Source organism: Aeromonas sp. R2-4, assembly GCF_040908365.1.
GTDB lineage: Bacteria > Pseudomonadota > Gammaproteobacteria > Enterobacterales > Aeromonadaceae > Aeromonas > Aeromonas veronii.
Window position 1 is genome coordinate 57,170 of record NZ_JBFODO010000007.1, and the last position, 105,267, is coordinate 162,436.

Sequence of the window (105,267 nt, forward strand, 5' to 3'; positions counted from 1 at the left end):
TTCGATGGTGTGGTTGCCGTTGGTGAAGACGCAGATGTCGCCCGCAATCTTGAGGGACTTCTCGACAATGGTCCTGGCATCCAGCTCGGTGTTTTCCAGCAGCGCGATGGCGGCGGACTGGGCAAAGTTGCCGCCGCTGCCGATGGCGATGAGATCGTGCTCCGGCTGTACCACGTCACCGTTGCCGGTGATGATGAAGGATTTGTGTTCGTCGGCCACGGCCAGCAGCGCTTCAAGGCGGCGCAGGGCGCGATCGGTGCGCCAATCTTTGGCCAGCGCCACGGCGGCGCGCTCCAGATTACCCTGATGGGCCTGCAGTTTTGCTTCGAAACGTTCGAGTAGGGTGAAGGCGTCGGCGGTACCGCCAGCGAAACCGGCCAGCACCTTGCCGTTATAGAGGCGATGAACCTTGCGGGCGTTGCCCTTCATGACGGTGTTGCCAAGAGAGACCTGGCCATCGCCACCGATGACGACCTGACCGTTGCGGCGAACTGAAACTATGGTAGTCACTTTACTTACCTCGCTTGAGCCGAATGACGGCCTGACTGTGCATGGCAAGAAAGATGGGGATGGCAAACGGGCTTTTCAACCCTGCCCTTGGTCGGGATAAACGGGGTAGTAAAGAGCGTGGGTGCGAGTGACACCAAAAGAAGTGACACCAAAAGAACAGGGCCGGGTGTTGCCACCCGGCCCTGCGTCATCGGTAAGCGGATTACCCTTTCTTGGGAATGCAGCCGCTGATGCCGGAGCTCTGCAGCTTGCTGTTGGCCGCGTCGGCGGCCGCCTTGCCGTTGAAGGGGCCCACCATCACCTTGTAGACGGTGCCGTTGGCGCCATTGATCACCTGCAGGCTGGAAGAGAGGCCAGCGGTGAAGGCGATACGCGCCTTGAGCGACTCTGCGGAATCCTGCGAGCGCAGGGCGGCGCACTGCATCATATAGCGACCGCTGTCGGCGGCTGCGGTCTGGGCTGGCGGAGTGGCCGCTTTGGCCTTGGCCGCTTCGGCCCGCTCCCGTTCCAGCTCGGCGCGGATCTCCCGCTCCATCCGTTCCCGTTCGGCCTTGCGGTCGATCACCTGCTCTTGCGCGCTGGCAACCGGTGCTCCGGAGGTGGAAGGGGTGGTCGCCGGATTGGGCTGATAGGGCTTGGGCTGGCCGATGGGCGTTCCCGGTTGGGGAATGTCGGTCGGCACCGGTTGCGGCAGCTTCTCCGGCTGCAGGGTCATGGTATCTGCCGGTGGTGGCGGCAGCACACCCGGCTGGGTCGGCGGCTCTATGATATCGACCTGCTTGTTCTCAAGCCGTTCGATGTAGCTCCACTTCTCCTGAGGCAGCCCGTTATTCTGCGCTTTTGGCTTGTTGGCCTTTACCTGCTCCTCAATGGTGGGGGCGTCGTTGCCCTTGCCATTGATCATGTAAAGGAAGCCACCAAAGCCTGCCAGCAGTGCCACGACCAGCAGCACTGGAATAACAGGAAAGCGGCGAGGGGCCGCTTTCTTGGTATTGCGGCCACCCGCCCGACGTCGCGGGCGGCTGCCGACATAATCCCGGGTTGCCATCTATTACATGCGCTCCAGGGTATGGATGCCCAGTACGCCGAGGCCCAGTTTCAGCACCTTGGCGGTGGCGGCGCACAGCAGCAGACGGCTCTGACGGGTTGCTTCGTCCACGCCATCCTTGTTGATCGGGCAGGCTTCATAGAAGGTCATGAAGTTGCCGGACAACTCGTACAGGTAGGTACAGAGCAGGTGCGGCATCCCCTTGTCCGCCACGCCGTTGACCGCGTCGGAGAACTGGATCAGCTTCTGGGCCAGGGTCTCTTCCGCTTCCTCGTTCAGGGTCACATTGCCGGTCAGGGTAGCGGCATCGACGCCGGCCTTGCGGAAGATGGACTGAATACGGGTGTAGGCGTATTGCAGGTAAGGAGCTGTGTTGCCTTCAAAGGAGAGCATCAGATCCCAGTCGAAGATGTAGTCGGTGGTGCGGTTCTTGGAGAGATCCGCATACTTGACCGCACCCATGGCGATGGCGTGCACTACTTCGGCCTTCTCTTCGGCAGAGAGGTCGCTGTTGCGGCTCTCCAGCAGGGCGGCAGCGCGCTCTTCCGCTTCGTTCAGCAGGTCAACCAGCTTGACGGTACCACCGGAGCGGGTCTTGTAGGGACGACCATCCTTGCCCAGCATCATGCCGAAGGCGTGGTGCTCGAGGGGGACGGATTCCGGCACATAGCCCGCCTTGCGGGTGATGGTCCAGGCCTGCATCAGGTGCTGGTGCTGACGGGAGTCGATGAAGTACATCACCCGGTCGGCGCCCAGGGTTTCGTAACGGTATTTGGCACAGGCGATGTCGGTGGTGGTGTAGAGGAAACCGCCATCGCTCTTCTGGATGATGACGCCCATGGCCTCGCCATCCTTGTTCTTGAACTCATCCAGGAAGACAACGGTGGCGCCTTCGCTCTCGACCGCCAGCCCCTTGGCTTTCAGGTCGGCCACGATCTCCGGCAGCATGTCGTTGTACATGGACTCGCCCATGATGTCCTTGTTGGTCAGGGAGACATTCAGGCGGTCGTAGTTGCGCTGGTTCTGCTCCATGGTCATGTCGACCAGCTTCTTCCACATGGTACGGCAGTACTCGTCGCCACCCTGCAGTTTCACCACGTAGTTACGGGCGCGCTCGGCGAAGGCTTCATCTTCGTCGTAGCAACGCTTGGCCTGGGTGTAGAAGGCTTCCAGATCGCGCAGCTCCATGTCGGAGGCGTTTTCGTTGGACATCTTCTCCAGATAGGCGATCAGCATGCCGAACTGGGTACCCCAGTCACCGATGTGGTTGGCACGGATCACTTTGTGGCCGAGGAATTCCAGCGCGCGCGCAGCCACGTCACCGAGTACGGTGGAGCGGATGTGGTGCACCGCCATCTCTTTGGCCACGTTGGGGGCGGAGTAGTCCACCACCACGGTTTGTGGCGCGGGCAACCGTACGTTGGCGTTGGCAGAGGTCACCATGGCCTCGACCTGACCGGCCAGCCAGCGTTGGTCGAAGAAGAAGTTGATGAAGCCGGGACCGGCGATCTCGACCTTGGCGATCAGGTCGGAGGCGGGCAGGTGCTCGATGATGGCAGCCGCCAGCTCACGGGGATTCTTGCGGGCCGGTTTGGCCAGCAGCATGGCCAGGTTGGTAGCCAGGTCGCCGTGAGCTTTTTCCTTGCATCGGTCTACTTGCACGCGGGCTTCCAGGTCCGCCGGCAGGACGCCTGCTGACTTGAGATTGGCTACCGTTTGTTCAAGTAGATGATGAATATGCTCTTTCATAACTGACCACCAAGGTTGCGCGTCGAAAAATGACTGATATATAAGGGCGTGAATTTTACCCGCATCGGCCCGAGAAAACTATAGGGATGACCCGCCGCTCGCTGTCGGGCGGATATTTCACTGCGTTTGGCGCCATATTCCAGAATATTGGGCGGAAATTACGGTGCTTATCCATTTCTACTGCATATCGAAGCGGCTTGTCCAGGCTATTTTCCCCTGATTGTTAAGGGTTTTTCCTTTCCGCTGACGGGAATGATCTCCTCCCTCTGGCCCGGCGTATCAACATACGTTCCCAACCGAGGAGTTTGCGATGCGACTGGCGCTGTTTCCCCTATCTGCCCACCTGCTGCCCGGCGGCGTCATGCCGCTGCGGATCTTCGAACCGAGATACCAGCGGATGATCGCCGAGGCGGGGGAGTCCGGCTTTGCCCTCTGCATGGTGGACCCTCGTCAGCCCGACGCCCTGCGCAACATGCTGCCCATCGCCACCCGGGTCACCATCATCGATTTCGACCGGCTGCCGGACGGCATGCTGGGGATCACGGTGCAGGGGATGGAGCGGGTGCAGATAGAGGATCTGTGGCAGGAGCAGGATGGCCTGCGTATCGGCGAGGTGACGCCGCTGACGGCCTGGCCGCCCCGCCGGCTCCATCCCGATCAGCAACCGCTGGTCGAAGCATTGCGGGAGGTGTTTGCCGACTATCCCGACTATGCTGCCCTCTATCCCGCCCCCCGCTGGGATGATGGCAACTGGGTGGCCCAGCGCTGGTTGGAGGTGCTGCCGATCCCCCCCGAGCAGAAGCAGCTGCTGCTAGCCGCCGCCGACAATCAGCCCGCCATCGCCCTGCTCAAGGGGGTGCTGGTGGCCAGCCACTGATTTTTTCATGAACTGCTGATCTGCCAGCGCCGCAGGGCCGTACCAGTCATTACCACAGCATGTTCGACAGCACACCAAAGGGATGGCGCAATGGCATATACTGGCCAACCACACTCGACCATACGCAGGACCTCGCCCGTGATGGATAACCCGGATGGCGACCTCAAATCTCTGCTGATCAGGGTGGCAGAGCAGGCCGACAAGGCTGCTTTTGCCCGCCTGTTCCAACACTTTGCGCCGCGCATTCGCAGCTACGGCTTGCGCCACCTCGGCAGCGAGGCCAACGCCATGGAGCTGGTACAGGAGACCATGCTGCTGGTGTGGCAGAAGGCGCGCCTCTACCACCCCGAGAAGGGGGCGCCGACCACCTGGATCTACACCGTGATGCGCAACCAGTGCTTCGACATGCTGCGCCGTCGTCGCGCCAGCAAGGAAGATCTCTGTGCCGAGGAGCTGTGGCCCGTGCTGGAGTTTCAGGCCGAAGAGGAGCATCTGAGCGGCGGGGAAGATGCGGTGCTGACCCGTCAGATGGCCCACTATCTGGGTACCCTGCCGGAGCCGCAACAGCAGGTGGTGCGCGGCATCTATCTGCAGGAGTTTTCCCAGCAAGAGCTGGCGGAGCGACTCGGCGTGCCGCTCGGTACCATCAAGTCCCGCCTCCGGTTGGCGTTACAGAAACTGAAAGAGCAAGTGGAGCAAGGCCATGATTAAAGCCCATCCGACCGACCCTATGCTGCGCGCCTTCGCCGCCGACGAGCTCCCTCTGCCGCTGGCGGTGGGGCTCTCCGCCCACTGTGAACTCTGCCCCGATTGTGCTGCCCGACTGAAGACATTCGAAGAGGAGCTGGCGCAGCAATATCTTGCCTCGCCAGCAGAGCCCGAGCTGGACTCTCGGGATGAAGTGGGACTGGACGCCGGATTCGACGCCATGCTGGCGGATATTCTGGCCCAGCCGCTGGCAGAGCCCCTCTCCGAGCCAACACATGACCAGCCCCGAGCCCAGCCCCGAGCCCAGCCCGGCGAGCTGGAGGTAGCCGGGCACGCCTACCGTTTGCCACGGGTGCTGGCCCGCTATCGTTCGTCCAAGTGGCGCCATATCGGGGCTATTCGTCAGCATAGTTTGCCGCTGGACGAGATGGGCGCGCGCGCCAGTTTGCTCCATATCGAAGCGGGCGGCCGCATCCCCGAGCACACCCATCAGGGTTATGAGCTGACCCTGCTGCTGGCGGGCAATATTCAGGATGGCGATACCCTTTACAAGGCGGGGGATTTCATCTGGCGTGATGCCAGCCACTCCCACAGCCCGCATACGCCCGATGGCTGCCTCTGCTACACGGTGCAGGATGCGCCGGTGCAGTTCACCAAAGGGCTGTCGCGGCTGCTGAACGGCATCAGCCAGCACCTCTACTGAGCACCATGACGCCATAGAAAAGGGACCAAGTTGGTCCCTTTTCTCATTTCATTGCAGGCTGCCGGTCAGGCGACAAACACCAGATAGACGGCGAACGCCACGATAAAGCGGTAGATGGCGAACGGGATAAAGTCGATGCGGCGGATCAATGTCAGGAAGGTCTTGATCGCAAACATCGCTACAACGAAGGCGGTGATAAAGCCCACAGTAAACATCGGGAAGTCGGCCATGGAGAGGAAGTCGCGGCTCTTGTAGAGATCAAGCCCGCTGGCCGCCACCATCATGGGCACCGCCATGATGAAAGAGAACTCGGCGGCGGCGTGACGGCTGATCCCCATCAGCATGCCACCACTGATGGTGGCGCCGGAGCGGGAGAAGCCGGGCCACAGGGCCAGACACTGGAACAGACCGATGCCGAACGCCTGCTTGTAGCTGATGTCATCCAGGGTTTCAGCTGTGACGGCCGGGCGGAACTTCTCGGCGATGATGAGCAGGATGCCCCCCGCGACCAGCGCGTACATGACGGTCTGTGGGCCAAACAGGTTGGTCTTGATCCAGCTGTGGATGGCCAGACCGACCACGATGGCGGGCATCATGCCGAGGATGACATGCACCAGCGACAGGGTGGCGTGATCCCGGGACGGCTTCTGGCCGAAGTGGATGCCAATCAAGCCAAACAGGCGGCGCCAGAAGACGGCGACCACGGCGAGGATGGAACCAAGCTGGATCACCACTTCGAAGGTGGCAGCCTTGGGCCCTTCAAAGCCCAGCAGATGGCCGACGATAATCATGTGGCCGGTGGAGGAGACGGGGAGGAACTCGGTCAGCCCCTCGACGACGCCCAGAATAAAGGCGACCAGCAGGCTATAAGTGTCAGTCATCGAACAAACAATCCTTAACTTCGTTGATGTAAAAACGCCCCGAAAGGGTCTCGGGGCGGCATATCTTGCTCGATTGTGACTGCTGAGGCTATGTAAAAATCATGAATTCTTTAAGTTAGTCGCGGATAAAGCGGTAGCGGGTCTGGTGGTGATAACGCTCGCCAGGCAGCAGCCAGGGGTTGCCCAGCTCGGGGCGATTGGGGCTGTCCGGCAGCTGTTGCGCCTCAAGACAGAAGCCGTCGTGATCCCGGTGCGGCTGGCCGCTGCGGTTCGGGGTATTGGCCAGCCAGTTGCCGGTGTAAAACTGCAGCGAGGGTTGGTTGGTGTAGACCTCCATCGCCAGCTGCCTGTCCCCTGATACCACGCGAGCAGCCCACACTTGCGTTGGGCCGTTGAGCACAAAGGCGTGATCGTACCCCTTGGCTTGTTGCTGCTGGGGATGACTCAGCCAATCCTGCCCGACAAGGCGCTCTTGGCGCAGATCGAATGGCCCCTCCACCGGAGTGATGGTGATCGGCAAACCGCTCGGGTCGGTCGGCAGGAAGTGGTCGGCATTGATGCTGATGAGGTGGTCACGGATATCTCCGCCATCGGTTTGCCCATCGAGATTGAAGTAGGCGTGGCTGGTGAGGCTGACCGGCGTAGCGGCATCCGTGCTGGCGATGAAATCCACCACCAGATCGCTCTGCTCAAGCCGGTACTCCAGGGTGACCCGCAGATTGCCGGGAAAGCCCTGATCCCCCGCTCGGGAGAGCAACGCCAGCTTGACCCGATCTGCTTCCAGTTCCTTGATCTGCCAACGCTGGCGATGAAAGCCTGCCTGCCCGCCGTGCAGACAGTTGGGTGCCTGATTGGCATTCAGCGGCCAGCGCTGTCCATCACGCACCAGCTCGGCACCGCCGATGCGGTTGGCAAAACGCCCGGCCACCGCACCCAGCCACACCTGTTGGGTGGGATAGGCGTCGTCGGCACAGCCCAGCAGCACTTCGCGCCGTTTGCCCGCTACCGGCAGGGTGAGGGAGGTGAGGGTTGCGCCGAAGTCGAGGCCGCGCAGGCGCAGCCCCTCTTCATTTTCCAGCTCGAACGGGATCATGGCGCTGCTCATAGCTTGCCTGCACCGGCGCTGGCAGAGCAGACGTAGCAGTCTGCCTTGAGGCCCGAGATGGCCGGATACTCCGCTTCGACGGCGGCAATCACCTCGGCCACCTTCTCGGGGCGCAACAGGGCGACCACGCAGCCGCCGAAGCCGCCGCCGGTCATCCGCACGCCGCCATCTGTGCCGATTTTAGCCTTGATGATCTCCACCAGACCGTCGATGGCGGGCACTGTGATCTCGAAGTCATCGCGCATGGCGGCGTGCGACTCGGCCATCAGCTCGCCTAGTCGGGTCAGATCGTGGCTCGCCAGTGCATCGGCCGCCGCCAGGGTGCGGGCGTTTTCACCGACGATGTGGCGGGCACGACGATAGCAGGCCTCATCCAGCCCGGCCTTGCCCGCTTCCAGTCCGGCCAGATCGAGGTCGCGCAGCGCCTTGACTCCGTAGTGACGGGCGGCCGCTTCGCACTGCTGGCGGCGGGTGTTGTATTCGCTGTCCACCAGACCGCGACGCACGTTGGAGTTGACGATCAGCACCGCCAGATCCGCCGGCATGGGGATGAGGCGAGTCTCCAGCGAGCGGCAGTCGAGCAGCAGGGCATGATCGGTTTTGCCGCTGGCGGAGATCATCTGATCCATGATGCCGCAGTTGCAGCCGACGAACTTGTTCTCCGCCTGCTGACCGTTGAGGGCGATCTCGGCCTGGCTGATATCGAGCCCCAGCGCTTCTTTGAATGCCTGACCGATGGCTACTTCCAGCGAGGCAGAGGAGGAGAGCCCCGCCCCCTGCGGCACGTTGCCGGAGACCACCAGATCGAGGCCGCGCAGGGCATAACCGCGCTCCTGCAGATACTTCACCACGCCGCGGATGTAGTCGCTCCAGCGTTGGCTGGGGTGGTGCTCGATGGGCTGGTCGAGGTCGAACTGGTCGCGCTGGTTGTCGTAGTCGGCGGCGATCACCTGCACTTGCCGGTCATCGCGCAGGCCGATGGCGACGCAGGTCTCGTAGTCGATGGCGCAGGGCAGCACGAAGCCGTCGTTGTAGTCGGTATGTTCACCGATGAGGTTGACGCGGCCGGGGGCGCGCACCAGCAGATCGGGCGCTTTGGCAAATTGCTCGGTAAAAACGGCGCTGACGCGTTGGCTGGGGGTCATAGGGCCTCCTCATTGGTGTGGCTGGTCTGGTTGTAGTGAATGGGGCTCAGGGCACGCAGCCTCTCGGCAGCCTGCTCGGGGGTCAGGTCGCGCTGGGTTTCGGCCAGCATCTCGAAGCCGACCATGAATTTGCGCACGGTGGCGGAGCGCAGCAGCGGCGGATAGAAGTGGGCGTGCAGCTGCCACGCCTCGGGGCAATCCGATTTGGGCGGTGCAAAGTGCCAGCCCATGGAGTAGGGGAAGCTGCACTCGAACAGGTTGTCGTAGCGGCTGGTGAGCTCCTTGAGCGCCACCGCCAGATCCTGTTGCTGGGCCTTGGTCAGGTTGAGCATGGAGGGGACGTGCGCCTTGGGCAGCAGCAGGGTTTCGAACGGCCAGGCGGCCCAGAAGGGGACGACGGCGAGCCAGTGCTCGGTCTCCACCACGATGCGCGAGCGATCCGCCAGCTCCCGTTCCACATACTCCAGCAGCATGGGGCGGCCATGCTCGGCCAGCCAGTCGCGCTGATGCTGCTCTTCGCGGGCGATCTCGTTGGGCAGGAAGTTGCTGCCCCAGATCTGGCCGTGGGGGTGCGGGTTGGAGCAGCCCATGACGGCCCCTTTGTTTTCAAAGACCTGCACCCACTCCCACTGGGCTGACAGCTCGGCGACCTGATCCATCCAGGTGGTGATCACCCCTTCGATGGCGGGTAGCGGCAGCTCGGGCAGGGTCTTGCCGTGATCCGGCGAGAAGCAGATGACCCGGCTGGTGCCGCGGGCTGCCTCCAGTTTCAGCAGGGGATCGCTGGCGCTATCGGCGGCCGGGGTATCCTGCATCAGGGCGGCGAAGTCGTTGGTAAAAACAAAGGTGCCCTGGTAGTCGGGGTTGATGTCACCGGTGACCCGCGTATTGCCCGCGCAGAGGAAACAGTCGGGATCGTGGGCCTGTTTGGGGGCCTGACTCACCTTCTCCACCTGTCCCTGCCAGGGGCGTTTGGCCCGGTGGGGGGAGACAAGCACATACTGGCCGGTCAGCGGGTTGAAGCGGCGATGGGGATGATCGACGGGGTTGAACATCATCTCTCCTGAATAAGGTATTGAAAAATAGGGTCGTCTATTAACAGGGAGCAGGCAGGCCTACTCCTCGTAACCGTTCGGATTGGCGGATTGCCAGCGCCAGCTGTCGGCGCACATGGCGTCGATGTTGCGGGTCGCCCGCCAGCCCAGCTCGCGCTGCGCCTTGGCCGGATCGGCCCAGCAGGCGGCGATGTCGCCCGGGCGGCGCGGTTCGATGCGAAATGGCAGCGGCTTGCCACAGGCTGCAGAGAAAGCGGCGACCAGCTGCAACACGCTCTGGCCCTGACCTGTGCCCAGGTTGTAGGTGTGCACGCCCCCCTTGTCGGCGCAGTGTTGCAGTGCCTTGACGTGCCCCTCGGCGAGATCCATCACATGGATGTAGTCGCGCACGCCGGTGCCGTCCGGGGTGGGGTAATCGTTTCCAAAGACCGAGAGGCAGTCGCGACGGCCAATGGCCACCTGGGTTAAAAATGGCATGAGATTGTTGGGGATCCCCTGCGGGTCTTCCCCCATGGTGCCCGATTCGTGGGCGCCGACCGGATTGAAGTAGCGCAGCAGGGTCATGCTCCAGTGGGGCTCGGCCAGCTGCAGATCCTCGAGGATCTCCTCGATGATCAGCTTGGAGCGACCGTAGGGGTTGGTAGCACTGCGGGGGAAATCCTCGCGGATCGGCAGGCTGGCCGGATCGCCATAGACGGTGGCCGAGGAGCTGAACACCAGATTGTGCACCCCGGCCCGTTTCATCGCCTGCAGCAGGGTGAGGGTGCCGCCGAGGTTGTTCTCGTAGTAATCCAGTGGAATGCGAGTCGACTCACCGACCGCCTTGAGGGCGGCAAAGTGGATCACTGCGTCGATCTGCTGTTCGGCGAAGATCCGGTCCAGCAGGGCGGCATCGCGAATATCTCCTTGATAGAACACGGGTTGCTGGCCGCTGATAGCCGCGACTCGAGTCAATACGCTGCGCTTGCTGTTGCAGAGGTTGTCGACCACCACGGGATTCATACCTGCCGCTTGCAGGGCCAGACAGGTGTGGCTGCCGATATATCCGCAACCGCCGGTGACCAGAACGTTCATCTTGCTCTCCACTGAAAAGTGTCTGGAAGCAGTCTAGCCGAGGGTGTGGCGACCAAACTGTGAGCTTGCTTGCAAAATAGTGTAAACGATTACACTGTTTTTATGGTCGTCCTGACGGCAGATATACGTTTCACCCCTGTTTTCAATGGGTTTGCTGGGTATAATGGCGCTCTATTGCACAGTGAAAGAAGTGAAAACAGCATGAGCACCATCAAGGATGTCGCCCGTTTGGCCAATGTGTCAGTGGCAACGGTTTCACGGGTGATGAACAACTCCCCCAAGGCCAGCGCCGCGTCTCGCGAAGTGGTGCAGAAGGCCATGGCTGAACTGGGCTACACCCCCAACGCCAACGCGCGGGCACTGGTGAGCCAGACTTGCGACACCATGGGGGTAGTGGTCGGTGACGTGGCCGATCCCTTCTTCGGTGCACTGGTGAAGGGTGTCTCCGGCATCGCCGTCGAGCAGAACCTCCACCTGCTGATGGGTAACGGTTTTCACAAGGCGCGTCAGGAGCGTGAAGCGATCGAGCTGCTGATCGGCAAGCGCTGCGAGGCGCTGGTGGTGCATAGCAAGGCGCTGAGCGACGAGGAGTTGTGCGATTACGCCATGCGGGTGCCCGGCATGGTGTTGATCAACCGTGATATTCCTGCCCTCAAGGGACGCTGCATCGCCCTCAACAATCGGCTTGGTGCGGCCACGGCGACTCGCCACCTGATCGAACTGGGCCACCGCCATATCGCCTTTATCAGCTCGGATCACGCCATCGAGGATGCCACCTTGCGTCTGCAGGGCTATCAGGATGGGCTGATGGAAGCCGGTCTGGTAGCCGATCCCGAGCTTATCGAGAGTGGCACCCCGAACGAGGAGGGGGGGGAGCGTGCCATGCTCAACCTGCTGGCCAAGGGGCTCAAGGTGACCGCCGTGGTGGCCTATAACGATGCCATGGCGGCTGGCGCCATCTCCGTGCTGGCGGACAACGGCCTGCGAGTGCCGGAGGAGGTCTCGGTAGTGGGCTTCGATGACATCATCTATGCCAGATACCTGAGGCCCAAGCTCTCCACCATGCGCTATCCCATCGAGTTGATGGCGGCCCAGGCGGCCAAGCTGGCTATTCAGTTGGCTGCGGGGGAGAGTGACGCGACCCAGAGCCGGATCTATACCCCCACCCTGATCAATCGCCACTCGGTGGCACCGGTTCGGGCCGGATAGCCCCCTTTTTCGGCCCTGTTCGGGGCCGTTTCTTGCACAGTTATTGTTTTACCTATTTTTAATCATTTTTACTCCGCTTTACTTAACAAAATTAGTGTAATCGTTTACATCTGTGTGAGCGAGATCGCCGTTCCCTGCGTCATACTTCTCTAGACTGAATACGTTTTCTAATCAGCAGGGAGAGTGTGAATGCTCAGGGAGATAGTGGCGCGTCAGGATTGGCAGACTCAGGCCATTACGTCGGTAAACCGGCTGGCTGCCCATACCCCCATGTTCAGCTGGCGCAGCGAAGCGGATGCCTGGGGTGATCTGGCCTCTTCCTCCCGTCTCTTGCTCGATGGCGAGTGGCGCTTCTCCTTCTTTGCCGCTCCCGAATTGGTGCCCGAGAGCTGGCTGGCGCAGGATCTGGTGGATGCTTGCCCTATTACCGTGCCGGGTAACTGGCAGCTGGATGCCGCCTATCCGGCTGCGCGGCCGCCCACCGATGGGCCCATCTATACCAATATCAAGTACCCCTTTCCTTGCGATCCGCCCCGGGTGCCGGTAGAGAACCCCACCGGTTGCTACTCCCGCGAGTTTGAGTTGCCTGCCGAGTGGTTGGTCAGCGGCCAGAGCCGGATCATTTTCGACGGGGTGAGCAGCGCCTTCCACCTGTTCTGCAACGGCCGTTGGGTCGGCTACTCCCAGGACAGCCGCCTGCCCGCCGAGTTCGATCTGACCTCGTACCTGCACGCCGGTCGCAACCGGCTGGCGGTGCTGGTGCTGCGCTGGTCTGATGGCTCCTATCTGGAAGATCAGGATATGTGGTGGCTGTCGGGGATCTTCCGCTCCGTCAGCCTGTTGCACAAACCGACCCGCCATCTGATGGATATGCGGGTGACCCCCGAGCTGGATGCCTGCTATCGGGATGGCCGTCTCAAAATTGCCCTGCAAGTCGCCAATGGGGCTGGTCTGTCGGTGGAGGCCAATCTCTATGACGGTGGCGAGCGGGTCGCGACCCTGCGCCAGCCAATCGGTACCCAAGCCATTGATGAAAAAGGGGCGTATGACGATCGCGCCGAGTTCTGGCTCGACGTGGCTGCGCCGCGCAAGTGGAGCGCCGAGACGCCCCATCTCTATCGCCTGACCCTGACCCTGCTGGACGAGCAGGGCCGCGCCATCGAGAGTGAGGCGTGCGATGTGGGCTTTCGGGTGGTGGAGATCCGTGGCGGTCTGCTGCGGGTCAATGGTCAGCCGCTGCTTATTCGCGGTGCCAACCGTCATGAACACCATCCCGCCAAGGGCTATGCCATCGATCGCGCCACCATGGAGCGGGATCTGCTGCTGATGAAGCGGCACAACTTCAATGCGGTGCGCTGCTCCCACTATCCCAACCACCCCGACTTCTATCACCTCTGTGATCGGCTCGGCCTCTATGTGGTGGACGAGGCGAATCTGGAGACCCACGGCATGACCCCCATGGGGCGGCTGGCGCGGGATCCCGCTTGGAGCAATGCCTTTCTGGAGCGGGCGACCCGCATGGTGGCACGGGATTTCAATCACCCCTCCATCATCATCTGGTCGCTCGGCAACGAGTCGGGTTACGGCCCGGCCCACGATGCCATGTATGGCTGGATCAAGCGCAGCGATCCGAGCCGTCCGGTGCAGTACGAGGGAGGCGGGGCCGATACCCCGGCCACCGATATCATCTGCCCCATGTATGCCAGAACCCATCAGGATCAACCCTTTCCTGCGGTGCCCAAGTGGGCGCTGGCCAAGTGGATCGGCCTGCCCGGCGAGCACCGGCCGTTGATCCTCTGCGAATATGCCCACGCCATGGGCAACAGTCTCGGGGGCTACGCCCACTACTGGCAGGCGTTTCGCGATCATCCACGCCTGCAAGGCGGGTTTGTCTGGGATTGGGTCGATCAGGGGCTCGACAAATACACCGCCGATGGTCGCCACTACTGGGGCTACGGCGGCGACTTCGGTGATGTGCAAAACGATCGCCAGTTCTGCTGCAACGGTCTGCTGTTCCCGGATCGCACTCCGCATCCAGCCCTGTTCGAGGCGAAGCGGGCCCAGCAGCCGTTCCGCTTCACCCTGCTCGAGCACACCCCGCTGCGGGTGCGGATCGAGAGCGAATACCTGTTTCGGGAAACCGACAACGAGCGGCTTTGCTGGCAGCTGTGCGAGAACGGCCATGTGCAGCAGCAGGGGGAGATCTCCCTTGAGCTGGCACCACAGGGGGTGGTCGAGTTGACCCTGAGCGAGACACTGCCCCCCTTTGCGGCAGGTTCACTGGCCTGGCTCGATCTGGCCATCGTGCAGCCACAGGCCACCCTATGGTCGCAGGCGGATCACAAGGTCGCCCGTCAGCAGTTCACCTTGCCGACCCCCCTTGCTCTACCTGCTGCCGCCGCTGCCGCCACCCTGAGCGAGCAGCCGGATGGCTGGCGGATCACCGCCGCAAGCAGCCAGTGGTGGCTCGACAAGCAGAGCGGTCGCATCACCAGTTGGCAAAAATCGGGGCAGGAGCAGTTGCTGGCGCCGATCATGGATCACTTCTACCGGGCGCCGCTCGACAACGACATTGGCACCAGCGAAGCGGATCACGCCGACCCCAACTCCTGGATTGCTCGCTGGCAGGTGTGTGGTCTCGGCCAGTGGCAGCACCGCTGTTTGGGGATCACGGTCGCCGGAGGGGATATCCGGGTTAGTCATGGCTACTTCCACCACGATGAGCTGCTGCTGGTGAGTCACTGGCATCACCACTTTACCGACGATGGTGCCATGAGCCTGGAGATAGAGACCGAGCTGGCGCAGGTTCTGCCGTCGCTGCCGCGGATTGGCCTGCTGCTTCATCTGGCCGAGGTACCGGCGCGAGCCGAATGGCTGGGGCGTGGCCCGCACGAGAACTATCCGGATCGCCTGCTGGGCGCCGATCTGGGGCGCTGGAGTTTGCCGCTGGAGGCCATGCACACCCCTTACATCTTCCCGAGCGACAACGGCTTGCGCTGCGATACCCGCCAGTTGCAGTTGGGCAGCACGACGGTGAACGGCAGCTTCCATTTCAGTGCCAGCCGCTTCAGTCAGCAACAGCTGGCCGCTGCTCGTCACCAGAGCGATCTGGTGGCCGAAGAGGGGTTGTGGGTCTGTCTCGATGGCGTCCACATGGGGGTGGGCGGGGATGACTCCTGGAGCCAGAGCGTGCGTCCCGAGTATCAACTGCTCGAGCGTCGTTACCGTTGGGGCTGCACTCTCCGTTAAGCCAGCTATGGAGGCGACTGTCGAGCCAGTGCGTCATTTTGACAACAGACCAGTAACGACTAGCCTCAATGCTGTGGGAAAGATTGAGTCTCAAATCTGATTTTTATTTATATGTATTTGAAAAATAAATATAAAGTTTCAATGTAACAGAGTGTAAACGTTTTCATTTTGTCGTCATGATCACAGAAGAAATGACAACAAACTGATTACATTGATTGGCGCTTGCTCAATTGCTCGCCACCCTACAACACAGATAGACACATCGGAGCACACATAATGAAAAAACTGACCACAGTTGCCGCCCTGCTGATGGGCATGATGGCTGGAGCCAATGCCCAGGCTGACACCCGTATCGGGGTAACCGTCTACAAGTACGACGACAACTTCATGGCGGTCGTGCGCAAGGCCATCGAGAAGGAGGCGGCAGCCACTCCGGGGGTGGAACTGCTGATGAACGACTCCCAGAACGACCAGTCCAAGCAGAACGACCAGATCGACGTGCTGCTGGCCAAAGGGGTGAAGGCGCTGGCCATCAACCTGGTTGACCCGGCTGCGGCCCCGGTGGTGATTGAGAAAGCCCGTGGCGAAGATATCCCGGTGGTCTTCTACAACAAGGAGCCGAGCGCTACCGATCTGGCCAGCTACGACAAGGCCTACTACGTGGGTACCGACTCCAAGGAGTCAGGGATCATCCAGGGTCAGCTGATTGCCAAACACTGGAAAGCCCATCCGGAGTGGGATCTGAACAAGGATGGCGTGATCCAGTTCGTGCTGCTGAAAGGGGAGCCGGGCCACCCGGATGCCGAAGCGCGCACCTCCTACGTGGTCAAGACCCTGAACGATGGTGGCGTCAAGACTGAACAACTGCACATGGATACCGGTATGTGGGATACCGCCATGGCGAAAGACAAGATGGATGCTTGGATCTCCGGCCCCAACGCCAACAAGATCGAAGTGGTCATCGCCAACAACGACGGCATGGCAATGGGTGCGGTCGAGTCACTGAAAGCCCAGGGCAAGACTGCCATTCCGGTATTCGGCGTCGATGCGCTGCCGGAAGCGCTGGCCATGGTCAAGAGCGGCGCCATGGCGGGTACCGTGCTGAACGATGCGGCCAACCAGGCCAAAGCCACCTTCGAGCTGACCAAGAATCTGGCTGAAGGCAAACCGGCCGGTGAAGGTACCAAGTGGAATATCGTCGACAAGGTAGTACGTGTTGCCTACGTCGGTGTGGATAAAGACAACCTGTCCCAATTCGAGTAATTCCCTCCTCCAGGGCAAGGGAGATCCCCTTGCCCTTTTTTCAACCAGATGTGATGGCTGATATGACAACACAGCAACAATCAGAATGGCTGTTGGAGATGATTGACGTCAGTAAGAGCTTTCCCGGCGTCAAGGCACTCGATAATGTCAATTTACGGGTCCGTCCTCATTCTGTGCATGCGTTGATGGGCGAGAACGGAGCGGGAAAATCCACACTGCTCAAGTGCCTGTTCGGCATTTACGAGAAGGATCAGGGCAAGATCTTCTTCAAGGGGCAGGAGATCAACTTCACCTCCTCCAAAGAGGCGCTGGAAAATGGCGTCTCCATGGTGCATCAGGAGCTCAACCTGGTGCTGCAGCGTACCGTGATGGACAACATGTGGCTCGGCCGCTACCCCACCAAGGGGTGGTTTATCGACCACGGCAAGATGTATGACGACACCAAGCGCATCTTCGATGAGCTGGATATCGACATCGACCCCAAGGTGAAGGTCGCGACCCTGTCGGTCTCCCAGATGCAGATGATCGAGATCGCCAAGGCGTTCTCCTACGACGCCAAGATCGTCATCATGGACGAACCCACCTCCTCCCTGACCGAGAAAGAGGTGAACCACCTCTTCAAGATCATCAACAAGTTGAAGGAGAAGGGGTGCGGCATCGTCTACATCTCTCACAAGATGGAGGAGATCTTCCAGCTCTGTGACGAGATCACCATATTGCGGGATGGCCAGTGGGTGGCAACCCAGCCGCTCAAGGGCATGACCATGGATCAGATCATCGGCATGATGGTCGGCCGTGAACTGACCCAGCGTTTCCCGGAAAAGACCAACCAGCCGAAAGAGGTGATCCTCGAGATCGAACACCTGACGGCGAAGAACCAGCCCTCCATTCAGGACATCACCTTCAACCTGCACAAGGGGGAGATCCTCGGCATCGCCGGACTGGTGGGGGCCAAGCGCACCGACATCGTCGAGACCCTGTTCGGCATTCGCGATCGCAGTCAGGGCAGCATCAAGCTGCACGGCAAAGAGGTAGCCAACCACAACGCCCACGAAGCGATCCGCAACGGCTTTGCGCTGGTGACGGAAGAGCGCCGCTCCACCGGTATCTACTCCCGGCTCGATATCGCCTTCAACTCCCTGATCGCCAACATGGACAGCTACAAGGGCTCCATGGGGCTGCTCAGCGATAACAAGATGAAGAGCGATACCCAGTGGGTGATCGACTCCATGCGGGTCAAGACGCCGACCCAGCAGACCCAGATAGGTTCCCTCTCCGGGGGTAACCAGCAGAAGGTGATCATCGGTCGCTGGCTGCTGACCCAGCCGGAGATCCTGATGCTCGATGAGCCCACCCGCGGCATCGATGTTGGGGCCAAGTTCGAGATCTACCAGCTCATCCTGGAGCTGGCGAAGAAGGACAAGGGGATCATCATCATCTCGTCAGAGATGCCGGAACTGCTGGGGATCACCGACCGCATCATGGTGATGAGCAATGGCCGGGTCGCCGGGATCGTCAATACCAAAGAAACTGACCAGAGCGAGATACTGCGCCTGGCATCTCTGTACCTCTAGAGACAGGAAGACATTTATGGAGTCGGCTAAAAATTTCAATCTGATGCAGGCGCTCAAGGAAAACGCCATCTATCTGGTGCTGCTGGTGCTGCTCATGGTCATCGTGATCCAGGAGCCCTCCTTCCTGAGCCTCACCAACTTCAGCAACATCCTGACCCAGTCCTCGGTGCGGGTCATCATCGCACTGGGGGTGGCGGGCATCATTATCACCCAGGGGACGGATCTCTCGGCCGGTCGTCAGGTCGGTCTGGCGGCACTCATCGCGGCAACCATGTTGCAGGCGCTCACCAACGTCAACAAGGTGTTCCCGACGCTGGGGGAGGTGCCCATTCCTGCGGTGATCCTGCTGGTGTGTGTGGTGGGGGCGCTGATTGGTCTGGTCAACGGTCTCATTGTGGCCTACCTGAACGTCACCCCGTTCATTACCACCCTGGGCACCATGATCATCGTCTACGGTATCAACTCCCTCTACTTTGACTCGGTAGGGGCTTCGCCGGTGGCCGGGTTTGACCCTCGCTTCTCCAGCTTCGCCCAAGGGTTTATCCGGATAGGAGGATTCAAGCTCTCCTATCTTACCTTCTACGCGGCCATCGCCAGCGTCTTTGTCTGGGTGCTGTGGAACAAGACCCGCTTTGGCAAAAACATCTTCGCCATCGGTGGCAACCCCGAGGCGGCCAAGGTCTCCGGCGTCAACGTGGCGGTCAATCTGGTGATGATCTATGCGCTGGCAGGGGTCTTCTACGCCTTCGGCGGCATGCTGGAAGCGGGCCGTATCGGTAGCGCCACCAACAACCTAGGCTTCATGTACGAGCTGGATGCCATCGCGGCGTGCGTGGTGGGCGGCGTGTCGTTTGCTGGCGGGGTGGGAACGGTCGCGGGTGTGATCACCGGCGTACTTATCTTCACCCTGATCAACTATGGCTTGACCTATATCGGCGTCAGCCCTTACTGGCAGTTCATCATCAAGGGCGGCATCATCATTCTGGCGGTGGCCCTGGACTCCATGAAGTACGCCAAGAAGAAGTAACGATTGGCAGAGAGGGTTGGCGTTGCCAGCCCTCTCTTCTGGAGGGAACCCATGCCATTCAAGGTCAAGATTTACCTCTTGCTGCTACTGGCCATTCTGGTCACCATCGGCACTGCCGGGCTCAGCGTCAACCACTTCATCAGTGGCTACATTCGCACTCAGGCCACCCACAACATCAACGAGCAGATCACTCTGGTCAAAGAGAAGCTGGCCAGCGACATCAATCAGAAGATCCTGTTGGCCGCCAACCTCAACTTCGGGGTGACCAACGTCAAGAAAACTCTGCAAGAGACCGGCTTTCACAACATCGTCAAAGTGATCGGCGACATGGCCTTCGACGTGAGCGGGGTCATCAACGACAGCGCCAAAGTCGATGCCCTGCGCAAGCTGATCCCCGCCGCCAACAACCAGATCACCGTCAGCCCGCTGCAACAGGTGGATGGCAAGCCGGTCATCACCATTCTGGTGCCGCGCGGTGCCGATTCCGCCTATCTCTACTACCTCGACATGAGCGAGTTCAAAAGCCTGCTGGAGAAGATGAGTGGCGATGGCCGCTACTTCTCGCTGGCCGACAGTCAGGGCAACAGCCTCTATGACAACAAGCCGCAGGGGGAGAGCGAAGCGCGCCCCAACCAGCTGGATATTCGTGGCAGCAGCTGGACGCTGACCGGCTACATCGACCTCGATTACATCCGGGCCATGACCCGGGCCCTCAACGGCCAGATCATCATGGCGCTGTGCGGTGTGGCGATCGTGGTGATGGTGCTGGCGATGCTGGCGCTCAACGTGGCCTATCGCCCCATTCTCTCGTTGCGGGATCTGGTGCTGGAGCTCTCTCGCGGTAGCGGCGATCTCACCCGCCGGCTGGCGGTGACCAGCAAGGATGATCTGGGCCAGATCTCGGCCGGGATCAACCGCTTTATCGAGCGGCTGCAGGAGATGATGGGGGAGGTACGGCAGGCGAGCGGCCAGCTCAACAGCGGCATCGAGGGGTTGGCCAGTCAGACCGGCGCCGCCCAGTCCCTGCTGGCGGATCATGTACGCGAGACCGAGCAGGTGGTGACTGCCATCAACGAGATGAGCCGCACCGCGGTCTCCGTCTCCGAGAGTGCGGCCAGCACCGCCCAGCTCACCGGCCAGAGCCAGCAGCTGGCGAGCCAGTCCCGTCAGGTGGTAGATCAGGCCATGGCCAGCGTGATGGCGCTGGTGGACGAAGTGGAAGCCACTGCCCGCTCCATCGAGGCGATGCAGCAGGATGTGCAGCAGATTGGCTCCGTGCTGGGGGTGATCGGCAGCATTGCCGAACAGACCAACCTACTGGCCCTCAACGCCGCCATCGAGGCGGCCCGCGCCGGTGAACAGGGGCGCGGTTTTGCGGTGGTGGCGGACGAGGTGCGTTCCCTCGCGGCCCGCACCCAGCAGAGCACAGCCGAGATCCAGACCATGCTGGCCAGTCTGCAGCGGGGCACCCGCACTGTGGTGGATGCCATGGGCAATACCAAGCAGAGCTGTCAGGGGGCGGCCGAGAACACCACCAGGGTCAACGAGTCGCTGGATCTGATGGCGGGAGAAGTGGTGGAGATCAACGATCTCATCAGCCATATCGCCACGGCGGCGGAGCAGCAGAGCGCGGTGGCCGAAGAGATCAACCGCAACATGAGCGCCATCGCCGAAGTGATCCGCCAGCTGACCCATAATGGCGAAGCGACGGTCGCCAGCTCTGCGGCGATGCAGCAGACCTACGACCGGCTGCGGGAGATCGTGGGTCACTTCCGGCTGGAGTGAGGCCGATGTTCAGTCAATAACAAAACAGGGCCATCCGGCCCTGTTGTTGTTTTCCTGTCTGCCTGAATCAATCGGCCTTGCGGCGCAGATAGACCCCGGCTTCCATGTGATGGGTCCAGGGGAACTGGTCGAACAGGGCGAAACGGGCGATCTCGTGGGTTTCGCCCAGCACGGCCATGTTGGCCTGCAGTGTCTCGGGGTTGCAGGAGATGTAGAGGATGTTGTCGTACTCCTGCACCAGCTTGACGGTGGCATCGTCGAGACCGGCGCGGGGCGGGTCGACGAAGATGGTGTTGCACTGGTAGCTCTTGAGCTCGACCCCCTTGAGGCGGTTGAACTCCCGCTCGCCACGCATCGCCATGGTGAACTCCTCGGCCGACATGCGCAGGATGATCAGGTTGTCGACGCCGTTGGCGGCGATGTTGAACTGGGCGGAGTCGACGCTCGGCTTGGCGATCTCGGTGGCCAGCACCTTGCGGAAGTTCTGCGCCAGCGCGATGGAGAAGTTGCCGTTGCCGCAATAGAGCTCCAGCAGGTCCCCTTCGCTCCCCTTGGTCACATCCAGCGCCCAGGCCAGCATCTGCTCGTTGATGGCGGCGTTGGGCTGGGTGAAGCTGTTCTCCACCTGCTTGTAGATGAGCTGGCGACCCGCCACGTTGAGCTGTTCGATGACGAAGTCATCCCCCAGACAGATCTTCTGCTTGTGGGCGCGGCCAATCAATTGCAGCTCGAACCCCTTGGCGCGCAGATCGGCCTGCAGCACTTCGGCGGCTTGTTGCCATTCGGCCTCCAGCTTGCGGTGATAGAGCAGGCTGACAATGATCTGGCCGGACTGGGTGGAGAGGTAGTCGATCTGGAACAGCTTGCGGCGCAGCACCGGGTGTGGGCGCAGCCCCTCCAGCAGCAGCGGCATCAACTGGTTGATGAGGCGGCTGGCGGTGGGGAAGTGGTCTATCTTGATGATATCTTTGGTCGCCGGGGCATACATGCAGTGGAAGAGGCCATCCCCTTCGTGCCAGATGCGAAATTCGGCGCGCATCCGGTAGTACTCCGCCGGCGAGCTGTGCACTTCCAGCGCCGGGAGGGTGAAGCCGGCAAACAGCTCGGTGAGGCGAGCGCGCTTTTCGTCGAGTTGGGCCTGATAGTCGGCCGCGGTTCTAGGTGCCGGAGCGTTCGCGGAAGGCTGTTGGGACTGGGTCATAAATACCTCACATGCACACCGGCCGGGCCGGGTCGAAATCGGGGGAAGGCAACAGGCCACCCAAAGGGGCCCGATTTTAAAAGCCAGCGGCAGATTGTCCAGCATTTTGTGGTCAAGAAGTGTTCAGTCAGGCCGATAGCTGATCTACAGGCATGGTGGGAGGACACATTATGCAGATCGAAGGCGTGGGCGCAGCCCAACCCAAGGGAGTGGGTGTTTCTCCCAAATCGCCCCAACAGGCGGAGCAGAAACAGGTCAAGAGCGAGGAGGAGGTCTCCTTGCACAAGCCGCCCAAGTGGGCGCAGGTGCTGATCCAGCAGGCATTGCAGTTCTCGCTGGAGATCAACGGCCAGGGCTATCAGGCGCCGAAGGTGAAAGAGCCCGAGGAGATCACGCCGGAGACCCTGTTCGACTTCCAGTCGGTGGCTGACAACGTGCTGCAGTTTGTGACCGGGCGGCTTGGCGCCGCACGGGCCGATGGCAAATCCGACGACGACCTGACCGGGATGATGGAGCAGGCCCGCAAGGGGGTCGACAAGGGCTTTGACGAGGCGAAGAAGCAGCTCGGTAAGTGGGCGACTGACAACGACGATATCAAAACCGGTATCGATCAGAGCTACAAGCTGATCCAGAAAGGGCTCGAGGAGTTCGAGAAGGAGTTCTTCGGCAAGGTTTCTCCGACCGACATGGGACAGGCCGAGATGGCCAGTCGCCAGCAGGGGTATCTGGAGATCCAGACCAAGGATGGCGACAAGGTGGTGCTGCGATTCAACGACAGCTGGCAGACCAAGTCCCAGAGCAGCGAGAGCGGCAGCCAGTTCAGCCTCAAATCGAGCCAGAGCTTCAGCTTCTCGCTGGAGGGGGACCTCAGCAGCGACGAGATGGAGTCCATCGGCAAGTTGGTCAAGGGGATCGACGAGCTGGCGGGGAGCTTCTTCTCCGGCAACTTCGAGGATCTGCTGGACAAGGCGGGCGAGCTGAAACTGGATGACAGCCAGTTGGCCTCCTACTCCCTCAAGCTCAAGCAGAGCGTCAAGCTGAGCCAGACCTATCAGGGGGCGCACTCCCTGCAGGATTTGATCAAGCCGTTTGCCGACTACCTGCCGAAGCTGGATCAGGTGCAGAAACAGGCGGATAGCCTGCTGCCCCCAGCCCAACAACAGGCGTTGACCCCGGCCGTGCTGGCCGCGAGAGGAGAAGAGGAACCGGCTCAGGTCGATCGCTTCACCAGCTTCAACCAGCGGATGCTGGAGGCGCTGCGGATGATCAACCAGTTCCAGCCCTCCACCGAGCCCGCCAGTAAGAACGCCTGAGCCACAGCGTGTAACGCAAGTAATGACCTGCCGTTTGCCAGCCCTTCCCGGGGCTGGCAAACTGGCCTTTTCTCCAATCCGGTTGCCCCATGAACCCCAAGAAGCCAAGAGACAAGCGCGAGCTCTGCTACCCCTTTATCTTCGAAACCTCGTTCAAATGTGATTTTGAAATCGCCACCGACGAGCTCTGCTGTCAGGTCGGGGCCGTGCTGTCACACCTTGCGCCGGATGCCGATACCGAGCCCATGCTGGCGGATCTCGCGGCGTTGCAGCGGCTTATCTACAACCTCAACGGCTCGGTGCGCGGCAAGCTGGGGATCTTCGACGCAGATCTTGAGTGGCTCAAGGCCCGTTACGACCACTACAACGAGGCGAGTCGCGGCAGCGTCACCGGTTTTGTGCTGCCACAGGGGCCACAGCCCATTCCCACCCTCCATCTGTGCCGCTGCGGCAGCAAGAAGGTGGTGCGGCTACTGGTCAGGCTGGAAGAGAGCGAGGTGGCCTTCGATCCCATTCTCTATCGCTTCGCCAACCTGCTGGCCAACTTCTTCTTCGTGCTCACCGTCTACCTCAAGCAGCGCTGGCAGGTGCCGGAAGTGCCCTACGTCAGCATCAATTACTGATGGCGGCTGGTTAGCGGCCAGACGTCATGGTGGATTGAACGGAATAAAAAACCGGAGCCTTGGGCTCCGGTTTTGCTTTTCAGCGCGTAAGTTGCCCGCTCAGCTGGAGATCAGCACCCGGGCCGAGTTGGCGGGGATGGTGAGCTGCACCTCGCCCTGCACCACTTCAAACTTCTCACCGTTGAAGGCGTCGGTGAAGCGGCTGGCAGGGCTGGCGGTCTGCCACAGGGGCAGGCTGATGGTGCGCGGCTCGCTCGGGTGGCGGTTGCAGGCTACTACCACCTGATCGCTTTGCAGGGTACGGGCGAACACATAGCTGTGGGGCCCGGCGTAGAGGGTCTGGATATCGCCACGGCGCAGGGAGGGGCGCTGGCGGCGGATCTGGATCAACCGGCGATAGTGGTCGTGCAGCACGTGATCCCAGTCTGTGGTATCCCACGGGAAGCAGCGGCGGCAGTCCGGATCGTTGCCGCCGGAGAGCCCCACTTCATCGCCGTAGTAGATGGACGGCACGCCGATATAGGTGAGCAGCAGGGTGGCGGCCAGCTGCATCCGCTGTTTGTCTTCACCCAGAAGATGGAGGAAACGGGCGGTGTCGTGGCTGTCCAGCAAGTTGAACTGGGCCAGCTGGTTCTTGAACGGGATGTGGGCCCGCGCCAGCTTGAGCCAGCGATCCAGCTCTTCGGCGCTGATCTTGATGGGGTGGTAGGCGATGTCCTGCCCCGCCAGGAAGGCGCGGATCGGATGGGCGAAGCCGTAGTAGTTCATGGCACCGTCCTCCTGATCCCCTTGCAGCCACTGGCTCGCCTCGAAGAAGTGTTCGCCGAGCACATAGGCGTCCGGGTTCTCCTGCTTCACTGCCCCGCGAATGGCTCGCACGTGACTGCGATTGCCCTCGGCGGTGCCGCGCTCGCCCAGCATGTGGATGACGTCAAAGCGCCAGCCATCGATCTGGTAGGGGGCGCGCATCCAGTAACGGAGGATCGCGTCGTCAGCCCGATAGACGGCGTCCTGCACCTTCTCGCAGGAGAAGTCGAGCTTGGGCAGGCTGCGAATGCCCTTCCAGCTGACGTAATCCCCTTCTTTATCAAAGGTGTAGAAGCTGCGCCATGGCGAATCTGGGTTGCTCTGGGCGCCGAGTGGCGGGCAGAACCAGGGGTGCTGGGTCGAGGTGTGATTGACCACTGCATCGAGAATGATCTTCATGCCGCGCTGGTGCAGGTTGCGAGTCAGCTCGGCGAACTGCTCGTTGCTGCCGAGGTGGGCATCCACCTTGAAGTAGTCCTGGGTGTCGTACTTGTGGTTGCTCGGCGAATCGAAGATGGGGTTGAGATAGAGCGCAGTGACCCCGAGGGATTGCAGGTAGTGCAGCTTGGCATCGATGCCCGCCAGATCGCCGCCATAGAATTCGCAGGCACCGTGCCCCTCTTCGTGACGACTGACCGGCTCGCCCCACGCCTTGCTGATGACCGCCTTGCCACGGTACTCGTACTCGTGATGCTTGACGCTGAGGGACGGGTCGCCGTTGCAGAAGCGGTCGGGGAAGATCTGGTAGAACACCTGATCCTGCACCCAGGCCGGTGGCTGGTGCAGGCTGTTGAAGCGAAAATGTTGCTCCCGTGGCGGCATGGACGCGCTGACGCCCGCCCCGTGCAGCCACCACTGCTCCTCGTCGGTGAGGCACTTGAAGCTGTAGAGGTGGATATCCTGTCCCTTGATGAGCGGCAGGGTCGCCTGCCACACCTGCAGCCGATCGCGGGTGGAGACCGCCGTCATCGGGATCAGGTACTCCTCGTTATCCGGCTCGTGGCGCAGCCACACCTCGCGGATCGGCGCATCCAGCTCGCTAAAAAGGGTCAATTGCAGTGCGTCGGCGCTCTCTTTGAACCAGGGCGCCACCTGGGGATGAAACAGAAACGGATGGGTCATGATGCTTATTGAGTCAGAAGATCGGCGAGGGCATTACCCTGTTCATGCAATGTTTCGAGCTGGCCTGCCAGCGACTTGGGATCCAGTCCCAGCTGGTCGGCGAGCGGTTTGGGGAAGCGGGCGATGATGGCCTGGGCAGGCACGCCCGCGTTCCAGGCGAAGGAGATAAACACGGCGAGGCGGATCAGCACCGCCTCCTTGCTGACCGGATCGTGGGAGAGCGGGTCAAGCTGTTGGGAGATGGCATCGACGAAGGCCTCGGAGAGGTTCCAGCGCCGCGCCAGCTCGGCACCGAGCTGGGCATAGTCGTAGCCCAGCATCTCCCGCTGGGCCTCGACCCGGCTGCTGCCGTTCTGGATCGCCATGTTGATGAGCTCGGCCTCTTCCGGCAAGGTGCTCTGGATAAGCAGTTCGCCGATGTTGTGGATCAGGGCGCAGGTGAAGGCGGTCTCGGGATCCATCACCTTGGCCTCCTGCGCCAGGGTTTTGGCGATGGTGGCGACCTGGAAGGTCTCGGTCCAGAACTTGTTCTTGTCGAAGCTGGGCGGGGCCTTGAAGGTGCCGATGATGCCAGAGGCGACCACCACGGAGCGCAGCCGGTTGAAGCCGAGCCGGATCACCGCCTGTTCGATGGAGGTCACTTCGTTGCCCCTGCGCAGGGCGGCCGAGTTGGCCATCCGCAGCACCTTGACGCTGATCACCTGATCCATGGCGATCTTGGCCGCAATCTCGTCGATGCGGGCATTCTCGTCGTTGAAGCTCTGCATCAACTCGTGCAGCAGCTTGGGAATAGTGGGGAGTTGTTTGATCTTGTCAAACAGGCGATCCATCGACATGGCTGAGGCAGCCTCCATTGCGAACTCTGCCTCATATTGTGCCACAGCCGGACAACATGTTCCTGTTTGTGATGCGGCTTTGTGAGCGCTAGAACACCCAGTCGCGCAAGGTGTATTCCAAACGGTGCTGTTTGCCCTGCAGGATCAGGGTCTGACTGGTGCCGCTCAGGGTCGCACCCTCGGTAAGGGTGGTCAGTACAGCCTGTTCGATAGTGTCGAGCGGTGGCATGCAGGCCATTTCGGTACTGCCCAGACTGGTGACCCACAGTTTGTCATCTTCCAGATGGCCCTGACCGAAGTAGCGGTTGCAACCGGCGATGCCGTTGACGGTGAAGTGCTCGCCGATCTCGAAATCGGGGGGATTGTCGCGGGGGGCCTTGATCGGTTCGCCATCCAGTTTGCTCAGTACCCAGTGGTGGTGTTGCAGATCTTGCTGAACAAAGGCGGTCGAGCTGCAGCCAGCGAGCAGTAACAGGGGGATCAGCAAAAAGGGCAATCTGGGCATGAGGGGGCTCCGGTTGGGGGAGCGTCAAGAATACCCTTTTTGGGCAGTCGGGAGCAGGGCGGGAGAGGGGACGACCGACCGCTTCTGTCGCCCCTTGTCCCGCACGACTGTCGCTTAATGGCAACACACGGGTGATGTTGCCATCGATTTACGCTATCTCAGGGCTCAGTTGGCGAACAGCCGCTCGGCATAACGGGCGAGACCGGCGGCCACCGAGCCGAAGTCATCGCCACCCTCAAGCGGGATGGACGGGAGCTTCTGGCGGATAAAGCTGGCGATCAGCGGCGAGCGGGCGCTACCACCGGTGACGAAGATGCGATCCGGCTGCACACCGGCGGAGGCAATCGCTTCGTCCATCAGCTCGCCAATTTTCTCCAGCAGCAGGGTCGATGCGTTAGCCAGCTGTTCGCGGGTCAGTTCGGCTTCCAGCCCTTTTTCCAGCTCGGCCAGCGACTGGCGATTGAGTTCCTGCTCCGAGAGGGCGATCTTGCCCTGCTCGGCACGCCACACCAGCTGGTGGCTCAGCTTGTGGGCCCACAGGCTGGCCAGACGACCCAGCTTGCTGCCGGGTTGGCTGTCGAGCTGCAGGTCCTGCAGCTGGCGGGCGGTGTCGAGGCTGTAGAAGCGGCTCTGGGCGCTGACGTCGTTGATGGCGGCCGCATCCCAGAACAGCGGGTGGGGCAGCGGCTTGCCGGTCTTGAGGGTCTCGTGCATGCCGAGTAGCGGCATCATCCCCTCCACCGTCAGGCGGATGTCGAAGTCGTTGCCGCCGATCCGCTGGCCGCTGTGGCCGAGCAGATCGCCGCTGCGATCCAGCTGATCGCGGTAGCTGGGACCCATCCGCAGCATGGAGCAGTCGGTGGTACCGCCGCCGATATCCACCACCAGCACCACGGCGTCTTCGGTGAGGCGCGCCTCGAATTCAAACCCGGCGGCCACCGGCTCGTAGAGGAACTCCACCTGCTCGAAACCGGCCAGACGGGCCGCCTCGGTCAGGATGGCGATAGCTTGCTGGTTGCTCTCTTCCCCCGCCAGACCCTGGAAGTTGACCGGTCGGCCGATCACCGCCTGGCGGATCGGGGCGCCGAGCTGCTGCTCCGCCTGCTGGCGGACATGGAGCATCATGGCGCAGACGATGTCTTCAAACAGGGCGATCTGGGGGGCCTTGAGGCCATAGGCACCGAGGAAGGATTTCGGCGATTTGATGTAGTAGCCGTCGTCCGGCTCTTCCAGATAGCGCTCCAGCGCGGCACCGCCAAAGCTCAGCTCGTCGATCAGTCCCTCTTCGCGCATCTGGCGGCGAACCATCTGGGCGCGGGTGACCACGGGGCCACGCAGCTTGAGGTACTCCGCCTGCTGGGCGGGGGCCAGCCCTTCGGCCAACAGACCGGCGATAGCATCCCGGTGGGGGGCATGCAGGGTGGAGGGGAGATAGCGGGATGCACCAAGATTCAGCAGCCTGGGGCTACCTTGTTCCATCACGGCCACGGCACAGTTGGAGGTGCCGTAATCAAATCCGATAAACATGGGCGCCAGACTCCTGAATAAAAAAGGGGGGCTAGCCTACCCGAAGGCGCCGGGTCTCACAACCCGGCGCGTGACGAAGAGAGGGCGAGCCCCTATTCCACTTCGTTGTCGCAGCGGCCCTGGCTCTCGATGGCGCGGATATTGCCGAGGGTGGTATCGGCGATGGCGTGCAGCGCCTCGCGGGTCAGGAATGCCTGATGGCCGGTGAACAGCACGTTGTGGCAGGCAGACAGGCGGCGGAACACGTCATCGGTGATCACTTCGTTGGACTTGTCGGAGAAGAAGAGATCCTCTTCCTCTTCGTAGACGTCCAGCCCCAGAGCACCGATACGGGAGGTTTTGAGTGCCTCGATGGCCGCGTTGGAATCGAGCAGGCCGCCACGACTGGTGTTGATGATCATCACCCCGTCCTTCATCTTGGCGAATGCCTCCTTGTTCAACAGGTGGTAGTTCTCTTTGAACAGCGGGCAGTGCAGGCTGATGATGTCGGATTGGCGGAACAGGGTATCGAGATCCACGTACTCGGCTCCCAGCTCGATGGCTGCCGGATTCTGGTAAGGATCGTTGACCAGCTGGCGAACCCCGAAGCCCTTGAGGATGCGCAGGGCGGCCAGACCGATCTTGCCGGTGCCGATGACGCCAACGGTCTTGCCATGCATGTTGAAGCCGACCAGCCCTTCCAGCGAGAAGTTGGCGTCACGGGTGCGCTGATAAGCCTTATGGATGCGGCGGTTGAGGCACATCATCATGCCGACAGCATGCTCGGCGGTCGCCTCGGGGGAGTAGGCGGGCACTCGTACCACTTTCAGCCCCAGCTCTTTGGCAGCGGCCAGATCCACGTTGTTGTAACCGGCGCAGCGCAGGGCGATCACCTGGGTGCCGTTGGCAGCCAGTTCGGTCAATACCTCGCGGTCAGCATCGTCATTGACGAACAGACACACCACCGGGAAGCCGTGAGCCAGTCGGGCCGTTTTGGCCTCCAGCCGTACATCGAAAAACTCCAGGTCGAAGCCGTACTGGCTGTTGGCCTGGTTGAAATGCTCTTTGTCATAGCTCTTGGTACTGAATACGGCGACTTTCATGGTATGTGCTCCGCAGCGTGTGTGTCGTCAAATTACAACAAAATGGGTCAGCTATCACCGGACAAACCGGCTGGTTATTGTCCCCATGGCATGATGGGAACGGCGCTGACTGCACTCTTGTACGAACCATCCACCAGTTTGGTGCTGTAGGTCAGGTAAACCAGTGCATTGCGTTTCTTGTCGTAAAAACGCACCACTTTCTGCTCCTTGAACACCAGCGAGGTGCTGACATCGAACACCTCTTCTCCCGCCTTCAGCTTTTCGGGCAGGGTGATGGGGCCGATCTGGTGGCACGACAGGGAGGCGTGGGAGGGATCTTCCGCCAGTCCCAGCCCGCCTTTTACACCACCGGTCTTGGGGCGCGCCATATAGCAGGCGACGCCGTCGATGCGCGGGTCGTCGAACGCCTCCACCAGGATCTTGTGGTTGGGGCCAAACAGCTTGAAGGCTGTGCTCACTTCACCAACCGGGTCGGCCTTGTCGGCCAGTGCCGGGCCGGCAAACAGGGCCCCCAGCAGCAGGGGCAGGGCGCGGCGCAGGGCGTTATGTCGCGTGTGGTTATGTGTCATGGTCTCTCCTGTTGGCCTGGCACTCCTCAATAGGGAATGCCCAGGCGACGATAGAGGCTGGCAAGCACCCAGGCAGGGCCTATCAGCAGAAATTGCAGGTCGGCGAGGAAGGAGGGGCGCTTGCCCTCGATCTTGTGGCCGACAAACTGGGCTATCCAGAGCAGCACGAACGCTGCCACGGCCGGCCACAACAGCGGCCCCTGCCATTGGTGGCAGAAGGCCAGCCCGAGCGCGGTCAGCCCGGCCATCCCCGCGAACAGCGAAAACGACAGCTGCAGATAGAACAGCAGCACCGGAATGGCTGCCACTGCCGCCCAGTTGAGGGGCTCTGGCAAGGGCCCGTGTGGCAGACACCAGAGCAGCGCCAGCGAGCAGAGATAGATGCCCGGCACCGCCAGCTTGTGGATGGCGACGTTGACCGGATGGCGATGACTCTGGCCATACTCCGCAAACCACTCCTGGATTTCCTTCATGGCACCTCCCTGGCGCACTGTGTTCTCGCAGCCTGACCTTCGTGGTCAGGCGCTCGGGATGCTTATCCCTGCGGTGGATACTCCCAATATTGGGCCGGAATGGATTTTAGCAACGGGGTCATATCCGGATTGGGCAGGGCGATGGTGACCCGCTGATCGAGGTTGGCGCTGGCGAGCGCTTCGCGGATCTTGGGGTTGTCATTGAAGAACTTCATAAAGCTGCCATCGGCATAGGCCCGCTCCAGCCCGGTCTGAATCGCCTTGGCCAGCTTGGGGTATTCGGGGCTGACGAAGAAGAGCTGGGCGAAGGGGTAGCGGATCAGCAGATGCTGCTCGATGGCGAGGTTGGGATACTGCGCCACCAGCTCGCTGCGCTCGGCGAAGATCTCCACCAGGGCGCGCGGGAAGAAATCGATCTTGTCGCCGTCGTTGATAAGGCGAAACAGGCTGCTGTATCGGCCGGAGAAGGTCGGGATGCCCGCATTTTCCAGAATTTTGTTATCGGCCCAACCGACCCCTTGCGCCGCCTTCAGCTGTTTGAGGTCGGCCAGGGTATTGATCTGGTTGAACTTCTCCTGAGCATCCGCGTGGATGAACGACAACCGCAATCCTTCCAGCCCGCGAAACAGCGGAATAGGGACGGCAATCAGGGAGGATTCGAGTGCGCTGGAGGTGCCCATCCAGAAGACGTTGATGGTCTTGCCCTTGCTCAGCTGCTGCTGGAGGGTGAACTGGTTGAAGTCGAGTTCGACAGGCTGGATGCGAAAGGGTTGCCCGGAGCGGGTCAGGGCCAGTTCCAGCAGCTTGTACTGGTACTCCTGGTCAAGATTGTTGACGGGACGGCTGGGGACCTTGACCGTCAGAACCTGTGCTTGTGCCAGCAGTGGCAGGCACAAGCACAGCTTGATGAGCCATTTCACTCTCTGTTCTCCTGTAGATTCCGGAAGGTGTCCGGAGTCTAACAGAACTTGTCACCATCTTGCTGCGAGGCGTTGTGCAAGGTTTGAGCGCGGGGCCCTGCCTTGCTGGCGTCTGTTGCACCAGAATGGTGACGGTTCTTCGAAGAATCAGGCGACGCGACGGAACACGTGGGTATCGTTAAATTCCTTGGTGCTCTGGCATTCGACGCAGAAACGGGATTCCGGACGGGCATGCAGCCGCTTGAGGGAGATCTCGTCACCGCAAGATTCGCAGTAACCAAAATCCCCTTCGCTGATGCGCTTCAATGCGCCCCGCAGCTTGCGCAGGTGCAGCTTGTCGTGCTCGATGCGGTTCAGCTCCAGACGGCGGGCTTCCTCGATACTGGCACGGTCAATTTCATCAGCCATCTCGTTGGTGTCGGTGGCGATGGCCTGGCTGGCCTGGGAGTTCAGGCGCTCTTCGAGCTCGACGATCTGTCGCTCGATCTGCCCCTTGTAAAAGGCCAGTTGGTCTTCAGTCATGAAATCACACATACGATTAACTACCAGTCAGTTTACTAACCCAATTATCCCTGTTTATGGGGGCTGTCTGCCTACAGACCAAGCCCTTGTATCCCGATTTGCACCTGTTTCATGCAAGAGAGTGCAAATCAGGGCGGGCCTTGTACCAAAAAAATGCAGCCAAGCAAAGCAAATAGGATAAGGATTGTGCGCCCTTGCAAAAAAATGGTCCGTTCCTGCGGGGGATTGGTCGGGATCTGGCGCCTGCTTCACCCTCTGTTGGCATCGCCTTTGCAACGATGAGAAGGGTGGGCTTCGTACGGATTTGAGTGTTTAGTATTTGGTGCCGACTTGGTCATTATATGCGCCGTTATTTATAGTTTTTTAAACACGCCCGCTTGACATTGCCCTTGATGGCGGGCTTTTATGGTGATGTTGATTACAATTTTATAACAAGGGTGTTCCATATATTAGACACCCTTGCCAATGGCAACCGTAAAGTCGGGGTTTAACATGGACAGTATCAAAGGCTGGATGGAGAGCAATCGCATCACGGAGGTGGAGTGCCTGTTCCCGGATTTCACCGGCAACGCCCGGGGCAAGATCATCCCAGCCAACAAGTTTTTGCGTGAAGGGGGCATGCGTCTGCCCGAGGTGATTTTCACCCAGACGGTGACCGGCGAATATCCGGATGACGACAGCATGATCGACCCGCTGGAGCGGGACATGCAGCTCTATCCCGACCCCAACACCATCCGTTTTGTCCCCTGGGCGCTGGAGCCCACTGCTCAGGTGATCCACGACTGTTTCGACGTCAACGGCAAGCTGATCGACATCGCGCCGCGCTCCGTGCTGCGTCGGGTTCTGTCATTTTATGAGAAGCAGGGCTGGAAGCCGGTGGTGGCGCCCGAGCTGGAATTCTATCTGGTCACCCGCAACGAAGACCCCGACTATCCGCTGGTGCCGCCGGTGGGTCGCAACGGCCGCCCGGAGACCGCCCGCCAGTCGTTCAGCATCGATGCGGTCAACGAGTTCGACCCCATCTTTGAAGACATGTATGACTACTGCGAGGCGCAGGAGCTGGAGGTGGACACCCTGATCCACGAGTCGGGCGCCGCCCAGATGGAGATCAACTTCCTGCATGGTGATGCCATCGATCTGGCGGATCAGGTGTTCCTGTTCAAGCGCACCATGCGGGAGGCGGCCCACCGTCACGGCATCTATGCCACCTTCATGGCCAAGCCGATGAGCGACGAACCGGGGTCGGCCATGCACATCCACCAGAGTCTGGAAGATGTGAACGGCCACAACCTGTTCGGTACCCCGAACGGCGGCAATAGCGAACAGTTCATGCACTTTATCGCCGGTCTGCAGAAATACACCCCGGCGGTGACCGCCCTGCTGGCCCCCAACGTCAACTCCTACCGCCGCCTCACCTTTGGCGAGAGCGCGCCACGCAACGTCCAGTGGGGTGTCGAGAACCGTACCTGCGGCCTGCGGGTGCCCTTCTCCGACCCCAGTGCCCGCCGGGTGGAGAACCGCTTCGCCGGTGCCGATGCCAACCCCTATCTGGCGCTGGCCGCCACTCTGGCCTGTGGCTATCTCGGCATGATGGAGAAGCTGGAGCCGCTGCCGGAGATGAAGTCGAGCGCCTATGACCTGCCCTACAGCCTGCCCCGTTCGCTGGAGGAGGCACTCAGCCATCTCGAACAGTGCGAGCCCATCAAGGAGATGTTGGGTGAGCGCTTCACCCGCGCCTTCGTCGCGGTCAAACGCAAAGAGTACGAGACCTACTTCGGGGTGATCAGTCGCTGGGAGCGGGAGTTCCTGCTGCTGAACGTGTGATGTTGGTGCGTGCCCGCCACGCATCGCCCCAAAACGGGGAGGCCAATCCCGGCCTCTCCCGCTCATATCGAAGGAACCGAGGAGCAAGCAATGCAGCATACGACTCGTGAGTGGCAGCAACTGGATGCTGGCCACCACCTGCACCCCTTTACCGATTTTCAGGCCCTGAACAAAAAGGGGAGCCGCATCATCACCAAGGCCAGCGGCGTTTATCTGGAAGATTCCGATGGCAAGCGCATTCTGGACGGCATGGCGGGCCTCTGGTGCGTCAACATGGGCTATGGCCGGCAGGAGCTGGTGGATGCCGCTACCCGTCAGATGCAGCAGTTGCCCTACTACAACCTCTTCTTCCAGACCGCTCACCCGCCGGTGATCGAGCTGGCGACCCTGCTGGCCGAGGTGACGCCAGCCCATCTCAACCACGTCTTCTTCACCGGCTCCGGCTCCGAGTGCAACGACACCGTGCTGCGGATGGTGCGCCACTACTGGGCCAGCAAGGGTCAGCCTGACAAACAGGTGATTATCAGCCGCCATAACGCCTATCACGGCTCCACCGTGGCGGGGGCGAGTCTGGGCGGCATGAAGGGGATGCATGCCCAGGGTGGTCTGCCCATTCCCGGCATAGTGCATATCGATCAGCCATACCACTTCGGTGAGGGGCAGGGGATGAGTGCCCACGAGTTCGGGCTGGAGCGGGCCCGTCAGCTGGAGCAGAAGATTCTGGAGTTGGGGGTGGACAAGGTGGCAGCCTTTATCGGTGAGCCGATCCAGGGGGCGGGCGGTGTCATCATTCCGCCTGACAGCTACTGGCCGGAGATCCAGCGTATCTGCGATCACTACGGCATCCTGCTCATCGCCGACGAGGTGATCTGCGGCTTTGGTCGCACCGGCCACTGGTTTGCCAGCGAAGGGTTTGGCATCAAGCCGGACCTGATGTGTCTGGCCAAGGGGATCACCTCCGGTTATCTGCCGCTCGGCGCAGTGATGGTCAGTGACCGGGTTGCCAAGGGGCTGGTGGAGGAGGGGGGCGAGTTCAACCACGGCTTCACCTACTCGGGTCATCCGGTCTCTTGCGCCGTGGCGGTGGCCAATATCCAGCTTATGCAGAAAGAGAGCATAGTTAAGCGAGTGCATGATACTATCGGCCCCTATTTGCAGCGCCACTGGGCGGAGCTGGCCGATCATCCGCTGGTGGGAGAAACCCGAGGCAAAGGATTGGTCGCCGCGCTGGAAATCGTTGAGGACAAGCAGACCAACCGGCGTTTTCCGGCTCAGGCAAATGCGGGGATGACTTGCCGGGAGTTCTGCTTTAACAATGGCTTGGTGATGAGGGCGGTAGGCGATACCATGATCATATCGCCCCCCTTGGTCATCACCGAGGAACAGGTTGATGAATTGGTCGATCTGGCCAGGCGCAGTCTGGATCTGACAGCCGCAAAGCTGAAGGGTTGAGGCAGGTCGGGCAGGTTGGCATGCGCATACAATTTGCTTAGGAGACAAGGATGATGTCTTTCAAAACAGGAGTGATCGCTGCCTCTGTGGCTCTGGTCATGGCAAGTGCCGGAGCAATGGCTGAAGAGAAGGTGCTGCACGTCTACAACTGGAGCGACTACATAGCGCCGGATACCCTGGATAACTTCCAGAAGGAGACGGGGATCAAGGTGGTCTATGACGTGTTCGACAGTAACGAGGTACTGGAAGCCAAGTTGCTGGCGGGTAGTTCTGGCTACGACATCGTGGTGCCATCCAACCCCTTCCTGGCCAAGCAGATCAAGGCGGGCGTGTTCCAGAAACTGGACAAGTCCAAGCTCTCCAACTGGCAAAACATGGATGTCGACCTGCTCAAGGCGCTCGAGCCGAGCGATCCGGGCAACCAGTACTCCATCCCCTATCTGTGGGGCACCATCGGCTATGCCTACAACGCCGAGAAGGTGAAAGCCGTGCTGGGGGCCGATGCCCCGGTCAACTCCTGGGATCTGGTGTTCAAGCCGGAGAACATGGCCAAGTTGAAAGAGTGTGGCGTCTCCTTCCTCGATTCACCGACCGAAATGCTGCCGGCTGCCCTGCAATATCTGGGCTTCAAACCGGATAGCCAGAAACCGGCCGAGCTGAAGAAGGCTGAGGAGCTGTTCCTCTCCATCCGTCCCTATACCGCCTATTTCCACTCCTCCAAGTACATCTCGGATCTGGCCAACGGCAACCTCTGCGTCGCGGTCGGTTACTCCGGTGACTTGCAACAGTCCAAGGCGCGGGCCGCGGAGGCCAAGAACGGCGTGTCGCTGACCTACACCATTCCGAAGGAGGGGGCAGGCAGCTTCTTTGACATGATCGCCATTCCGGCGGATGCCAAGAACGTCGAGGCAGCCCACACCTTCATCAACTACCTGATGAAGCCCGAGGTGATCGCCAATATTACCAACGTGGTGCAGTTCCCGAACGGCAACAAGGCGGCAACCCCGCTGGTGGATGAGGCGATCCGCACCGATCCGGGTATCTACCCCGATGCGGCTACCCTGCAGAAGATCTACACCTTCCCGGATCTGCCGGCCAAGGTGCAGCGTCTGATGACCCGCAGCTGGACCAAGATCAAGTCCGGCAAGTAAGTAACGAATGCCCCTCCCGGTCCGCAGTTCGGCCGGGAGGGTAGTGATGCCATCCATCCGGATGGGCCGCGCGAATGGATGCGCAGACGGTTAACCACTGAAACAGGAGAACTGACACCGTGAATACAACCAGATTGCTAACCATAGCGCTGACCATGGGATTGGCGAATGTGGCCCAGGCTGCCCCTGTGCTGCACTTCTACAACTGGTCTGACTATATCGGCGAGACCACCCTCAGCGATTTCCAGCAGGCGACCGGGATCAAGACCGTCTATGACGTGTTTGACTCCAACGAGACCCTGGAAGGCAAGTTGCTGACGGGTCGGACCGGTTACGATTTGGTGGTGCCCTCCAATAATTTTCTGGCCAAGCAGATCAAGGCGGGAGCCTTCCAGAAACTGGATAAATCCCTGCTGCCCAATCTGGCCAACCTGGATCCCGTGCTGCTCAAGCAGCTCGACAAGGTGGATCCGGGTCATCAGTACGCGGTGCCCTATCTGTGGGGGACCAACGGCATCGGCTATAACGTCGACAAAATCAAGGCGGTGCTGGGGGTCGACAAGATTGACTCCTGGGCCACCATCTTCGAACCGGAAAACATGGCGAAACTCTCTCGCTGCGGCGTCGCCTTTCTCGACTCTGCCGACGAGATGATCCCTGCTGCCCTCAACTACCTCGGGCTCGATCCCAACAGTCATGCGACGGGGGATATCAAGCAGGCCGAGGCGCTGCTGCTCAAGGTGCGGCCCTATGTGGCCTACTTCCACTCCTCCAAATACATCGGCGATCTCGCCAATGGCGACATCTGCGTGGCGGCCGGTTTTTCCGGCGACATCCTGCAAGCCGCTGCCCGCGCCGATGAAGCTGGCAAGGGGGTGAAAATTGCCTACAGCATTCCGAAAGAGGGGGGCAATCTCTGGTTCGACATGATGGCGATCCCGTCCGATGCCACCAATGTCAAAGAGGCGCACGCCCTCATCAACTACGTCCTGCAGCCCGAAGTGATCGCCAAGGTCAGCGACTATGTGGGCTACGCGAATCCCAACTCAAGGGCGGGCGAGTTTATGGATGAGGCGGTGCGCAACAATGAGGAGGTATATCCCCCTCAGGCCGTGCTGGAGCGACTCTATGTGCAGGAAGCACATCCCCGCTCGGTACAGCGTCTCATCACCCGGAGTTGGACCAAGATCAAGTCCGGTACCTAACCTTGGTGCCCGTTCGGGGGCGCCAAATCGCTTTTATGAATCGGCCGCAAGGCTGGTATCACGTTGGGGAGTTTGGTAATGGCGATAGCCTCCAGTGCCTACAAGAAAGCCCTCGAGGGCAGTCAGCAGCGCAAAGAAGTGCTGGTGAAAATTGATCGGGTAAGCAAGCAGTTCGACGAAACGCTGGCGGTCGATAACGTATCTCTCAATATTCACAAGGGGGAGATTTTCGCCCTGCTCGGCGGGTCCGGTTCCGGCAAATCGACCCTGCTGCGGATGCTGGCCGGTTTCGAGCGCCCGACCGAGGGGCGGCTGTTCCTCGACGGGGTCGACATCACCGACATGCCTCCCTATGAACGCCCCATCAACATGATGTTCCAGTCCTACGCCCTGTTCCCCCATATGACGGTGGCCCAGAACATTGCCTTTGGCCTCAAGCAGGATGGCCTGCCCAAGGCCGAGATCGATGCCCGGGTGGAGGAGATGCTCAAGCTGGTGCAGATGACCCAGTATGCTCGCCGCAAACCGCATCAGCTCTCCGGTGGCCAGCGCCAGCGGGTGGCGTTGGCTCGTTCCCTGGCCAAGCGTCCCAAACTGTTGCTGCTGGATGAACCCATGGGGGCGCTCGACAAGAAGCTGCGTTCCAAGATGCAGCTGGAGCTGGTTGAGATCATCGAGCGGGTCGGGGTTACCTGCGTCATGGTGACCCACGATCAGGAAGAGGCCATGACCATGGCGGAGCGGATCGCCATCATGCACCTCGGCTGCATCGAGCAGATCGGCAGCCCGATGGATATCTACGAGACTCCGGCCAGTCGGCTGGTGTGCGAGTTCATCGGCAACGTCAACCTGTTTGACGGCCTGCTGGTGGAGGATGAGCAGGACCACGCCACCATCGCCTGCGCCGATCTGGAGCAGCCCATCTATGTGGGCCACGGCATCAGCTCCCGCGCCGAAAACAAGAAGGTGACCTACGCCCTGCGGCCGGAAAAACTGCTGATGAGTCTGCAAAAGCCGGAGGAGATCGAGCACCCGGACTTCAACTGGACCAAGGGTGAGGTCTATGACATCGCTTATCTGGGCGGTCACTCGGTTTATCACATCCAGCTGCCCTCGGGCAAAATCGTTCAGGCTTTCATCGCCAATGCCGAACGCCACGGCAAGCGGCCAACCTGGGATGACCAGGTGTTCCTCTACTGGGAAGATGACAGCGGCGTGGTGCTGCAATCATGAAGTTCTTGCAACGACTGAAGCGGGTCGGGGGGCGCCGACTGGTGATTGGCATCCCCTTCTTCTGGCTGTTCCTCTTCTTCCTGCTGCCCTTCGTCATCGTGGTGAAGATCAGTTTTGCGGAAGCGGATGTGGCGATCCCGCCCTACACCGACGTGGTGAGCTGGGCCGACAATCAGCTCACCATCCTGCTCAACATGGGCAACTACCTGCTGCTGCAGGAGGATGAGCTCTATATCGCGGCCTATCTGGGCTCCCTCAAGATGGCCTTCGTCAGCACTTTGCTCTGCCTGCTGATTGGTTATCCGATGGCCTACTCCATCGCCCGGGCCAACAAGGAGACCCAGACCGTTCTGCTGCTGCTGATCATGATGCCGACCTGGACCGCCATTCTGATCCGGGTCTATGCGTGGATGGGGATCCTCAGTAACAACGGCCTGCTCAACAGCGTCTTGCTGGGGATCGGGGTGATCGACGAGCCGCTGCAGATCCTCAACACCAACCTGGCGGTCTATATCGGCATCGTTTACTCCTACCTGCCCTTCATGGTGCTGCCGCTCTACGCCAATCTGGTCAAGCATGACCAGAGCCTGCTGGAGGCTGCTTCTGACCTGGGGGCCCGCAACCTGACCCGCTTCTGGCAGATCACGGTACCGCTCTCCAAAAACGGCATCATCGCCGGCTGCATGCTGGTGTTCATTCCGGTGGTAGGGGAGTTCGTTATCCCGGAAATGCTGGGCGGCCCGGAGACCCTGATGATCGGCAAGGTGCTGTGGCAGGAGTTCTTCAACAATCGCGACTGGCCGGTTGCCTCTGCACTGGCGGTAGTGATGCTGGCGGTGCTGATCATTCCGATCATCCTCTTCAACCGTAACCAGGCCAAAGAGCTGGAGGGCAAGGCATGATGAAGCGTTTCGGTTTTGCCAAACTGATGCTCTGGCTGGGGCTGCTGTTTATCTACCTGCCCATGATCATCATGGTGATCTACTCCTTCAACGCCTCCAAGCTGGTGACGGTGTGGGGCGGTTGGTCACTCAAGTGGTACTTCGGCCTGCTCGATAACAAGCAGCTGATCGGGTCTGTGTTCCGCTCGCTGGAGATCGCCTTCTACACCGCGATCGCCGCGGTGGCGCTGGGGACGGTGGCAGCCTTCGTGCTGACTCGAATTCCCCACTTCCGTGGTCGCACCCTGTTCGGTGGCATGGTGACGGCGCCGCTGGTGATGCCCGAGGTGATCACCGGTCTGTCGCTGCTGCTGCTATTCGTGGCGATGGCCCAGCTGGTGGGCTGGCCCGCCGAACGGGGCATGCTGACCATCTGGATCGCCCACACCACCTTCTGTACCGCCTACGTGGCGATCGTGGTGTCGGCGCGGTTGCGGGAGCTGGATCTCTCCATCGAGGAGGCGGCCATGGATCTTGGCGCCAAGCCGTGGAAGGTGTTCTTCCTGATCACCATCCCGATGATCGCCCCCTCGCTGGCGGCAGGCGGCATGATGTCGTTCGCCCTGTCGCTGGATGACCTGGTGCTGGCGAGCTTCGTCTCCGGCCCGGGCTCCACTACCTTGCCGATGGAGGTCTTCTCGGCGGTACGGCTCGGGGTGAAACCCGAGATCAACGCGGTAGCCAGCCTGATCCTGTTGTCGGTATCGCTCTTTACCTTCGGCAGCTGGTATCTGATGGCCAGGGCGGAGAAGCGCCGTCGCGCCGAGATAGCCATGACCACCCAGATGCAGGCCGTGGTCTGACGGCATGATAAGATCCGCCTACTCTCGTCAACCAGGAGGATGAGTATGCGGATCTCCCTTTTTAGCGGTCGTGGCACCGAGCTGGTGCCCGGTCTCACCAGCGCCATTCACAAGCAACCGATCTCTGCACCAGTTCGCTGTACCTTTGCCGGTCTGGAAGGGGATGAACAGTGTGACCTGCGCCACCACGGTGGCCCGGATCGGGCGCTCCACTACTATCCTGCCGATCACTATCTCTGGTGGCAGACCTGGCAAACCGCGCTGGGCTTGCCTGCGCCACGTACACCCTGGCAACCTGCCGCCTTTGGCGAGAACCTCTCCGGTCTCGGGCTGACCGAGGCGCAAGCCTGCATTGGCGATGTCTATCGACTCGGCGAGGCGCTGATCCAGATCAGCCAGCCAAGATCCCCCTGTTTCAAGCTCAACCAGCGCTTTGGCTATGGCCAGATGTCGCAGGTGATGCAACTGAATGGCCGTTGTGGCTGGCTGCTGCGGGTGCTGGAGGAGGGCATGATCGCGCCTGACACGGCCATGGAGCTGGTAGACAGACCCTATCCCAAACTGACGGTGAAGCGCACGGCGGATATCCTGTTCAATCAGGTGCGCAATGAAGCGGATCTGCTGATGTTGCTGGAGAATCCGGCCCTCTCCCCCAACTGGCGCCAGCATGCAGCCGACTGGCTGGAGCATGGCACTGTGGCTGACTGGCAGCGCCGTCTGCTGGGGCCGGCATCCCTGCGCCTGGCCTGACGGCCGGTTGCCGGAATGTCACCAGCTGGCTGCAGTCCGGTAAACGGATGAAAAGAGTGCTGAATAGTTGAGCGAACAGCACTTTTTTTCCTGCCAAATGCAAAAAAGGCTTGTGTCGGGTCTGGGCTTTCGGTAAATTCCCGTCCCGCAGACATCGGTGTGTAGCGCAGCTTGGTAGCGCACTTCGTTCGGGACGAAGGGGTCGGAGGTTCGAATCCTCTCACACCGACCAAATTTGAAAAGGCCGCTCAATAGAGCGGCCTTTTTGCATTTATCCTTCCTGTTTTCCCGATTTTCTTTAGCTGCTGACCTGTTACCTGGCCAAGTGACCTGACCTGCTGTATACAGGGGCGAAGCAAGACCACAGACATTAAAAGGGCCACCGCTCGGTGGCCCATCGGTGGAGTCTGATCCTGACTCCGGCACTCTAGATTGTGGCAATCTCGCTATGGGTCTTGTCTATGGTGCCCTCCTTGCGCGCCAGGCGCTTACTCAGATATGCCAGTGCTGATGCCGCAAAGCCTTGAAACTGTGTTGAGGCAGCAAGGCCGCGTGCTTGGGGTACTCACTAATGAAATGTTCTATTCCCTCCATCAGTTGTGCACGTAATGAAATCACGGGCTCATGCCAGGCTTGCAGGCATAGATGGCCGGGGATCAACTGCTCCTGATAATCTTCCAGCAGCTGTTCTGGCCAGGGTTCAATACCGGAATTGCGTTGCAGCAAATAGTGGGCGGCGGGTTCACGGGCATAAATGAACTGAATTTGGGCCAGATCGCGTTGGCATAGCGTTTGACTGTTGATATGACAGGTCAAATATTTTCCCGTTTTCAGATCCAGAAAGTGACCGCGTTGCCGACAGGGAACTATGCGATACCAAGGCAGGGGTGAGGAGAGAGAATACCCCTCAAGCTCCTGTTCCAACCAGTGGCGACACTCGGGTGTCTGCACCTCGTCGAGCATGGACTCGAGCTGTGTCAACAAGGCTCTGGATGGTTTGATGGCCAGTTTCGCACTCATCGCCTGCAATCCTCCCTCTGCACACAATCCCGACTATCAGTATGGACCTTGTTCGGCCAGAGGGGGTAAGGAATCTAATGATTAAAAGTGGATTAGCCGCGTGGTTTTTATGCACTAACTTGGTTCAACCCACCAGATAGGTACCGGTGCCGAAGGCGATGTGGGTGCCTTCTTCGTTGTGCAGCTCCATCCGGGCGACGGCCACCTTGCTGCCAGCCCGGATGATGTGGGCGGTGGCGATAAACTCGTTGCCGCGCCCCGGGCGCAGGTAGTCCACCCGTAGATCTATGGTGCCGAGGCGGGCGAAGCGCTCCTTGAGATAGCTGGGGGAGAACTCCTCCAGCTCGTCGATGCAGGAAGCTGCGACGATCATGCCGCCCGCCACATCCAGCAGCGTGGCGGTGACGCCGCCGTGCAGGATGTTGTGGAAAGGGTTGCCGATCAGCTTCTTGTCCATCTTGATGCGCAGTTCCACCTTGTCGAAGTCGTAGTGGGTCACCTGCATGCCGATTAGCTTGTTGAACGGCATCTTCTCGGCAAACAGGTTGGCAATGCCACTGAGCGCCATCTTCTTGAGCATCTGTTTCATTCTCTGATCCCAATCCTTGTCATCAAAGCCGAGTAAAAACTCCAGCCAGTCTGCAACAGTTCCTTAACACTCGCAATGGCAGGTTTATTGTGGGCGGCGGCTGCTTTAGAATGGCGACCCCAAAGGAGAGCCCATGACCGCGATTGCCGAAACCCTGCCAGATCCTCAGCCAGAGAGTCCGCTTGCCCTGCTGCAGGCGGTCTTCGGCTATCAGCAGTTTCGGCCGGGTCAGCTCGAAATCATCGAGCAGATCGTCGCGGGGCGCGATGCGCTGGTGCTCAAGCCCACCGGTGGCGGCAAGTCGCTCTGCTACCAGATCCCGGCACTGCTGCGGCCCGGGCTCGGTGTGGTGGTATCTCCCCTTATTTCGCTGATGAAGGATCAGGTCGACAGCCTGCGCGCCAACGGTGTGGCGGCGGTCTACATCAACTCGGCCCTGAGTCGGGAGGAGATGATTCAGAACTTCGCCGCCATGCGCCGCGGCGAGATCAAGCTGGTCTATGTCTCCCCCGAGCGCTTGCTGCAGCACGAGTTTATGGATCGGCTGGCCGAACTGCCGCTCGGGCTGTTCGCCATCGACGAGGCGCACTGCGTCTCCCAGTGGGGCCACGATTTCCGGCCTGAGTATGCGGCGCTGGGGCGGCTAAAACAGTGGTTCCCACAGGTGCCGGTGGTAGCGCTCACCGCCACCGCCGACGAGGCGACCCGCAGCGACATGCTGCACCGGTTGGAACTCAACGATCCCTTTATCCACACCGCCAGCTTTGATCGCCCCAATATCCGCTACAGCCTGGTGGAGAAGTTCAAGGCGGCCGAGCAGCTGCTGCGTTACGTGCAGAGCCAGAAGGGCAACTGCGGCATCGTCTACTGCTCCAGCCGCAATCGGGTGGAGGAGGTGGCCGAGCGGTTATCCCGCCACGGCTGCAAGGCCGCCCCCTATCATGCGGGGCTGCCGCTCGAGCAGCGCCAGCAGACCCAGGATGCCTTCCTCAAGGACGACATCGAGATAGTGGTGGCGACGGTGGCGTTCGGTATGGGCATCGACAAGCCCAATGTGCGCTTCGTGGTGCACTACGACATCCCGAAGAACATCGAATCCTACTATCAGGAGACCGGCCGCGCCGGGCGCGATGGCACCCCCGCCGAGGCGCTGCTGCTCTACGATCCCGCCGATATCGGCCGAGTGCGCCGCCTGCTCGACAACATCGAGAATCCCCAGCAGCTGCAGGTGGAGCAGTACAAGCTCAACGTGATGGCCGCGTTTGCCGAGGCGCAGACCTGCCGCCGTCAGGTGCTGCTCAACTACTTCGGCGAGTACAACGACAAGCCGTGCGGCAACTGCGATATCTGTCTCGATCCGCCCAAGAGCTATGACGGCACTGAAGATGCCCAGAAGGCGCTCTCCTGCGTCTGGCGGGTGGGGCAGAATTTCGGGGTGGGCTATGTGGTGGAGGTGCTGCGTGGTTCCCTCAACCAGCGCATCAAGGATCACGGCCACGACAAGCTGTCGACCTATGGCATCGGCAAGGATCAGAGCCACGAATACTGGATGAGCGTGATCCGCCAGCTGATCCACAAGGGGCTGCTGACCCAGAACATTACTCGCAATCTGGTGCTGCAGCTGACCGAAGCGGCCCGCCCCGTACTGCGTGGCGAGGTGAAGCTGGAGCTGGCGGTGCCCCGACTGCAGCCTATCTCCAGCCGCAAGGAGAAGCGCAACGGTCTGCTCGATAACGCCAACTACGACAAGCGGTTGTTCAAGGAGCTGCGCGGCCTGCGCAAGCAGATTGCTGAGGATGAAGAAGTGCCGCCCTACGTGGTGTTCAACGATGCGACCCTGGTAGAGATGGCTCAGCTGATGCCGATGACCGAAGACGAGATGCTGGCCATCAACGGTGTCGGCCACCGCAAGCTGGAGCGCTTTGGCGAAGCCTTTATGGATCTGATCATCGACTACTGCCGTCGTTAGGGTCGATTAGGCTGCCTAATCGACCACGGTAAGCGCGGCTCGGAAGAACCTGGGGTCAGACGCGAGGTTATTTCAGGCTGGCGTAGAAGGCGGCCAGATTGTCGATATCCGCATCGGTCAGCGGCGCCATGAAGGGGTCCATCAAGGGCTCTTTGCGGGTGCCATCCTTGAAGGCTTTCAACTGTTTCACCAGATAGGCGGCATTCTGACCCGCCAGATGGGGATAGTTGGGGATCATCGCCTTGCCTTCCACGCCGTGACAGGCGGCACAGACCGCTGCCTTGGCTTTGCCGGCTTCTATATCGGTAGCCTTGGCCTGATGACCCCACGCCAGTGCCAGCAATGGCAGGGCATATACCCATTTTTGCATCTTCTTCTCCTTGAATTGAAAAATGATGGTCGCCAGTTAGCGCAAGCATGGCTGACGGCAGTATAAAGAGTGACACGAGCATACGCAGGGACGAATGGCACAACCATGAAGTTGATCAACACTTTTGCGACCGAGCTGCCTTGGGCCTGTGAACCCGTGGTCCCCCAGCCGCTGCAGCAACCCCGGTTGCTTCATCTCAACCGCGCTTTGCTGGCAGAGCTGGGGTTGGGAGGCGTCAGTGAGGCTGACTGGATTGCCTGCTGTGGCGAGGGGAAATTACTGCCCGGCATGCAGCCGGTAGCTCAGGTCTATGCCGGCCATCAGTTCGGGGGTTATAGCCCCCGGCTTGGGGATGGCCGCGCGCTGCTATTGGGTGAGCAGCTGGCGCCGGATGGCCAGCGCTGGGATCTGCACCTGAAGGGGGCGGGTAAAACCCCGTTCTCCCGCTTTGGTGACGGCCGCGCCGTGCTGCGCTCCAGTATCCGCGAATATCTCGCCTCCGAGGCGCTCCATGCCCTCGGCATTCCGACCACCCGGGCGCTGGTATTGGTGGGGAGTCAGGAGCCTGTTTATCGCGAGCAGGTGGAGACCGGGGCGACCGTGCTGCGTACCGCCCCCAGCCATCTGCGCTTTGGTCATATCGAGTATTTCGCCTGGAGCGGGCAGGGAGAGAAGATCCCGCCACTCATCGACTATCTGCTGCGCCACCACTTCCCCGAGCTGGAGAGTGGTGCCGAACTGTTTACCGAAGTGGTGCGCCGCACCGCGCGGTTGATTGCCAAATGGCAGGCGGCGGGGTTCTGTCACGGGGTAATGAATACCGACAACATGTCGCTGCTTGGCCTGACGCTGGATTACGGGCCATACGGCTTTATCGATGCCTATGTGCCCGATTTTGTCTGCAACCACTCGGATCCGGCGGGCCGCTATGCGCTGGATCAGCAGCCTGCGGTCGGTTACTGGAATCTGCAAAAACTGGCGCAGGCGCTGGCTGGCCATGTAGACGGTGATGCGCTGGCTGCAGCGTTGGCCCAGTACGAGCAGCAGCTGATGTTGCACTACTCCGAGTTGATGCGGGCCAAGCTCGGACTGGCAGTGTGGGAGGAGGATGACCCGGCGCTGTTCCGCGAGCTGTTCCGGTTGCTGGCGGCCCACAAGGTGGATTACCACCTGTTCCTTCGCCGTCTCGGTGAGGTGACGCAAGAGGGGGGGTGGCCTGCGTCTCTGCTGGCCCTGTTGCCTGAACCGCTGGGTTGGCTGGCGTGGCTGGAGCGCTATCGGGCGCGGCTAATGCGCGAAGGCAGCGAGGATGCCGTGCGCAAGGCGCAGATGGATGCCATCAATCCCAAGTATGTGCTGCGCAATGCGTTGGCCCAGAAGGTGATAGACGCCGCCGACGCAGGGGATATGCGGCCTTTCGAGCGGCTGTTCGCCGCCTTGCAGCGCCCCTTTGATGAACAACCCGAATATGAGGATCTCGCCACCCCGACTCCGGCATGGTATTGCGGTGGTGAGCTCTCCTGCAGTAGCTGAGAGATTGGGCATGAGTTGGCAAATCAAACAGGTAGATAGCGAAGCTGGCGTAGTGACGCTGGATTGTCCGGCACTCGATTGGGATACGTTTCCGCTGTTGGCGCAGGTCTTGCTGCGAGAGTGGGAGCTACGGCCGCTCGAGCAGGATGCGGGGGCCGACCGCCATAGCTGGTTGCTGGCGTTTGAAGGGAGCCAGTTTCGGCTGGAGTACGAACACTACAGCGGCTGCTGGCTGGAGGCGGTGCGCCCGGCGGATCGGGAGGCGCTGCTCTGGCTCGCCAGACAGCACAAGGCGTGACTATCGCCCACAAGGCTTGCTCTGCAGCTGGCCAACCTGGACAAGTGTAATCGCATAAAGATTGAACTATCGGTTTTGGGGCGTATAATCTCGCCCCTCGATTATCGCCAATGGTGGCGATATGGGTTCCCTAACCCCATTAACCAAAAAGGTCACAAGATGAATCTGACCCCTGCGCAGTACCAAACGGCGCTCGTTCGCCTGTCGTTGTTCCACATCCTGATCATTGCCAGCAGCAACTATCTGGTGCAGCTGCCGATCACCGTGTTTGGCTTCCACACCACCTGGGGTGCGTTCAGCTTCCCGTTTATCTTCCTGGCGACCGACCTGACGGTGCGGATCTTCGGTGCCGGTCTGGCACGCAAGATTATCCAGACCGTGATGCTGCCTGCGCTGGCAGTCTCCTATGCGCTCTCCGTGCTCTTCTTCGAAGGGAGCTTCCAGGGCGTTGGTCATCTGGCCGAGTTCAACCTGTTTGTAGCGCGTATCGCACTGGCCAGCTTTATGGCCTATCTGGTAGGGCAGTTCATGGATGTGGTGGTGTTCAACCGGCTGCGTCTGCTCAAGCAGTGGTGGATTGCACCTGCGGCCTCCACCCTGTTCGGTAATCTGGTTGATACCATCGCTTTCTTCAGTGTGGCCTTCTGGCGCACCACAGATCCTTTCATGGCAGAGCACTGGGTCGAGATCGCAACCGTCGATTACGTATTCAAGTTGCTGATAAGCCTTGGTTTGTTCGTGCCGCTCTACGGTGTCTTGCTGCGCTACCTCAGCCGCAAGCTGGTGGGCGAGGCCGGATTATCCAGCCTGCAAACGGCCACCCGGCAAGCCTGACCAGATTGACCACCCTTCGCGGTGGTCAATTTTTTTGCACTTTCTGCAAATAGCGCTTGCCTAGTTAAATGAGAATGATTATTGTTAACTTGTTTTCCGGGAAAGACTTCATTCGTTCCAACGTGATGGACTTCTTGTGAAGGCACGACATTGCTCACATTGCTTCCAGTTAAGGGCCAGTTTATCTGGCCCTCTTTTTTTGTCATTTTTCAGCAAGTTGCAGGCATAAAAAACGGGAGCCAAGGCTCCCGTCGTCACGCTGTTTGTGGCTTACTCGATATCGAGTGCCTCGGGGGAGAGGATCACCCCTGTGGTATCGGCGTAGAGGTGGTCGTCGGGCAGGAAGGTCACGCCACCGAAGTTGACCGGCAGATCGGTCTCCCCTACATCCTTGCTGTCGGCACCGACCGGAATGGCTGCCAGTGCCTGAATGCCGATATCCAGATCTTCCAGAATATCGACTTCGCGGACGCAGCCGTAGCAGACAATCCCTTCCCAATCGTTCTCTGCTGCTGTTGTGGCGATGTCGCTGTCGATCAGAGCTCGGCGCATGGAGCCACCGCCATCGATCAGCAAGACGCGTCCCAGTCCGTTCTCTTTGACGAGTTCACGGATCAGGCCGTTCGATTCGAAGCATTTGACGGTGGTGATGACGCCGCCGAAAGAGGCGCGGCCGCCGAAGGAGCAGAGCATGGGTTCAAGCACATCCACCATGTCCTGATAGATGTCGCACAGTTCAGAAGTATTGTATTCCATAGTGTCAAATCCACGGCTGGAAACAGGTGCAACCAGTATAAGGAGTGGGTGTGGCATTTCAATGAATATTCCTTGCACAGATCACCTGTCGCCGCTTTTCTGCATAAGCTCAATGCAGTTCACTGCCAGTTTGCGAGAGGTCCATCGTGCTTATCCGTCATAAGTTGATCCTGAATACCGTGCTGGTTGCCGTTGCCATGCTGGTACTGAGCGGCCTGTTTATCTACTCCAGCCAGGTGCACCGTCATCTGACCGAAGCCCAGCGCAATATCGATCAGCTGGAGATCGCCATGCTCAACCTGCGGCGAGCCGAGAAGGATTTTCTGATCCGCAAGGATATGACCTTCGTCGAGCGCTTCAATCAGGGGCTGTCTGACTTTCACCAGCACAACCGGGAGCTGGTGACCGATGACAATCTGGCTGCCGTCGAGGGGGAGCTGACCAGACTGGATCAGCAGATCAGCGGTTATGGCAAAGCCTTCAACGATCTGGTGGCCCAGCAGAAGAAGATTGGTCTGGGGCCGGAGGAGGGGCTCTATGGCAAGTTGAGGGCGGCGGTGCATGAGGTGGAGAATGGGCTCAAGCAGCTGGATCAGCAGGGGTTGCTCATCACCATGCTGCAGCTGAGGCGGGCGGAGAAAGACTTCATGCTGCGCTCCGACATCCAGTATCTGGAGCGTTTCGAGACCTTGCACAAGAGTTTTCAGGATAGCCTTGCCACTTTGCCGGAGGCGGATCGCGGGAAGCTGGAGCAGGCCAGCAAGCAGTACCGGCAGGACTTTGTGGCGCTGGTGCAGGGAATGCAGATACTGGGGCTGAAAGAGGATGAGGGGCTGCGCAACCAGATGCGGGATCTGGTGCATCAGACCGAACAGGGGTTTGCCGCCGTCGATCAGCACATTATCGCTGAGCTGGAGCGGCAGAGCGCTCGCCTCAACAGCCTGATGCTGGTCTGTGGCGGTGTGATTGTGGTGCTGATCGGCATCATGAGCGTGTTGCTGGGGCGCAGCATCGATCGTCCCATTACTCAGGTGAATGACACCGTCAACCGTATTCGTCAGGATAATGACCTGCGCTTGAAGATAGAGCTGCGCGGGGCCGATGAAATGGCCCAGCTGGCAGGCAATCTCGACGTGATGCTGGGCGGGTTTCGCAACCTGATTGGCGATGTGAAGCAGAGCGTGCACACCCTGACCGAAGCGGCTGATCACCTCTCGGCCAACGTCAAGCGAACCAGTGAAGGGGCGGCGCGCCAGCTGCAGGAGACCGACATGGTGGCGACCGCGTCCACCGAGATGGGCTCCACCATCGAAGAGATCGCCCGCAACACCGAGCAGGCGGCCAACAATGCGCAGGCGACCAACAACAAGGCGATGGAGGGGCGGGCTGCGGTCGAGAATACTGTCGAGCAGATCCGCTCGCTGGCGGGCAATCTGGAGAGTTCATCCCGCGAGGTGAGCCAGCTGCAAAAAGAGAGCGAGACCATCGGCTCCGTGCTCGATGTGATCCGCGGCATTGCCGAGCAGACCAACCTGCTGGCCCTCAACGCAGCCATCGAAGCTGCTCGGGCAGGAGATCAGGGGCGTGGTTTTGCGGTGGTGGCCGATGAGGTGCGCAATCTGGCCATCCGTACCCAGAAATCGACCCAGGAGATTGCTGGCATCATCAGTTCGCTGCAGAAACAGACCGGCAGCATCGTCGAGGTGATGGCGACCTGCCGCGAGCAGGGCAACCGCAGCTCGGATCAGGCCAGTACTGCAGGGGAGTTGCTGGGGCAGATCACTCAGGATGTTACCCACATCATGGATATGAGCACCCAGATTGCGGCAGCCATCGAACAGCAGAGTCTGGTGGCCAACGAGGTGAACCGCAACGTCAACAACATCCGCGACATCGCCCAGGAGTCGAGCATCATGGCGGAGGAAAATGCGAGATCCAGCGAGGGCCTCAACGAGCAGGCCCAGCTGCTCAACAAGGCAGTGGCAAAATATCGGGTTTAGTGAGCAGACTGGCATCCTTGTGAGGTTTTTGCACCAGAGTGGCAATGATTTGATCGTAATGGCTGTTATTGGGGTAATTCGCTCATATAATCGCCGCCACTATGATGATTCGGAAGGATTCGATGGCAAAGTTGCTGGTGGCCGTATTCGGGCTGCTCTGTTCCTGTCTGGTATTGGCAGGTTCGGCGCCCCAGGCTACCCCACTCAAGCCCGGTATGGAGCCGCTACTCAGCTGGTTCAACGGGGCATTTACGAGCCGGGAGCAGGCCAGTTACGACAGCCGCTTTACCAGTGCCGAGCTGCGCCTGATGGAGATCTGGCCCGGCTATCAGGGCTATCGCTGGGTCTATGCCGAGCAGTACCTGAGCATGCGCTCCGTCCGTCCTTTCCGCCAGCGCATCTATCGCTTCTCCCCCGCCCCTGACGGGCGGATCCTGATGGCAGAGCTGACCATGCCCCGAGCCACCGATTTTGCCGGTGCCTGGCATGATCCCGCCCTGCTCGACAGTCTGACCCCACAGCAGCTCTCCTTGCGCCACGGTTGCGAGATCTGGCTGACCCGTACCCCCTCCGGCGAATATGCCGGTCATACCCGGGTGGGCCACTGCTCTACCGATTTTGGTGGTGCCACGACGCTGGTGCAGCATATCTGGATTGGCCCCGACAGCGTCAGACTGCTGGATCGCGCCTATGACAACGCAGGGAGTCCGCGCTGGGGTAGCCCGGGTGAGGGGTATGTCTATTTGCGTCGTTCCAAAGGGTTTGGCCAGTAGGGGAGAGTGCGTCTGGCTGCGGGAACATGAAGGATGAAAAACAGGGATCGTAAAAAAGGCGCCCATTGGGCGCCTTTTTCAGAATTCTTCAGAAGTAAAATTACTTCTTGGTGGTCATCGCACCGAAACGCTTGTTGAACTTGTCTACGCGGCCGCCGCTAGAAACTTCTTTCTGCTTGCCGGTGTAGAACGGGTGGCACTCGGAGCACACGTCCAGGTTCAGATCTTTACCGATGGTAGAGAAAGTGTTGATGACGTTACCGCAAGAGCACTTGGCGGTGATGGCTACGTAGTCAGGATGGATACCAGCTTTCATGGACAACCTCAATTAATAGGCCGTGTCGCCATCCGATCTCTTGTCGGACACCACACGATTGTTGAACACAGTTTCAAAGGCTGCGAATAATATAGGAAATGCCTGAGATCAGGCAAGTGGCTTCGCAGAAAAAATAGGCAACCCCTGGTGAATTCTTCCCAAACGCTGGATCTGGTTCGTGTCGCTGTCCCGGTACCGTTACGCCGTCACTTCGACTATCTCTCTCCCCTGCCGTTACCTGCCCCCGGTTGCCGGGTCGAGATCCCTTTCGGTCCCCAGACCCTGGTCGGGCTGGTGGTGGATCATCCGGCTGACAGCCAGGTGCCTCGCAACAAGCTCAAGCCCATCAAACGGGTATTGGACGCGGCTCCGGTGCTGGGGCCGGATATTCTGGCGCTGATGAACTGGAGCGCCAGCTACTACCAGCATCCGCTGGGGGAAGTGCTGCCCCACGCCCTGCCGGTGCTGGTGCGCAAAGGGGAGCCTGCCGCTTATCGTGAACTGGAGTTCTGGTTTGCCACTGAGGCTGGCATGGCCATCGACCTTAACGAGCTCAAGCGGGCGGCCAAGCAGCAGCAAGCGCTCGCCTTGCTGCGCAAGGGGCCGCAGACACCTTCCGCCCTCAAGCAGGAGGAGATCCAGAGCGCCGCCCTCACTGCGCTGGAGAAGAAAGGATTGCTGGATAAGCGCTCGCTGGAGCCGAGTCACGATGGCGATTGGGCTACCCGTTTCGAGCCGGGGGAGGGGCTGCGCCTCAATGGCGAACAGGCATTGGCCGTCTCCGCCGTCACCAGCCAGAGCGACAGGTTTGGTGCCTTCCTGCTGGATGGCATCACCGGCTCCGGCAAAACCGAGGTGTATTTAAGCATCCTCGAGCCCCTGCTCAAGGCGGGCAAGCAGGCGCTGGTGATGGTGCCGGAGATCGGCCTCACCCCGCAGACCATCAACCGTTTCCGCCGCCGCTTCAACGTGCCGGTGGTGGCGATGAACTCTGCTATGAACGATCGGGAACGGCTCGACGCCTGGCTCGCCTGCCGCGACGGCGCCGCCGCCATCCTGATCGGTACCCGCTCCGCGGTGTTCACCCCGTTTCACAACCTCGGCATCATTATCATCGACGAGGAGCACGATGGCTCTTTCAAGCAGCAGGACGGTTTTCGCTACCACGCGCGGGATCTGGCGGTGATGCGGGCTCATCGTACCGGTATCCCCATCCTGCTTGGCTCGGCTACCCCGTCGCTGGAGACATTGCACAACGCCCGCACCGGCAAGTATCACCATCTCACCCTGACTCGCCGTGCCGGTAACGCCCAGACCGCCCGTCAGGTGATCCTGGATATCAAGAGCGTGCGGCTGCAGGCCGGGCTCTCCCCCCAGTTGGAGCAGCTGATGGCGGAGCATCTGGCGGCGGGCAATCAGGTGATGCTGTTTCTCAACCGCCGTGGCTATGCCCCGGCTCTGATCTGCCACCAGTGCGGCTGGAGCGCCGCTTGCGAGCGTTGCGATGCCTGGTACACCTGGCATCAGGCCGGACGACGGCTGCACTGTCACCACTGTGACAGCGTGCGCCCGCTGCCCCACCACTGCCCCGAATGTGGCAGCAACGAACTGATCGGATCGGGAGTGGGCACCGAGCAGTTGGAGCAGCTGCTCGGCACCGTTTTCCCACAATATCCGGTGGTGCGTATCGATCGGGACAACACCCGTCGCAAGGGGGAGTTGGAGACCCATCTCGGCGACATCAAGGCGGGCAAGTACAAGATCCTGATCGGCACCCAGATGCTGGCCAAGGGCCACCACTTTCCGGACGTGACGCTAGTGGGTCTGCTGGATGTGGATGGCGCCCTGTTCAGCGCCGATTTTCGCGCCGCCGAGAAGCTGGCCCAGCTCTACACCCAGGTGGCGGGCCGCGCCGGTCGCGCCAGCAAACCCGGGTTGGTAGTGCTGCAGAGCCACCATCCCGAGCACGCCTTGCTGCAGGATCTGACCCAGAACGGTTACGGCCACTTCGCCGATACGGCGCTGAAAGAGCGCCGCTTGCTGGGGCTGCCGCCCTTCAGCTATCAGGGGCTGTTTAGGGCCGAGGCCAACGGCCGTGACGAGGTGCAGTTGTTCCTCGCCCGCCTCGCCGATACCCTGCGCAGCGCCCGCTATCCCCACGTTCAGGTGCTGGGACCCATCAGCGGCTTTATGGAGCGTAAGGCGGGCAAGTTTCGCATGCAGTTGCTGGTGCAGGGGCCAAATCGAGCGCCACTGGCCCAACTGCTGGATTGGGCGGTGAAGGAGCTTGAGGGGTGGCCCGAGACCAAAAAGGTGCGCTGGGGTCTGGATATCGACCCCACCGAGCTGAGTTGATGGTGCCGGAGCCGGTCGCTGGCAGATCTCGTCAGCGACCGGGTTTGCAATGCGGGTGCGGGGTTCAGACCCGCAGATCGATCTGCTGCACCCAGCCTCCTTTACCTTGTTCGGTGAGATAGAGGCCGGATTGGCGCAGCACCCCCTGATTGCCGCTCTCCCCCAGATAGTTGAAGGGGGTGTCGAGGGGGCGTAGCAGGATGGCGCCGAGCCCCAGTTCGACCAGAGCTATAGGTGCGTGCTCCGGATGCCAGAACTGCAGCGCTGAAAACTGGCTATCCCCCTCATCCAGCACCCCGTTGCCATCCTCATCCAGGGTGGCCAACTCGCCGAAGCCATTGCCGGAGCGGGCCCCGAACAGCTCGCCGCCATCGTCTATGGCGCCGTTGCCGTTGCGATCCAGCGCTACAAAGCCGCTGCCTTCACTCAAGCCCGGCAGGCTATCCTCCTTGCCATCCTGATCGATATCGAAAGTGACCCGAGCCTCGGTCAGGTCGGCGATCTTGCCATCCAGACTGAGTACCAGCGGATCCTTGAGGGCATTGAGAGTGGTGCGCCGCTGGCTCACCTCCAGCTGGCGCCAGTCGAGCACAAAGCCGAGATCGAGCTGAATAGTCTGACCATCCCGAGTCGCTACGCTGGCCGATGCCACCACGTTGAGCTGCTCCTGTTGCAGCAGGGTGTCAGTCACCTCCACCAGTTGATCCGTCTCGGCGGCTTGAGCCGCGGCGTCTCCTTGGGTCACTCCATCGCCTCCCTCTTCGGAGGGTTTGATCGGCTTGGGCAGCTCGATTTCGTGGCCCAGCATCGCCTCAATCATCAGCTTGATCAGTCGCTGGCGGTTATCCAGCCCATCGTCGGGAATGCCATCCTGCTCTTTGCCGACGTCCGCTGCGGGCGGGGAGGGCGGTGTTGCTGCTTGCTGACTGGCGGCTGATTGCCTTGCGGTTTGCAGCGTCAGGGCGCTGGTGAGGGTCAGGGTGCTGCTGCGTTCGCCGGCCGCTGCCGTGTTGTTGCCCTCCGGTGGATTGACGGCGGGTGGCACTGGCCCGAGGTTGCGCACCTTGCGGCTCTGGGCCTGTTGTTGCCAGTATTGCACCTCCCCCTGGAGGTCGTAGTGATCGATGCGCATACGTTCGCCCTCGGCGCTATACATCTGGTCAGTTATCGACCAGTCAATGAGCAGGGCTTAACACCAAATCGGACTAATCAGAGAGGTGGTTAGTACTAGGTTGCAAGGTGGTGGCGTGGCAGGATGATGGGCATGCGGGTGCTGGCCCGTTTGCCCAAGCGCAGGGCGCAACAAGTGAAGAGGAAGAGAGGATGAGAAATTGTCTGGTGATGGGGGCGGCAGGCTATATCGGTTCCTATCTGGTGCCCCACCTGCAAACGCTGGGCTACAGGGTGATTGCCGGGGCGCGCCGTCCCTGTCGCTTGCCTGAGGGAGTCGAGTTTCGCCTCGCCGACAGCCTCAAGCCGATCACACTGCTGCCTGCGCTGGCGGGCATCGATACCGTCTTCTATCTGGTGCATGCCATGGGGGCGGGGGCTGATTTTCACCGGCTGGAGCAGCAGGGGGTAAAGAACTTCGCTGCCGCCGCTCGTGCTGCCGGGGTGCGCCGCATCATCTATCTGGGGGCAATCCAGCCCGAGCAGTGCAACAGCCGCCATCTCAACTCCCGCCGCCATTGTGGCGAGTTGTTTCGTGACTCCGGCGTGCCGACGGTAGAACTGCGCGCTGGCATCATCATCGGGCCCGGTTCGGCGGCGTTCGAGGTGATGCGGGATCTGGTATTCAACCTGCCGATGATGGTGACGCCCAAATGGGTGCGCTCGCGCACGCCGCCGATTGCGCTGTCAAACCTGCTGCACTATCTGGGCGGGCTGGTAGAGGCCGACGAGGTGGATGGCCGCATCTTCAACGCGGTCGGCCCCGAGCTGCTCAGCTATCAACAGCAGTTGCAGAAGTTCGCCGCCCATATCGGCAAGCGCTGCCCCATCATTCCCATCCCGTTTCTGAGTCCGCGCCTCTCCGCCTGGTGGCTGCAGTTTGTCACCTCGGTGCCGCAGCCGGTGGCCAAGGCGCTGGTGGGCGGTCTCAAGCACGATATTCCAGCCGATGACAGCCCGCTGTGCGCCTTGCTGCCGCAGACCCTGCTCAGCTTCGACGAGGCGCTGGCGGAGAGTCTGGCGCTGGAGCAGAAGCTGGGAGCCGAACAGCAGGGGCAGGAGACGCCGCTCGGCCTGCGCTGGCGCCATCCCGAATATGGCTTCTACGACCGTACCGCCAGCGGCGAGGCCATCTGCCTCGCCTCTCCCGAGGTGGTGTGGCAGGTGTTGCAGCAGCTGGGGGGTGAGCAGCGCTACTTCTACATGAACGAGTTGTGGGTGGTTCGCGAATGGATGGATCACCTGATTGGCGGCCCAGCCCGCACCCGTGGCCGCACCAATCCGGATCGTTTCGTGAAGGGGGACATGCTCGACTCCTGGCAGATCCTCGGGGTGGATGAGGGGCGCAGGCTCGATCTGTTGTTCAACATGAAGGCCCCGGGCGTCGGGCGGCTGGAGTTCAACATCCTGCCTGAGGAGTCCGGGTTGACCCGCATCCGGGTCACCGCTCACTGGCACCCGCAGGGCGCCTGGGGGCTGGCCTACTGGCTCGCCATGCTGCCGTTCCACCTCTTTATCTTTCAGGGGATGACCGAAGCCATCGCCCGTCAGGCCGAAGCGAGGGCAGGTATCCCGGTGATGGATTAACCCTCTTCACATCATTCCCGCTGATAGAGTGCCCCGTTCGGGGCATTTTTTATGCGGCGGCCATGCCCGGTTATGGCAGATAGTGGTAGGCGTCTCATGGCAAAGGCTGGCATCATGCCGCGGTCTTGTTTACCGCGGATAGATAATCAGTCAGAAAAAGAAGGGATTATGAAGAAAAAACCGTCAATTTTGGGGGGCGCCTGCATCATTGCCAGCGTCTGCGTGGGAGCCGGCATGCTCGGTCTGCCGAGTTCGGGGGCGGGGGCCTGGACCCTCTGGTCGGTGCTGGCGCTGACCGTCACCATGGTGATGATGACCCTCTCCGGCTGGATGCTGCTGGAATCCTTCCAGCACCACGACATGCGGGTCTCCTTCAATACTGTGACTCGCGAGCTGCTGGGGGAGAAGCTCAATCTCCTCAACAACCTCTCGGTCTACTTTGTTGGCGGCATTCTGCTCTACGCCTATATCACCTCCTCCGGTGCCATCCTGCAGGGGATACTGGGGATCGACAGCAAGCTTGCATCCGTGCTGTTTGTGGCGCTCTTCTCTGCGGTGGTGTGGCACTCGACCCGCGCCGTTGACCGCATCTCTGTGGTGCTGATCGCCTTCATGATCCTCAGTTTCGCCCTCGGTGTGGCCGGGCTGCTCGGCAGTATCAAGCTGCCGACCCTGCTCGATCTGGCGGGCAGCGAGAGTCGCTACGCCCCCTATGCCATGGCGATGCTGCCGGTGGCGCTCACCTCGTTCGGCTATCACCACTCGGTGGCCTCTCTGCGTGCCTACTACCAGAACGAGCAGCAGGCCAGATGGGCCATTCTGGGGGGAACCCTGATCGCGCTGGCGCTCTACGTGCTCTGGCTGTTGGGGATCTTCGGCAACCTGCCCCGTCAGGATTTTGCTCCGGTGATTGCCAAGGGGGGCGATGTGAGTGTGCTGCTCTCCGCGCTTTCAGGGGTGATCGAATCGGAGAAGGTGGCTAGCGCAATCAACGGCTTCTCCATGGCGGCGATCCTCTCCTCCTTTATCGGGGTGGGGCTCGGGGTGTTCGACTATCTGGCTGATCTGTTCAAGTTCGACAACAGCCGCGCCGGTCGCTGCAAGACCTGGGCGGTCACCTTCCTGCCGCCGTTGGTGCTCTCCCTGCTCTTCCCGTTCGGCTTCCTGCTGGCCATCGGCTATGCCGGTGCCGCCGCCACCATCTGGACCTGCATCATCCCGGCACTGCTGGTGCTGCGCACCCGGGCGCGGGCCGAGCGGGGCGAAGTCACCCCCCATTTCGTCACCCCAGGCGGCAAGCTGATGGCCTGGCTGCTGATCCTGTTCGGATTGGCGACCGCGCTGTTCCACTTCCTGTCGATGGCAGATCTGTTGCCGGTCTATCTGGGCAACTGAGTCAGGTCTACAGCACTGGCAGAAAGGGTGGCAAGGCCAACTTGCCGCCCTTTTTGCTCCATTTTTATCCCATGCGGCAGAATCTATAACTAAAGTGGTAGGTGTGGGTGGGGTAAGGTGCTGAAATAACTGGTCTGATCTGGCTGATGGCAGCATGATCTGCTGGGCATGCCCACCGCTTTCTTTTATGATCCCCGCCCTTCTGCGTGCCCCCTGTCGGCACCTCATTTGCACCAACCACATCGGGGTCCCCCATGTCCGATCTGCGTCAAGAAGCACTCGATTACCACGCCCAGCCCGTACCGGGCAAAATTGCCATCGCCCTGACCAAGCCTGCCGAAACCGCCCGCGATCTGGCGCTGGCCTACAGCCCGGGTGTTGCCGAGCCGGTGCGCGAGATCGCTGCCAACCCGGCCGATGCCTACCGCTATACCGGCAAGGGCAATCTGGTGGCCGTCATCTCCAACGGCACCGCCATTCTGGGTCTGGGCAATCTGGGGCCGCTGGCCTCCAAGCCGGTGATGGAGGGCAAGGCCTTGCTGTTCAAGCGCTTTGCCGGCATCGACGCCATCGACATTGAGGTGAAGCACGAGACCAGCCAGCAGTTTATCGACACGGTGGCGGCCATCGCCGATACCTTCGGTGGCATCAATCTGGAAGATATCAAGGCGCCTGAGTGTTTCGAGATTGAAGAGGCGCTGATCGCGCGCTGCGATATTCCGGTGTTCCACGATGACCAGCACGGTACCGCTATCGTCACCGCCGCCGGTCTGCTCAATGCGCTGGAAGTGCAGGGCAAGCAGATCAGTGACAGCCGCATCGTCTGCATGGGGGCGGGGGCTGCCGCCACCGCCTGCATGGACCTGCTGATCAAGTGTGGTGCCAGGGCGCACAACATCTTCATGCTGGATCGTCAGGGGGTGATTCACACCGGCCGCAGCGATCTCAACAAGTACAAGCAGCGCTTCGCCAACGAGACCCCGCTGCGCACCCTGATGGATGTCATCGAAGGGGCTGATGTGTTTGTCGGCGTCTCCGGCCCCGATGTGTTGCCCGCCGAAGCGGTCGCCCTGATGGCGCCCAACCCGGTGATCTTCGCCTGCTCCAACCCGGACCCGGAGATCAAGCCTGCGCTGGCCCACGCCGTACGCAGCGACCTTATCATGGGTACCGGCCGCTCCGACTACCCGAACCAGATCAACAACGTGCTCTGCTTCCCCTTCATCTTCCGCGGTGCCCTCGACGCCCGTGCCAGCCGCATCAACGATGCCATGAAGATTGCTGCGGTCGAGGCAATCCGCGCGCTGGCCAAGGAGCCGGTGCCGGCCGAGGTGCTGACCGCCGCCGGGGTCAACGAGCTCGCCTTCGGCAAGGATTACGTCATTCCCAAGCCGATGGATGCCCGTCTGCAGCCGCGGGTTGCCCGCGCCGTGGCGCTGGCGGCGGTTGCCTCCGGCGTTGCCCGCATCGAGCTGCCCGCGGACTACATGCTGTAATCAGGCATTGCAAACGGCCCCATAGCGGGGCCGTTTTTATTTGTGCTTCTGACGACAGCCAGAGACGCCAGTCGGGTGACAGGTTGGGGCTGATGGAGGCAAATCGGGTTCAAAGGTGGTCAAACAGCGCTCTCCTCTGACACAATATTGCCACTATGACGCTAACGAGAATCAAGATGCAGCAGCCTGTCAGCGGCCGTTTGGCCCACGCCCTCTCCTTCTTGCGCCATGATGGTCGCCACTTTGCCCAGTTTGTCTGGGGCCGTTTCCAGCAGGACAGATTGACGGTTACCGCCGGTTATCTGGCCTATGTCACCCTGCTTTCGCTGGTGCCGATGATCGCCGTGGTGTTTGGCATGATGTCCGCCTTCCCGGTGTTCCAGAGCCTCAAACAGGCGATGGAGCAGTTCGTCTACCACAACTTCGTGCCGACCGCGGGCGATATGCTCAAGGAGTACATCGACGGCTTCGTCGCCAATGCAACCAACACCACGGCTGTGGGGATAGGGGCGCTGGTGGTGGTGGCGCTGATGCTGATCTCCGCCATCGACAAGAACCTCAACTACATCTGGCGCTCGACCCAGGGCCGCCCGCTGGCGCAGGCCTTTGCCATGTACTGGATGATCCTGACCCTGGGGCCTGTGCTTATCGGGGCCAGTATCGCCATCTCCTCTTACATCTTCTCGCTGCGGCTGTTTGGCGCCGAGAGCCTGTTCGGTATCGGTTATCTGCTGTTGCGCGGCTTGCCGTTCCTCTTCTCGGTGCTCACCTTCCTGCTGGTCTATACCGTGGTGCCGAACTGCAAGGTGCGGCTGATCCACGCCTTTATCGGTGCGCTGGTAGCGGCGACCCTGTTCGAGCTGGCCAAGCGCGGTTTTGCCATCTACATCACCAACTTCCCCTCCTATCAGGCCATCTACGGTGCGCTGGCCACCATTCCGATCCTGTTTGTCTGGGTCTATCTCAGCTGGCTGGTGGTGCTACTCGGTGCGGAGACAACAGCCTGCCTCGGCGAATACGAGAAACCGGCGAGTGAGGAGCTTGGCTAAGCCATCGCCTTGCCCACCGGTTTATTGGTAGCATCGACGACCGCCCCTGTGAGGGGGCGGTCGTTCTGTTTTCAAAGGAGAGGGATGTGATTGCACTGATTCAGCGGGTCAGCGAGGCCAGCGTGACTGTCGAGGGGGAGGTGACCGGCGCCATCGGTCAGGGATTGCTGGTACTGCTCGGGGTAGAGCAGGGGGATGACGAGGCCAAGGCCGACAAACTGCTGCACAAGGTGAGCGGCTATCGGGTATTCAGTGACGAGAATGGCAAGATGAACCTCAATGTCGGTCAGATCGGCGGCAGCCTGCTGGTGGTCTCCCAGTTTACCCTGGCGGCCGATACCAAGAGCGGGATGCGCCCGAGCTTCTCCTGCGGCGCCCACCCGAGCGAGGCCGAGCGGCTCTATGACTACTTCGTGGCCAAGGCTTCAGCCAGCGGCATCCCGACCGAAACCGGCCGTTTTGCCGCCGACATGAAGGTGGCGCTGGTCAACGAGGGGCCGACGACCTTCTGGCTACAGGTCTGAGGATGTTTCGTCCCGCGGTGTGACGTGGACGATCACGTTGATGAGCCCCGCTACCGGATAGGGGGTTGCCGGGCCAATCCACTGTTCGATCAGCGTCAGGGCGTGGGTTAGCTCAAGCGCGGTGCGTGGCAGCAGGTTGATCACCAGCGTGCCGCAGAGGCGGGGAGCCAGCGCCCGGTAGAGCCGCTCCTGAAACAGCAGCAGCGGGTTGCCATCCTGACTGAAGAGATCGAGCAGGATGAGGTCGTACTGCTGCTTGCTCTGCTCGAGAAAGGCGAGGGCATCGGCCTGATGGAGTGCCGGAGCGGCGCGTTCATCGCTCTCCTGATGCTGGAAAAACTGCTGATAAACGGTCAGCACCTCTTCGTCGAGGTCAACGCACTCGTGGCGGGCCGAGGGCCAGCGCTGACTCAGATGGCGGGTGAGATCGCCGCCACCCAGACCCAGTTCGAGGATCTGCTCAGCCCGCTCCGGCAGCAGGCAGGCGATGACACGTTGATGGGGCAGACAGAGGGTCGCGGGGTCGGCGAGCAACATGGCGGATTGCACCACGCCGTCTATCTCCAGCCAGCGGTGCTGGTCATTTTCCTGTACCGTGAGGCGGCGCTGGGGTTTGACGCTGAGGTGCAACAAGTGATCGGCTTGGTACGCTTGCAGATTGAAGTCCATGAATTTGCACGGCAAGATGGTTTCCGACCAGTGTAACTCAAGGATGAAACTATGTACCGGGTAGTCACCCCTCAGACAGTCGCCGAGCTGGATGCCTACTACCAGTTGCGCTGGGAACTTCTGCGTAAGCCCTTCAATCTGCCCGTCGGTTCCGAGCGGGACGAATACGACACGGTCGCCATTCACCGGCTGATGCTGGCACCCGATGGTACCCCCATCGCGGTGGGCCGCCTCTTTATCGGCGGTGACGAGGCGCAGATCCGCTTTATGGCGCTGCGTCCCGAATATCGCGGCCAGGGGCTGGGCGCCAAAATGGTGGAGGATCTCGAGGAGCTGGCCCGCAGCGAGAAGGTGAAACGGCTGGTGATGAACGCCCGTCAGGAAGCGGTGGAGTTCTATCGCAAGTGCGGCTTTCTCGAAGTGGGGGGCGGCCCCGTCTCCTTTGGCCGGATTCCCCATCGCCAGATGATCAAATCCCTGAGCCCGTTGCAGACTATCCAGTACCGGCCGGAGTGGTGTCAGGATCTCACCACCCGCTGGTCACGCGGGGTGCCCATCAGCGAGAAGATGGGGATGCACATCAGCCACTACGATGGCCAGACTTTCCACCTCAAGGCCAATCTGGCGGCCAACTTCAACGTGCATGGCAGCATGTTCGCCGGCAGTGTCTACAGCCAATGCGTGCTGGCGGGCTGGGGGCTGATCTGGCTGCAACTCAAGGAAGAGGGGCTGGTGGGCGAGCCGGTGCTGGCCGAGAGCACCATCAAATATCATGGCCCGGTCGATGAGGAGCCGGAGGCGCGAGTGGCCCGCGAGGGGATGCCCGCCGTGCTGCAGCCGCTCAAACGGGGCGAGCCTGCCACCTTCAGCCTCAAGATCCAGCTGTTCAGCGGCAGCAAGCTGGCGGCGGAGTTCTGCGGTCACTACGTGGTGCAGCCGCCCCGCCGTCCGGGCCAGTAACCGCGCCGTTTCCCCATCAAACAACAAGGCCTCATCATGAGGCCTTGTCTGTTTTTACCCTTGCAGGCTGTCGCTTGTCTGCCCGGCTTGGGTCTGCACTTGTGCCTGGTTTTGGGCTTTCGGTGCGGGAGCCGGTCGCCAGAGCGGGGCGCTGTTGCCTTGCGGCGGATAGCGTACTCCCACTTCCCAGCCGCAGGCGTCCTGCTTCTGCGGGAAGCTCCAGGCCAGTGTGGGTTCCGTCAGCGGCCCGCGCCACTGGCCGAGCAGCTCGGCGCAGCGGTTGCCGTTGAGGATCCCCAGATCCAGCTGCCACTGCTCGTTGACCAGATCGATCCCCCCTTGCAGCGCCAGCAGATGAGTGATGGTGGAGGCGCCAGCCTGCTCGACTTGTAGTTGCCCCTTGTCGATCTTGCCCTGCAGCTTGATGCGGTAGAAGGGGGTGTCGCCCTCCTGCATCGCCTGCCACAGCTGATCCGGCGTCAGGGTGGGCGGGGTCGCGCCCTTGAACCACTCATCCAGCAGTGGATCTATCTTCACCTTGTCCCAGAACGGCTCGTCGGCATCGAGGGCAAAGCTGCCTTGCAGGGTCTGGCGCCACTCGCCCGCCGTTTTGCCGTGTTCGGCTTGCAGGTCGGCGCTCACGTCCGCTTTGCCAGCGAAGGAGACAGGGGAGTGGAATATCTTGCCCCATTGCTGCAGATCCAGCTTGGTCGTCTGCAGTTGGAGGCGGCTGCTCTGGCCCGGTTCGCGGCCCCACTGGCCACTCAGGCTTAGAGTGCCCTCATCCGGTAGCGAGCTGGTAAGTTTACCCAGTTGCCAGGAGCTGGGGGTCAGCTCCCCATCCAGCTCGCCGTTGCGGGCGCTGAGGCCATCCCACACCAGCTCGAACCACTTGCTCTCGATACGGGCACGGCCGAGCAGCGGGCCGGGTTGGTTATCGCGCAGGGCGAGATCGCTCAGATAGAGCTGCCAGCCGGTCAGCGATAGGGGCAGGGTATCGTCGAAGGAGAGCACCTTGAGCTTGTCGAACGCCAGCTTGCGGATATCCACCTGCTGCGGGCGCCAGCTCTGCCAATCCTGCCACCACCCTTGCGGCAGGCTGATATCCATGCCGCTCAGCGCCACGTCTTTCAGGGTCAGCTTCTGCTGCTGGGTATCGAGGGAGAGCTCGACATTGAACTCCCCTTCATAGGCCTTGCCCTGCAGTTCTCCGTCGATCTGCTGGGGTGAGAAGGCGAGCTTGCCCTTGATCTCCTCCAGCTGGAACAGGCCGCGCCCCATGTCGCCCAGGGTGCCGCTCAGATAGCCGGTGGGCTGGCTGCCCGCCTGCCAGTTGAAGGCGGTGAGCTGGCCGCTGAAGTTGTTGAAGGAGAGCTCCTGATTGATGTCGTTGAGGCTGACGCCGTCCAACTGACCGCGATCCAGCGACACGCTTTGCAACGGGAAGCGCTGCGGGAAGCCTTGTTGTGTCAGATCGCCCAGCTCCACCCGCATGCCGCGCGCCTTGAGATCGTGCAGTTGCAGGGTGCGGGCGGGCCAGTCCAGCACCATGCCGGTCGCCAGCAGACCTTCAAACAGGTTGGTCACCAGCTTGTCGGTGCGCAGCACTTCCCCCTCCAGCCGTCCTTGCAGGCTGAGACGGGCGAAGGTGAACTGCGGAGTCTCCAGCTGGCCGATATTGAGGCTCAGGTTGGCCTGTGGTTGCCGTTTCGGATCGATCAGCTCCCAGTCGCTCAGGGTGGCATTGAGGCCGCGCAGGGTCAGCTCGGGGCTCTCCAGACTGAGCCGGTCTATGGTGCTGTCACTGATGGTGAGGGAGTGCACCGGCAGGTTCGGCAGTTGGTTGGGCAGCGGCAGCTTGATGGCGGGACGAATGAGATCGAGATGGGCGATGCGCACGTCGCGGCTCAGCCAGTCGATGCTCTCGATCTCCAGATAGATCTTGTCGAGGGAGACCGCATCGCCGTAGTGCACCTGCTCCGCCAGCAGGGTGTAGGGGTGGAGCGGGTTGAACACCAGTCGCCCTATGGTGACCGGCACGCCGGTCTGCTGGCTGATCCAGCTGGCGATGGGGCCTTTGGCGCGCTCGGCGTCGAACAGGCCGAGGGCAACCCAGACAAACAGCAGCAGGAAGGCGAAGGTGTAGAGCAGGCCGCGTAGCCAGGAATTCATGGTTGCTTTCCTCCTGTTTTGGGATGTGTTGTCAGGCGTTTGAGTAGTGGCCTCGCAGACCGAGCCAGCGCCGTATCAAGGGTTCGACATGACTCGGATGCCTATCCATAAGGACATGTGCCCATCTTCTGCATCTACTTCGATCAGGCATTGGAATAGTGATCCCGTAAGCCGAGCCAACGGCGAATCAAGGGTTCGACATGGCTTGGGTGCCTATCCATGAGGAAGCGCGCCATTTTTTGCACCTGCGGAATAAGCGGCTGATCCCGCACCAGATCGGCGATCTTGAGATCGGCCAGACCGGTCTGGCGGGTGCCGAGCAGTTCCCCCGGGCCGCGCAGTTCCAGATCGCGCTGGGCGATGAGGAAGCCATCGTTGGTCTCCCGCAGCACCCCGAGCCGGCTCTGGGCCGTCTTGGACAAGGGGGCATGATAGAGCAGCACGCAGTGAGAGGCTACCGCACCACGGCCAACCCGACCGCGCAGCTGGTGCAACTGCGCCAGTCCCAGTCGCTCCGGGTTCTCGATGATCATCAGGCTGGCGTTGGGCACATCCACCCCCACCTCGATGACGGTGGTGGCGACCAGCAGTTGCAGTATGCCCGCCTTGAACTCCTCCATCACCCGCTGTTTCTCCACCGGACGCATCCGGCCGTGCACCAGCCCGATGTGCAGGCCGGGCAGCAGGGTCTGCAGTTCGGCGGCGGTATCCTCGGCGGCTTGGCACTCCAGCACCTCCGACTCCTCGATCAGGGTGCAGACCCAGTAGGCCTGCTTGCCCTCGGTGCAGGCGAGTTTGACCCGCTCGATCACGTCGCCGCGACGGCTGTCGGGCAGCGCCACCGTGGTGATGGGGGTTCGGCCCGGCGGCAGTTCGTCGATGACCGAGGTGTCGAGGTCGGCATAGGCGGTCATCGCCAGGGTGCGGGGGATCGGGGTGGCGGTCATGATCAGCTGATGGGGATGTACCCCTTCCCGCTCCCCTTTTTCCCGCAGGGCGAGGCGCTGATGCACCCCGAATCTGTGCTGTTCATCGATGATGACCAAGGCGAGGCGCTGGAACACCACCTGCTCCTGAAAGATGGCGTGGGTGCCCACCACCATCTTGACGCTGCCATCGGCGATAGCGGCCAGCGACTCTTCCCGCGCCTTGCCTTTCTGTTTGCCCGCCAGCCAGCCGACTCCGATGCCGAGCGGTTCCAGCCACTTGGCGAAGTTGATGGCGTGCTGTTCCGCCAGCAGCTCGGTCGGTGCCATCAAGCCCACCTGACAGCCATTGCCGATAGCCTGCAGGGCGGCCAGCGCCGCGACCAGCGTCTTGCCGGAACCCACGTCACCCTGCACCAGCCGCATCATGGGGTGGCTCTGTTGCAGATCCTTGCTTATCTCGGCCACTACCCGGCTCTGGGCGCCGGTGGGCTTGAACGGCAGGGCGCCGAGCAGTTGTTCAACCAGCGCGGGCGCCGGTTTGAGGGCGCGGGCCAGCTGGGTTTGCGCCTGAGCGCGCACCTTGAGTACCGAGAGGTTGTGCGCCAGCAGCTCCTCCAGTACCAGTCGCTGCTGGGCCGGATGTTGGCCGCTTTCCAGCAGCGGCAGCGCTACCGATGGGGGCGGGCGATGCAGCAGTTTCAGGGCGGCGGCCAGTTCAATCTGGTGGGGATAGAGGCCGGCGGGCAGCAGCTCCTCCACGCCATAGAGGTCGAGCTGGGCCAGCGCCTGATCGGTGAGGTTGCGCAGGGTGAGCTGGCGTAGCCCTTCGGTAGTCGGGTAGACGGGGGTGAGCGCCTCTTCGGTCTGACCGGCCTGCTCCTCGCCGAGCAGCTTGTACTCGGGGTGGGCCATCTCCAGCCCGTATTTGCCGGGACGCACCTCGCCAAAGCAGCGGATCAGGCGGCCCGCCGCCAGACTGTTTTTCTGGGCGGCGGTGAAGTTGAAGAAGCGCAAGGTGAGGGTGCCGGTGCCATCGCTGATGCGACAGACCATCATGCGGCGGCGCCCCATCACCAGCTGAGTGTCCTGGATTTCGCCCTCGACGGCGCCGTGCAGGCCGGGCGGCAGATCGCCGATGGGCCACACCTGGGTACGGTCCTCGTAGCGCAGGGGGAGGTGGAACAGCAGATCCTGTACCGTGGCCAGCCCCAGCCGCTCGAGCTTCTCCAGCATCTTGCTGCCGACACCCTTGAGGCTATCGAGAGGAATTTTATCCAATTTCATCAATTAGATGCCCGAAAACACTGTAAATATGTCCAGATGATAGGGGTTGTTGAGGGGCCGATGCAAGCCGAGTTGCTGCTGGCTGGGCCGTCAAAGTGGGGGAAACGGCGGATATAACCAAGGCCTGCCGAAAACGGGAGGCCTTTGTGCGGCTGCCAACAGGCAAGGTGCGGGCGCATGGCGCCCGGAGTCAGATGATGCGTTTGAGCAGCAGGTGGGCCTTGACCCTGTGGATCCGTCCCAGCAGCTTGCGCACCTGTTCCGGGTAGTCCTGAATCTGCTCAACCTGATCAAAGTGGCTGATCCGCTTGGTGTTGGTCAGGATGTTCTCCCGCTCCGCGTTGAACTGGGGACGCAGCAGGTGGCGACGATCGTGTACCAGCAGGCCGTTCTCCAGATCCAGCGCCCAGGCGCGGGGGTTGAGGTTGTTGCCGGTGAGCAGGGCCCACTCGTCATCCACGAAGATCCCCTTGAGATGGTAGGAGTTGCGCTCGCAACACCAGAGCATCAGGTTGAGGCGACCGTCGTCGATGTGGCGCTGGTTGCGCTCGGCAAACTTGCGCAGGTTGGTTTCGTAGAGATAGGGCAGGCCACCGATGGTGGAGAACTTCTCTTCCGGCGGAATGAAGAAGTCGTTGGCGGTCTTGTCGCCCACTACGATGGTGACTTTGCAACCGCGCTGCAGCAGATCCTCGATATCCTTGCTCAACTCCTTGGGCGGGTTGAAGTAAGGGGTACAGATAAAGATCTCCCGCTCGGTGGCACGCACCAGATTGCGGATCATCAGGTTGAGCTGATTGTTGCGCTTGCCCAGACCCACCATGGGGGTGACGGCCACCTCCTGAGTGTTGACCGGCATGGTGCTGAAGCGGTACTGGCTCTGGCGCAGGCTCTGCTTGAAGCGGCGGATCGGCCCCTTCAGCTGTTTGGCGCTGGGGATATCGCTGTGATCCAGTCGCTGCACCGCGTCGCTCTTCACGAACAGGTCGTCCACATAGTTGACCATGCTGCGGGCCAGCTCCGGGCTGGTGATCTGGTGATAGCGATCGAAGCGGTAGCGATCCTGCTGATGCAGGTAGATGTCGTTGAGGCTGGCACCGGAGTAGAGCACCACATCATCAAAGATGAAGCCCTTGAGGTGGAGCACGCCGAGCAGCTCGCGCCCTTTGACCGGCACGCCGTAGATTTCGATCTGGTGCTCGTGTTCGGCAGCCATGGCCTGATACATCAGGTGGTTGCCGCCCTGCTTGCCTTTGCCGATCAGGCCGCGCTGGGCACGGTGGAAGTCGACGAACAGCTTGATGTCGAGGGCCGGATTGCGCTGCTTGGCGGCGTAGAGGGCGGAGAGGATCTCCCGGCCTGCTTCGTCATCCTGCAGATAGAGCGCGACCAGATAGATGCGCCGGGTGGCACTGGCGATAAGCGCAAGAATGCGGCGTTTGAAATCCTGGGCGCTGTAGAGCACTTCAAACTGATCCGCTGCGACGGCGATCTGGGGCAGGCGCGCCAGCAGTTGTCGATAATGGGCCGATGAATGCATAGATAAACCTGAAATCACGGGGTTAAGCGTTCCACTCGGAGCGATGAATAGGCGATTCTAGCAATCTCGCCCTCTCAGCCAAAGAAAGAATCATCAGAAAGATGAAAAAGGCCTCACGAGTGAGGCCTTTTTGTCAGCATTTCGCCCTTGTCAGAGGAAGCTGTAGATGATCATCGCCATCACGCCGCCAGTGGTGCCGATGATGGTCTCCATCACGGTCCAGGTCTGCAGGGTCTGCTTCTCGGTCAGACCGAGGTAGCGGTTGGCCAGCCAGAAACCGGAGTCGTTGACGTGGGAGAGCACGATGGCACCGCCGCCGATGGCGATGGTGACGGCCGCCAGCTGGGCGCCGTTCAGACCGAGGGGCTCCAGCATCGGCAGCACCAGACCACAGGCGGTCAGCATGGCGACGGTGGCGGAGCCCTGAATCACCCGTACCGCAGCGGCCAGAATGAAGGCCAGCGCGACGATGGGCAGACCGGAATCGGCCAGCATGTTGCCAAGGGCAGCACCCACACCGGAATCAACCAGCACCTGCTTGAACACGCCACCGGCACCGGTCACCAGAATGATGACGCCTGCCGGCTGGATGGCGCTGTTGCAGACGCTCATCACCTCGTCACGGGACATGCCACGGCGAATACCCAGCAGATAGAAGGCGGCCAGACAGGCGACCATGATGGCAGTGAAGGGGTGACCGATGAACTCCAGCCAGTTGTGCAGGGTGGAGCCCGCCTCGACGAAACGACCGACGATGGTCTTGAGGCCGATCAGCAGCAGCGGCAGACCGATGAGGCCCATGGCCAGCCCGAAGGAGGGCAGGGATTTGCTGTCATCGTGGACGCTGTTCTGGGCATCGGCAGGCAGCGGCACATCGACGATCTTGCTGATGAAGTCACCGAACAGCGGGCCAGCCAGGATCAGCGCCGGCACGGCGGCGATCAGGCCGAACAGGATCATGTAGCCGAAGTCGGCACCCAGCTGGGATGCCACCAGGATCGGGCCCGGCGCCGGAATAAGGAAGGCCTGGCAAGTCGCGATACCGGCCAGCAGGGCGATACCAATCTTAACCACGCTGCCGCCGCCACGACGGACGATGGCGAAGGCGACGCCGATCAGCAGCACCACGGCCACGTCAAAGAAGAGCGGCAGGGCGCAGACAAAGCCGGTCAGTGCCATGGCCCAGTTGGCGCGCTTGACGCCGAACTTGCCGAGCAGGGTGTGGGCCACCCGGTCGAGGGCACCGGTCACTTCCATCACCTTGCCGAACATGGCGCCCAGCGCCACCACTACCGCGACGAAACCGAGGGTGCCACCCATCCCTTTCTGGATGGTGGCGGCGATATCGGCCGGGTTCATGCCAGCGGCGAGACCCGCCACCATGGAGACCAGGATCAGGGCTACCACGGCGTGGAGCCGGGCCTTCATCACCAGGAAGAGCAGCAGCACAATCGAGCCGGCGGCTGTCATGATCAGGGAGAGGTCAGACATTGTTATGCGTTCCTTTTTCCAAGTTCAGTCGTGACACCTTGCCGATCCGTCGGCAAACCATATCTTTATGATTTATTTAGATTTATGGCAAGGGCTCAACATCATATGCCCAGGTGACTATGGGTTTGCTCAGTCTGTGGCAGACTTCACATTTTCAATCGTTACCGGTAACATGTTACCGGTAACGTGTTAGATTAGAACCCATCAACAGCTGGTTTTTTGAAAAGTGGGACAGAGGTCAAATTATGGCGGGTAAGTGCATTATCGTGATGGGTGTGTGTGGTAGCGGCAAATCCAGCGTGGGTCTGAAAGTGGCCGAAGCGCTGGGCGCCAAGTTCATTGATGGTGATGACCTGCACCCCAAGGCCAACATCCAGAAGATGGCTGGCGGCAACCCCCTCAACGATGAGGATCGTGCCCCCTGGCTGGAGCGGATCCGCGACGCCGCCTACAGTCTCGAGCAGAAGAACGAGACCGGCATCATTGTCTGTTCCGCCCTCAAAAAGAAGTACCGCGACCAGATCCGCGAAGGCAACGAGTCGGTCAGCTTCATCTTCCTCGATGGCAGCCAGCCGCTGATCCTCGAGCGGATGCGTGCCCGCAAGGGCCACTTCATGCGTGAAAGCATGGTACAAAGTCAGTTCGATACGCTGGAGCGCCCGGATGGCGAAGCCGGTGTATTCCACATTGATATAGACGGCACCTTCGAACAGGTGGTTGACCGCGCCGTCACAGCATTGGAGCAAGCCCAATGATTCATCAGGTAATTTCCGACGTCACCGCCCGCATCCGCGAGCGCAGTGTCGCCCGTCGTCAGGCATTTCTGGCTCGCATCCAGCGCCAGGCAGATCAGGGCAAGACCCGCGCCGCGCTGGCCTGCGGCAACCTGGCCCACGCCGTGGCCGCCTGCAGCAGTGACGAGAAGGGTCGCATTCTCGATATGACCCGCGCCAACGTCGGCATCGTCACCGCCTACAACGACATGCTGAGCGCCCATCAGCCCTATCAGGGCTATCCGGATCAGATCAAGGCGGTACTGGCCGAGCTGGGCCACAGCGCCCAGGTCGCTGGCGGTGTGCCCGCCATGTGCGACGGCGTGACTCAGGGGCAGCCGGGGATGGACATGTCCCTCTTCTCCCGCGACCTGATCGCCCAGGCGACCGCGCTGTCGCTCTCTCACAACACCTTTGATGCCACCCTGCTGCTCGGTATCTGCGACAAGATAGCTCCGGGCCAGATCATGGGGGCCCTCTCCCACGCTCACCTGCCGACTGCATTTGTTCCTGCTGGCCCGATGGCGAGCGGCATCAGCAACGACGAGAAGGTGAAGGTGCGTCAGAAGTACGCCGCCGGTGAAGTGGGTCGTGATGCTCTGCTGGAGATGGAGTGCGGCGCCTACCACGCGGCAGGCACCTGCACCTTCTACGGCACCGCCAACACCAACCAGCTGGTGTTCGAGGCCATGGGCCTGATGCTGCCGGGCTCCGCCTTTGTGCATCCCCATAGCGAGCTGCGCCGAGCCCTGACCGCCGAGGCGGCTCGCCGTATCAGCGCCATGATCCCGGGATCTCCGGCCTATCGCCCCCTGAGCGAGGTGCTGGATGAGCGCTCGCTGGTCAACGGTCTGGTGGCCCTGCTCGCCTCCGGCGGCAGCACCAACCACAGCATCCACATGGTGGCGCTGGCCCGCGCCGCCGGTCTGGTACTGACCTGGGATGACATCAGCGATCTCTCCGACGTGGTGCCGCTGCTGGTTCGCATGTACCCGAACGGCCCGGCCGACGTCAATGCCTTCGAACAGGCAGGCGGCGTGCCCGGCCTGATGCGCCGTCTGGCCGAAGAGGGGCTGATCCATATGGATGCCACTCCGGTCTTTGGCGAGATGCAGGATTACCTCAGTCGTCCGGCACTGGTCGATGGCCAGCTGGTATGGCAGCCGGTGGGCGAGAGCGGCGATGCGAGCGTGCTTTCACCTTCCGGCAGCGTATTCCAGGTCACCGGCGGTACCAAGCTGCTGGCGGGCAATCTGGGCCGCGCCGTGGTCAAGGTCTCCGCCGTGGCTCCCGAGTATCGGGTGATTGAAGCCCCGGCGCGGGTCTTCTCCTCCCAACATGCGGTGGAAGCGGCCTACAAGGCGGGCGATCTCAATCAGGACGCCGTGATCGTGGTGCGCCACAATGGCCCGGCCGCCAACGGCATGCCGGAGCTGCACAAGCTGATGCCGGTGCTCGGCAACCTGCAGAAGGCGGGTTACAAGGTGGCGCTGGTCACCGATGGCCGCCTCTCCGGTGCCTCCGGCAAGATCCCGGCCGCCATCCACGTCACCCCGGAAGCGCTGCACGGCGGGGCCATTGGCCTGCTGGCCGATGGCGACCTGCTGCGGGTTGACGCGGTAAACGGCAGCCTCGACTGTCTTACCGATTTGAGTGGCCGTACCCAGGCCGAGATTGACCTCACTCTGGAACAAGAGGGGTGGGGCCGTGAACTGTTCAGCGTGATGCGTCGCGCGGTATCGAGCGCCGAGTGTGGCGCTACCATCTTTGACTAAGGAAGAGCTATGCAGAACTGGAAAGTGACCCCGGCCGAGGTGTTTGCCGCCTCCCCGCTGGTACCCGTGATGGTTATCAACGAGCTGGATCAGGCCCTGCCGATGGCCAAGGCGCTGCTCGACGGCGGCATCTCTGTCTTCGAAATCACCTTGCGCACCCCGGTGGCGCTCGATGCCATCGCCCTCATCGCCAAGGCGATGCCGGATGCCATGGTCGGTGCCGGTACCGTGCTCAACTGCGAGCAGTTTGACGCCGCCGTCGCTGCCGGTGCCCGCTTCGTCATCTCCCCGGGGATGACCCCGGCCCTGCTGGCCCACGCGGCCAAGAGCACTGCACCGCTGATCCCGGGCGTCGCTACCCCGTCTGAAGTGATGCAGGCGCTGGAAGCGGGTTATGACCATCTGAAGTTCTTCCCGGCCGAAGCGAACGGCGGCACCAAGGCGCTCTCCGCCATTGCCGCGCCGCTGCCCCAGGTGAAGTTCTGCCCGACCGGCGGTATCGGCCCGAAAAACGTGGCCGACTATCTGGCGCTCAAATGCGTGGCCACTGTCGGCGGCTCCTGGATGCTGCCGGCCGATGCGGTCAAGAGCGGCAACTGGGAAGAGGTGACTCGCCTCTCCCGCGAAGCGGTTGAGTTGGTAAAACGCTAAGCCTCAGTTGTGCCGAAAACCAAACAGGCCACCCTCGGGTGGCCTGTTTGCTATCAGCGTGACTTAAGTGGGTGAGGGAAGGGATTACCCCAGACTCTCCCCGACATAGAGGGAGAAGCCGATATCTTTGCGGGTATCGGGTTGGGATTGGCCGTTGAGACGCGCCAGCAGCATGGTGGCCGCCTCCCGACCGATCGCTTCCCGCGGGGTGGCGATACTGGCCAGTTTGGGGGTCATGGCGTGGCCGATGTCGAGGGCGTTGCAACCGGCGATGGCGATCTGCTGGGGAACCGGGATCCACTTGGCCTGACACTGCAGCAAGGCGCCCACCGCCAGGTCATCGTTGGTGCAGAACAGGCCGTCGAGGTCGGGATAGCGCACCAGCGCCTGATCCAGCAGCTCGCCCCCCAGAGTGAAGCTGGAAGATTGTTCGGTCAGCAGATGCTGGCCGGTGAGGCCGAAGTCGGTCATCGCCTGATAGTAACCCTCCATCCGCAGCTGGGTACGCACGTCGAGCCGCGCCCCCAGATAGACCACCTTGCGTCGGCCCCGGTGCAGCATCTCTGTTACCATGGCCCGGGCGGCGGCTCTATGATCCATGCCGACCACCATATCGATGGGGGTTTGCGGCAGATCCATGGTCTCCACCACCGGAATGCCGGCGGTGGCGATCATCTTGCGGGTGCGCTCGGTGTGCTGGCTGTCGGAGAGGATCAGCCCATCCACGTGATAGGAGAGCAGGGACGCGACTTGCTCCTCCTCCCGCTCCGGGCTGTAGCCGTAGTGGGCCAGCAGGGTCTGGTAACCGGCCGGTCGGGTCACCGACTCGATGCCATGGATCACCGCCGAGAAGACCTGGTTGGAGAGGGAGGGGATCAGGATGCCGATCGCCTTGCTGGTCGCGTTGGAGAGAATATCCGGCGCCCGATTGGGGATATAACCCAGCTCTTCCACTACAGCTGCGATCCGCTCGCGGGTCCCCTCCGCCACGGTCTGCGGGTCGCGCAGATAGCGGCTGACAGTCATCTTGGTCACGCCGGTCTGGTCGGCGATATCTTGCAGGGTGGGGCGGCGCTTGCGGGTGGGGCTCATAGGGGTGTCCAGCGTGGATGTTACATGTAACATTACCGTTTTTGGCGGATAAAGTCAGCATATGAAGCCGTTTTTGCAGGAGTTTTCCGATGATCAGAGGCAAGCAGTTCGTGGATGTCCGGTTCGAGCAACAGGATGTGGAGGGGGAGCAGTTCTCGGAGTGCCGCTTTATCGGCTGTAATTTCTCTTGGCTGGATTTGAGCGATAGCCGCTTCATCGACTGCAGCTTCTACGATCGGGAGAGTGAACGGGGCTGCCTGTTGCAGGGTTGCGAACTGCGCGAGGCCAGCTTCCTGCGCTGCGATCTCACCATGGCCGATTGCAGCCGCAGCCAGTGTCTGGGGTTGGAGATGCGCGACTGTCAGGCGGTCGGCATCAACTTCGGCCATGCTAGCTTCGCCAACCAGATTACCGCCAAAAGCTACTTCTGCGAGGCCCATCTGACCGGCAACAACTTCAGCTACGCCAGCTTCGAGGGTTGCCTGCTGGAGAAGTGCGAGCTGACCGGCAACCGTTGGCAGGGGGCCAACCTGTTTGGTGCCTCGCTGGCGGGTTCCGATCTCAGCGGCTCCGAGTTTGGCCAGATTGACTGGACCAGCTTCAAGCTGCAGGGCTGCGATCTGCGCCAGTGCGACCTGCCGGGGCTGGATCTGCGGCGGGTCGATCTGCAAGGGGTGCAAATTAACGAGGATCAGCAGCAGGTATTGCTGGAGGAGATCGGTCTGGTTGTCTTCCCCTGAGCCGAGCGAAAAATTAGGTAATTTTTCATCAAATGGGGCCGACAGTGGGGAGGGCGCTCCTGAAACGACAAAAGCCTGCGTGAGGCAGGCTTTTGCTAGTGAGCGTGTTATGGCTTGTCGGCCGTGTTGACTCAACCCTTGGCCAGCCATTTGGTCGGGTTGATGGCCTCTCCCTGATAGCGAATTTCGAAGTAGAGGCCAGGTCTGTCCTGACCGCCGCTGTCACCGACCAGTGCCACCGGCTCACCCTGTTCCACATTCTGGCCAACCTGACGCAGCAGCGACTGATTGTGACCGTAGAGGCTCATATAGCCTTTACCGTGGTCGATCACCAGCAGCATACCGAAGCCGTCGAGCCAGTCGGCGTAGACCACTTGTCCCGGTGCAACCGCCTTGACCTGGGTACCTTCGCTGGCGCCGATCAGGGTGCCTTTCCACTTGAGCTGGGCGGTGCGGGGCGAGCCATAGGAGATGAGGATCGGTCCCTGCACCGGCCAGCGCAGGCTGCCATTGGTCTTGAGGCCGCTATAGTGGCCAGCACTGCTGATGCCCGAGCCGCGCTCCGGTTTGCTGCTGGCTACCTCTTCGGCAGGTTCTGCCGGTTTGACGGTTTTATTCTGCTGGGTGGCGAGTCGTTGTTGCTCGGCGCGGCGCTGTTCAGCCAGCTTGCGCTGACGCTCCTGCTCCGCTTTCAGCTTGGCCAGCCGTTCCCGCTCGGCCCGTTCACGGCGCTCCTGCTCTTCACGCTTGCGACGCAGCTCTTCCAGCCGGGCTTTCAGCGCCTTCTCCGCCTTGACCAGCTTGGTGAGCTTCTGCTCGTCATCCTGTACCGACTGCTGCAACTGGTTGCGCACCTTGGCCCGGCTCTGCTGGCTGGCCAGCAGGGTCTGGTGATGCTCCTGCTGTTCGGCAAGCAGGGTTTGCAGTCTGGTTTCGGTCTCTTTGGTGGCCTGCTGGTTTTTCGCCAGCTTGTCACGGGTGGCGCGCAGGGCGTCGATGGCCTCGATGCGGGCCTTATTGAGGTAGTCGTAGTAGTCGAGGGAGCGGCTCAGTTTGGCCGGATCCTGCTGATTGAGCAGCAGTTTGAGGTAGTCGTGGTTGCCCGCCTGAAAGGCGCTCTCCGCCTGTTTGGCCAGCAACTGCTTTTGATGTTTGGCTTGAACTTCCAGCGCCAGCTTGTCTTTTTGCAGGGTCGCCAGCGTCTGCTGGTTCTGCTTCAACTGCTGCCTGGTCTGGTTGAGTTTGGCGGCGGCGGCCGAGATGGCCTGCTCGTCAGCCTTGAGCTGGGTATTGAGCTTGGCAAGCTCCTGCTTGCTGAGCTTGATGGTCTTCTGTTGCTCTTTGATCTGGGACTGCATGGTTCCCAGCTGCTGATTGGCGGCCAAAGCCGGTTTGCTGGCGCCAAACGACAGGCAAAAAAACAGCGCGCCGGCCAACAGGCCGACGCGACTGGTTTTCTGTGAAATAACTTCGCATCCCCGCATGGGGAAGGATTATTTCAGAATCATCAGGGGCTTGCCAGTCATTTCCGGCGGTACCGGCAGACCCATCAGGGTCAGCATGGTGGGGGCCAGATCGGACAGTTTGCCACCTTCAACTACCTCGGCTTTGCGACCGAAATAGATGAGCGGAACCGGCAGATTGGTGTGGGCGGTGTGGGCCTGACCAGTCTCTTCGTCCAGCATCTTCTCGGCGTTGCCGTGGTCGGCAGTGATCAGGCACTCGCCACCCACTTCGGCCAGGGCGTCGGTGACGCGACCGATGCAGTGGTCAACGGCTTCACACGCTTTGACGGCGGCATCGAACACACCGGTGTGACCAACCATGTCGCCATTCGGGTAGTTACAGATGATGACGTCGTACTTGCCGCTCTTGATGGCCGCAACCAGCTTGTCGGTCAGCTCTTCGGAGCTCATCTCCGGCTGCAGGTCATAGGTCGCCACTTTCGGGCTGGCCACGATCTCGCGATCTTCGCCGGTGAAGCAGGACTCTTCGCCACCGTTGAAGAAGAAGGTGACGTGAGCATACTTCTCGGTTTCGGAGATGCGCAGCTGGGTCTTGCCCTGCTTGGCCAGCCACTCACCCAGGGTGTTGACCAGAGCGGTCGGCGGGTAGGCACAGGCAGTTTTGATGTCGGCCGCGTATTCGGTCAGCATCACGAAGTTCAGCTTCGGCTCGACTGCACGGGCGAAGCCGGTGAAGTCGGTGTCAACGAAGGCGCGGGTGATTTCACGGGCACGGTCGGCACGGAAGTTCATGAAAATCAGCGCATCACCATCTTCCATCGGGGCAGCTTCGCCGATGCGGGTGGCTTTGACGAATTCGTCGTTCTCATCGCGAGCATAGGCGGCAGCCAGCGCTTCGGTGGCGCTCTCGGCGGTGAACTCGCCCTTGCCCTGGGTCATCAGGTCATAGGCTTGCTGCACGCGATCCCAGCGGTTGTCACGGTCCATGGCGAAGTAACGGCCGATCATGGAGGCGAAACGACCCTTGCCGAGCTTGGCGAACAGGGCATCGAACAGCTCGATGGAGGACTGGGCGGAGCGCGGCGGAACGTCGCGGCCATCCAGGAAGGCGTGCAGGTAGATCTTCTCGGCGCCACGCTTGGCTGCCATTTCGATCATGCCCATGATGTGCTCTTCGTGGCTGTGTACGCCACCCGGGGACATCAGGCCCATGATGTGAACTGCTTTGCCGTTGGTCACGGCAGCGTCAACAGCCTTGGCCAGCTCGACGTTCTGGAAGAATTCACCGTCCTGGATGTCTTTGGAGATGCGGGTCAGCTCCTGATAGACGATGCGACCGGCACCGATGTTGACGTGACCCACTTCAGAGTTCCCCATCTGGCCATCCGGCAGACCGACGTCCAGACCGGAACCGGAGATCAGGGTACTGGTGTAGTCACGGGCCAGACGATCGAGGTTGGGAGTCTTGGCGGCAGCGACGGCGTTGTGCTCTTGCTTGGTGCTGTAGCCCCAACCGTCCATGATGACCAGAACCAAAGGTTTCTTAGCTGTTGACATAAGACTATGTCCTCTCGGATTGGAAAAAATGCGGGAAATGAAACTAGCGTAATATTACTACATCTGCCGAAATAGTCACCTGATAGCCAAGGGGCGCTCCCGCGGCCCCGCAAGCCATGCCCTTCCTGCCATGCTCGCTGCCCAATGATGATGGGAGCCTGCTCGCGCTTTGCCGCCAAGATGGCTGATCTTATCAATACCCCCATGTATACTCGGGCCCTTGTCTTGGTCCCTGGATAGTAGAAGATGCAAGAGTATTTGGATTTTGCGGCCCGTAACCCGCTGCTGACCGCAGCCTGGTTGGGTCTGGCTGGCACCCTGGTTTACACCACTGTGCGTGCCCGTTTGTCCCCGGTAAAAACCGTCAACAATCACACCGCGACCCTGCTGATCAACCGCGAGAATGCCACCGTGGTGGATATTCGCAGTCAGGAAGAGTACGCCAAGGGCCATCTGGCCGGTGCCCAGCACCTGCCGCTGACCCAGATCCAGAGCAATAATCTGGGCCCGGTTGAAAAGCATAAAGATGCCCCCATCATAGTGGTGTGCGAGTCGGGAATGACTGCGGGCGGCGCGGGCCGCCAGCTGAGCAAAGCTGGCTTCAAGCAGGTTTACGTGCTCGGCGGTGGCATGGCCCAATGGCGTGCAGAAAATCTGCCGGTAACCAAGAAACGCTGATTTAAGCAGGGCCTGAGCCCACTTATCCATATAACAAGGAATCAAACGAAATGGCTGACGAGATCAACAACCAGGAAGTACAACCGGAATTCCACATCCAGCGTGTTTACACCAAGGATGTCTCTTTCGAAGCGCCGAACACCCCGCACATCTTCCAGAAAGAGTGGCAGCCGGACGTCAAGCTGGATATGGATACCAAGACCAACATCCTGGCTGAGAACGTGTACGAGGTTGTCCTGACCCTGACCGTAACCTGCAAACTGGAAACCGAAACTGCCTTCCTGTGCGAAGTACAGCAAGCCGGTATCTTCACCATCGGTAACCTGCCGGAGCCGCAACTGGCTCACTGCCTGGCTGCCTTCTGCCCGAACATCCTGTTCCCATATGCCCGCGAAGCCGTGGCCAACATGGTGAGCAAGGGTTCCTTCCCGCAGCTGAACCTGGCACCGGTCAACTTCGATGCCCTGTTTGCCCAGCACATGGCGCAAGCACAGGCCCAGCAGGCGACTGCGGAAGCCTGATAATGGCTGACCAGATCGCTATCTCGGTCTTGGGGGCGGGGTCTTATGGCTCCGCCCTTGCCATTTCTCTGGCGCGCAACGGTCATCCGACCCTGCTGTGGGGTCACGACCCTGCTCATGTCGCCGAGCTGGAACAAGACCGCTGCAACAAGGCTTTTCTGCCTGATGTCCCTTTTCCTGCCGATCTGCAGCTAACTGCGGATCTGCAACGTGCGGTACAGGCTGCCCCCGTGCTGCTGCTGGTCGTGCCGAGCCATGTATTTGGCGATGTGCTGACCCGGATCAAGCCCTTCTTGCGCCCCGATACCCGTATCGCCTGGGCCACCAAGGGTCTGGAGCCGGACAGTGGCCGTCTGCTGCAGGATGTGGCTCGTGAAGTGCTGGGTGACGAGATGCCGCTGGCGGTCATCTCCGGCCCCACCTTCGCCAAGGAGCTGGCTGCTGGTCTGCCGACCGCCATCTCGGTCGCTTCGACCCACGACGAGTTCGCCGACGATCTCTCCCATCTGCTGCACTGTGGCCGCTCGTTCCGGGTCTATACCAATCCGGACTTCGTCGGTCTGCAGCTGGGTGGGGCGGTGAAGAACGTCATCGCCATCGGTGCCGGTCTCTCCGACGGGCTCGGGTTTGGCGCCAATGCCAGAACCGCGCTCATCACCCGGGGTCTGGTGGAGATGCAGCGTCTGGGTGCGGCGCTGGGTGCCGATGCCAAAACCTTTATGGGGATGGCGGGGCTCGGGGATCTGGTGCTCACCTGTACCGACAACCAGTCGCGCAACCGTCGCTTCGGACTGGCCCTCGGGGCTGGCAAGGATGTGAACACCGCCATGACCGAGATCGGTCAGGTGGTGGAGGGGTATCGCAACACCAAAGAGGTGCATCTGCTGGCGGCCCGCTGCGGCGTCGAGATGCCCATCTGCGAACAGATCTTCAAGGTGCTCTACGAGGGTAAGAACCCGAAAGAGGCGGCCATCGCCCTGCTGTCGCGAGACAAGAAGGACGAGTAATCTGCCAATTGCTCATGCAAAAGGCCCCGCCAGATGGCGGGGCCTTTTCTTTGCTGCAAGGGCAACAAATCAATAGTAGGAGTGGTCGCCGCGCTGGTGCTCGGTGGCATCTTTCACGCCGTTGAGCTCACCCGGGAACTTCTCCAGCAGCTGCTTCTCGATCCCCTCTTTCAGGGTGTAATCGACCATGGAGCAACCGTTGCAACCACCGCCAAACTGCAGGATGGCCAGTTTGTCTTCAGTCAGCTCGACCAGGGTGACCTTGCCACCGTGACCGGCCAGCATGGGGTTCACTTCGGACATCAACACGTACTCGATGCGCTCGATCAGCGGCGCGTCATCGGCCACTTTACGCATCTTGGCGTTCGGTGCTTTCAGAGTGAGCTGGGAGCCCATCTGATCGGTCACGAAATCGATGGTGGCATCCACCAGGAAGGGGGCGCTCAGGGGATCGACCATGCAGTCGAAGCCGCTGAAGGGCAGGTGTTGATCTTCCGGGTCCACGGCATCGGGCGGGCAATACGATACGCCACACTCGGCATTCTGGGTTCCCGGATTGACCACAAACACCCGGATATTGGTGCCATCAGGCTGTTTTTCCAGCAGTTTACGGAAATGGGCCTGGGCGGCGTCGGAAATGCTGATCATCACTATCCTCATAAACCTGAGTGTACGACTAGGGTATTCATAATAACGCGGTTATTAATGCTTGGGTAGCATGCCGATGGCTACTTGCTGTGCCGGAGGGTACGACAGATTGCCCACACTTCTACCTTTGTGATGCCGCTCTCATGGAGCAAACGACTGAGCTGACCGGCGGTGGCGCCGGTGGTCACGACGTCGTCGAGCAGGGCGACATGGCGATAGTGATGGGGGTGGATCTGGAATGCCCCGCGCAGATTGCGCCGCCGTTGCCCGGCGCTGAGGGTTGTTTGCTGCGGGGTCGCCTTGATGCGCTGCAGCAGGGTGCTGTCGCAGGGAATGCCGGTGAGCTCGCCAAGGGTGTGCGCGATCTCCTCCGCCTGATTGAAACCGCGCCGCCACTGCCGCCACCAGTGCAGGGGAACCGGAATGATTGCCTCCGGCGGATCGCTGCCATCCAGATGATCGGCCAAGAGGCGTGCCAGTAGCGGCGCCAGCAGGATCTGGCCGGAATATTTGAGCCGGGGGATCAGCATGGGGTAGGGGGCTTGGTAGTCGCCGATCACCTGCAACCGCTCCCAGGGGGGAGGTCTGCGCTGGCAGCGGCCGCAGACCGGTATGATCTCTTCTATATAGTCTGCCAACGGCGCGGCGCAGAGGCGGCATCTTGGCTGCGACTGGTGCAGCGCCTGCCGACACCAGCTACAGAGCAGGGGCTCGTTGTCGCAAGGCTGATGGCAGAGCAGGCAGCTCCCTTGCCAGTCGCCATGGCTGCCGAGCAGCGGGCTTGCTTTAGCGAGCAGTCGCTTTAACATGCTGACCCCAAGAGCATGAACAGGGATCTTGAGTCTAGATGAGCATATCGGTAGAGCAGTTTGGCCAGGGGCCCGATCTGGTGCTGTTGCACGGTTGGGGGATGAATGGTGCGGTCTGGCATGGTATTGCCCAGCAGTTGGCGCCCCACTATCGGGTTCATCTGGTGGACTTGCCCGGTTTTGGCAACAGCCCGCTGGCAGACGAGGTGGATTACAGCCTGCCCTGGCTTGCCGAACAGGTGGCTACCATCTTGCCGCAGAAGTGCCATCTGCTTGGCTGGTCCCTCGGTGGTCTGGTGGCAAGCCAGCTGGCACTGACTCATTCCGAGCGTCTGCACTCCCTGATCACGGTAGCCAGTTCCCCTTGCTTTATGGCGCGGGACGAGTGGCCCGGAATTGCCCCCAAAGTGCTGACCGGCTTCAACCAGATGCTGGCGGGGGATTTTCGCCAGACCATAGAGCGCTTTCTGGCGATCCAGGCGATGGGCAGCGAGCATGCTCGGGACGATATCCGCCAGTTGCGCCACTGGCTGGCCGAGCGCCCGGCGCCCCAGTTTGCCGCACTCGAGGCCGGGCTGACGCTGTTGGCCGAGATTGACCTGCGCGAACCGCTGCGGGAGCTGGATCTGCCCTGGTTGCGGATCTATGGCCGACTGGATTCATTGGTACCCAAGGCGGCCATTCCCCTGCTGGACGATCTCTACCTTGCCAGCCGCAGCGTGACCCTTAATAAGGCCTCACACGCACCTTTTATCTCCCACCCTGACGAATTCATTGAAATCGTTCGAGATTTTGTTGGCTAAAAAACAGCCTGTAAGCTTCATTAATCCTCTGGTCTGGCGGATAATTAAGCTGTGACCAGAGGAGTAACACCATGCGTATTGATTCTGCTTTCAACAGCGGGGTACAGGGATTTCAGCGAGCCGAGCAGATTGCCGACAAGGCATCCAATCAGATCGCCCGCCTCAACACCCCCAACGGGGATCAGGTGCAAGTGACCGATGAGCTCGTCAATCTCAAGGTTGCCGAGCAGCAGGCTGGCGCTTCAGCCAAGGTAGTGCAGACCGCCAGCGAGATGATGGGAACCCTGATCGACATCCGGGTGTGAGATGAACATCAATGTCAGTCTGCCCCCCCTTATCCCGACACAGCTGCAACCCCAGGTGGAAGCGGCGAGGACGGATAATCGCCGGGCAGAACTGATCCCGCAGGCCCGTGCGGGCCAAGCCTCCGTTGCCGAATCTGAAGTCGGCTCCCAGAAAGAGAAATCCAAAGCCGGTCAGGCCTCCAGCAATCAGAGCTCCCAGAACAGCCGTGAAACCGGGCAATTAGCCCCGACGACACTGCCAGACAATCGCTTTGTCGAGGCAACCGGTGAGGATGGGCAGCGCAAGCAGCAAGATCCCAAACAACAGGAGCAGCAACAGCGGCAAGAGCAGCAGGTTCAGGATCTTGTCGAGCGTGACAAGGAGGTGCGCACTCACGAGCAGGCGCACCAGTCTGCGGGTGGAGAGTACGCCAGCTCACCCACCTATCAGTTTACGCAAGGGCCGGATGGCAAGCGTTATGCGACGGGTGGCGAAGTCCAGATCGATACCAGTGTCGTACCCGGTGACCCTGCCGCCACCATCGCCAAGATGCAGCAGATCCGCTCTGCAGCGCTGGCGCCTGCCGAGCCTTCCGCGCAAGATCTGGCCGTCGCGCGCAGCGCCGCCGCGAGTGAGGCCAAGGCGCGCAAAGAGCTGATGGCCGAGCAGAGCGCGAAATCGGGCGGTGTGCTGAGTGCCTATATGGACAAACGCAACAGTGTCATCGCGGGCCACTATCGACAGGCTGTCAGCCCGGCCTCTACCCAGTCCCTCAGTCTGCATATCTGAATCACCCTCGCCAAACTTTCAGCAGCTTTGCCTGTTTTGCAACTAACCTGAAGATCAGGCCCATTCCAATTTCACAGGAGCTGTCATGCATTTCGATGAAGTCAAAGCGGAAGATTTCACCACCTTCTCTCGTGTGCCGCCCCCCCACCTGCAGATGGAGCAATTTCTGATGCAGCTCGGAGGAGGAGGAACTGAAGGAACCAGTTTCAAGAAGAAAGTGATGCTGGCGGCTGGCTGGAGTCACACCGGCGTCGTCTCTTACGGAAAATATCCACAAGAGGCCTGCAAGGCATTCAACCGACTTCGGGAGGTGCTAGCCCAGCATGGAGAGCCCGAGAGTATACTTGCTGCCCTGACGCAGTGATCCTGAGCTTCGCGTGTAAAAAAGCCCCTTGTGGGGCTTTTTGCATTCAGAGGACTTCTGGAAGGTTTCGCTACTTTTTCGCTTTGGAGAGCGCTGCCGCGAAGGCGTTGCCCATGGCACCACCCATAGGGGGGCTTTGGCGCGGCTCATTTTTTGGTTTGGTGTTGCCAGCACTGCTGTTGCGCGCTTCAGCCGGCTTGCGGGCAGCTTGTCCTGCTTTCTCGTCGAGGCGCATGGTCAGGCTGATCCGCTTGCGCGGGGCGTCCACCTCCAGCACCTTGACCCGCACAATATCGCCCGCCTTGACCACCTCGCGGGGATCCTTGACGAAACGGTCGGTCAGGGAGGAGATGTGCACCAGACCGTCCTGATGAACACCGATATCGATGAAGGCGCCGAAGTTGGTGACGTTGGTGACCACCCCTTCCAGTACCATCTCTGGCACCAGGTCGCTGATCTGCTCCACCCCTTCCTTGAAGGTCGCGGTTTTGAACTCGGGGCGCGGGTCGCGGCCCGGCTTGTCCAGCTCGCCGATGATGTCGGTGACGGTAGGTACGCCAAATTGTTCATCGGTGTAATCGGCCGGTTTCAGGCTGCGCAGCAGGCTGCTGTTGCCGAGCAGGCTTTCCACGGTCTGCTCCAGCTTGGCGAGGATCCGCTCCACCACCGGATAGGACTCCGGGTGCACCGCCGAGCTGTCGAGGGGATTGCTGCCGCCGCGAATGCGCAGGAAGCCGGCGCACTGCTCGAAGGCTTTGGGGCCGAGTCGGCTGACTTTCAGCAACTGCTGACGGCTCTTGAAAGCGCCGTGCTCATCCCGATAGGCGACGATGTTCTGGGCCAACGTCTGGGAGAGGCCGGAAACTCGGTTGAGCAGGGCGACCGAGGCGGTGTTCACATCGACCCCGACCGCGTTCACGCAATCCTCAACCACGGCATCCAGCCGGCGGGCCAGCTGGCTCTGGCCGACGTCGTGCTGATACTGACCGACCCCGATGCTCTTGGGGTCGATTTTGACCAGTTCGGCCAACGGGTCTTGCAGGCGGCGGGCGATGGAGACGGCGCCACGGATCGAGACGTCGAGATCCGGGAACTCCTGGGAGGCGAGTTCGGAGGCGGAGTAGACCGAGGCTCCTGCTTCGCTCACCACTATCTTCTGCGCCTTGGCGGCGGGGAAGCGCTCGAACAGGTCGCTCACCAGCCGGTCGGTCTCCCGCGAGGCGGTGCCGTTGCCGATGCTGATGAGCTCGACCTTGTGTTTCTGGCACAGCTCGCTCAGGGTCTTGAGGCTCTGATCAATCTGGCGTTTTGGTTCGAACGGATAGATGGTGGCGTGATCGACCAGTTTGCCGGTGGCATCCACCACGGCAACCTTGACCCCGGTACGGATGCCCGGATCCAGCCCCATGGTGCAGCGCATGCCCGCCGGGGCCGCCATCAGCAGATCCTTGAGGTTCATGGCGAACACCTTGATCGCTTCCTCCTCTGCCGATTCGCGGATACGGCCGATCAGCTCGGTCTCCATCTGAAGCGACAACTTGATCTTCCAAGTCCAGCTCACCACCCCTTGCAGCCATTTGTCGGCCGGGCGGTTCTGCAGATTGAGCTTGAGGTGGTGGGCAATGATCCCTTCACAGGGGCTGGCACTCTCATCGTCACCGGTTACCAGAGCCAGATTGAGGATCCCTTCATTGCGGCCGCGCAGCATGGCCAGCACCCGGTGGGAGGGGGCCTTGTGCAGGGGTTCGTCGTGTTCGAAATAGTCCTTGAACTTGGCCCCTTCCTGCTCCTTGCCTGCCACCACGCGGGCGCGCAGGGTGGCATTTTGCCGCAGGTAGTCGCGCAGCTTCTCCAGCAGGTCGGCCTGCTCGGCGAAGCGCTCCATCAGGATATAGCGGGCGCCGTCGAGGGCCGCCTTGCTGTCGGCAATGCCCTGTTCGGGATTAAGGACGATGGCTGCAGCTTGCTCGGGATCCTGCATCGGGTCGCTGAGCAGCAGGTTGGCAAGCGGCTCCAACCCGGCTTCGATCGCCATCTGCCCCTTGGTGCGGCGCTTGGGCTTGTAGGGGAGGTAGAGGTCTTCCAGTCGGGTCTTGCTGTCGGCGCCATTCAATTCGCGGGCCAGCTCGGGGGTCAGTTTGCCCTGCTCTTCGATGGAGCGAATGATCACCTGACGGCGATCTTCCAGTTCACGCAGATAGCCGAGGCGGCTCTCCAGAGTACGTAGTTGGCTGTCGTCCAGACCGCCGGTCACCTCTTTACGGTAACGGGCGATAAAGGGCACGGTCGAGCCTTCATCCAGCAGGCGCACTGCGGCCTGCACCTGCTCCGGGCGAGCATTGAGCTCACCGGCAATCTGTCTCTCTATGGTTTGCATCATGATGTTGTTGAGGGCCTCTGTGGTCGAGTCCGCGCCATCAGGCGCCAAGTGTGAGCACTATATGGGGTCGTGTTGCGGGATGCCACCCTGCGCCGGGGTCTGCACCAGTCAGACTGATAAAGTCGCAGGGGAGGGCGTTTATCTTGCCATTGCACCTGTGACTCAGGATGTGCCTGTGGCAAGCAGCTCGCCAGCAGTCCGGCTATTTGGGGTAGCTGATCTCGTTGATATACCAGCAGACGTCACCAACTGGCGTACGGACGATGGCCTCATCACCGACCTCTTTCTTGAGCAGGGCGCGGGCCATGGGGGAGTCGATGGAGATGTAATCCTTGCGCTCGAAGATCTCGTCATAGCCGACGATGCGAAAGCGCTTGGTCTCGCCCTCTTCGTTTTCCACCTCGACCCAGGCGCCGAAGAAGACCTTGCCCTCCTGCGCGGGGGCATAGTCGACGATCCCCAGCTCTTCGAGGCACTTGCGCAGGTAACGCACCCGCCGATCGATCTCCCGCAGCCGCTTCTTGTTGTACTGGTAGTCGGCATTTTCGCTGCGATCCCCCAGACTGGCGGCCCATGCCACCTTCCTGGTGACCTCGGGGCGCTCCTGACGCCAGAGGAAATCGAGCTCTTCTTTCAGCTTGTTATAGCCTTCGCGGGTGATCAGCTTTGTCTTCATGATGATGCGGACCTGGTCAAAAAGGGGTATTCATCGCTAACTGCTCGGGAATATTAGCTTTTGTCCTCTTGCTGTCGAGGGAAATCGTGATGGCTCGGCTGGCGCCATTCAGGGAGTAGCTGGCCTGCGCAGTGACTTGATGGTCGTCACGCTCTCGGGATGGGTAATAACCGGTAACATATTTGTGCTTTGCTCCCGCTATATCCCCCCCTAGTATTGGGGGCAGCTAAAGAATGAAGAGGCAAAGCAATGAGTCAGCAGCAATACAAGGTCCTGGTCGTGGACGATGACCTGAAATTACGTTCCCTGTTGGAGCGCTATCTCACCGAGCAGGGATTCGTAGTACGCGGCGTGGCCAATGGCGAGCAGGCCGATCGCTTGCTGACTCGTGAAAACTTCAGCCTGATGGTGCTCGACCTGATGTTGCCGGGGGAAGATGGACTCTCCATCTGCCGCCGTCTGCGGGAAGCGGGCAACCAGATCCCGGTGTTGATGCTCACCGCCAAGGGGGATGAAGTGGATCGCATCGTCGGGCTCGAGATGGGGGCCGATGACTATCTGCCCAAGCCGTTCAATCCCCGCGAACTGCTGGCGCGGATCCGTGCCGTGCTGCGCCGCCATACCGTCGAGCTGCCGGGGGCCCCCTCGGCTGCAGAGAAGGTGGTCAACTTCGGTGCTTTTCAGCTCAATCTGGCGACCCGCGAGCTGAGCCGGGATGGCGAGCCTATGGCGCTCACCAGTGGTGAATTTGCGGTGCTCAAGGTGCTGGTCAGCCATCCGCGTGAACCGCTCTCCCGCGACAAGCTGATGAATCTGGCCCGTGGCCGCGAATACACCGCCACCGAGCGCAGCATCGACGTGCAGGTCTCTCGTCTGCGCCGCCTGCTGGAGCAGGATCCGGCCCAGCCCCGCTACCTGCAGACCGTGTGGGGTCTGGGGTATGTGTTCGTGCCAGATGGTGACGGTGCATGAAAAAAGTCGGCAGCATGTTCTCACGCATGCTCTGGTTTCTGGCCGCCGTTTTGGTGGTCTATCAAGCGGTTTCCTACGTCACCTTCTACAACTATCTGCTGGCGCCCACCGTCAAGCAGATCAGTCACTTGCTGGCCAATCAGGTCAAGCTGATCTTTCCGGTCAACACTGAACAACTGGCGCTGAGTGAAGATGCCGAGGCGCTGGTCTATGTGACGACCGGTACCGACATCTATACCCAGAGCGAGGCGGTGCAGCATGGCTTCAACGATGCCAAGCCGTACCCCTATCTGGAGGAGAACATCAGTCGCGAACTGGGTGGCCCGGCCAAGGTGCGGGTCGAGATCCAGGATCACTACATCATCTGGATCCAGCCGCCCCAGGCCAGCAAAATCTGGGTGCGGATCCCGCTGACCGAGATCGAAGATGACGATATCGAACCCCTCATCATCTATCTGAGCGTGCTGCTGGTGATCACCCTGTTTGCGGCCTGGCGCTTTGCCCGGCAGCTGGTGCGCCCACTCGAGGATCTCGAGGCAGGTGCAGTTGCGGTGGCCAGAGGCCATTTCCCCGAGGCGCTGGGGGAGTTGGGCTCAAGGGAGGTGCGGCGGCTGACCCGCACCTTCAACCATATGTCGCACTCCATCAAGAGCCTGATCGAAGAGCGTAACCTGATGATGGCGGGGGTCTCCCACGATCTGCGTACCCCGCTGACCCGCATCCGGCTGGCCACCGAGATGATGTCCTCCGGTGACGAGTACCTCAAGGAGAGCATCAACGCTGACATCGATGAGTCCAATGCCATCATCGATCAGTTCATCGATTACATCCGCCCGGATGAAGGGCAGGATCTGGAGCCGATCGACCTGACCCAGCTGGTGCACGATACCTTGCTGATCTACTCGGAGCAGGGGCTGGAGGTCGATCTGGCGCTGCCGCAAGAGGCGGTGCGGGTGGCCTGCAATCCGGTCAGTATCCGGCGGGTGTTGAACAACCTCTCAAGCAACTCGCAGCGTTATGGGGCGAGCCGCTTGCATGCCGAGCTCAAGGACGACGGGCACTGGGTGCGCTTGCGCCTCTCCGATGATGGCCCCGGCATTCCGGAGCAGGACTATTCCCGGGTGCTCAAGCCGTTTACTCAGGGGAATGTGGCGCGGACCGTCGGCGGTAGTGGGCTGGGGTTGGCCATCGTGGCCAAGATAGTCGCCCAGCACCACGGCACTATCCGGCTGGGAAGCTCGGATCTCGGCGGCTTGCTGGTCGAGATGCGGCTGCCGAAACATCAGCCACAGGAGTGGATGGATTGAGAGAAGGGCGTATCTGGGATACGCCCTTCTGCATGGTCAGATCTTGGTTTCGACTGATGCTCGATAGCGTTTGCCGTACTTGAGCTGCTGGATCAGCAGGGCGGCAACGATGAGCGCCAACCCGATGGGGGTGGCCGGATGGATGGCTTCGCCGATCAACAGGTTGAGCAGCACCAGTGAGGCAAACGGCGAGATGAAAATGAGGTTGCTGATGGGGGCCGTGTTGGTGGCATGGCGCAGCGCCATCAGCCAGAGCACGAAACCGAAACCCATTTCGAACAGTCCCACATAGATGGCACCAGCCCATCCCTGCCAGGCGGTCATGGCAAAATCGGAGAGCAACCAGGTCGCCACAACGATAAAAGGCAGGCTGATCATAAAGCCAAGCAACAGGCTGACGATGTGATCCCCCTGATTGCGGGTGTTGAGGATCCAGTAGCTGGCCCAGATGAGGGTCGAGACCAGCGCCAGCGTCACGCCGAGGGGGCTGTCGAACTGGAGGCCGAATACATCCCCTCTGGTGGCGATCACCAGTGCGCCAAAATACCCCAACAGGATGGCGACGCCATCACGCCGACGCAGCTTCTGGCCGAGGAAGGGGACGGCCAGCAGACTGAGAGTGATAGCCCAGGTGTAGTTGAGGGTCTGTGCCTGCTGGGCAGGCAGCAGGTCATAGGCCTTGAATAGCAACAGGTAATAAAGAAAGGGGTTCAGCACGCCCAGAGCCAGGTAGTAGAAAGGGCGGGCCTTGATGTAGCTTCCCAGCAGCGGCAGTTTGCCCTGTTTGGCGACGATGGCTGTCAGCGTAAGAGTCGAGGTGAAGGCGGCCACAAGCAACAGTTGCACAGGTTCGAAATAGGCGAGGGAGATCTTGAAGGCTGTGGCGACCGTCGACCAGAGGGCAACGGCGCAAAGGCCATACTGATAGGCTTTCTTTTGATCTTTGAGCATGGGATGTCGTTCCACTGACAGAGGCAAGCGCACAGTCTACCAGTCTGCTTGTAACATTGTCGTTACCTGGGTGTTGGCACAGAGTGCGTTGCCGCAAGCGAGATCCATCTGTCACATAAAACTGCGCATAATCTGTTCGCTATCCCTTGCGCAAATTTGAAAAATCCGTATAATCCCCTCCGCTTACCCATGAGGTAAGCCAGACGATATGTCTGCTGCTGAGCTTCCTGTTTACAGGAGCCAGCCATACAGTCCTCCCGATATGGGGGGAAACGTGAAAAATCACACCTCTGGCGGGAGAAATCTCGGTCGGGCGGTGTTGATTTATGTTCTTTTATCTATTGGAGCTCTGTCAATGCAGAACCAAAGAATCCGTATCCGCCTGAAGGCTTTTGATCATCGCCTGATTGATCAATCCACTGCGGAAATCGTTGAAACTGCTAAGCGCACTGGCGCGCAGGTTCGCGGTCCTATTCCGCTGCCGACTCGCAAAGAGCGCTTCACCGTCCTGATCTCCCCGCACGTCAACAAAGATGCGCGTGATCAGTACGAGATCCGCACTCACAAGCGTCTGGTAGACATCGTTGAGCCGACTGACAAGACCGTAGACGCCCTGATGCGTCTGGATCTGGCAGCTGGTGTAGACGTCCAGATCAGCCTGGGTTAATTACGGAAAGAGGTTGATAACAATGACAATCGGTCTTGTAGGTCGCAAAGTGGGTATGACTCGCATCTTCACTGAAGATGGCGTTTCTATCCCGGTGACTGTTATCGAAGTTGAAGCTAACCGTGTAACTCAGGTCAAATCTGTAGAAACCGACGGCTACAACGCTATTCAGGTTACCACTGGCGCCAAGAAAGCCAGCCGTGTGACCAAGCCGGAAGCTGGCCACTTCGCCAAAGCTGGTGTAGAAGCCGGTCGCGGTCTGTGGGAATTCCGCCTGAACAACGGTGAAACTTTCACTGTTGGTAGCGAGCTGAAAGTAGATCTTCTCGCTGACGTTAAGCTGGTAGACGTTACCGGCACATCCAAAGGTAAGGGCTTTGCTGGTACTGTTAAGCGCCACAACTTCCGCACCCAGGATATGACCCACGGTAACTCCTTGTCTCACCGCGTTCCGGGTTCTATCGGTCAGAACCAGACTCCGGGTCGTGTATTCAAGGGCAAAAAGATGGCTGGTCACATGGGTGCTGAGCGTGTAACGACTCAGAACCTGGAACTGGTTCGTGTTGACGCTGAACGCAACCTGCTGCTCATCAAAGGTGCAGTACCGGGTGCAACCAACGGCAACGTGATCGTCAAACCTGCCGTCAAAGCGTAACGTCTGAGGAGATAGTAATGGAATTGGTAATGAAAGACGCCAAGAGCGCTCTTGAAGTTTCCGAGACTACCTTCGGGCGCGAATTCAACGAAGCTCTGGTTCACCAGGTCGTCGTTGCATATGCCGCTGGTGCCCGTCAGGGTACTCGTGCGCAGCTGACTCGCTCTGAAGTGTCTGGTGGCGGCAAAAAGCCGTGGCGTCAGAAGGGTACTGGTCGTGCCCGTGCTGGCTCCATCCGTTCGCCCATCTGGCGTTCCGGTGGTGTGACTTTTGCTGCTAAGCCGCAAGATCACAGCCAGAAAGTAAACAAGAAGATGTACCGCGGCGCTATCCGTAGCATTCTGTCCGAGCTGGTACGTCAAGAGCGCCTGATCGTTGTTGAGAAGTTCGGCATCGAAGCTCCGAAGACCAAAGAACTGATCGCCAAGCTGAAAGAAATGGAACTGACTGACGTTCTGATCGTGACTGCTGAAGTCGATGAGAACCTGTTCCTGGCTGCTCGCAACCTGTACAAAGTTGACGTGCGTGACGTTGCCGGTATCGACCCGGTCAGCCTGATCGCTTTCGACAAGGTTCTGATGACTGCTGACGCAGTTAAGCAAATCGAGGAGATGCTGGCATGATCCGTGAAGAGCGTCTGCTGAAAGTTCTGAAGGCTCCGCACATCTCTGAAAAGAGCACCATGGTTGCAGAAAAGCAGAACACTATCGTGTTCAAAGTTGCTGTTGATGCTACCAAGGCGGAAGTCAAAGCTGCAGTTGCGAAACTGTTCGAGGTCGAAGTTGAGACCGTCCGTACCCTGAACATGAAGGGTAAGACCAAGCGCGCAGGTGCACGCGTAGGCCGTCGTTCCGATTGGAAAAAGGCTTATGTGACCCTGAAAGCTGGTCAGGACATCGACTTCATGGGCGCAGCCGAGTAAGAGGAGTTCTCAAAAATGGCAATCGTTAAGTGCAAGCCTACTTCTCCGGGCCGCCGCCACGTCGTCAAGATCGTCAATCAAGAGCTGTACAAGGGCAAGCCCTTCGCCGCTCTGCTGGACAGCAAAAGCAAGTCCGGTGGTCGTAACAACAACGGCCGTATCACTACCCGTCATATCGGTGGTGGTCACAAGCAGCACTACCGTATCGTCGACTTCAAGCGCGACAAAGACGGTATCCCGGCTAAAGTAGAGCGCCTGGAATACGATCCGAACCGTACCGCTAACATCGCTCTGGTGTTGTATGCAGACGGTGAGCGTCGTTACATCCTGGCTCCGAAAGGCCTGAAAGCTGGTGACGCGATCGCTTCTGGTGCTGATGCAGCCATCAAGGTAGGTAACGCCCTGCCGATGCGCAACATCCCGGTTGGTTCTACCGTTCACGCTGTAGAGATGAAGCCTGGTAAAGGTGCCCAGCTGGCTCGTTCCGCTGGTACTTTCATCCAGATCCTGGCTCGTGAAGGTAACTATGTAACTCTGCGTCTGCGTTCCGGCGAAGTACGTAAAGTTCTGGCCGAGTGCCGCGCTACCATCGGTGAAGTCGGTAACTCCGAGCACATGTTGCGTCAACTGGGTAAAGCCGGTGCAAACCGCTGGCGTGGTATTCGTCCGACCGTTCGCGGTATGGCGATGAACCCGGTTGACCACCCGCACGGTGGTGGTGAGGGTCGTAACAAGGGCATGCAGCCTGTGTCCCCATGGGGCCAGAAGGCTAAAGGCTTCAAGACCCGTAAGAACAAGCGTACCGACAAGTACATCGTACGTCGTCGTAACAAGTAATTGTTAACATAGAGGAATCACCATGCCACGTTCTCTCAAGAAGGGTCCATTTATTGACCTGCACTTGCTGAAGAAGGTAGAGAAAGCGGTGGAAAGCGGGGATAAAAAGCCGGTTAAAACCTGGTCCCGTCGTTCAATGATCATCCCGAACATGATCGGTTTGACCATCGCTGTCCATAATGGTCGTCAGCACGTTCCGGTTTTCGTTACCGAAGAAATGATCGGTCACAAACTGGGTGAATTCGCACCGACTCGTACTTATCGCGGCCATGCTGCTGATAAGAAGGCTAAGAAGCGCTAAGGGATAAATGATGGAAGCTATCGCTAAACACCGTTATGCCCGTACTTCTGCCCAGAAAGCTCGTCTGGTAGCCGATCAAGTACGTGGTCTGTCCGTAGACAAGGCTCTGAATATCCTGACCTTCAGCCCGAAAAAGGCTGCAGTGCTGGTTAAGAAAGTGCTGGAATCTGCCATTGCAAACGCTGAGCACAACGAAGGCGCCGATATCGACGCGCTGCGTGTTGCTACTATCATGGTCGACGAAGGTCCCTCCATGAAGCGCATCCGTCCGCGTGCCAAAGGTCGTGCGGATCGTATCCTCAAGCGTACCGCTCACATCACTGTAGTGGTATCCGACGCTAAGGCTGGGAGATAAGCAATGGGTCAGAAAGTACATCCTAATGGCATTCGCCTGGGTATTACCAAGCCTTGGAATTCTACCTGGTTCGCGAACACCAAAGACTTCGCTGACAACCTGTACAGCGATTTTCAAGTACGCCAGTTCCTGACCAAGGAACTGAAAAACGCGTCCTTGTCCAAGATCACCATTGAGCGTCCGGCCAAGAGCATCCGTGTGACCATTCACACCGCTCGTCCGGGTGTTGTCATCGGTAAGAAAGGCGAAGACGTTGAGAAGCTGCGCAAAGCTGTAGCCACTATTGCTGGCGTGCCTGCTCAGATCAACATTTCCGAAGTCCGCAAGCCGGAGCTGGATGGCAAACTCGTTGCCGACAGCATCACTTCCCAGCTGGAGCGTCGTGTAATGTTCCGTCGTGCTATGAAGCGCGCCGTACAGAACGCAATGCGCCTGGGTGCCAAGGGCATCAAAGTGGAAGTTTCCGGTCGTCTGGGCGGCGCTGAAATCGCGCGTACCGAATGGTACCGTGAAGGTCGTGTGCCGTTGCACACCCTGCGTGCCGACATCGACTACGCAACTTCTGAAGCCCACACCACTTACGGTGTGATCGGCGTTAAAGTTTGGATCTTCAAGGGCGAAGTTCTGGGCGGTCTGGCTGCTGTTAACGCTGCCGCTGCTCAAGAGCAAGCTCCTGCAAAGCCCAAGCGTGACAACAAGCGCCGCGCTGCTAAGTAAGGAGATTCGGTAAATGTTGCAACCTAAGCGTACTAAATTCCGCAAGACCCACAAGGGTCGTAACCGCGGTCTGGCCACCTCTGGTAACGAAGTATCCTTCGGTACCTTTGGCCTGAAGGCGACATCCCGTGGTCAACTGACTGCTCGTCAAATCGAAGCAGCCCGTCGTGCCATGACCCGTCACGTTAAGCGTCAAGGTAAGATCTGGATCCGTGTGTTCCCGGACAAGCCCATCACCGAAAAGCCCCTCGAAGTTCGTATGGGTAAAGGTAAGGGTAACGTGGAATACTGGGTTTGCCCGATCCAGCCTGGCAAGGTTCTGTACGAGATGGACGGTGTACCTGAGGCTCTGGCGCGTGAAGCGTTTGCCCTGGCCGCAGCTAAGCTGTCTGTTCAGACCACTTTCGTAATTAAGACGGTGATGTGATGAAAGCCCAAGATCTGCGTCAAAAGAGCGTCGAAGAACTGAACCAGGAGCTGCTGGGCCTGCTGCGTGAGCAATTCAACATGCGCATGCAAGCGTCCACCGGCCAGCTGGCTCAGACTCACACTCTGAAACAAGTGCGTCGTGACGTCGCACGTATCAAGACTGTACTGACTGAGAAGGCAGGTGCGTAATGACTGACAAGATCCGTACTCTGCAAGGTCGTGTAATCAGCGACAAGATGGACAAGTCCATCACTGTTGCTATCGAGCGCAAGGTAAAGCACCCGATCTACGGTAAGATCATCAAGCGCACTACCAAGCTGCACGTGCATGACGAAAACAACGAGTGCAAAGCTGGCGACCTCGTGGAAATCCGCGAATGCCGCCCGCTGTCCAAGACCAAGTCCTGGACCCTGGTTGCCGTTGTAGAAAAGGCCTAATCGGTACTTTGTAGTCCAAGCGGCCCCTTTCAGGGGCCGTTTGTTTTTTAGGCTACCTTTTCTGAAAATCCTGTGTTATAGTTTCGCGCCTTTTGAAGGCAGCCAGATCCCATTAGGGATAAGAAGTAAACAAAGCGGAGCACTAAGATGATCCAGATGCAAAGTATGCTGGGTGTTGCCGACAACTCCGGCGCTCGCAGTGTAATGTGTATTAAGGTTCTGGGTGGCTCGCACCGCCGTTACGCCGGCATCGGCGACATCATCAAGGTTTCCATCAAGGAAGCCATTCCTCGCGGTAAAGTGAAGAAAGGTGATGTGTATAACGCGGTGGTCGTACGCACCCGTAAAGGCGTTCGTCGTCCGGACGGCTCTGTCATCCGTTTCGACAACAATGCGGCTGTGTTGCTTAACAACAACCAACAGCCAATCGGTACTCGTATTTTTGGCCCGGTGACCCGTGAACTGCGTAATGAGAAGTTCATGAAGATTGTGTCCCTGGCACCCGAAGTACTGTAAGGAGTCGAACGATGGCAGCTAAAATCCGTCGCGAAGACGAAGTGATTGTTCTTACCGGCAAAGACAAGGGCAAGCGTGGCAAAGTCACTCAAGTCCTGATTGCAAAAGGTAAGGTAATCGTGGAAGGCATCAACCAGGTGAAGAAACACCAGAAGCCGGTACCCGCACTGGGTCAGGCTGGCGGTATCGTCACCAAAGAAGCCCCCATCGATGTATCAAACGTAGCGCTGTTCAACTCTGCCACTGGCAAAGCTGACCGCGTTGGTTTCCGGATTGAAGACGGCAAAAAAGTCCGTTTCTTCAAATCCACCGGCGAACTTGTGAAGTAATTGGAGTTTAACGATGGCGAAACTGCATGATTACTACAAATCCGATGTAGTAAATGAACTGTCCAAGCAGTTCGGTTACAAGACTATCATGCAAGTCCCTCGGATCGAGAAAATCACCCTGAACATGGGTGTTGGTGAAGCGATCTCTGACAAGAAATTGCTGGAAAATGCTGCTGCCGATATGGCTGCCATTTCCGGTCAGAAGCCGCTGATCACCAAAGCTCGCAAATCTGTTGCGGGCTTCAAGATTCGTGAAGGCTACCCGATAGGTTGTAAAGTAACCCTGCGTGGCGAGCGTATGTGGGAGTTCCTGGAACGGCTGATCTGCATCTCCGTACCGCGTATCCGTGACTTCCGTGGCCTGAACGCTAAAGCGTTCGACGGTCGTGGTAACTACTCCATGGGCGTGCGTGAGCAGATCATCTTCCCGGAAATCGACTATGACAAAGTCGATCGCGTCCGTGGTCTGGATATCACCATCACCACTTCCGCGAATACCGATGAAGAAGGCCGTGCTCTGCTGGCTGCCTTTAACTTCCCATTCCGCAAGTAAGGTTAGGGTTATGGCTAAAACATCCATGAAAGCGCGCGAAGCAAAGCGTGCCAAGCTGGTAGCCAAGTACGCGACCAAGCGTGCCGAGCTGAAAGCTATCATCGTTGACATGAACGCTTCTGAAGAAGCGCGTTGGGATGCTGTACTGCAACTGCAACAGCTGCCCCGTGATTCCAGTCCGTCCCGCCAGCGTAACCGTTGCAATATTACTGGTCGTCCGCACGGTTTCCTGCGCAAGTTTGGCCTGTCTCGCATCAAGGTGCGTGAGCATGCCATGAAGGGCGAAATTCCGGGCCTGAAGAAGGCTTCTTGGTAACGAATCTCGGGAGTTAGACTTATGAGCATGCAAGATCCGATCGCGGATATGCTGACCCGCATCCGTAACGGTCAGGCGGCGAGCAAAGTTGCGGTTTCCATGCCTTCTTCCAAGCTGAAAGTGGCTATTGCCAAAGTGCTGAAAGAAGAAGGTTACATCGCTGGCTACTCCGTAGCTGGTGACGTGAAGCCGGAACTGGAAATTGAACTGAAATATTTCCAGGGCAAGCCAGTTGTAGAACTGATCCAACGCGTAAGCCGTCCAGGCCTGCGTATTTACAAGCGCACTACTGATCTGCCGAAAGTTATGGGCGGTCTCGGTGTTGCTATCGTGTCCACGTCTAAAGGTGTGATGACTGACCGTGCTGCTCGCAAAGCAAGCATGGGCGGTGAGATCATCTGCTACGTCGCTTAATAGGAGGTAGGAAATGTCTCGTGTTGCTAAGGCACCCGTCACTATTCCTGCTGGCGTAGAGGTGACTCTGAACGGCCAGGAACTGACCATCAAAGGTGGTAAAGGTTCTCTGGTTCGCTCTATTCACGCCGGTGTAGAAGTGACCAAAGAAGACAATGTACTGAAGTTCGCCCCGCGCGGCAGCATCGCTGGTGCTGACGCTCAGGCCGGTACTGCCCGTGCATTGGTCAACAACATGGTAATCGGTGTTACCCAAGGCTTCGAGCGCAAGCTGCAGCTGGTTGGTGTAGGTTATAAAGCCTCCATCAAGGGCAATGCTGTTGCGCTGGCTCTGGGCTTCTCTCACCCGGTAGAGCATGCGCTGCCGGCTGGTGTGACCGCTGAGTGCCCGACTGCTACAGAAATCGTTCTGCGTGGCGTCGACAAGCAGCTGGTTGGCCAAGTCGCCGCCGATATCCGTGCTTACCGCGCTCCGGAGCCCTACAAGGGCAAGGGTGTACGCTATGCCAACGAGCAAGTGCGTACTAAAGAAGCTAAGAAGAAGTAAGGTAACACTATGGACAAGAAAGCAGCTCGTCTCCGTCGTGCTACTCGTGCTCGGAAAAAGATGCAGGAACTGGGAGCTACCCGTCTGGTTGTTCACCGTACCCCGCGTCATATCTATGCGCAGGTTATTGCAGCCAACGGTTCCGAAGTTCTGGCCTCTGCTTCCACAGTAGAGAAAGCCATCAGTGAAGCTCTGAAATACACCGGTAACGCAGATGCTGCTACCGCTGTAGGTAAAGCTATCGCTGAGCGTGCTATTGCCAAAGGCGTTCAGAACGTATCTTTCGATCGTTCCGGTTTCAAGTATCACGGTCGCATCGCTGCCCTGGCAGCTGCCGCACGTGACGCTGGTCTTCAGTTCTAAGCTAGGAGTCGAAGATGGCTAAAGTCGAATCTCAAGCCGGCGAACTGCAAGAAAAGCTCATTGCAGTAAACCGTGTTTCGAAAACTGTTAAAGGTGGTCGTATCATGTCCTTCACCGCGTTGACCGTGGTGGGTGATGGTAACGGCCGTGTAGGTTACGGTTACGGTAAAGCCCGTGAAGTTCCGGCTGCTATTCAAAAAGCAATGGAACAGGCTAAGCGTAACCTGAACAAGGTTGAGCTGAACAACGGCACTCTGCACCACCCGGTGCGTGGTGTTCACTCTGGCTCCACCGTGTTCATGAAGCCGGCCTCCCAAGGTACTGGTATCATTGCAGGTGGCGCTATGCGTGCTGTTCTGGAAGTTGCCGGTATCCACAACGTGCTGGCCAAGACCTACGGTTCCACCAACCCAATCAACGTTGTTCGCGCTACTGTAGACGCTCTGGTTCACGGTCAATCACCGGAACAGATCGCTGCCAAGCGTGGTCTGCGCGTTGAAGAAATTCTGGGGTAATGCGACATGGCTAACACTGTAAAAGTAACTCAAACTCGCAGCTCTATCGGCCGTCTGCCAAAGCACAAGGCGACTCTGCGTGGTCTGGGTCTGCGTCGCATTGGTCACACCGTTGAGCTGGAAGATACTCCTTGCGTACGCGGCATGATCAACCAGGTTTATTACATGGTTAAGGTGGAGGGCTAAGCATGCGTCTGAACACTCTGTCTCCGGCCGCTGGTTCCAAGCCTGAAAAACAACGTCGTGGTCGTGGTATCGGCTCCGGCCTGGGCAAGACTGGTGGTCGTGGTGTTAAAGGCCAAACCTCTCGTTCCGGTGGCGGTAAAGTCCGCAACGGTTTCGAAGGCGGCCAGATGCCTTTGAAAATCCGTCTGCCGAAGTTCGGTTTCTTCTCTCGCAAATCTTTGGTTTCTGCCGAAGTGCGTCTGAACGAAATCGCCCTGGTAGAAGGTGATGTGGTCGACCTGAGCACTCTGAAGCAAGCCGGTGTTGTTACTAAGAACATCGTGTTCGCTAAAGTTGTTCTGTCAGGCAACATTGACCGTGCTGTGACCGTTCGTGGTCTGTCCGTCACCAAAGGTGCACGCGCAGCCATCGAGGCCGCTGGCGGTAAAATCGAGGAATAATCAGTACAATGGCTAAGAAACCAGGATTGGATGTTAAAGCACAGGGTGGTCTGAGTGAACTGAAGAGCCGTCTGCTCTTCGTTCTCGGGGCGATTATCGTTTTCCGTGCAGGCTCTTATGTGCCGATTCCTGGTATTGACGCCGCCGTACTGGCCGAGTTGTTCCAGCAACAGAAGGGCACCATCATTGAGATGTTCAACATGTTCAGTGGTGGTGCACTCTCGCGTGCTTCTATTCTTGCGTTGGGGATCATGCCGTACATTTCGGCGTCGATCATTATCCAGCTGCTGACAGTGGTTCACCCCGCTCTTGCTGAACTCAAGAAAGAAGGTGAATCCGGCCGTCGCAAGATTAGCCAATATACCCGTTGGGGCACGCTGGTTTTGGGAACTTTCCAGGCCATTGGTATTGCAACCGGTCTGCCGAATATGATGCATGGACTCGTGACTAATCCGGGTCTGGGCTTCTATTTCACAGCGGTTGTGAGTCTGGTCACCGGTACCATGTTTTTGATGTGGTTGGGTGAGCAGATTACCGAGCGTGGGATTGGTAATGGTATCTCGTTGATTATTTTCACAGGTATCGTTGCTGGTCTGCCGCATGCCATTGGCGCTACGGCCGAACAGGCACGTCAAGGGGAATTGCACATCCTGCTGTTGTTGTTGCTGGGCTTGATTGTTTTCGCAGTGACTTACTTTGTGGTGTTCGTGGAGCGTGGTCAGCGTCGTATTGTCGTTAACTATGCCAAGCGTCAACAAGGCCGCCAGGTATTTGCCGCGCAAAGCACACACCTGCCGTTGAAAGTGAATATGGCTGGTGTGATTCCTGCGATTTTCGCATCCAGTATCATCCTTTTCCCGGGGACCATTACCTCTTGGTTTGGTCAGGGCGAGGGTAAAGTAGCTGATATCCTGCAACAGGTCTCTATGGTCCTGCAGCCGGGTCAACCGCTTTACGAGATGCTGTATGCAGCAGCCATTATCTTCTTCTGCTTCTTCTATACCGCGCTGGTGTTCAACCCCCGCGAGACAGCAGATAATCTGAAGAAGAGTGGAGCCTTTATCCCGGGGATTCGCCCGGGCGAGCAGACAGCACGTTACATCGATAAGGTTATGACTCGCCTGACATTGGCAGGTGCGCTCTATATAACCTTTATCTGTCTGGTACCCCAGTTCTTGATGACTGCCTGGAACGTACAGTTCTACTTCGGTGGCACTTCGCTGCTGATTATCGTGGTTGTTATCATGGACTTCATGGCTCAGGTACAAACCCATATGATGTCTCATCAATATGGCGACGTCCTGAGGAAGGCCAACCTGAAGGGCTACGGCCGCTAAAGGTCGGCGTAGTTACGGAGTTAAGCAATGAAAGTTCGTGCTTCCGTTAAGGCAATCTGCCGTAACTGCAAAATCATCAAGCGTCACGGTGTGGTGCGTGTGATTTGCAGCGAGCCAAAGCATAAACAGCGCCAAGGCTAATTTTTTACGGTTAGTACTTGCAACAAATAGTTGTGCTGGCTAATATAGCCAGCCAACTTTTGTTGTGTATTGGTTGACCGCCACGTATCCGCTCACGGGCTTTGTGGTGGTCGTAATCTACTATATGTAGGAGTGAATAGTGGCCCGTATCGCTGGCATTAACATTCCTGACCATAAGCATGCAGTCATCGCTTTGACTGCGATTTATGGCGTCGGTCGTACCCGCTCCAAGGCCATCTGTGCCGCAGCCGGTATCGCTGAGAATGTGAAAATTAAAGACCTGGACGAAGCTCAGATCGAGAGTCTGCGTGAACAAGTAGGTAAATTCACCGTTGAAGGTGACCTGCGTCGTCAGATTTCCATGAACATCAAGCGATTGATGGATCTGGGTTGCTACCGTGGTTTGCGTCACCGTCGTAGCCTGCCTGTTCGTGGTCAACGTACCAAGACCAACGCTCGTACCCGTAAGGGTCCGCGCAAGGCTATCAAGAAGTAACGGGAAGGTAGAAAATGGCTAAAACTCCGACTCGTGCTCGCAAGCGCGTTAAAAAGCAAGTGAGCGACGGTATTGCGCACGTTCATGCATCTTTCAACAACACAATCGTGACCATTACTGACCGTCAGGGCAATGCTCTGTCTTGGGCTACTTCTGGTGGTTCCGGTTTCCGTGGTTCTCGTAAGTCCACCCCGTTCGCTGCTCAGGTAGCTGCAGAGCGCGCTGGTGAGATGGCCAAAGAATATGGCGTCAAGAACCTGGAAGTCATGGTCAAAGGTCCGGGTCCCGGTCGTGAGTCTTCCATCCGCGCCCTGAACGCGGCTGGTTTCCGCATCACTAACATTACTGATGTGACTCCGATCCCGCACAACGGTTGTCGTCCTCCCAAGAAGCGCCGCGTATAACGCTGTAGCTACTTGGTCTAGGATTGTTGGAGAAAGAAGATGGCAAGATATATCGGTCCTAAGCTTAAGCTTAGCCGTCGTGAGGGCACCGACCTCTTCCTGAAGTCAGGTGTTCGTGCGATTGATTCTAAGTGCAAGATTGACACCGCCCCTGGTCAGCACGGTGCGCGTAAAGCGCGTCTGTCCGACTACGGTGTTCAGCTGCGCGAGAAACAAAAAGTTCGTCGTATCTACGGCGTATTGGAAAAACAGTTCCGCAACTACTACCGCGACGCTGCCCGTCAAAAGGGTAACACCGGTGAAAACCTGTTGCAGCTGCTGGAAGGTCGTTTGGACAACGTTGTTTACCGTATGGGCTTCGGCGCTACCCGTGCTGAATCTCGTCAGCTGGTGAGCCACAAGGCCATCATGGTAAACGGTCGCGTTGTGAACATTCCTTCTTTCCAGGTTTCCCCTGAGGACGTGATCTGCGTTCGTGAGAAGGCTAAGAAGCAAGCGCGTATCAAAGCTTCCCTGGAAGTTGCTGGTCAGCGTGAGAAGCCGACTTGGGTAGAGGTTGACGCCGCTAAAATGGAAGGTGCTTTCAAGCGTCTGCCAGAGCGTTCCGACCTGTCTGCCGACATTAACGAACAGCTGATCGTCGAGCTTTACTCCAAGTAAAGCTAGCTTCTAAAGAGAGGACACAATGCTGGGTTCTGTAACAGATTTTCTTAAACCGCGGCTAGTTGACATCGAGCAAGTTAGCCCGACTCATGCGAAAGTGACTCTTGAGCCACTCGAGCGTGGCTTTGGTCACACGCTGGGCAACGCCCTGCGTCGTATTTTGCTGTCATCTATGCCCGGTTGTGCAGTTACTGAAGTCGAAATTGACGGGGTACTGCATGAGTACAGCAGCAAAGAAGGTGTACAGGAAGACATTCTTGAAATCCTGCTCAACCTGAAAGGTATCGCTGTGAAGCTGGAAGGCAAGGACGAGGTAACTCTGTCCCTGACCAAGTCTGGAACAGGCCCCGTTACCGCTGGTGATATCACTCACGGTGATGAAGTCGAGATCGTAAACCCGGAGCACGTAATCTGCCATCTGACTGGTGCCAATGCTGAAATCAGCATGCGCCTGAAAGTTCAGCGCGGTCGTGGTTATGTGCCTGCTTCTGCTCGTGTTCACAACGATGACGAAGAGCGTCCTATTGGTCGCCTGCTGCTGGACTCCGCGTTCAGCCCCATCGTTCGTATTGCCTACAATGTTGAGGCAGCGCGTGTGGAACAGCGTACCGACTTGGACAAGCTGGTCATCGACATGGAGACCAATGGTACCCTGGATCCTGAAGAAGCCATCCGTCGTTCTGCCACTATCTTGGCCGAGCAACTGGAAGCCTTCGTGGATCTGCGCGATGTCAGCGTGCCCGAGAAGAAAGAAGAGAAACCCGAGTTTGATCCGATTCTGCTACGTCCTGTCGATGATTTGGAGCTGACAGTTCGTTCTGCGAACTGTCTGAAGGCAGAAGCTATCCACTATATTGGTGATCTGGTACAGCGTACCGAAGTTGAGTTGCTTAAGACTCCTAACCTCGGTAAGAAGTCCCTGACTGAGATCAAGGACGTGTTGGCCTCCCGTGGTCTGTCTCTTGGCATGCGCCTTGAGAACTGGCCGCCCGCCAGCATCGCTGACGAGTAATCCAGATTACGGGTTTCACAGATTTAGTTAGAAGGATAAGGTCATGCGCCATCGTTTGAGTGGTCGTCAACTGAACCGGAACAGCAGCCATCGTCAGGCAATGTTCCGCAACATGGCCAGCTCCCTGGTTCGTCATGAGATCATCAAGACGACTCTGCCTAAGGCAAAAGAGCTGCGTCGTGTAGTTGAACCGCTGATCACCCTTGCCAAGACTGATAGCGTTGCTAATCGTCGCCTGGCATTTGCCCGTACTCGCGATAACGCGATCGTGGCTAAGCTGTTCAATGAACTGGGCCCGCGCTACCTGGAGCGCGCCGGCGGTTATACTCGCATTCTGAAATGCGGTTTCCGTGCAGGCGACAACGCCCCTATGGCTTATATTGAGCTGGTAGACCGCCCGGCCGCTGCTGAAGCAGCTGCTGAGTGATAAAGAAAAAGCCGGGCTTGTCCCGGCTTTTCTTTTAATCCATTCTGATACTGCCTCAACTGCCTCAACTGCCTCAACTGCCTCAACTGCCTCAACTGCCTCAACTGCCTCAACTGCCTCAACTGCCTCAACTGCCTCAACTGC

General features: G+C 59.9%; 110 protein-coding genes and 1 tRNA gene (1 of these 111 running past the window's edge). 74 read left to right on the top strand and 37 right to left on the bottom strand.

Features of this window, described 5'->3' with window-relative positions; all coding sequences use genetic code 11:
- From hslV to argS, 3 genes are all read right to left on the bottom strand, one after another.
- Nucleotides 1-510, bottom strand: partial view of an ATP-dependent protease subunit HslV gene (gene hslV / locus AB5Z05_RS03315; protein WP_005340772.1) — the 5' portion only. It extends 24 nt beyond the left edge of the window; the window shows 510 of its 534 coding nt (coding positions 1-510); its start codon is at nucleotides 508-510; its stop codon lies beyond the left edge, outside the window.
- A gap of 202 nt (nucleotides 511-712) precedes the next feature.
- Entirely contained in the window at nucleotides 713-1,558 is an 846-nt protein-coding gene (locus tag AB5Z05_RS03320) for an SPOR domain-containing protein (protein ID WP_005340771.1), read from the bottom strand.
- Between the two features lie 3 nt (nucleotides 1,559-1,561).
- Nucleotides 1,562-3,307, bottom strand: a complete 1,746-nt coding sequence (gene argS, locus AB5Z05_RS03325) for an arginine--tRNA ligase (protein ID WP_270906143.1) — start codon at nucleotides 3,305-3,307, stop codon at nucleotides 1,562-1,564.
- Nucleotides 3,308-3,617: 310 nt separating this feature from the next.
- On the opposite strand from argS, the gene AB5Z05_RS03330 reads away from it, so the two are divergent.
- From AB5Z05_RS03330 to AB5Z05_RS03340, 3 genes are all read left to right on the top strand, one after another.
- The gene (locus tag AB5Z05_RS03330) at nucleotides 3,618-4,184 is read left to right on the top strand and encodes an LON peptidase substrate-binding domain-containing protein (protein WP_101530424.1); all 567 of its coding nucleotides are present in this window, start codon (nucleotides 3,618-3,620) and stop codon (nucleotides 4,182-4,184) included.
- 141 nt (nucleotides 4,185-4,325) lie between these two features.
- Nucleotides 4,326-4,895 carry a sigma-70 family RNA polymerase sigma factor gene (locus AB5Z05_RS03335; protein WP_005355542.1) on the top strand — a complete coding sequence of 190 codons (570 nt, stop codon included), beginning with the start codon at nucleotides 4,326-4,328 and terminating at the stop codon, nucleotides 4,893-4,895.
- Nucleotides 4,888-5,595, top strand: coding sequence for a ChrR family anti-sigma-E factor (locus AB5Z05_RS03340; RefSeq protein WP_279464118.1), 708 nt, complete (start codon nucleotides 4,888-4,890; stop codon nucleotides 5,593-5,595). The genes AB5Z05_RS03335 and AB5Z05_RS03340 overlap by 8 nt, the downstream gene beginning before the upstream one ends.
- Before the next feature lie 65 nt (nucleotides 5,596-5,660).
- On the opposite strand, the gene bacA is transcribed toward AB5Z05_RS03340, so the two are convergent.
- The 5 genes from bacA to galE all read right to left on the bottom strand — a co-directional run bounded on the left by bacA (nucleotide 5,661) and on the right by galE (nucleotide 10,855).
- Entirely contained in the window at nucleotides 5,661-6,476 is an 816-nt protein-coding gene (gene bacA, locus AB5Z05_RS03345; RefSeq protein WP_120416346.1) for an undecaprenyl-diphosphate phosphatase, read from the bottom strand.
- A 115-nt stretch (nucleotides 6,477-6,591) separates the two neighbouring features.
- Nucleotides 6,592-7,581 (bottom strand): galactose-1-epimerase, encoded by a 990-nt coding sequence (gene galM, locus AB5Z05_RS03350; RefSeq protein WP_368150096.1) that lies wholly within the window; start codon nucleotides 7,579-7,581, stop codon nucleotides 6,592-6,594.
- On the bottom strand, nucleotides 7,578-8,726 hold the full coding sequence (gene galK / locus AB5Z05_RS03355) for a galactokinase (RefSeq protein ID WP_368150097.1): 1,149 nt from the start codon (nucleotides 8,724-8,726) through the stop codon (nucleotides 7,578-7,580). The genes galM and galK overlap by 4 nt, the downstream gene beginning before the upstream one ends.
- Nucleotides 8,723-9,781: a UDP-glucose--hexose-1-phosphate uridylyltransferase gene (locus AB5Z05_RS03360; RefSeq protein WP_368150129.1), complete on the bottom strand. Its 1,059-nt coding sequence runs from the start codon at nucleotides 9,779-9,781 to the stop codon at nucleotides 8,723-8,725. Before AB5Z05_RS03360 ends, galK begins: the two co-directional genes overlap by 4 nt.
- A gap of 60 nt (nucleotides 9,782-9,841) precedes the next feature.
- Nucleotides 9,842-10,855, bottom strand: coding sequence for a UDP-glucose 4-epimerase GalE (galE, locus tag AB5Z05_RS03365; protein ID WP_201958942.1), 1,014 nt, complete (start codon nucleotides 10,853-10,855; stop codon nucleotides 9,842-9,844).
- Nucleotides 10,856-11,056: 201 nt separating this feature from the next.
- On the opposite strand from galE, the gene AB5Z05_RS03370 reads away from it, so the two are divergent.
- From AB5Z05_RS03370 to AB5Z05_RS03395, 6 genes are all read left to right on the top strand, one after another.
- A complete protein-coding gene (locus AB5Z05_RS03370) occupies nucleotides 11,057-12,064 on the top strand; it encodes a substrate-binding domain-containing protein (RefSeq protein ID WP_323936548.1) in 1,008 nt (335 codons plus the stop codon).
- A 189-nt stretch (nucleotides 12,065-12,253) separates the two neighbouring features.
- Nucleotides 12,254-15,313, top strand: coding sequence for a beta-galactosidase (locus AB5Z05_RS03375; RefSeq protein ID WP_368150098.1), 3,060 nt, complete (start codon nucleotides 12,254-12,256; stop codon nucleotides 15,311-15,313).
- A 276-nt stretch (nucleotides 15,314-15,589) separates the two neighbouring features.
- Nucleotides 15,590-16,576, top strand: coding sequence for a galactose/glucose ABC transporter substrate-binding protein MglB (gene mglB, locus AB5Z05_RS03380; protein WP_005340747.1), 987 nt, complete (start codon nucleotides 15,590-15,592; stop codon nucleotides 16,574-16,576).
- A 53-nt stretch (nucleotides 16,577-16,629) separates the two neighbouring features.
- Entirely contained in the window at nucleotides 16,630-18,150 is a 1,521-nt protein-coding gene (gene mglA, locus AB5Z05_RS03385) for a galactose/methyl galactoside ABC transporter ATP-binding protein MglA (RefSeq protein WP_069527674.1), read from the top strand.
- Nucleotides 18,151-18,166: 16 nt separating this feature from the next.
- Nucleotides 18,167-19,177 (top strand): galactose/methyl galactoside ABC transporter permease MglC, encoded by a 1,011-nt coding sequence (gene mglC, locus AB5Z05_RS03390; RefSeq protein ID WP_005342585.1) that lies wholly within the window; start codon nucleotides 18,167-18,169, stop codon nucleotides 19,175-19,177.
- Between the two features lie 51 nt (nucleotides 19,178-19,228).
- Nucleotides 19,229-20,962 (top strand): methyl-accepting chemotaxis protein, encoded by a 1,734-nt coding sequence (locus tag AB5Z05_RS03395; RefSeq protein WP_368150099.1) that lies wholly within the window; start codon nucleotides 19,229-19,231, stop codon nucleotides 20,960-20,962.
- 67 nt (nucleotides 20,963-21,029) lie between these two features.
- Here AB5Z05_RS03395 and trmA read toward each other — a convergent pair whose 3' ends face one another.
- Nucleotides 21,030-22,163: a tRNA (uridine(54)-C5)-methyltransferase TrmA gene (trmA, locus tag AB5Z05_RS03400; protein ID WP_368150100.1), complete on the bottom strand. Its 1,134-nt coding sequence runs from the start codon at nucleotides 22,161-22,163 to the stop codon at nucleotides 21,030-21,032.
- A 170-nt stretch (nucleotides 22,164-22,333) separates the two neighbouring features.
- Here trmA and AB5Z05_RS03405 point away from each other — a divergent pair, with 170 nt between their 5' ends.
- The gene (locus AB5Z05_RS03405) at nucleotides 22,334-23,476 is read left to right on the top strand and encodes a DUF5610 domain-containing protein (RefSeq protein ID WP_368150101.1); all 1,143 of its coding nucleotides are present in this window, start codon (nucleotides 22,334-22,336) and stop codon (nucleotides 23,474-23,476) included.
- Between the two features lie 89 nt (nucleotides 23,477-23,565).
- Nucleotides 23,566-24,099 (top strand): cobalamin adenosyltransferase, encoded by a 534-nt coding sequence (locus AB5Z05_RS03410; RefSeq protein ID WP_058059398.1) that lies wholly within the window; start codon nucleotides 23,566-23,568, stop codon nucleotides 24,097-24,099.
- 99 nt (nucleotides 24,100-24,198) lie between these two features.
- On the opposite strand, the gene malZ is transcribed toward AB5Z05_RS03410, so the two are convergent.
- From malZ to AB5Z05_RS03455, 9 genes are all read right to left on the bottom strand, one after another.
- Nucleotides 24,199-26,028 carry a maltodextrin glucosidase gene (malZ, locus tag AB5Z05_RS03415; protein WP_139430088.1) on the bottom strand — a complete coding sequence of 610 codons (1,830 nt, stop codon included), beginning with the start codon at nucleotides 26,026-26,028 and terminating at the stop codon, nucleotides 24,199-24,201.
- Between the two features lie 5 nt (nucleotides 26,029-26,033).
- Nucleotides 26,034-26,882: an HDOD domain-containing protein gene (locus tag AB5Z05_RS03420; RefSeq protein ID WP_064341032.1), complete on the bottom strand. Its 849-nt coding sequence runs from the start codon at nucleotides 26,880-26,882 to the stop codon at nucleotides 26,034-26,036.
- Nucleotides 26,883-26,952: 70 nt separating this feature from the next.
- Nucleotides 26,953-27,369 carry an META domain-containing protein gene (locus AB5Z05_RS03425; protein WP_368150102.1) on the bottom strand — a complete coding sequence of 139 codons (417 nt, stop codon included), beginning with the start codon at nucleotides 27,367-27,369 and terminating at the stop codon, nucleotides 26,953-26,955.
- Nucleotides 27,370-27,534: 165 nt separating this feature from the next.
- Nucleotides 27,535-28,896 (bottom strand): molecular chaperone, encoded by a 1,362-nt coding sequence (yegD, locus tag AB5Z05_RS03430; protein ID WP_368150103.1) that lies wholly within the window; start codon nucleotides 28,894-28,896, stop codon nucleotides 27,535-27,537.
- 92 nt (nucleotides 28,897-28,988) lie between these two features.
- On the bottom strand, nucleotides 28,989-29,978 hold the full coding sequence (locus AB5Z05_RS03435) for a 2-hydroxyacid dehydrogenase (protein ID WP_368150104.1): 990 nt from the start codon (nucleotides 29,976-29,978) through the stop codon (nucleotides 28,989-28,991).
- A gap of 74 nt (nucleotides 29,979-30,052) precedes the next feature.
- Nucleotides 30,053-30,547, bottom strand: a complete 495-nt coding sequence (locus tag AB5Z05_RS03440; RefSeq protein WP_368150105.1) for a CreA family protein — start codon at nucleotides 30,545-30,547, stop codon at nucleotides 30,053-30,055.
- A 26-nt stretch (nucleotides 30,548-30,573) separates the two neighbouring features.
- Nucleotides 30,574-31,020 carry a DUF962 domain-containing protein gene (locus AB5Z05_RS03445; protein WP_368150106.1) on the bottom strand — a complete coding sequence of 149 codons (447 nt, stop codon included), beginning with the start codon at nucleotides 31,018-31,020 and terminating at the stop codon, nucleotides 30,574-30,576.
- 62 nt (nucleotides 31,021-31,082) lie between these two features.
- On the bottom strand, nucleotides 31,083-31,940 hold the full coding sequence (locus tag AB5Z05_RS03450) for a hypothetical protein (RefSeq protein ID WP_368150107.1): 858 nt from the start codon (nucleotides 31,938-31,940) through the stop codon (nucleotides 31,083-31,085).
- A gap of 147 nt (nucleotides 31,941-32,087) precedes the next feature.
- The gene (locus tag AB5Z05_RS03455) at nucleotides 32,088-32,474 is read right to left on the bottom strand and encodes a TraR/DksA C4-type zinc finger protein (RefSeq protein ID WP_005356952.1); all 387 of its coding nucleotides are present in this window, start codon (nucleotides 32,472-32,474) and stop codon (nucleotides 32,088-32,090) included.
- 480 nt (nucleotides 32,475-32,954) lie between these two features.
- Between AB5Z05_RS03455 and AB5Z05_RS03460 the strand changes: the two genes are divergently transcribed.
- The 9 genes from AB5Z05_RS03460 (at nucleotide 32,955) to AB5Z05_RS03500 (ending at nucleotide 42,053) form a co-directional block, all read left to right on the top strand.
- A complete protein-coding gene (locus AB5Z05_RS03460; protein WP_013723370.1) occupies nucleotides 32,955-34,286 on the top strand; it encodes a glutamine synthetase family protein in 1,332 nt (443 codons plus the stop codon).
- A gap of 90 nt (nucleotides 34,287-34,376) precedes the next feature.
- The gene (locus AB5Z05_RS03465; protein ID WP_368150108.1) at nucleotides 34,377-35,738 is read left to right on the top strand and encodes an aspartate aminotransferase family protein; all 1,362 of its coding nucleotides are present in this window, start codon (nucleotides 34,377-34,379) and stop codon (nucleotides 35,736-35,738) included.
- Between the two features lie 53 nt (nucleotides 35,739-35,791).
- Nucleotides 35,792-36,889, top strand: a complete 1,098-nt coding sequence (locus AB5Z05_RS03470) for an extracellular solute-binding protein (protein WP_368150130.1) — start codon at nucleotides 35,792-35,794, stop codon at nucleotides 36,887-36,889.
- A 119-nt stretch (nucleotides 36,890-37,008) separates the two neighbouring features.
- Nucleotides 37,009-38,094, top strand: a complete 1,086-nt coding sequence (locus AB5Z05_RS03475) for a polyamine ABC transporter substrate-binding protein (protein WP_005355476.1) — start codon at nucleotides 37,009-37,011, stop codon at nucleotides 38,092-38,094.
- A 78-nt stretch (nucleotides 38,095-38,172) separates the two neighbouring features.
- Nucleotides 38,173-39,327, top strand: a complete 1,155-nt coding sequence (gene potA, locus AB5Z05_RS03480; protein ID WP_005340704.1) for a polyamine ABC transporter ATP-binding protein — start codon at nucleotides 38,173-38,175, stop codon at nucleotides 39,325-39,327.
- Nucleotides 39,324-40,229, top strand: a complete 906-nt coding sequence (locus tag AB5Z05_RS03485; RefSeq protein WP_005340703.1) for an ABC transporter permease subunit — start codon at nucleotides 39,324-39,326, stop codon at nucleotides 40,227-40,229. The genes potA and AB5Z05_RS03485 overlap by 4 nt, the downstream gene beginning before the upstream one ends.
- Nucleotides 40,229-41,071 (top strand): ABC transporter permease subunit, encoded by an 843-nt coding sequence (locus AB5Z05_RS03490; RefSeq protein ID WP_041202837.1) that lies wholly within the window; start codon nucleotides 40,229-40,231, stop codon nucleotides 41,069-41,071. Before AB5Z05_RS03485 ends, AB5Z05_RS03490 begins: the two co-directional genes overlap by 1 nt.
- A 45-nt stretch (nucleotides 41,072-41,116) precedes the next feature.
- Entirely contained in the window at nucleotides 41,117-41,821 is a 705-nt protein-coding gene (locus AB5Z05_RS03495) for an MOSC domain-containing protein (protein ID WP_368150109.1), read from the top strand.
- Nucleotides 41,822-41,976: 155 nt separating this feature from the next.
- Nucleotides 41,977-42,053: transfer RNA gene (locus tag AB5Z05_RS03500), tRNA-Pro, on the top strand.
- Nucleotides 42,054-42,313: 260 nt separating this feature from the next.
- On the opposite strand, the gene AB5Z05_RS03505 is transcribed toward AB5Z05_RS03500, so the two are convergent.
- Together AB5Z05_RS03505 and AB5Z05_RS03510 are read right to left on the bottom strand one after the other, a co-directional pair.
- Nucleotides 42,314-42,841, bottom strand: a complete 528-nt coding sequence (locus AB5Z05_RS03505) for a hypothetical protein (protein WP_005356927.1) — start codon at nucleotides 42,839-42,841, stop codon at nucleotides 42,314-42,316.
- A gap of 124 nt (nucleotides 42,842-42,965) precedes the next feature.
- Entirely contained in the window at nucleotides 42,966-43,430 is a 465-nt protein-coding gene (locus AB5Z05_RS03510) for a thioesterase family protein (RefSeq protein WP_185900085.1), read from the bottom strand.
- A 133-nt stretch (nucleotides 43,431-43,563) separates the two neighbouring features.
- Here AB5Z05_RS03510 and recQ point away from each other — a divergent pair, with 133 nt between their 5' ends.
- A complete protein-coding gene (gene recQ / locus AB5Z05_RS03515; protein WP_042081697.1) occupies nucleotides 43,564-45,399 on the top strand; it encodes an ATP-dependent DNA helicase RecQ in 1,836 nt (611 codons plus the stop codon).
- 67 nt (nucleotides 45,400-45,466) lie between these two features.
- On the opposite strand, the gene AB5Z05_RS03520 is transcribed toward recQ, so the two are convergent.
- Nucleotides 45,467-45,769, bottom strand: a complete 303-nt coding sequence (locus AB5Z05_RS03520; protein ID WP_127007298.1) for a cytochrome c — start codon at nucleotides 45,767-45,769, stop codon at nucleotides 45,467-45,469.
- A 105-nt stretch (nucleotides 45,770-45,874) separates the two neighbouring features.
- Here AB5Z05_RS03520 and AB5Z05_RS03525 point away from each other — a divergent pair, with 105 nt between their 5' ends.
- The 3 genes from AB5Z05_RS03525 (at nucleotide 45,875) to AB5Z05_RS03535 (ending at nucleotide 48,434) form a co-directional block, all read left to right on the top strand.
- On the top strand, nucleotides 45,875-47,302 hold the full coding sequence (locus tag AB5Z05_RS03525; RefSeq protein ID WP_368150110.1) for a YdiU family protein: 1,428 nt from the start codon (nucleotides 45,875-45,877) through the stop codon (nucleotides 47,300-47,302).
- A 10-nt stretch (nucleotides 47,303-47,312) separates the two neighbouring features.
- Complete coding sequence (locus tag AB5Z05_RS03530; protein ID WP_368150111.1) at nucleotides 47,313-47,600, top strand: DUF3630 family protein; 288 nt, start codon at nucleotides 47,313-47,315, stop codon at nucleotides 47,598-47,600.
- 159 nt (nucleotides 47,601-47,759) lie between these two features.
- The gene (locus AB5Z05_RS03535) at nucleotides 47,760-48,434 is read left to right on the top strand and encodes a 7-cyano-7-deazaguanine/7-aminomethyl-7-deazaguanine transporter (protein ID WP_005340680.1); all 675 of its coding nucleotides are present in this window, start codon (nucleotides 47,760-47,762) and stop codon (nucleotides 48,432-48,434) included.
- Between the two features lie 270 nt (nucleotides 48,435-48,704).
- On the opposite strand, the gene rraA is transcribed toward AB5Z05_RS03535, so the two are convergent.
- A complete protein-coding gene (gene rraA, locus AB5Z05_RS03540; RefSeq protein WP_005340678.1) occupies nucleotides 48,705-49,190 on the bottom strand; it encodes a ribonuclease E activity regulator RraA in 486 nt (161 codons plus the stop codon).
- A gap of 146 nt (nucleotides 49,191-49,336) precedes the next feature.
- Here rraA and AB5Z05_RS03545 point away from each other — a divergent pair, with 146 nt between their 5' ends.
- Together AB5Z05_RS03545 and AB5Z05_RS03550 are read left to right on the top strand one after the other, a co-directional pair.
- Complete coding sequence (locus AB5Z05_RS03545) at nucleotides 49,337-51,190, top strand: methyl-accepting chemotaxis protein (RefSeq protein ID WP_368150112.1); 1,854 nt, start codon at nucleotides 49,337-49,339, stop codon at nucleotides 51,188-51,190.
- Between the two features lie 122 nt (nucleotides 51,191-51,312).
- Nucleotides 51,313-51,963 (top strand): chromophore lyase CpcT/CpeT, encoded by a 651-nt coding sequence (locus AB5Z05_RS03550; RefSeq protein WP_021230765.1) that lies wholly within the window; start codon nucleotides 51,313-51,315, stop codon nucleotides 51,961-51,963.
- Between the two features lie 100 nt (nucleotides 51,964-52,063).
- Here the strand turns inward: AB5Z05_RS03550 and rpmE are convergent, their stop codons facing one another.
- Nucleotides 52,064-52,279: a 50S ribosomal protein L31 gene (rpmE, locus tag AB5Z05_RS03555; RefSeq protein ID WP_005340673.1), complete on the bottom strand. Its 216-nt coding sequence runs from the start codon at nucleotides 52,277-52,279 to the stop codon at nucleotides 52,064-52,066.
- A gap of 147 nt (nucleotides 52,280-52,426) precedes the next feature.
- On the opposite strand from rpmE, the gene priA reads away from it, so the two are divergent.
- Nucleotides 52,427-54,634, top strand: coding sequence for a primosomal protein N' (gene priA / locus AB5Z05_RS03560; protein ID WP_368150113.1), 2,208 nt, complete (start codon nucleotides 52,427-52,429; stop codon nucleotides 54,632-54,634).
- Nucleotides 54,635-54,698: 64 nt separating this feature from the next.
- Here the strand turns inward: priA and AB5Z05_RS03565 are convergent, their stop codons facing one another.
- A complete protein-coding gene (locus AB5Z05_RS03565; protein ID WP_368150114.1) occupies nucleotides 54,699-55,790 on the bottom strand; it encodes a hypothetical protein in 1,092 nt (363 codons plus the stop codon).
- 167 nt (nucleotides 55,791-55,957) lie between these two features.
- On the opposite strand from AB5Z05_RS03565, the gene AB5Z05_RS03570 reads away from it, so the two are divergent.
- The 5 genes from AB5Z05_RS03570 to dtd all read left to right on the top strand — a co-directional run bounded on the left by AB5Z05_RS03570 (nucleotide 55,958) and on the right by dtd (nucleotide 61,855).
- The gene (locus AB5Z05_RS03570; RefSeq protein WP_368150115.1) at nucleotides 55,958-57,391 is read left to right on the top strand and encodes a DUF2867 domain-containing protein; all 1,434 of its coding nucleotides are present in this window, start codon (nucleotides 55,958-55,960) and stop codon (nucleotides 57,389-57,391) included.
- A gap of 168 nt (nucleotides 57,392-57,559) precedes the next feature.
- Nucleotides 57,560-58,786, top strand: a complete 1,227-nt coding sequence (locus tag AB5Z05_RS03575) for an aromatic amino acid transporter (RefSeq protein ID WP_159162701.1) — start codon at nucleotides 57,560-57,562, stop codon at nucleotides 58,784-58,786.
- Nucleotides 58,787-59,040: 254 nt separating this feature from the next.
- Nucleotides 59,041-60,282 carry a malic enzyme-like NAD(P)-binding protein gene (locus tag AB5Z05_RS03580; protein ID WP_368150116.1) on the top strand — a complete coding sequence of 414 codons (1,242 nt, stop codon included), beginning with the start codon at nucleotides 59,041-59,043 and terminating at the stop codon, nucleotides 60,280-60,282.
- Nucleotides 60,283-60,458: 176 nt separating this feature from the next.
- Entirely contained in the window at nucleotides 60,459-61,331 is an 873-nt protein-coding gene (locus tag AB5Z05_RS03585; RefSeq protein WP_005340664.1) for a virulence factor BrkB family protein, read from the top strand.
- Nucleotides 61,332-61,417: 86 nt separating this feature from the next.
- Nucleotides 61,418-61,855 (top strand): D-aminoacyl-tRNA deacylase, encoded by a 438-nt coding sequence (dtd, locus tag AB5Z05_RS03590; protein ID WP_368150117.1) that lies wholly within the window; start codon nucleotides 61,418-61,420, stop codon nucleotides 61,853-61,855.
- On the opposite strand, the gene AB5Z05_RS03595 is transcribed toward dtd, so the two are convergent.
- Entirely contained in the window at nucleotides 61,844-62,524 is a 681-nt protein-coding gene (locus AB5Z05_RS03595; RefSeq protein WP_368150131.1) for a spermidine synthase, read from the bottom strand. The two genes, dtd and AB5Z05_RS03595, sit on opposite strands and share 12 nt — an antisense overlap.
- A gap of 51 nt (nucleotides 62,525-62,575) precedes the next feature.
- On the opposite strand from AB5Z05_RS03595, the gene AB5Z05_RS03600 reads away from it, so the two are divergent.
- Complete coding sequence (locus tag AB5Z05_RS03600) at nucleotides 62,576-63,484, top strand: bifunctional GNAT family N-acetyltransferase/hotdog fold thioesterase (protein WP_042081677.1); 909 nt, start codon at nucleotides 62,576-62,578, stop codon at nucleotides 63,482-63,484.
- A 54-nt stretch (nucleotides 63,485-63,538) separates the two neighbouring features.
- Here the strand turns inward: AB5Z05_RS03600 and AB5Z05_RS03605 are convergent, their stop codons facing one another.
- The 4 genes from AB5Z05_RS03605 to gntU form a co-directional block, all read right to left on the bottom strand.
- Nucleotides 63,539-65,656: an AsmA-like C-terminal region-containing protein gene (locus AB5Z05_RS03605; RefSeq protein WP_368150118.1), complete on the bottom strand. Its 2,118-nt coding sequence runs from the start codon at nucleotides 65,654-65,656 to the stop codon at nucleotides 63,539-63,541.
- A 143-nt stretch (nucleotides 65,657-65,799) separates the two neighbouring features.
- A complete protein-coding gene (gene recG, locus AB5Z05_RS03610; protein WP_368150119.1) occupies nucleotides 65,800-67,869 on the bottom strand; it encodes an ATP-dependent DNA helicase RecG in 2,070 nt (689 codons plus the stop codon).
- Between the two features lie 190 nt (nucleotides 67,870-68,059).
- Entirely contained in the window at nucleotides 68,060-69,409 is a 1,350-nt protein-coding gene (gene pssA / locus AB5Z05_RS03615) for a CDP-diacylglycerol--serine O-phosphatidyltransferase (RefSeq protein WP_021230775.1), read from the bottom strand.
- Between the two features lie 150 nt (nucleotides 69,410-69,559).
- Nucleotides 69,560-70,900 (bottom strand): gluconate transporter, encoded by a 1,341-nt coding sequence (gene gntU / locus AB5Z05_RS03620; protein WP_069527617.1) that lies wholly within the window; start codon nucleotides 70,898-70,900, stop codon nucleotides 69,560-69,562.
- 245 nt (nucleotides 70,901-71,145) lie between these two features.
- Here gntU and AB5Z05_RS03625 point away from each other — a divergent pair, with 245 nt between their 5' ends.
- The 3 genes from AB5Z05_RS03625 to AB5Z05_RS03635 are packed head-to-tail and all read left to right on the top strand — an operon-like array spanning nucleotide 71,146 to nucleotide 74,099.
- Nucleotides 71,146-71,655 carry a gluconokinase gene (locus tag AB5Z05_RS03625; protein WP_005340649.1) on the top strand — a complete coding sequence of 170 codons (510 nt, stop codon included), beginning with the start codon at nucleotides 71,146-71,148 and terminating at the stop codon, nucleotides 71,653-71,655.
- A complete protein-coding gene (gene edd / locus AB5Z05_RS03630) occupies nucleotides 71,652-73,448 on the top strand; it encodes a phosphogluconate dehydratase (RefSeq protein WP_266134971.1) in 1,797 nt (598 codons plus the stop codon). Before AB5Z05_RS03625 ends, edd begins: the two co-directional genes overlap by 4 nt.
- Nucleotides 73,449-73,457: 9 nt before the next feature.
- A complete protein-coding gene (locus AB5Z05_RS03635; RefSeq protein WP_005342660.1) occupies nucleotides 73,458-74,099 on the top strand; it encodes a bifunctional 4-hydroxy-2-oxoglutarate aldolase/2-dehydro-3-deoxy-phosphogluconate aldolase in 642 nt (213 codons plus the stop codon).
- An 84-nt stretch (nucleotides 74,100-74,183) separates the two neighbouring features.
- Here the strand turns inward: AB5Z05_RS03635 and AB5Z05_RS03640 are convergent, their stop codons facing one another.
- The gene (locus AB5Z05_RS03640) at nucleotides 74,184-75,191 is read right to left on the bottom strand and encodes a substrate-binding domain-containing protein (RefSeq protein ID WP_005355407.1); all 1,008 of its coding nucleotides are present in this window, start codon (nucleotides 75,189-75,191) and stop codon (nucleotides 74,184-74,186) included.
- Nucleotides 75,192-75,280: 89 nt separating this feature from the next.
- On the opposite strand from AB5Z05_RS03640, the gene AB5Z05_RS03645 reads away from it, so the two are divergent.
- Nucleotides 75,281-75,931, top strand: coding sequence for a Qnr family pentapeptide repeat protein (locus AB5Z05_RS03645; RefSeq protein ID WP_368150120.1), 651 nt, complete (start codon nucleotides 75,281-75,283; stop codon nucleotides 75,929-75,931).
- A gap of 131 nt (nucleotides 75,932-76,062) precedes the next feature.
- On the opposite strand, the gene envC is transcribed toward AB5Z05_RS03645, so the two are convergent.
- A complete protein-coding gene (envC, locus tag AB5Z05_RS03650; protein WP_368150121.1) occupies nucleotides 76,063-77,415 on the bottom strand; it encodes a murein hydrolase activator EnvC in 1,353 nt (450 codons plus the stop codon).
- 9 nt (nucleotides 77,416-77,424) lie between these two features.
- Nucleotides 77,425-78,954, bottom strand: coding sequence for a 2,3-bisphosphoglycerate-independent phosphoglycerate mutase (gene gpmM / locus AB5Z05_RS03655; protein ID WP_005356867.1), 1,530 nt, complete (start codon nucleotides 78,952-78,954; stop codon nucleotides 77,425-77,427).
- 246 nt (nucleotides 78,955-79,200) lie between these two features.
- Here gpmM and AB5Z05_RS03660 point away from each other — a divergent pair, with 246 nt between their 5' ends.
- Genes AB5Z05_RS03660 through gpsA form a run of 3 tightly spaced genes read left to right on the top strand, consistent with a single transcriptional unit; the run spans nucleotide 79,201 to nucleotide 81,160 of the window.
- Nucleotides 79,201-79,632, top strand: coding sequence for a rhodanese-like domain-containing protein (locus AB5Z05_RS03660; protein WP_005340640.1), 432 nt, complete (start codon nucleotides 79,201-79,203; stop codon nucleotides 79,630-79,632).
- A 50-nt stretch (nucleotides 79,633-79,682) separates the two neighbouring features.
- A complete protein-coding gene (gene secB, locus AB5Z05_RS03665; RefSeq protein WP_005340639.1) occupies nucleotides 79,683-80,153 on the top strand; it encodes a protein-export chaperone SecB in 471 nt (156 codons plus the stop codon).
- Between the two features lie 2 nt (nucleotides 80,154-80,155).
- Nucleotides 80,156-81,160: an NAD(P)H-dependent glycerol-3-phosphate dehydrogenase gene (gene gpsA, locus AB5Z05_RS03670; RefSeq protein WP_019445045.1), complete on the top strand. Its 1,005-nt coding sequence runs from the start codon at nucleotides 80,156-80,158 to the stop codon at nucleotides 81,158-81,160.
- A gap of 69 nt (nucleotides 81,161-81,229) precedes the next feature.
- On the opposite strand, the gene nfuA is transcribed toward gpsA, so the two are convergent.
- Both nfuA and AB5Z05_RS03680 read right to left on the bottom strand, forming a co-directional pair.
- Nucleotides 81,230-81,808 carry a Fe-S biogenesis protein NfuA gene (gene nfuA, locus AB5Z05_RS03675; protein WP_005340636.1) on the bottom strand — a complete coding sequence of 193 codons (579 nt, stop codon included), beginning with the start codon at nucleotides 81,806-81,808 and terminating at the stop codon, nucleotides 81,230-81,232.
- Between the two features lie 80 nt (nucleotides 81,809-81,888).
- Nucleotides 81,889-82,617, bottom strand: a complete 729-nt coding sequence (locus tag AB5Z05_RS03680; RefSeq protein ID WP_368150122.1) for a ComF family protein — start codon at nucleotides 82,615-82,617, stop codon at nucleotides 81,889-81,891.
- A gap of 38 nt (nucleotides 82,618-82,655) precedes the next feature.
- On the opposite strand from AB5Z05_RS03680, the gene bioH reads away from it, so the two are divergent.
- The 4 genes from bioH to AB5Z05_RS03700 all read left to right on the top strand — a co-directional run bounded on the left by bioH (nucleotide 82,656) and on the right by AB5Z05_RS03700 (nucleotide 84,858).
- Entirely contained in the window at nucleotides 82,656-83,420 is a 765-nt protein-coding gene (gene bioH, locus AB5Z05_RS03685; protein WP_368150123.1) for a pimeloyl-ACP methyl ester esterase BioH, read from the top strand.
- Between the two features lie 71 nt (nucleotides 83,421-83,491).
- Nucleotides 83,492-83,725 carry a flagellar basal body rod C-terminal domain-containing protein gene (locus AB5Z05_RS03690; protein WP_368150124.1) on the top strand — a complete coding sequence of 78 codons (234 nt, stop codon included), beginning with the start codon at nucleotides 83,492-83,494 and terminating at the stop codon, nucleotides 83,723-83,725.
- Between the two features lies 1 nt (nucleotide 83,726).
- Nucleotides 83,727-84,494 (top strand): putative metalloprotease CJM1_0395 family protein, encoded by a 768-nt coding sequence (locus tag AB5Z05_RS03695; RefSeq protein WP_123172164.1) that lies wholly within the window; start codon nucleotides 83,727-83,729, stop codon nucleotides 84,492-84,494.
- Nucleotides 84,495-84,579: 85 nt separating this feature from the next.
- Entirely contained in the window at nucleotides 84,580-84,858 is a 279-nt protein-coding gene (locus tag AB5Z05_RS03700; protein ID WP_005355353.1) for a hypothetical protein, read from the top strand.
- 70 nt (nucleotides 84,859-84,928) lie between these two features.
- Here the strand turns inward: AB5Z05_RS03700 and AB5Z05_RS03705 are convergent, their stop codons facing one another.
- Nucleotides 84,929-87,238, bottom strand: a complete 2,310-nt coding sequence (locus tag AB5Z05_RS03705) for a Tex family protein (protein ID WP_368150125.1) — start codon at nucleotides 87,236-87,238, stop codon at nucleotides 84,929-84,931.
- 202 nt (nucleotides 87,239-87,440) lie between these two features.
- Nucleotides 87,441-87,914 carry a transcription elongation factor GreB gene (gene greB / locus AB5Z05_RS03710; protein ID WP_005355349.1) on the bottom strand — a complete coding sequence of 158 codons (474 nt, stop codon included), beginning with the start codon at nucleotides 87,912-87,914 and terminating at the stop codon, nucleotides 87,441-87,443.
- Between the two features lie 249 nt (nucleotides 87,915-88,163).
- Here greB and ompR point away from each other — a divergent pair, with 249 nt between their 5' ends.
- Together ompR and envZ are read left to right on the top strand one after the other, a co-directional pair.
- Nucleotides 88,164-88,886: a two-component system response regulator OmpR gene (gene ompR / locus AB5Z05_RS03715; protein WP_005340625.1), complete on the top strand. Its 723-nt coding sequence runs from the start codon at nucleotides 88,164-88,166 to the stop codon at nucleotides 88,884-88,886.
- Nucleotides 88,883-90,193 (top strand): two-component system sensor histidine kinase EnvZ, encoded by a 1,311-nt coding sequence (gene envZ / locus AB5Z05_RS03720; protein WP_005340624.1) that lies wholly within the window; start codon nucleotides 88,883-88,885, stop codon nucleotides 90,191-90,193. The genes ompR and envZ overlap by 4 nt, the downstream gene beginning before the upstream one ends.
- Nucleotides 90,194-90,229: 36 nt before the next feature.
- On the opposite strand, the gene AB5Z05_RS03725 is transcribed toward envZ, so the two are convergent.
- Nucleotides 90,230-91,144: a DMT family transporter gene (locus AB5Z05_RS03725; protein ID WP_368150126.1), complete on the bottom strand. Its 915-nt coding sequence runs from the start codon at nucleotides 91,142-91,144 to the stop codon at nucleotides 90,230-90,232.
- Between the two features lie 355 nt (nucleotides 91,145-91,499).
- Between AB5Z05_RS03725 and rpsJ the strand changes: the two genes are divergently transcribed.
- The 28 genes from rpsJ to rplQ all read left to right on the top strand — a co-directional run bounded on the left by rpsJ (nucleotide 91,500) and on the right by rplQ (nucleotide 105,123).
- Complete coding sequence (rpsJ, locus tag AB5Z05_RS03730) at nucleotides 91,500-91,811, top strand: 30S ribosomal protein S10 (protein ID WP_005307944.1); 312 nt, start codon at nucleotides 91,500-91,502, stop codon at nucleotides 91,809-91,811.
- 22 nt (nucleotides 91,812-91,833) lie between these two features.
- Nucleotides 91,834-92,466, top strand: a complete 633-nt coding sequence (rplC, locus tag AB5Z05_RS03735) for a 50S ribosomal protein L3 (RefSeq protein WP_005340620.1) — start codon at nucleotides 91,834-91,836, stop codon at nucleotides 92,464-92,466.
- Between the two features lie 17 nt (nucleotides 92,467-92,483).
- On the top strand, nucleotides 92,484-93,089 hold the full coding sequence (gene rplD, locus AB5Z05_RS03740; protein ID WP_005340616.1) for a 50S ribosomal protein L4: 606 nt from the start codon (nucleotides 92,484-92,486) through the stop codon (nucleotides 93,087-93,089).
- The gene (gene rplW, locus AB5Z05_RS03745) at nucleotides 93,089-93,388 is read left to right on the top strand and encodes a 50S ribosomal protein L23 (protein ID WP_342690021.1); all 300 of its coding nucleotides are present in this window, start codon (nucleotides 93,089-93,091) and stop codon (nucleotides 93,386-93,388) included. The genes rplD and rplW overlap by 1 nt, the downstream gene beginning before the upstream one ends.
- A 15-nt stretch (nucleotides 93,389-93,403) precedes the next feature.
- Nucleotides 93,404-94,225, top strand: a complete 822-nt coding sequence (gene rplB / locus AB5Z05_RS03750) for a 50S ribosomal protein L2 (protein ID WP_005340614.1) — start codon at nucleotides 93,404-93,406, stop codon at nucleotides 94,223-94,225.
- Between the two features lie 22 nt (nucleotides 94,226-94,247).
- A complete protein-coding gene (gene rpsS / locus AB5Z05_RS03755; protein ID WP_005307960.1) occupies nucleotides 94,248-94,526 on the top strand; it encodes a 30S ribosomal protein S19 in 279 nt (92 codons plus the stop codon).
- A gap of 10 nt (nucleotides 94,527-94,536) precedes the next feature.
- Nucleotides 94,537-94,881 carry a 50S ribosomal protein L22 gene (rplV, locus tag AB5Z05_RS03760; RefSeq protein ID WP_005319741.1) on the top strand — a complete coding sequence of 115 codons (345 nt, stop codon included), beginning with the start codon at nucleotides 94,537-94,539 and terminating at the stop codon, nucleotides 94,879-94,881.
- A 3-nt stretch (nucleotides 94,882-94,884) separates the two neighbouring features.
- On the top strand, nucleotides 94,885-95,598 hold the full coding sequence (gene rpsC, locus AB5Z05_RS03765; RefSeq protein ID WP_005307962.1) for a 30S ribosomal protein S3: 714 nt from the start codon (nucleotides 94,885-94,887) through the stop codon (nucleotides 95,596-95,598).
- Nucleotides 95,599-95,611: 13 nt separating this feature from the next.
- A complete protein-coding gene (rplP, locus tag AB5Z05_RS03770; protein ID WP_005340612.1) occupies nucleotides 95,612-96,025 on the top strand; it encodes a 50S ribosomal protein L16 in 414 nt (137 codons plus the stop codon).
- Nucleotides 96,025-96,216 (top strand): 50S ribosomal protein L29, encoded by a 192-nt coding sequence (gene rpmC / locus AB5Z05_RS03775; RefSeq protein ID WP_005307965.1) that lies wholly within the window; start codon nucleotides 96,025-96,027, stop codon nucleotides 96,214-96,216. The genes rplP and rpmC overlap by 1 nt, the downstream gene beginning before the upstream one ends.
- Nucleotides 96,216-96,464 carry a 30S ribosomal protein S17 gene (gene rpsQ / locus AB5Z05_RS03780; RefSeq protein ID WP_005307966.1) on the top strand — a complete coding sequence of 83 codons (249 nt, stop codon included), beginning with the start codon at nucleotides 96,216-96,218 and terminating at the stop codon, nucleotides 96,462-96,464. Before rpmC ends, rpsQ begins: the two co-directional genes overlap by 1 nt.
- Nucleotides 96,465-96,611: 147 nt before the next feature.
- Nucleotides 96,612-96,980, top strand: coding sequence for a 50S ribosomal protein L14 (rplN, locus tag AB5Z05_RS03785; protein WP_005307975.1), 369 nt, complete (start codon nucleotides 96,612-96,614; stop codon nucleotides 96,978-96,980).
- Between the two features lie 11 nt (nucleotides 96,981-96,991).
- The gene (gene rplX, locus AB5Z05_RS03790) at nucleotides 96,992-97,309 is read left to right on the top strand and encodes a 50S ribosomal protein L24 (RefSeq protein WP_005307977.1); all 318 of its coding nucleotides are present in this window, start codon (nucleotides 96,992-96,994) and stop codon (nucleotides 97,307-97,309) included.
- 13 nt (nucleotides 97,310-97,322) lie between these two features.
- Nucleotides 97,323-97,862, top strand: a complete 540-nt coding sequence (gene rplE / locus AB5Z05_RS03795; RefSeq protein WP_005331162.1) for a 50S ribosomal protein L5 — start codon at nucleotides 97,323-97,325, stop codon at nucleotides 97,860-97,862.
- Between the two features lie 10 nt (nucleotides 97,863-97,872).
- Nucleotides 97,873-98,178 (top strand): 30S ribosomal protein S14, encoded by a 306-nt coding sequence (gene rpsN / locus AB5Z05_RS03800; RefSeq protein ID WP_005340609.1) that lies wholly within the window; start codon nucleotides 97,873-97,875, stop codon nucleotides 98,176-98,178.
- A gap of 21 nt (nucleotides 98,179-98,199) precedes the next feature.
- Nucleotides 98,200-98,592 (top strand): 30S ribosomal protein S8, encoded by a 393-nt coding sequence (gene rpsH / locus AB5Z05_RS03805; protein WP_005307980.1) that lies wholly within the window; start codon nucleotides 98,200-98,202, stop codon nucleotides 98,590-98,592.
- Nucleotides 98,593-98,605: 13 nt separating this feature from the next.
- A complete protein-coding gene (gene rplF / locus AB5Z05_RS03810; RefSeq protein ID WP_005340607.1) occupies nucleotides 98,606-99,139 on the top strand; it encodes a 50S ribosomal protein L6 in 534 nt (177 codons plus the stop codon).
- A gap of 9 nt (nucleotides 99,140-99,148) precedes the next feature.
- Complete coding sequence (gene rplR, locus AB5Z05_RS03815; protein WP_005340606.1) at nucleotides 99,149-99,502, top strand: 50S ribosomal protein L18; 354 nt, start codon at nucleotides 99,149-99,151, stop codon at nucleotides 99,500-99,502.
- Between the two features lie 14 nt (nucleotides 99,503-99,516).
- Entirely contained in the window at nucleotides 99,517-100,017 is a 501-nt protein-coding gene (gene rpsE / locus AB5Z05_RS03820; protein ID WP_005340605.1) for a 30S ribosomal protein S5, read from the top strand.
- A 6-nt stretch (nucleotides 100,018-100,023) separates the two neighbouring features.
- Nucleotides 100,024-100,203, top strand: a complete 180-nt coding sequence (gene rpmD, locus AB5Z05_RS03825) for a 50S ribosomal protein L30 (protein ID WP_005307985.1) — start codon at nucleotides 100,024-100,026, stop codon at nucleotides 100,201-100,203.
- Nucleotides 100,204-100,205: 2 nt separating this feature from the next.
- Nucleotides 100,206-100,643, top strand: a complete 438-nt coding sequence (rplO, locus tag AB5Z05_RS03830) for a 50S ribosomal protein L15 (protein WP_005340604.1) — start codon at nucleotides 100,206-100,208, stop codon at nucleotides 100,641-100,643.
- Between the two features lie 8 nt (nucleotides 100,644-100,651).
- Nucleotides 100,652-101,980, top strand: a complete 1,329-nt coding sequence (gene secY, locus AB5Z05_RS03835; RefSeq protein ID WP_005340602.1) for a preprotein translocase subunit SecY — start codon at nucleotides 100,652-100,654, stop codon at nucleotides 101,978-101,980.
- 27 nt (nucleotides 101,981-102,007) lie between these two features.
- Nucleotides 102,008-102,121, top strand: coding sequence for a 50S ribosomal protein L36 (rpmJ, locus tag AB5Z05_RS03840; RefSeq protein ID WP_005319705.1), 114 nt, complete (start codon nucleotides 102,008-102,010; stop codon nucleotides 102,119-102,121).
- Nucleotides 102,122-102,260: 139 nt separating this feature from the next.
- Nucleotides 102,261-102,617 carry a 30S ribosomal protein S13 gene (gene rpsM / locus AB5Z05_RS03845; RefSeq protein WP_005307991.1) on the top strand — a complete coding sequence of 119 codons (357 nt, stop codon included), beginning with the start codon at nucleotides 102,261-102,263 and terminating at the stop codon, nucleotides 102,615-102,617.
- A gap of 14 nt (nucleotides 102,618-102,631) precedes the next feature.
- Nucleotides 102,632-103,021 (top strand): 30S ribosomal protein S11, encoded by a 390-nt coding sequence (gene rpsK / locus AB5Z05_RS03850; RefSeq protein ID WP_005307993.1) that lies wholly within the window; start codon nucleotides 102,632-102,634, stop codon nucleotides 103,019-103,021.
- A 39-nt stretch (nucleotides 103,022-103,060) separates the two neighbouring features.
- The gene (rpsD, locus tag AB5Z05_RS03855; RefSeq protein ID WP_005340600.1) at nucleotides 103,061-103,681 is read left to right on the top strand and encodes a 30S ribosomal protein S4; all 621 of its coding nucleotides are present in this window, start codon (nucleotides 103,061-103,063) and stop codon (nucleotides 103,679-103,681) included.
- 25 nt (nucleotides 103,682-103,706) lie between these two features.
- The gene (gene rpoA / locus AB5Z05_RS03860) at nucleotides 103,707-104,696 is read left to right on the top strand and encodes a DNA-directed RNA polymerase subunit alpha (RefSeq protein ID WP_005307997.1); all 990 of its coding nucleotides are present in this window, start codon (nucleotides 103,707-103,709) and stop codon (nucleotides 104,694-104,696) included.
- A gap of 43 nt (nucleotides 104,697-104,739) precedes the next feature.
- Nucleotides 104,740-105,123, top strand: a complete 384-nt coding sequence (gene rplQ, locus AB5Z05_RS03865) for a 50S ribosomal protein L17 (RefSeq protein ID WP_005307999.1) — start codon at nucleotides 104,740-104,742, stop codon at nucleotides 105,121-105,123.
- Nucleotides 105,124-105,267 lie beyond the last annotated feature (144 nt).

What these genes read in the sequence shown, in the direction of transcription:
- gpmM (WP_005356867.1), bottom strand. Translation starts at nt 78,954, where the DNA reads ATGTCAACAGCTAAGAAACCTTTGGTTCTGGTCATCATGGACGGTTGG.
- potA (WP_005340704.1), top strand. Translation starts at nt 38,173, where the DNA reads ATGGCGATAGCCTCCAGTGCCTACAAGAAAGCCCTCGAGGGCAGTCAG.
- AB5Z05_RS03645 (WP_368150120.1), top strand. Translation starts at nt 75,281, where the DNA reads ATGATCAGAGGCAAGCAGTTCGTGGATGTCCGGTTCGAGCAACAGGAT.
- mglC (WP_005342585.1), top strand. Translation starts at nt 18,167, where the DNA reads ATGGAGTCGGCTAAAAATTTCAATCTGATGCAGGCGCTCAAGGAAAAC.
- AB5Z05_RS03635 (WP_005342660.1), top strand. Translation starts at nt 73,458, where the DNA reads ATGCAGAACTGGAAAGTGACCCCGGCCGAGGTGTTTGCCGCCTCCCCG.
- pssA (WP_021230775.1), bottom strand. Translation starts at nt 69,409, where the DNA reads ATGCATTCATCGGCCCATTATCGACAACTGCTGGCGCGCCTGCCCCAG.
- AB5Z05_RS03690 (WP_368150124.1), top strand. Translation starts at nt 83,492, where the DNA reads ATGCGTATTGATTCTGCTTTCAACAGCGGGGTACAGGGATTTCAGCGA.
- greB (WP_005355349.1), bottom strand. Translation starts at nt 87,914, where the DNA reads ATGAAGACAAAGCTGATCACCCGCGAAGGCTATAACAAGCTGAAAGAA.
- AB5Z05_RS03580 (WP_368150116.1), top strand. Translation starts at nt 59,041, where the DNA reads ATGTCCGATCTGCGTCAAGAAGCACTCGATTACCACGCCCAGCCCGTA.
- AB5Z05_RS03700 (WP_005355353.1), top strand. Translation starts at nt 84,580, where the DNA reads ATGCATTTCGATGAAGTCAAAGCGGAAGATTTCACCACCTTCTCTCGT.
- AB5Z05_RS03405 (WP_368150101.1), top strand. Translation starts at nt 22,334, where the DNA reads ATGCAGATCGAAGGCGTGGGCGCAGCCCAACCCAAGGGAGTGGGTGTT.
- AB5Z05_RS03510 (WP_185900085.1), bottom strand. Translation starts at nt 43,430, where the DNA reads ATGAAACAGATGCTCAAGAAGATGGCGCTCAGTGGCATTGCCAACCTG.
- AB5Z05_RS03485 (WP_005340703.1), top strand. Translation starts at nt 39,324, where the DNA reads ATGAAGTTCTTGCAACGACTGAAGCGGGTCGGGGGGCGCCGACTGGTG.
- ompR (WP_005340625.1), top strand. Translation starts at nt 88,164, where the DNA reads ATGAGTCAGCAGCAATACAAGGTCCTGGTCGTGGACGATGACCTGAAA.
- AB5Z05_RS03375 (WP_368150098.1), top strand. Translation starts at nt 12,254, where the DNA reads ATGCTCAGGGAGATAGTGGCGCGTCAGGATTGGCAGACTCAGGCCATT.
- AB5Z05_RS03520 (WP_127007298.1), bottom strand. Translation starts at nt 45,769, where the DNA reads ATGCAAAAATGGGTATATGCCCTGCCATTGCTGGCACTGGCGTGGGGT.
- rplE (WP_005331162.1), top strand. Translation starts at nt 97,323, where the DNA reads ATGGCGAAACTGCATGATTACTACAAATCCGATGTAGTAAATGAACTG.
- rplC (WP_005340620.1), top strand. Translation starts at nt 91,834, where the DNA reads ATGACAATCGGTCTTGTAGGTCGCAAAGTGGGTATGACTCGCATCTTC.
- rraA (WP_005340678.1), bottom strand. Translation starts at nt 49,190, where the DNA reads ATGGAATACAATACTTCTGAACTGTGCGACATCTATCAGGACATGGTG.
- rpsC (WP_005307962.1), top strand. Translation starts at nt 94,885, where the DNA reads ATGGGTCAGAAAGTACATCCTAATGGCATTCGCCTGGGTATTACCAAG.
- rplP (WP_005340612.1), top strand. Translation starts at nt 95,612, where the DNA reads ATGTTGCAACCTAAGCGTACTAAATTCCGCAAGACCCACAAGGGTCGT.
- AB5Z05_RS03370 (WP_323936548.1), top strand. Translation starts at nt 11,057, where the DNA reads ATGAGCACCATCAAGGATGTCGCCCGTTTGGCCAATGTGTCAGTGGCA.
- bioH (WP_368150123.1), top strand. Translation starts at nt 82,656, where the DNA reads ATGAGCATATCGGTAGAGCAGTTTGGCCAGGGGCCCGATCTGGTGCTG.
- rpsK (WP_005307993.1), top strand. Translation starts at nt 102,632, where the DNA reads ATGGCTAAAACTCCGACTCGTGCTCGCAAGCGCGTTAAAAAGCAAGTG.
- AB5Z05_RS03460 (WP_013723370.1), top strand. Translation starts at nt 32,955, where the DNA reads ATGGACAGTATCAAAGGCTGGATGGAGAGCAATCGCATCACGGAGGTG.
- AB5Z05_RS03695 (WP_123172164.1), top strand. Translation starts at nt 83,727, where the DNA reads ATGAACATCAATGTCAGTCTGCCCCCCCTTATCCCGACACAGCTGCAA.
- AB5Z05_RS03335 (WP_005355542.1), top strand. Translation starts at nt 4,326, where the DNA reads ATGGATAACCCGGATGGCGACCTCAAATCTCTGCTGATCAGGGTGGCA.
- AB5Z05_RS03550 (WP_021230765.1), top strand. Translation starts at nt 51,313, where the DNA reads ATGGCAAAGTTGCTGGTGGCCGTATTCGGGCTGCTCTGTTCCTGTCTG.
- AB5Z05_RS03600 (WP_042081677.1), top strand. Translation starts at nt 62,576, where the DNA reads ATGTACCGGGTAGTCACCCCTCAGACAGTCGCCGAGCTGGATGCCTAC.
- AB5Z05_RS03470 (WP_368150130.1), top strand. Translation starts at nt 35,792, where the DNA reads ATGTCTTTCAAAACAGGAGTGATCGCTGCCTCTGTGGCTCTGGTCATG.
- galE (WP_201958942.1), bottom strand. Translation starts at nt 10,855, where the DNA reads ATGAACGTTCTGGTCACCGGCGGTTGCGGATATATCGGCAGCCACACC.
- AB5Z05_RS03505 (WP_005356927.1), bottom strand. Translation starts at nt 42,841, where the DNA reads ATGAGTGCGAAACTGGCCATCAAACCATCCAGAGCCTTGTTGACACAG.
- rpsJ (WP_005307944.1), top strand. Translation starts at nt 91,500, where the DNA reads ATGCAGAACCAAAGAATCCGTATCCGCCTGAAGGCTTTTGATCATCGC.
- AB5Z05_RS03490 (WP_041202837.1), top strand. Translation starts at nt 40,229, where the DNA reads ATGAAGCGTTTCGGTTTTGCCAAACTGATGCTCTGGCTGGGGCTGCTG.
- nfuA (WP_005340636.1), bottom strand. Translation starts at nt 81,808, where the DNA reads ATGATCAGCATTTCCGACGCCGCCCAGGCCCATTTCCGTAAACTGCTG.
- galM (WP_368150096.1), bottom strand. Translation starts at nt 7,581, where the DNA reads ATGAGCAGCGCCATGATCCCGTTCGAGCTGGAAAATGAAGAGGGGCTG.
- AB5Z05_RS03625 (WP_005340649.1), top strand. Translation starts at nt 71,146, where the DNA reads ATGGCGGGTAAGTGCATTATCGTGATGGGTGTGTGTGGTAGCGGCAAA.
- mglB (WP_005340747.1), top strand. Translation starts at nt 15,590, where the DNA reads ATGAAAAAACTGACCACAGTTGCCGCCCTGCTGATGGGCATGATGGCT.
- AB5Z05_RS03570 (WP_368150115.1), top strand. Translation starts at nt 55,958, where the DNA reads ATGAGAAATTGTCTGGTGATGGGGGCGGCAGGCTATATCGGTTCCTAT.
- galK (WP_368150097.1), bottom strand. Translation starts at nt 8,726, where the DNA reads ATGACCCCCAGCCAACGCGTCAGCGCCGTTTTTACCGAGCAATTTGCC.
- rpsE (WP_005340605.1), top strand. Translation starts at nt 99,517, where the DNA reads ATGGCTAAAGTCGAATCTCAAGCCGGCGAACTGCAAGAAAAGCTCATT.
- rplR (WP_005340606.1), top strand. Translation starts at nt 99,149, where the DNA reads ATGGACAAGAAAGCAGCTCGTCTCCGTCGTGCTACTCGTGCTCGGAAA.
- rpsH (WP_005307980.1), top strand. Translation starts at nt 98,200, where the DNA reads ATGAGCATGCAAGATCCGATCGCGGATATGCTGACCCGCATCCGTAAC.
- rpsS (WP_005307960.1), top strand. Translation starts at nt 94,248, where the DNA reads ATGCCACGTTCTCTCAAGAAGGGTCCATTTATTGACCTGCACTTGCTG.
- rplD (WP_005340616.1), top strand. Translation starts at nt 92,484, where the DNA reads ATGGAATTGGTAATGAAAGACGCCAAGAGCGCTCTTGAAGTTTCCGAG.
- AB5Z05_RS03360 (WP_368150129.1), bottom strand. Translation starts at nt 9,781, where the DNA reads ATGTTCAACCCCGTCGATCATCCCCATCGCCGCTTCAACCCGCTGACC.
- rplV (WP_005319741.1), top strand. Translation starts at nt 94,537, where the DNA reads ATGGAAGCTATCGCTAAACACCGTTATGCCCGTACTTCTGCCCAGAAA.
- malZ (WP_139430088.1), bottom strand. Translation starts at nt 26,028, where the DNA reads ATGACCCATCCGTTTCTGTTTCATCCCCAGGTGGCGCCCTGGTTCAAA.
- AB5Z05_RS03565 (WP_368150114.1), bottom strand. Translation starts at nt 55,790, where the DNA reads ATGTATAGCGCCGAGGGCGAACGTATGCGCATCGATCACTACGACCTC.
- secB (WP_005340639.1), top strand. Translation starts at nt 79,683, where the DNA reads ATGGCTGACGAGATCAACAACCAGGAAGTACAACCGGAATTCCACATC.
- AB5Z05_RS03330 (WP_101530424.1), top strand. Translation starts at nt 3,618, where the DNA reads ATGCGACTGGCGCTGTTTCCCCTATCTGCCCACCTGCTGCCCGGCGGC.
- rpmE (WP_005340673.1), bottom strand. Translation starts at nt 52,279, where the DNA reads ATGAAAGCTGGTATCCATCCTGACTACGTAGCCATCACCGCCAAGTGC.
- AB5Z05_RS03445 (WP_368150106.1), bottom strand. Translation starts at nt 31,020, where the DNA reads ATGAAGGAAATCCAGGAGTGGTTTGCGGAGTATGGCCAGAGTCATCGC.
- recQ (WP_042081697.1), top strand. Translation starts at nt 43,564, where the DNA reads ATGACCGCGATTGCCGAAACCCTGCCAGATCCTCAGCCAGAGAGTCCG.
- rplX (WP_005307977.1), top strand. Translation starts at nt 96,992, where the DNA reads ATGGCAGCTAAAATCCGTCGCGAAGACGAAGTGATTGTTCTTACCGGC.
- AB5Z05_RS03725 (WP_368150126.1), bottom strand. Translation starts at nt 91,144, where the DNA reads ATGCTCAAAGATCAAAAGAAAGCCTATCAGTATGGCCTTTGCGCCGTT.
- rplO (WP_005340604.1), top strand. Translation starts at nt 100,206, where the DNA reads ATGCGTCTGAACACTCTGTCTCCGGCCGCTGGTTCCAAGCCTGAAAAA.
- AB5Z05_RS03395 (WP_368150099.1), top strand. Translation starts at nt 19,229, where the DNA reads ATGCCATTCAAGGTCAAGATTTACCTCTTGCTGCTACTGGCCATTCTG.
- gntU (WP_069527617.1), bottom strand. Translation starts at nt 70,900, where the DNA reads ATGTCTGACCTCTCCCTGATCATGACAGCCGCCGGCTCGATTGTGCTG.
- AB5Z05_RS03410 (WP_058059398.1), top strand. Translation starts at nt 23,566, where the DNA reads ATGAACCCCAAGAAGCCAAGAGACAAGCGCGAGCTCTGCTACCCCTTT.
- mglA (WP_069527674.1), top strand. Translation starts at nt 16,630, where the DNA reads ATGGCTGATATGACAACACAGCAACAATCAGAATGGCTGTTGGAGATG.
- rpsN (WP_005340609.1), top strand. Translation starts at nt 97,873, where the DNA reads ATGGCTAAAACATCCATGAAAGCGCGCGAAGCAAAGCGTGCCAAGCTG.
- AB5Z05_RS03435 (WP_368150104.1), bottom strand. Translation starts at nt 29,978, where the DNA reads ATGAAAGTCGCCGTATTCAGTACCAAGAGCTATGACAAAGAGCATTTC.
- AB5Z05_RS03465 (WP_368150108.1), top strand. Translation starts at nt 34,377, where the DNA reads ATGCAGCATACGACTCGTGAGTGGCAGCAACTGGATGCTGGCCACCAC.
- AB5Z05_RS03705 (WP_368150125.1), bottom strand. Translation starts at nt 87,238, where the DNA reads ATGATGCAAACCATAGAGAGACAGATTGCCGGTGAGCTCAATGCTCGC.
- rpsD (WP_005340600.1), top strand. Translation starts at nt 103,061, where the DNA reads ATGGCAAGATATATCGGTCCTAAGCTTAAGCTTAGCCGTCGTGAGGGC.
- recG (WP_368150119.1), bottom strand. Translation starts at nt 67,869, where the DNA reads ATGAAATTGGATAAAATTCCTCTCGATAGCCTCAAGGGTGTCGGCAGC.
- AB5Z05_RS03495 (WP_368150109.1), top strand. Translation starts at nt 41,117, where the DNA reads ATGCGGATCTCCCTTTTTAGCGGTCGTGGCACCGAGCTGGTGCCCGGT.
- AB5Z05_RS03340 (WP_279464118.1), top strand. Translation starts at nt 4,888, where the DNA reads ATGATTAAAGCCCATCCGACCGACCCTATGCTGCGCGCCTTCGCCGCC.
- yegD (WP_368150103.1), bottom strand. Translation starts at nt 28,896, where the DNA reads ATGTTTATCGGATTTGATTACGGCACCTCCAACTGTGCCGTGGCCGTG.
- secY (WP_005340602.1), top strand. Translation starts at nt 100,652, where the DNA reads ATGGCTAAGAAACCAGGATTGGATGTTAAAGCACAGGGTGGTCTGAGT.
- AB5Z05_RS03680 (WP_368150122.1), bottom strand. Translation starts at nt 82,617, where the DNA reads ATGTTAAAGCGACTGCTCGCTAAAGCAAGCCCGCTGCTCGGCAGCCAT.
- rpoA (WP_005307997.1), top strand. Translation starts at nt 103,707, where the DNA reads ATGCTGGGTTCTGTAACAGATTTTCTTAAACCGCGGCTAGTTGACATC.
- AB5Z05_RS03585 (WP_005340664.1), top strand. Translation starts at nt 60,459, where the DNA reads ATGCAGCAGCCTGTCAGCGGCCGTTTGGCCCACGCCCTCTCCTTCTTG.
- rpsQ (WP_005307966.1), top strand. Translation starts at nt 96,216, where the DNA reads ATGACTGACAAGATCCGTACTCTGCAAGGTCGTGTAATCAGCGACAAG.
- rplQ (WP_005307999.1), top strand. Translation starts at nt 104,740, where the DNA reads ATGCGCCATCGTTTGAGTGGTCGTCAACTGAACCGGAACAGCAGCCAT.
- AB5Z05_RS03320 (WP_005340771.1), bottom strand. Translation starts at nt 1,558, where the DNA reads ATGGCAACCCGGGATTATGTCGGCAGCCGCCCGCGACGTCGGGCGGGT.
- rpmJ (WP_005319705.1), top strand. Translation starts at nt 102,008, where the DNA reads ATGAAAGTTCGTGCTTCCGTTAAGGCAATCTGCCGTAACTGCAAAATC.
- rpmC (WP_005307965.1), top strand. Translation starts at nt 96,025, where the DNA reads ATGAAAGCCCAAGATCTGCGTCAAAAGAGCGTCGAAGAACTGAACCAG.
- gpsA (WP_019445045.1), top strand. Translation starts at nt 80,156, where the DNA reads ATGGCTGACCAGATCGCTATCTCGGTCTTGGGGGCGGGGTCTTATGGC.
- edd (WP_266134971.1), top strand. Translation starts at nt 71,652, where the DNA reads ATGATTCATCAGGTAATTTCCGACGTCACCGCCCGCATCCGCGAGCGC.
- AB5Z05_RS03575 (WP_159162701.1), top strand. Translation starts at nt 57,560, where the DNA reads ATGAAGAAAAAACCGTCAATTTTGGGGGGCGCCTGCATCATTGCCAGC.
- rplF (WP_005340607.1), top strand. Translation starts at nt 98,606, where the DNA reads ATGTCTCGTGTTGCTAAGGCACCCGTCACTATTCCTGCTGGCGTAGAG.
- trmA (WP_368150100.1), bottom strand. Translation starts at nt 22,163, where the DNA reads ATGACCCAGTCCCAACAGCCTTCCGCGAACGCTCCGGCACCTAGAACC.
- AB5Z05_RS03455 (WP_005356952.1), bottom strand. Translation starts at nt 32,474, where the DNA reads ATGTGTGATTTCATGACTGAAGACCAACTGGCCTTTTACAAGGGGCAG.
- rplN (WP_005307975.1), top strand. Translation starts at nt 96,612, where the DNA reads ATGATCCAGATGCAAAGTATGCTGGGTGTTGCCGACAACTCCGGCGCT.
- envZ (WP_005340624.1), top strand. Translation starts at nt 88,883, where the DNA reads ATGAAAAAAGTCGGCAGCATGTTCTCACGCATGCTCTGGTTTCTGGCC.
- AB5Z05_RS03660 (WP_005340640.1), top strand. Translation starts at nt 79,201, where the DNA reads ATGCAAGAGTATTTGGATTTTGCGGCCCGTAACCCGCTGCTGACCGCA.
- argS (WP_270906143.1), bottom strand. Translation starts at nt 3,307, where the DNA reads ATGAAAGAGCATATTCATCATCTACTTGAACAAACGGTAGCCAATCTC.
- AB5Z05_RS03420 (WP_064341032.1), bottom strand. Translation starts at nt 26,882, where the DNA reads ATGGAGGCTGCCTCAGCCATGTCGATGGATCGCCTGTTTGACAAGATC.
- AB5Z05_RS03440 (WP_368150105.1), bottom strand. Translation starts at nt 30,547, where the DNA reads ATGACACATAACCACACGCGACATAACGCCCTGCGCCGCGCCCTGCCC.
- AB5Z05_RS03535 (WP_005340680.1), top strand. Translation starts at nt 47,760, where the DNA reads ATGAATCTGACCCCTGCGCAGTACCAAACGGCGCTCGTTCGCCTGTCG.
- AB5Z05_RS03595 (WP_368150131.1), bottom strand. Translation starts at nt 62,524, where the DNA reads ATGGACTTCAATCTGCAAGCGTACCAAGCCGATCACTTGTTGCACCTC.
- rplB (WP_005340614.1), top strand. Translation starts at nt 93,404, where the DNA reads ATGGCAATCGTTAAGTGCAAGCCTACTTCTCCGGGCCGCCGCCACGTC.
- rpmD (WP_005307985.1), top strand. Translation starts at nt 100,024, where the DNA reads ATGGCTAACACTGTAAAAGTAACTCAAACTCGCAGCTCTATCGGCCGT.
- AB5Z05_RS03425 (WP_368150102.1), bottom strand. Translation starts at nt 27,369, where the DNA reads ATGCCCAGATTGCCCTTTTTGCTGATCCCCCTGTTACTGCTCGCTGGC.
- bacA (WP_120416346.1), bottom strand. Translation starts at nt 6,476, where the DNA reads ATGACTGACACTTATAGCCTGCTGGTCGCCTTTATTCTGGGCGTCGTC.
- AB5Z05_RS03640 (WP_005355407.1), bottom strand. Translation starts at nt 75,191, where the DNA reads ATGAGCCCCACCCGCAAGCGCCGCCCCACCCTGCAAGATATCGCCGAC.
- envC (WP_368150121.1), bottom strand. Translation starts at nt 77,415, where the DNA reads ATGCGGGGATGCGAAGTTATTTCACAGAAAACCAGTCGCGTCGGCCTG.
- AB5Z05_RS03525 (WP_368150110.1), top strand. Translation starts at nt 45,875, where the DNA reads ATGAAGTTGATCAACACTTTTGCGACCGAGCTGCCTTGGGCCTGTGAA.
- AB5Z05_RS03530 (WP_368150111.1), top strand. Translation starts at nt 47,313, where the DNA reads ATGAGTTGGCAAATCAAACAGGTAGATAGCGAAGCTGGCGTAGTGACG.
- AB5Z05_RS03605 (WP_368150118.1), bottom strand. Translation starts at nt 65,656, where the DNA reads ATGAATTCCTGGCTACGCGGCCTGCTCTACACCTTCGCCTTCCTGCTG.